This window comes from Flavobacterium sp. W22_SRS_FP1, from assembly GCF_052113685.1.
GTDB lineage: Bacteria > Bacteroidota > Bacteroidia > Flavobacteriales > Flavobacteriaceae > Flavobacterium.
Genome location: NZ_JBGQOE010000005.1, coordinates 57672 through 173014 on the forward strand (window position 1 = coordinate 57672; position 115343 = coordinate 173014).

109 protein-coding genes and 1 other RNA gene (1 of these 110 only partly in view) are annotated in these 115343 nt (G+C 34.5%); 65 read left to right on the forward strand and 45 right to left on the reverse strand.

Going from position 1 to position 115343, the window contains the following annotated elements; genetic code table 11:
* Together ACEN2H_RS04560 and ACEN2H_RS04565 are read left to right on the forward strand one after the other, a co-directional pair.
* A protein-coding gene (locus ACEN2H_RS04560) for a helix-turn-helix domain-containing protein (protein ID WP_441730838.1) crosses the window boundary here: on the forward strand, positions 1-565 show its 3' portion. Its footprint begins 236 nt before the window's first position; only the last 565 of its 801 coding nucleotides appear in the window; its start codon lies off the left edge, out of view; its stop codon occupies positions 563-565.
* A gap of 69 nt (positions 566-634) precedes the next feature.
* Positions 635-2296 carry a serine hydrolase domain-containing protein gene (locus ACEN2H_RS04565; RefSeq protein WP_441730840.1) on the forward strand — a complete coding sequence of 554 codons (1662 nt, stop codon included), beginning with the start codon at positions 635-637 and terminating at the stop codon, positions 2294-2296.
* A 164-nt stretch (positions 2297-2460) separates the two neighbouring features.
* On the opposite strand, the gene msrB is transcribed toward ACEN2H_RS04565, so the two are convergent.
* The 6 genes from msrB to ACEN2H_RS04595 all read right to left on the reverse strand — a co-directional run bounded on the left by msrB (position 2461) and on the right by ACEN2H_RS04595 (position 9641).
* Positions 2461-3003 (reverse strand): peptide-methionine (R)-S-oxide reductase MsrB, encoded by a 543-nt coding sequence (gene msrB, locus ACEN2H_RS04570; RefSeq protein WP_441730842.1) that lies wholly within the window; start codon positions 3001-3003, stop codon positions 2461-2463.
* Positions 3004-3007: 4 nt separating this feature from the next.
* On the reverse strand, positions 3008-3640 hold the full coding sequence (gene msrA / locus ACEN2H_RS04575) for a peptide-methionine (S)-S-oxide reductase MsrA (RefSeq protein WP_441730844.1): 633 nt from the start codon (positions 3638-3640) through the stop codon (positions 3008-3010).
* 148 nt (positions 3641-3788) lie between these two features.
* Entirely contained in the window at positions 3789-4751 is a 963-nt protein-coding gene (locus ACEN2H_RS04580) for a nucleoside hydrolase (protein ID WP_441730846.1), read from the reverse strand.
* Positions 4752-4762: 11 nt separating this feature from the next.
* Positions 4763-5752 (reverse strand): phosphotransferase, encoded by a 990-nt coding sequence (locus tag ACEN2H_RS04585; protein WP_441730848.1) that lies wholly within the window; start codon positions 5750-5752, stop codon positions 4763-4765.
* 170 nt (positions 5753-5922) lie between these two features.
* Complete coding sequence (locus tag ACEN2H_RS04590) at positions 5923-8898, reverse strand: TonB-dependent receptor domain-containing protein (protein WP_441730850.1); 2976 nt, start codon at positions 8896-8898, stop codon at positions 5923-5925.
* 47 nt (positions 8899-8945) lie between these two features.
* On the reverse strand, positions 8946-9641 hold the full coding sequence (locus ACEN2H_RS04595) for a TIGR04282 family arsenosugar biosynthesis glycosyltransferase (protein ID WP_441730852.1): 696 nt from the start codon (positions 9639-9641) through the stop codon (positions 8946-8948).
* Between the two features lie 726 nt (positions 9642-10367).
* On the opposite strand from ACEN2H_RS04595, the gene ACEN2H_RS04600 reads away from it, so the two are divergent.
* The 3 genes from ACEN2H_RS04600 to ACEN2H_RS04610 all read left to right on the forward strand — a co-directional run bounded on the left by ACEN2H_RS04600 (position 10368) and on the right by ACEN2H_RS04610 (position 13131).
* Positions 10368-11381: an outer membrane beta-barrel protein gene (locus tag ACEN2H_RS04600; RefSeq protein WP_441730854.1), complete on the forward strand. Its 1014-nt coding sequence runs from the start codon at positions 10368-10370 to the stop codon at positions 11379-11381.
* A 175-nt stretch (positions 11382-11556) separates the two neighbouring features.
* Positions 11557-11895, forward strand: coding sequence for a P-II family nitrogen regulator (locus ACEN2H_RS04605; protein WP_007138429.1), 339 nt, complete (start codon positions 11557-11559; stop codon positions 11893-11895).
* 36 nt (positions 11896-11931) lie between these two features.
* Positions 11932-13131 (forward strand): ammonium transporter, encoded by a 1200-nt coding sequence (locus ACEN2H_RS04610; RefSeq protein WP_441730856.1) that lies wholly within the window; start codon positions 11932-11934, stop codon positions 13129-13131.
* 106 nt (positions 13132-13237) lie between these two features.
* On the opposite strand, the gene ACEN2H_RS04615 is transcribed toward ACEN2H_RS04610, so the two are convergent.
* Together ACEN2H_RS04615 and ACEN2H_RS04620 are read right to left on the reverse strand one after the other, a co-directional pair.
* On the reverse strand, positions 13238-13804 hold the full coding sequence (locus ACEN2H_RS04615; protein WP_441730858.1) for a DNA polymerase ligase N-terminal domain-containing protein: 567 nt from the start codon (positions 13802-13804) through the stop codon (positions 13238-13240).
* A gap of 114 nt (positions 13805-13918) precedes the next feature.
* A complete protein-coding gene (locus ACEN2H_RS04620; RefSeq protein WP_441730860.1) occupies positions 13919-14275 on the reverse strand; it encodes a hypothetical protein in 357 nt (118 codons plus the stop codon).
* 405 nt (positions 14276-14680) lie between these two features.
* Between ACEN2H_RS04620 and ACEN2H_RS04625 the strand changes: the two genes are divergently transcribed.
* The 7 genes from ACEN2H_RS04625 (at position 14681) to ACEN2H_RS04655 (ending at position 19558) form a co-directional block, all read left to right on the forward strand.
* Entirely contained in the window at positions 14681-15013 is a 333-nt protein-coding gene (locus ACEN2H_RS04625) for an ArsR/SmtB family transcription factor (RefSeq protein WP_441730862.1), read from the forward strand.
* Positions 15014-15031: 18 nt separating this feature from the next.
* Complete coding sequence (locus ACEN2H_RS04630; protein ID WP_441730864.1) at positions 15032-15502, forward strand: DUF6428 family protein; 471 nt, start codon at positions 15032-15034, stop codon at positions 15500-15502.
* An 18-nt stretch (positions 15503-15520) separates the two neighbouring features.
* Entirely contained in the window at positions 15521-16153 is a 633-nt protein-coding gene (locus tag ACEN2H_RS04635) for an arsenate-mycothiol transferase ArsC (RefSeq protein WP_441730866.1), read from the forward strand.
* A gap of 2 nt (positions 16154-16155) precedes the next feature.
* The gene (gene arsB, locus ACEN2H_RS04640) at positions 16156-17226 is read left to right on the forward strand and encodes an ACR3 family arsenite efflux transporter (protein WP_441730868.1); all 1071 of its coding nucleotides are present in this window, start codon (positions 16156-16158) and stop codon (positions 17224-17226) included.
* A 191-nt stretch (positions 17227-17417) separates the two neighbouring features.
* Positions 17418-18005, forward strand: coding sequence for a DUF4202 domain-containing protein (locus ACEN2H_RS04645; RefSeq protein WP_441730870.1), 588 nt, complete (start codon positions 17418-17420; stop codon positions 18003-18005).
* A gap of 190 nt (positions 18006-18195) precedes the next feature.
* Positions 18196-18843: an HAD family hydrolase gene (locus ACEN2H_RS04650; RefSeq protein WP_441730871.1), complete on the forward strand. Its 648-nt coding sequence runs from the start codon at positions 18196-18198 to the stop codon at positions 18841-18843.
* Between the two features lie 79 nt (positions 18844-18922).
* The gene (locus ACEN2H_RS04655) at positions 18923-19558 is read left to right on the forward strand and encodes an HAD family hydrolase (RefSeq protein WP_441730873.1); all 636 of its coding nucleotides are present in this window, start codon (positions 18923-18925) and stop codon (positions 19556-19558) included.
* 620 nt (positions 19559-20178) lie between these two features.
* Here ACEN2H_RS04655 and ACEN2H_RS04660 read toward each other — a convergent pair.
* The 3 genes from ACEN2H_RS04660 to rocD form a co-directional block, all read right to left on the reverse strand.
* Positions 20179-21483 (reverse strand): M28 family metallopeptidase, encoded by a 1305-nt coding sequence (locus ACEN2H_RS04660; RefSeq protein WP_441730875.1) that lies wholly within the window; start codon positions 21481-21483, stop codon positions 20179-20181.
* 222 nt (positions 21484-21705) lie between these two features.
* On the reverse strand, positions 21706-22668 hold the full coding sequence (locus tag ACEN2H_RS04665; protein WP_441730877.1) for an arginase: 963 nt from the start codon (positions 22666-22668) through the stop codon (positions 21706-21708).
* 11 nt (positions 22669-22679) lie between these two features.
* Entirely contained in the window at positions 22680-23963 is a 1284-nt protein-coding gene (gene rocD / locus ACEN2H_RS04670; protein ID WP_441730879.1) for an ornithine--oxo-acid transaminase, read from the reverse strand.
* Between the two features lie 223 nt (positions 23964-24186).
* On the opposite strand from rocD, the gene ACEN2H_RS04675 reads away from it, so the two are divergent.
* The 5 genes from ACEN2H_RS04675 (at position 24187) to ACEN2H_RS04695 (ending at position 27635) form a co-directional block, all read left to right on the forward strand.
* A complete protein-coding gene (locus ACEN2H_RS04675; RefSeq protein WP_441730881.1) occupies positions 24187-24639 on the forward strand; it encodes an Lrp/AsnC family transcriptional regulator in 453 nt (150 codons plus the stop codon).
* Positions 24640-24749: 110 nt separating this feature from the next.
* On the forward strand, positions 24750-25523 hold the full coding sequence (locus tag ACEN2H_RS04680; RefSeq protein WP_441730883.1) for a dienelactone hydrolase family protein: 774 nt from the start codon (positions 24750-24752) through the stop codon (positions 25521-25523).
* A 31-nt stretch (positions 25524-25554) separates the two neighbouring features.
* A complete protein-coding gene (locus tag ACEN2H_RS04685) occupies positions 25555-25851 on the forward strand; it encodes a DUF3667 domain-containing protein (RefSeq protein ID WP_441730885.1) in 297 nt (98 codons plus the stop codon).
* 32 nt (positions 25852-25883) lie between these two features.
* A complete protein-coding gene (locus ACEN2H_RS04690; RefSeq protein ID WP_441730887.1) occupies positions 25884-26078 on the forward strand; it encodes a hypothetical protein in 195 nt (64 codons plus the stop codon).
* 537 nt (positions 26079-26615) lie between these two features.
* Positions 26616-27635: a M28 family peptidase gene (locus ACEN2H_RS04695; RefSeq protein WP_441730888.1), complete on the forward strand. Its 1020-nt coding sequence runs from the start codon at positions 26616-26618 to the stop codon at positions 27633-27635.
* 146 nt (positions 27636-27781) lie between these two features.
* On the opposite strand, the gene ACEN2H_RS04700 is transcribed toward ACEN2H_RS04695, so the two are convergent.
* Positions 27782-28987, reverse strand: coding sequence for an NAD(P)-dependent oxidoreductase (locus ACEN2H_RS04700; RefSeq protein WP_441730890.1), 1206 nt, complete (start codon positions 28985-28987; stop codon positions 27782-27784).
* 241 nt (positions 28988-29228) lie between these two features.
* Between ACEN2H_RS04700 and ACEN2H_RS04705 the strand changes: the two genes are divergently transcribed.
* The gene (locus ACEN2H_RS04705; RefSeq protein WP_441730892.1) at positions 29229-30425 is read left to right on the forward strand and encodes a serine hydrolase domain-containing protein; all 1197 of its coding nucleotides are present in this window, start codon (positions 29229-29231) and stop codon (positions 30423-30425) included.
* Between the two features lie 95 nt (positions 30426-30520).
* Positions 30521-30917: a transfer-messenger RNA gene (ssrA, locus tag ACEN2H_RS04710) on the forward strand.
* Between the two features lie 46 nt (positions 30918-30963).
* Here the strand turns inward: ssrA and ACEN2H_RS04715 are convergent.
* Positions 30964-31434 carry an OsmC family protein gene (locus tag ACEN2H_RS04715; RefSeq protein WP_441730894.1) on the reverse strand — a complete coding sequence of 157 codons (471 nt, stop codon included), beginning with the start codon at positions 31432-31434 and terminating at the stop codon, positions 30964-30966.
* Between the two features lie 216 nt (positions 31435-31650).
* Here ACEN2H_RS04715 and ACEN2H_RS04720 point away from each other — a divergent pair, with 216 nt between their 5' ends.
* Positions 31651-32496 (forward strand): EamA family transporter, encoded by an 846-nt coding sequence (locus tag ACEN2H_RS04720; RefSeq protein ID WP_441730895.1) that lies wholly within the window; start codon positions 31651-31653, stop codon positions 32494-32496.
* A 904-nt stretch (positions 32497-33400) separates the two neighbouring features.
* Positions 33401-34312 carry a DUF6268 family outer membrane beta-barrel protein gene (locus ACEN2H_RS04725; RefSeq protein ID WP_441730897.1) on the forward strand — a complete coding sequence of 304 codons (912 nt, stop codon included), beginning with the start codon at positions 33401-33403 and terminating at the stop codon, positions 34310-34312.
* A 135-nt stretch (positions 34313-34447) separates the two neighbouring features.
* Here the strand turns inward: ACEN2H_RS04725 and ACEN2H_RS04730 are convergent, their stop codons facing one another.
* Together ACEN2H_RS04730 and ACEN2H_RS04735 are read right to left on the reverse strand one after the other, a co-directional pair.
* Positions 34448-36028, reverse strand: a complete 1581-nt coding sequence (locus ACEN2H_RS04730) for an NADP-dependent glyceraldehyde-3-phosphate dehydrogenase (protein ID WP_441730899.1) — start codon at positions 36026-36028, stop codon at positions 34448-34450.
* A gap of 60 nt (positions 36029-36088) precedes the next feature.
* On the reverse strand, positions 36089-36400 hold the full coding sequence (locus tag ACEN2H_RS04735) for a rhodanese-like domain-containing protein (RefSeq protein WP_441730901.1): 312 nt from the start codon (positions 36398-36400) through the stop codon (positions 36089-36091).
* A gap of 329 nt (positions 36401-36729) precedes the next feature.
* Between ACEN2H_RS04735 and ACEN2H_RS04740 the strand changes: the two genes are divergently transcribed.
* Positions 36730-37362 (forward strand): Crp/Fnr family transcriptional regulator, encoded by a 633-nt coding sequence (locus ACEN2H_RS04740; RefSeq protein ID WP_441730902.1) that lies wholly within the window; start codon positions 36730-36732, stop codon positions 37360-37362.
* A 198-nt stretch (positions 37363-37560) separates the two neighbouring features.
* Here the strand turns inward: ACEN2H_RS04740 and ACEN2H_RS04745 are convergent, their stop codons facing one another.
* Positions 37561-37752: a hypothetical protein gene (locus ACEN2H_RS04745; protein WP_441730903.1), complete on the reverse strand. Its 192-nt coding sequence runs from the start codon at positions 37750-37752 to the stop codon at positions 37561-37563.
* A 515-nt stretch (positions 37753-38267) separates the two neighbouring features.
* Between ACEN2H_RS04745 and ACEN2H_RS04750 the strand changes: the two genes are divergently transcribed.
* The 5 genes from ACEN2H_RS04750 (at position 38268) to trxA (ending at position 41369) form a co-directional block, all read left to right on the forward strand.
* On the forward strand, positions 38268-39680 hold the full coding sequence (locus tag ACEN2H_RS04750) for an MBL fold metallo-hydrolase (RefSeq protein WP_441730904.1): 1413 nt from the start codon (positions 38268-38270) through the stop codon (positions 39678-39680).
* 89 nt (positions 39681-39769) lie between these two features.
* A complete protein-coding gene (locus tag ACEN2H_RS04755; protein WP_441730906.1) occupies positions 39770-39976 on the forward strand; it encodes a YgaP family membrane protein in 207 nt (68 codons plus the stop codon).
* A 53-nt stretch (positions 39977-40029) separates the two neighbouring features.
* A complete protein-coding gene (locus ACEN2H_RS04760; protein ID WP_441730908.1) occupies positions 40030-40863 on the forward strand; it encodes a methyltransferase domain-containing protein in 834 nt (277 codons plus the stop codon).
* A gap of 1 nt (position 40864) precedes the next feature.
* Positions 40865-41074 carry a hypothetical protein gene (locus ACEN2H_RS04765; RefSeq protein ID WP_441730910.1) on the forward strand — a complete coding sequence of 70 codons (210 nt, stop codon included), beginning with the start codon at positions 40865-40867 and terminating at the stop codon, positions 41072-41074.
* Positions 41064-41369 (forward strand): thioredoxin, encoded by a 306-nt coding sequence (trxA, locus tag ACEN2H_RS04770; protein WP_441730912.1) that lies wholly within the window; start codon positions 41064-41066, stop codon positions 41367-41369. The genes ACEN2H_RS04765 and trxA overlap by 11 nt, the downstream gene beginning before the upstream one ends.
* Positions 41370-42171: 802 nt before the next feature.
* On the opposite strand, the gene ACEN2H_RS04775 is transcribed toward trxA, so the two are convergent.
* The 3 genes from ACEN2H_RS04775 to ACEN2H_RS04785 form a co-directional block, all read right to left on the reverse strand.
* Positions 42172-43923: a response regulator gene (locus ACEN2H_RS04775; RefSeq protein ID WP_441730914.1), complete on the reverse strand. Its 1752-nt coding sequence runs from the start codon at positions 43921-43923 to the stop codon at positions 42172-42174.
* Between the two features lie 55 nt (positions 43924-43978).
* A complete protein-coding gene (locus tag ACEN2H_RS04780) occupies positions 43979-47341 on the reverse strand; it encodes a chemotaxis protein CheB (RefSeq protein ID WP_441730916.1) in 3363 nt (1120 codons plus the stop codon).
* 305 nt (positions 47342-47646) lie between these two features.
* Complete coding sequence (locus tag ACEN2H_RS04785; protein ID WP_441730918.1) at positions 47647-51219, reverse strand: PAS domain S-box protein; 3573 nt, start codon at positions 51217-51219, stop codon at positions 47647-47649.
* Positions 51220-52331: 1112 nt separating this feature from the next.
* Between ACEN2H_RS04785 and ACEN2H_RS04790 the strand changes: the two genes are divergently transcribed.
* From ACEN2H_RS04790 to ACEN2H_RS04880, 19 genes are all read left to right on the forward strand, one after another.
* The gene (locus ACEN2H_RS04790) at positions 52332-53306 is read left to right on the forward strand and encodes a T9SS type A sorting domain-containing protein (protein WP_441730919.1); all 975 of its coding nucleotides are present in this window, start codon (positions 52332-52334) and stop codon (positions 53304-53306) included.
* A gap of 33 nt (positions 53307-53339) precedes the next feature.
* The gene (locus tag ACEN2H_RS04795) at positions 53340-54134 is read left to right on the forward strand and encodes a hypothetical protein (protein ID WP_441730920.1); all 795 of its coding nucleotides are present in this window, start codon (positions 53340-53342) and stop codon (positions 54132-54134) included.
* Positions 54135-54152: 18 nt separating this feature from the next.
* Positions 54153-55445 (forward strand): hypothetical protein, encoded by a 1293-nt coding sequence (locus ACEN2H_RS04800; protein WP_441730922.1) that lies wholly within the window; start codon positions 54153-54155, stop codon positions 55443-55445.
* A gap of 27 nt (positions 55446-55472) precedes the next feature.
* Positions 55473-57176, forward strand: coding sequence for an ice-binding family protein (locus ACEN2H_RS04805; protein ID WP_441730924.1), 1704 nt, complete (start codon positions 55473-55475; stop codon positions 57174-57176).
* A gap of 350 nt (positions 57177-57526) precedes the next feature.
* Positions 57527-57991: a MarR family winged helix-turn-helix transcriptional regulator gene (locus ACEN2H_RS04810; RefSeq protein ID WP_441730926.1), complete on the forward strand. Its 465-nt coding sequence runs from the start codon at positions 57527-57529 to the stop codon at positions 57989-57991.
* A gap of 4 nt (positions 57992-57995) precedes the next feature.
* Positions 57996-58628 carry an NAD(P)H-dependent oxidoreductase gene (locus tag ACEN2H_RS04815; protein ID WP_441730928.1) on the forward strand — a complete coding sequence of 211 codons (633 nt, stop codon included), beginning with the start codon at positions 57996-57998 and terminating at the stop codon, positions 58626-58628.
* A gap of 26 nt (positions 58629-58654) precedes the next feature.
* On the forward strand, positions 58655-59221 hold the full coding sequence (locus tag ACEN2H_RS04820; protein WP_441730929.1) for a YceI family protein: 567 nt from the start codon (positions 58655-58657) through the stop codon (positions 59219-59221).
* Positions 59222-59556: 335 nt separating this feature from the next.
* On the forward strand, positions 59557-60957 hold the full coding sequence (locus ACEN2H_RS04825; protein ID WP_441730931.1) for an anthranilate synthase component I family protein: 1401 nt from the start codon (positions 59557-59559) through the stop codon (positions 60955-60957).
* Between the two features lie 94 nt (positions 60958-61051).
* Positions 61052-61618: an anthranilate synthase component II gene (locus ACEN2H_RS04830; protein WP_441730933.1), complete on the forward strand. Its 567-nt coding sequence runs from the start codon at positions 61052-61054 to the stop codon at positions 61616-61618.
* A gap of 56 nt (positions 61619-61674) precedes the next feature.
* Positions 61675-62667 carry an anthranilate phosphoribosyltransferase gene (trpD, locus tag ACEN2H_RS04835; protein ID WP_441730935.1) on the forward strand — a complete coding sequence of 331 codons (993 nt, stop codon included), beginning with the start codon at positions 61675-61677 and terminating at the stop codon, positions 62665-62667.
* Between the two features lie 86 nt (positions 62668-62753).
* Entirely contained in the window at positions 62754-63542 is a 789-nt protein-coding gene (gene trpC, locus ACEN2H_RS04840) for an indole-3-glycerol phosphate synthase TrpC (RefSeq protein ID WP_441730937.1), read from the forward strand.
* 64 nt (positions 63543-63606) lie between these two features.
* On the forward strand, positions 63607-64236 hold the full coding sequence (locus ACEN2H_RS04845; RefSeq protein ID WP_441730939.1) for a phosphoribosylanthranilate isomerase: 630 nt from the start codon (positions 63607-63609) through the stop codon (positions 64234-64236).
* Between the two features lie 15 nt (positions 64237-64251).
* The gene (gene trpB, locus ACEN2H_RS04850; protein WP_441730941.1) at positions 64252-65433 is read left to right on the forward strand and encodes a tryptophan synthase subunit beta; all 1182 of its coding nucleotides are present in this window, start codon (positions 64252-64254) and stop codon (positions 65431-65433) included.
* A 147-nt stretch (positions 65434-65580) separates the two neighbouring features.
* On the forward strand, positions 65581-65901 hold the full coding sequence (locus tag ACEN2H_RS04855; RefSeq protein WP_441730943.1) for a gamma-glutamylcyclotransferase family protein: 321 nt from the start codon (positions 65581-65583) through the stop codon (positions 65899-65901).
* A 56-nt stretch (positions 65902-65957) separates the two neighbouring features.
* On the forward strand, positions 65958-66719 hold the full coding sequence (trpA, locus tag ACEN2H_RS04860; protein WP_441730945.1) for a tryptophan synthase subunit alpha: 762 nt from the start codon (positions 65958-65960) through the stop codon (positions 66717-66719).
* Positions 66720-66955: 236 nt separating this feature from the next.
* The gene (locus ACEN2H_RS04865) at positions 66956-67183 is read left to right on the forward strand and encodes a hypothetical protein (protein WP_441730946.1); all 228 of its coding nucleotides are present in this window, start codon (positions 66956-66958) and stop codon (positions 67181-67183) included.
* Between the two features lie 127 nt (positions 67184-67310).
* Entirely contained in the window at positions 67311-68234 is a 924-nt protein-coding gene (locus ACEN2H_RS04870) for a hypothetical protein (RefSeq protein ID WP_441730948.1), read from the forward strand.
* A gap of 120 nt (positions 68235-68354) precedes the next feature.
* The gene (locus ACEN2H_RS04875; RefSeq protein WP_441731062.1) at positions 68355-68867 is read left to right on the forward strand and encodes a GNAT family N-acetyltransferase; all 513 of its coding nucleotides are present in this window, start codon (positions 68355-68357) and stop codon (positions 68865-68867) included.
* Between the two features lie 135 nt (positions 68868-69002).
* Complete coding sequence (locus ACEN2H_RS04880; RefSeq protein ID WP_441730949.1) at positions 69003-69449, forward strand: endo-arabinase; 447 nt, start codon at positions 69003-69005, stop codon at positions 69447-69449.
* 116 nt (positions 69450-69565) lie between these two features.
* Here ACEN2H_RS04880 and ACEN2H_RS04885 read toward each other — a convergent pair whose 3' ends face one another.
* Positions 69566-70111, reverse strand: a complete 546-nt coding sequence (locus tag ACEN2H_RS04885) for a DUF4494 domain-containing protein (protein WP_441730951.1) — start codon at positions 70109-70111, stop codon at positions 69566-69568.
* A gap of 380 nt (positions 70112-70491) precedes the next feature.
* Here ACEN2H_RS04885 and ACEN2H_RS04890 point away from each other — a divergent pair, with 380 nt between their 5' ends.
* Complete coding sequence (locus tag ACEN2H_RS04890; protein WP_441730953.1) at positions 70492-71379, forward strand: carbon-nitrogen hydrolase; 888 nt, start codon at positions 70492-70494, stop codon at positions 71377-71379.
* Positions 71380-71381: 2 nt separating this feature from the next.
* A complete protein-coding gene (locus tag ACEN2H_RS04895) occupies positions 71382-72425 on the forward strand; it encodes an agmatine deiminase family protein (protein ID WP_441730955.1) in 1044 nt (347 codons plus the stop codon).
* A gap of 72 nt (positions 72426-72497) precedes the next feature.
* Here ACEN2H_RS04895 and ACEN2H_RS04900 read toward each other — a convergent pair whose 3' ends face one another.
* Positions 72498-74765, reverse strand: coding sequence for a M1 family metallopeptidase (locus ACEN2H_RS04900; RefSeq protein WP_441730957.1), 2268 nt, complete (start codon positions 74763-74765; stop codon positions 72498-72500).
* A 180-nt stretch (positions 74766-74945) separates the two neighbouring features.
* Between ACEN2H_RS04900 and ACEN2H_RS04905 the strand changes: the two genes are divergently transcribed.
* The 3 genes from ACEN2H_RS04905 (at position 74946) to ACEN2H_RS04915 (ending at position 77026) form a co-directional block, all read left to right on the forward strand.
* Positions 74946-75800, forward strand: a complete 855-nt coding sequence (locus ACEN2H_RS04905; RefSeq protein WP_441730959.1) for an aldose 1-epimerase family protein — start codon at positions 74946-74948, stop codon at positions 75798-75800.
* A gap of 20 nt (positions 75801-75820) precedes the next feature.
* Positions 75821-76369 (forward strand): GNAT family N-acetyltransferase, encoded by a 549-nt coding sequence (locus ACEN2H_RS04910; RefSeq protein ID WP_441730961.1) that lies wholly within the window; start codon positions 75821-75823, stop codon positions 76367-76369.
* Positions 76370-76474: 105 nt separating this feature from the next.
* Positions 76475-77026 (forward strand): DUF3575 domain-containing protein, encoded by a 552-nt coding sequence (locus ACEN2H_RS04915; protein WP_441730963.1) that lies wholly within the window; start codon positions 76475-76477, stop codon positions 77024-77026.
* Between the two features lie 2 nt (positions 77027-77028).
* On the opposite strand, the gene ACEN2H_RS04920 is transcribed toward ACEN2H_RS04915, so the two are convergent.
* Complete coding sequence (locus tag ACEN2H_RS04920; RefSeq protein WP_441730965.1) at positions 77029-77259, reverse strand: VF530 family DNA-binding protein; 231 nt, start codon at positions 77257-77259, stop codon at positions 77029-77031.
* A 70-nt stretch (positions 77260-77329) separates the two neighbouring features.
* Here ACEN2H_RS04920 and smpB point away from each other — a divergent pair, with 70 nt between their 5' ends.
* Both smpB and ACEN2H_RS04930 read left to right on the forward strand, forming a co-directional pair.
* A complete protein-coding gene (smpB, locus tag ACEN2H_RS04925; RefSeq protein WP_441730966.1) occupies positions 77330-77782 on the forward strand; it encodes an SsrA-binding protein SmpB in 453 nt (150 codons plus the stop codon).
* Positions 77783-77871: 89 nt separating this feature from the next.
* The gene (locus ACEN2H_RS04930; protein ID WP_441730968.1) at positions 77872-78921 is read left to right on the forward strand and encodes a Fic family protein; all 1050 of its coding nucleotides are present in this window, start codon (positions 77872-77874) and stop codon (positions 78919-78921) included.
* Between the two features lie 32 nt (positions 78922-78953).
* On the opposite strand, the gene ACEN2H_RS04935 is transcribed toward ACEN2H_RS04930, so the two are convergent.
* Positions 78954-79595, reverse strand: coding sequence for a protein-L-isoaspartate(D-aspartate) O-methyltransferase (locus tag ACEN2H_RS04935; protein ID WP_441730970.1), 642 nt, complete (start codon positions 79593-79595; stop codon positions 78954-78956).
* A 142-nt stretch (positions 79596-79737) separates the two neighbouring features.
* On the opposite strand from ACEN2H_RS04935, the gene ACEN2H_RS04940 reads away from it, so the two are divergent.
* From ACEN2H_RS04940 to ACEN2H_RS04975, 8 genes are all read left to right on the forward strand, one after another.
* Positions 79738-80703 (forward strand): Gfo/Idh/MocA family protein, encoded by a 966-nt coding sequence (locus ACEN2H_RS04940; RefSeq protein WP_441730972.1) that lies wholly within the window; start codon positions 79738-79740, stop codon positions 80701-80703.
* 58 nt (positions 80704-80761) lie between these two features.
* Complete coding sequence (locus ACEN2H_RS04945) at positions 80762-81649, forward strand: 3-hydroxyacyl-CoA dehydrogenase family protein (RefSeq protein WP_441730974.1); 888 nt, start codon at positions 80762-80764, stop codon at positions 81647-81649.
* A 67-nt stretch (positions 81650-81716) separates the two neighbouring features.
* Entirely contained in the window at positions 81717-82937 is a 1221-nt protein-coding gene (locus ACEN2H_RS04950) for a DUF1015 domain-containing protein (protein WP_441730976.1), read from the forward strand.
* The gene (locus ACEN2H_RS04955) at positions 82858-83631 is read left to right on the forward strand and encodes a YggS family pyridoxal phosphate-dependent enzyme (RefSeq protein WP_441730978.1); all 774 of its coding nucleotides are present in this window, start codon (positions 82858-82860) and stop codon (positions 83629-83631) included. Before ACEN2H_RS04950 ends, ACEN2H_RS04955 begins: the two co-directional genes overlap by 80 nt.
* A gap of 77 nt (positions 83632-83708) precedes the next feature.
* Entirely contained in the window at positions 83709-85070 is a 1362-nt protein-coding gene (locus ACEN2H_RS04960; RefSeq protein ID WP_441730980.1) for an exonuclease domain-containing protein, read from the forward strand.
* 28 nt (positions 85071-85098) lie between these two features.
* Positions 85099-85926 carry an ion transporter gene (locus ACEN2H_RS04965; protein WP_441730982.1) on the forward strand — a complete coding sequence of 276 codons (828 nt, stop codon included), beginning with the start codon at positions 85099-85101 and terminating at the stop codon, positions 85924-85926.
* A gap of 161 nt (positions 85927-86087) precedes the next feature.
* Positions 86088-87014: a tRNA (adenosine(37)-N6)-dimethylallyltransferase MiaA gene (miaA, locus tag ACEN2H_RS04970; RefSeq protein ID WP_441730984.1), complete on the forward strand. Its 927-nt coding sequence runs from the start codon at positions 86088-86090 to the stop codon at positions 87012-87014.
* Between the two features lie 8 nt (positions 87015-87022).
* Entirely contained in the window at positions 87023-87763 is a 741-nt protein-coding gene (locus tag ACEN2H_RS04975; protein ID WP_441730986.1) for an acyl-[acyl-carrier-protein] thioesterase, read from the forward strand.
* A 116-nt stretch (positions 87764-87879) separates the two neighbouring features.
* On the opposite strand, the gene ACEN2H_RS04980 is transcribed toward ACEN2H_RS04975, so the two are convergent.
* From ACEN2H_RS04980 to ACEN2H_RS05040, 13 genes are all read right to left on the reverse strand, one after another.
* Positions 87880-88596 carry a response regulator transcription factor gene (locus ACEN2H_RS04980; RefSeq protein WP_441730987.1) on the reverse strand — a complete coding sequence of 239 codons (717 nt, stop codon included), beginning with the start codon at positions 88594-88596 and terminating at the stop codon, positions 87880-87882.
* A 2-nt stretch (positions 88597-88598) separates the two neighbouring features.
* Positions 88599-90182, reverse strand: coding sequence for a sensor histidine kinase (locus tag ACEN2H_RS04985; RefSeq protein ID WP_441730989.1), 1584 nt, complete (start codon positions 90180-90182; stop codon positions 88599-88601).
* A 59-nt stretch (positions 90183-90241) separates the two neighbouring features.
* Positions 90242-90838 (reverse strand): dephospho-CoA kinase, encoded by a 597-nt coding sequence (gene coaE / locus ACEN2H_RS04990; RefSeq protein ID WP_441730991.1) that lies wholly within the window; start codon positions 90836-90838, stop codon positions 90242-90244.
* Between the two features lies 1 nt (position 90839).
* On the reverse strand, positions 90840-91838 hold the full coding sequence (locus ACEN2H_RS04995; RefSeq protein ID WP_441730993.1) for a glycosyltransferase: 999 nt from the start codon (positions 91836-91838) through the stop codon (positions 90840-90842).
* 124 nt (positions 91839-91962) lie between these two features.
* The gene (locus ACEN2H_RS05000) at positions 91963-92769 is read right to left on the reverse strand and encodes an enoyl-ACP reductase FabI (RefSeq protein WP_441730995.1); all 807 of its coding nucleotides are present in this window, start codon (positions 92767-92769) and stop codon (positions 91963-91965) included.
* A gap of 110 nt (positions 92770-92879) precedes the next feature.
* Complete coding sequence (gene fabV, locus ACEN2H_RS05005; protein WP_441730997.1) at positions 92880-94070, reverse strand: enoyl-ACP reductase FabV; 1191 nt, start codon at positions 94068-94070, stop codon at positions 92880-92882.
* A 107-nt stretch (positions 94071-94177) separates the two neighbouring features.
* Positions 94178-95830 carry a DNA repair protein RecN gene (gene recN / locus ACEN2H_RS05010; RefSeq protein WP_441730999.1) on the reverse strand — a complete coding sequence of 551 codons (1653 nt, stop codon included), beginning with the start codon at positions 95828-95830 and terminating at the stop codon, positions 94178-94180.
* Between the two features lie 53 nt (positions 95831-95883).
* The gene (locus tag ACEN2H_RS05015) at positions 95884-96768 is read right to left on the reverse strand and encodes a DUF4835 family protein (RefSeq protein WP_441731001.1); all 885 of its coding nucleotides are present in this window, start codon (positions 96766-96768) and stop codon (positions 95884-95886) included.
* Positions 96761-97972, reverse strand: a complete 1212-nt coding sequence (gene coaBC / locus ACEN2H_RS05020) for a bifunctional phosphopantothenoylcysteine decarboxylase/phosphopantothenate--cysteine ligase CoaBC (RefSeq protein ID WP_441731003.1) — start codon at positions 97970-97972, stop codon at positions 96761-96763. Before coaBC ends, ACEN2H_RS05015 begins: the two co-directional genes overlap by 8 nt.
* A gap of 7 nt (positions 97973-97979) precedes the next feature.
* Positions 97980-98297, reverse strand: coding sequence for a DNA-directed RNA polymerase subunit omega (locus tag ACEN2H_RS05025; protein ID WP_441731005.1), 318 nt, complete (start codon positions 98295-98297; stop codon positions 97980-97982).
* Positions 98298-98305: 8 nt separating this feature from the next.
* Complete coding sequence (locus ACEN2H_RS05030) at positions 98306-99100, reverse strand: outer membrane protein assembly factor BamD (RefSeq protein WP_441731007.1); 795 nt, start codon at positions 99098-99100, stop codon at positions 98306-98308.
* A 135-nt stretch (positions 99101-99235) separates the two neighbouring features.
* Complete coding sequence (gene dapA / locus ACEN2H_RS05035; RefSeq protein ID WP_441731008.1) at positions 99236-100117, reverse strand: 4-hydroxy-tetrahydrodipicolinate synthase; 882 nt, start codon at positions 100115-100117, stop codon at positions 99236-99238.
* Between the two features lie 6 nt (positions 100118-100123).
* Positions 100124-100642 (reverse strand): DUF6913 domain-containing protein, encoded by a 519-nt coding sequence (locus tag ACEN2H_RS05040; protein ID WP_441731010.1) that lies wholly within the window; start codon positions 100640-100642, stop codon positions 100124-100126.
* Between the two features lie 47 nt (positions 100643-100689).
* On the opposite strand from ACEN2H_RS05040, the gene ACEN2H_RS05045 reads away from it, so the two are divergent.
* Both ACEN2H_RS05045 and ACEN2H_RS05050 read left to right on the forward strand, forming a co-directional pair.
* Positions 100690-101469, forward strand: coding sequence for a 5'-nucleotidase C-terminal domain-containing protein (locus tag ACEN2H_RS05045; RefSeq protein WP_441731012.1), 780 nt, complete (start codon positions 100690-100692; stop codon positions 101467-101469).
* 124 nt (positions 101470-101593) lie between these two features.
* Positions 101594-102505: a bifunctional metallophosphatase/5'-nucleotidase gene (locus ACEN2H_RS05050; RefSeq protein WP_441731014.1), complete on the forward strand. Its 912-nt coding sequence runs from the start codon at positions 101594-101596 to the stop codon at positions 102503-102505.
* Positions 102506-102545: 40 nt separating this feature from the next.
* Here ACEN2H_RS05050 and ligA read toward each other — a convergent pair whose 3' ends face one another.
* The 5 genes from ligA to rpsF form a co-directional block, all read right to left on the reverse strand.
* Positions 102546-104549, reverse strand: coding sequence for an NAD-dependent DNA ligase LigA (gene ligA, locus ACEN2H_RS05055; RefSeq protein WP_441731016.1), 2004 nt, complete (start codon positions 104547-104549; stop codon positions 102546-102548).
* 77 nt (positions 104550-104626) lie between these two features.
* Positions 104627-105100 carry a DUF6495 family protein gene (locus tag ACEN2H_RS05060; RefSeq protein WP_441731018.1) on the reverse strand — a complete coding sequence of 158 codons (474 nt, stop codon included), beginning with the start codon at positions 105098-105100 and terminating at the stop codon, positions 104627-104629.
* Positions 105101-105846: 746 nt separating this feature from the next.
* Positions 105847-106284: a 50S ribosomal protein L9 gene (gene rplI, locus ACEN2H_RS05065; protein WP_441731020.1), complete on the reverse strand. Its 438-nt coding sequence runs from the start codon at positions 106282-106284 to the stop codon at positions 105847-105849.
* Positions 106285-106349: 65 nt separating this feature from the next.
* Positions 106350-106646: a 30S ribosomal protein S18 gene (gene rpsR, locus ACEN2H_RS05070; protein WP_274781569.1), complete on the reverse strand. Its 297-nt coding sequence runs from the start codon at positions 106644-106646 to the stop codon at positions 106350-106352.
* 4 nt (positions 106647-106650) lie between these two features.
* Positions 106651-106992: a 30S ribosomal protein S6 gene (gene rpsF / locus ACEN2H_RS05075; protein WP_441731022.1), complete on the reverse strand. Its 342-nt coding sequence runs from the start codon at positions 106990-106992 to the stop codon at positions 106651-106653.
* A gap of 166 nt (positions 106993-107158) precedes the next feature.
* Between rpsF and ACEN2H_RS05080 the strand changes: the two genes are divergently transcribed.
* The gene (locus tag ACEN2H_RS05080; RefSeq protein ID WP_441731024.1) at positions 107159-107854 is read left to right on the forward strand and encodes a LytR/AlgR family response regulator transcription factor; all 696 of its coding nucleotides are present in this window, start codon (positions 107159-107161) and stop codon (positions 107852-107854) included.
* 9 nt (positions 107855-107863) lie between these two features.
* Here ACEN2H_RS05080 and priA read toward each other — a convergent pair whose 3' ends face one another.
* From priA to nadC, 4 genes are all read right to left on the reverse strand, one after another.
* Positions 107864-110317 (reverse strand): replication restart helicase PriA, encoded by a 2454-nt coding sequence (gene priA / locus ACEN2H_RS05085; RefSeq protein ID WP_441731026.1) that lies wholly within the window; start codon positions 110315-110317, stop codon positions 107864-107866.
* 49 nt (positions 110318-110366) lie between these two features.
* Complete coding sequence (locus tag ACEN2H_RS05090; protein WP_441731028.1) at positions 110367-110795, reverse strand: DUF2147 domain-containing protein; 429 nt, start codon at positions 110793-110795, stop codon at positions 110367-110369.
* Between the two features lie 119 nt (positions 110796-110914).
* Positions 110915-111847 carry a YihY/virulence factor BrkB family protein gene (locus ACEN2H_RS05095; RefSeq protein WP_441731030.1) on the reverse strand — a complete coding sequence of 311 codons (933 nt, stop codon included), beginning with the start codon at positions 111845-111847 and terminating at the stop codon, positions 110915-110917.
* A gap of 89 nt (positions 111848-111936) precedes the next feature.
* Positions 111937-112794, reverse strand: a complete 858-nt coding sequence (gene nadC / locus ACEN2H_RS05100; RefSeq protein WP_441731032.1) for a carboxylating nicotinate-nucleotide diphosphorylase — start codon at positions 112792-112794, stop codon at positions 111937-111939.
* A 529-nt stretch (positions 112795-113323) separates the two neighbouring features.
* On the opposite strand from nadC, the gene ACEN2H_RS05105 reads away from it, so the two are divergent.
* Positions 113324-115282: a mechanosensitive ion channel domain-containing protein gene (locus tag ACEN2H_RS05105; protein WP_441731034.1), complete on the forward strand. Its 1959-nt coding sequence runs from the start codon at positions 113324-113326 to the stop codon at positions 115280-115282.
* Positions 115283-115343 lie beyond the last annotated feature (61 nt).

Genomic DNA, 115343 nt, shown 5'->3' on the forward strand with positions numbered 1-115343 from the left:
TATAAAATCTCCTGGATATACAAGGGGTTTTCATGTAGAACTCAACGAAGGCTGGTTTGCAAATTTTGATATTAAGGCAATAGCTTTTGAAGGCAGTGTTAATTTGAGAAGTCCACTAGTTAAGAACTTAATGAATAAAATATTTGTTGAAAGTAAAATAAATGATCAATATTCAAATTTAAGTATAGAAGCATCATTGATTGAAGTATTCAGTACCATAGTTCAACCCGTGGAAGAAAAAACAAAAAAACCATCATGGGTAAACAAACTGCAAGAGCTAATTTTAGAAGAAGAAATAGATTACTCTTTGAATAATTTAAGTTCAACTTTAGGAATACACCCAATTCACTTATCTAGAGAATTTAGTCGATATTTTGGAACAAGTTTAGGAAATTACATTAGATTACTTAAACTGAACAAAGCGTTTCACCTAATTACTTCAAACAAATTATCAATGACAGAAATTTGTTATCAATGCGGTTTTTACGACCAAAGTCATTTTATTACAAATTTTAAAAAAATCTATAATACCACCCCAAAAAAATTATTGGGAAAAATGTACTGATGTTAATTTTATACAATTTTTCCTTTTGTGAAGATTCTATTTTTACGACTGATTCAAAAATAATTAAAAATGAAATTTCAAAACAGCTTATTATTTTTTTTAATCCTTTTTTCGCTTGCTGTTTATACGCAGAATATGAAAGAATACACAGATGGCTGGGAGGGGGAAATAGAAAATTCTAAAACATTCAATTTAAAAGTAGAAATAGAAAATTTAGGATTTGAAGATGCACTATTCAAAATTTCAAACGATCATGCCATTATTAATTATCCATTTAAAACAAAAAATATTGAACGGATAAACATTCCATTTGCAGAAAATTTATTTTTTGAAGGCACAATTGCCAATAATGGCAAAGAAATAAATGGATTTATCAAATCTGGATTGCTTCTATATCACCTTAAGTTAATTAAATCAAAAAACAATTCCTTTGTAGGTGCATGGGATTTACTAATGGTGGACAAACTCAAGTCTCAAAAGTTTTATTTAAGTATTGAAAATGGTTCTGATAATGATTACCAAGCCTATCCTGTTTTTGGTGATAATCGCTTCACAGGTACTTGGTGCAATAATTTTCAAAAAAGCAAGAATCAAATATTATTTAGTGATGTTAAAACTGGATTGCAGTTTAAAGCAGAACTATTAGTTAATAATATTCAGTTAGAAATATTTTTGGGAAGCCATTTAATTACCCAAATAGATTTGATAAAATCCAAAACTGATTGGGTAATTGGCGGGTTCAGCACAGAAAATAAAAAATCAATTTTGCAACTTATTGAGATGGAAAGCCTTATTTCAAATGATTCATTGCCCAATACACATTCCGTCTTAATTTCTAGAAGTGGTAAACTTGTTTATGAAAAATATTTTGATGGTTACAATGCAAGTATTCCACACGACATGCGTTCGGCATCAAAAAGTATTTCTTCTGCGATAGTCGGTATTGTAAAAGACAAATCATTATTCAAAAATGTTGAGCAATCTATTTTTGATTTTTTGCCCGAAAAATATCAAACTCAAAAGGACAGTTTAAAAGAAAAAATAGATATTCAAAGCCTTTTAACAATGAGCTCAGGCTTAGATGCAATTGACTATGGAATTAATGCCAATCCAAAATCTCCTGCAGTTGAAGACAACTATCAAATGTCAAAGGATTGGATAGCAGCAGTTCTAAGTGCTCCAATGATAAATAGTCCTAATACAAAAGCAAATTATGGCTCTGCAAACCCATATTTACTTGGAATCGCAATGGATTCTTTAGTTTCAGAACCTTTAGAGATATTTATGGATAAAAATTTATTTCAAAAACTGGAGATTTCAAACTACATTATACAAACTGATTTAAATGGAAATGCATATTTTGGGGGAGGAATGTATCTTACTTCTAAAGATATGTTGAAGTTTGGAGAACTCTATCTTAATAAAGGAAAATGGGACTCAAAAAGAATAATCTCTGAAAAATGGACTAAAAGTTCTTTTGAAAATTATCGCGTTTTAGAAAACACGACGGATAAAAATGGGTACGGATATTTATGGTGGCATAATACATACCTAGCTCACGGTAAAGTTATTGAAGCAATTGAAGCTAGAGGAGCCGGAGGGCAATATCTTTTTGTTATTCCTTACTTAAAAACAGTTGTGGTTATCACATCTGGAAATTATAGAAATGGAAAAACGCAACAACCCGAAGCCATTTTTGAGAAGTATATACTACCTTATCTTGAAAACTAAAGCTAATTGGCAGCCGCGCTTATAAATAAATGTCGAGGTAAGGTTTTATTTATTCGGCTTAACCTGTAGTGGCAAACCAATTTGTGTGATAAATAAACCCAAAAAGAGCATTTGTTTAAAATAAAACAAACGCTCTTTTTTTGAACAAAATAATTAACCAATATTTATTCTGATTTTTGAAATAACATTGCTCCCGAGTTCATGCAATAACGCAAACCTGTAGGTTGGGGACCATCATCAAAAAGGTGTCCCAAATGTCCATCACAGCGGGCGCATACGATTTCACCGCGGACCATTCCTAAGCTTTTGTCAACCACTTCTTTTACTCTATCTTTATTTATTGGAGCGTAAAAACTAGGCCAACCCGTACCAGACTCAAACTTCGTCTCAGAGGAATACAAAGGCAATTTACAGGCGGCACAAAAATAGTCGCCTTTTTCGTGATTGCTATTAAATTCATTTTGAAAAGGACGCTCCGTTCCTTTTTCGCGCAAAATATAATACTGATTATCAGTCAATACCTTTTTCCATTCCGCATCTGTTTTTACGACTTTCTTAAACGTAGTATCGTTCAATGACAATACCGGTTGTTGCTTCGTAGATACTTGTGCTTCTGTGATTGCTTTTTCACTTTTATTTCCTTGCATACAAGCGATAAAGCTAAACGCTATTGCAGGCAGTATTAATAGTTGTTTATATAATTTCATGTCTTTACGATTTAGGTTTTAATTTTCCTTTATATGTTTTTATAAATTTATTGTATCGCGGTACTGAAACCCCTTTCACATATGGCTGGTTTGGGTTCTTTTTCACATAATCTTGGTGATAGGCTTCGGCTTCATAAAAATCAGAAACGGGTTTAACCTCTGTAACGATAGGATTAGAGAAAACTTTATTGGCGGTAAGCTCCTTAATTTTATCTTCAATAATTTTCTTCTCTTCTGCATTTTTATAAAAAGCAATAGAACGATAAGAAGACCCTCGATCAGGACCTTGCTGATTAGGAGTTGTAGGGTCTTGCGATGCAAAAAATACGTTAACTAATTCTTTAAAAGAAACGACTTTAGGATCATAGAAAACAGCAACGGACTCTGCATGACCAGTTGTATTTGAACCTACCAACTCATAGGAAGGGTTTTTAACGTTCCCGCCAGAGTATCCAGAAACGGCCTCCTTTACTCCTACAACAGCTTCAAATACATGCTCAGTGCACCAGAAGCAACCCGATGCGAAAACAGCAATTGCTTTGCCTTTTTCAGGTGCTAAAGACATTTTTTTTGTCTGTGCGTTACAACTTAAAATTGTAAATAACACGACTACATAACTTACTAATTTAATTTTCATTTGTTGTTGTTTTTATAAATGTTCCTTCACTCATTATATCCAAACAGTATTACAACCGTTTTTTAGACTTATTTGTTTCATTATTAATCTCTTTTGTAATATACGATTGATTTCTAGATCCGGTTTTGAAACAAGTCCTAAAATTTTGTTAGTTTTTAACGCTTAAGGTCTCCAGTATCTTTTCTTCAAAACCTTGTAGCGCTCTTATGGCATAATCCACTTTCTTTTTGGATTTAAATTTATACGATACTTCCAAAAAGTTTTTAAATGGTTTGTTGGGTTGTACAATAAGCGCATCGTTCTTTTTATAATTTACTTGAATAGGAATATCCTTGTAATACGTAAAATAGTCTGGATGCGTAATAACCCCTAGCGTTGAACAGTCAAAAGGAATAAATCCTCTAACACCAAAAAACATTTCGTTTTTCTCCATCCAAGGTTGCACGATATCAAACAACCACTTATCTGCCTCTTCATTCAAATCTAAACTAGCCAAATCAATATTCCCAATATGAGTATAGGAACTGGGTTCATAGCCAGCAAATACGAGCGGTATAGGAGAATTAAGAACCACATCCATTGACTTATTATCTAATTCATAATTATAATCAAACACATTCAGTTTTCCGTTTCCTGGATTAAATAGCAGACCAGGAGTTCTTGCTGCACAGATTGAAATTTTCTCAATTTGCGGAATAATATCAGGATGATTTTGGATCAAAGTAGCAATATTAGTCATAGGTCCTAGTGCTAAAATAGTCAACTCCTCTTTCTTTAAAGCATTATATAACGCTCTTGTTCCATCATTTTCAACGCCTAAATCATCCGCTTTTGGTGATCCTTTGTACACTGGAATTGCAGCCCCTTTGTTGTGCCATTTTAGTATCTTATTGATAACATCATAGCTATAATCAACATAAGTAATCGAGCTGATTCCTACAATTTCAATCTGAGCTTGTTTTAAAGCCATAATTAAGGTAACTCCATCATCTACTTCTCGTGGCGTCTTATCAGGCATCCCAATCATGATATCAGTGTCAAACCATACTTTAGTTTGCGCTTGCAATGATGCCGAGAACAATAAGGCGAAGGCGATTATTTTAATATTCATAGTATTTTTTTTTATTTTAAAATTAAATTTTGAGCAAACTCTAATAATGTAGCCTTTCTTTTTAAATCCATTTTTAAAGGCAATTGTGCAAGACCTATTAACCTGCGCATGATTTCAGCACCAATAAAACCGTTTAAAATTACGGCGTTTAAATCAACAAAAAAATGGTACTTTTCTTTTACAAAAGCAATTGCAGCATCCTCTTGTTGCGTTAAATACATGTGCGCTAATAGTACGCCTAAATCAAATTCGCGTAAGCCATAAAAACAAAACTCGGGATCTATAATCTTAATCCCATCAGCTGTTTTTAACCAGCTCCCGGGATAATAATCCCCGTGCAATAAATATTTTCCTTTTGACAAGTACAAGGAACCTAAATACTCCATTTTTTGTATTAATTCCGAGTCCTTTTTGTAAGGTAGAGCTAATGCTTGCAAACCCTCTTGAACGGTATCTAAATTAAAGCCGTTTTCTTCCCGAAAAGGATAGTCAAAAATATGTTCATAGTTCAATGTTCTCAGTTCTGTGTTAGTCAATTCGTCATCGACAACCGTTTTCTGAAAATTTTTATGCAAGCCATTCAAATAATGAACTAATTGAAGCAACTCTTCTTGCTTTATTTTTTGCTCTAAATCATACAAAACAGTATAATCGTTTGTTTTACCTAAATCTTCTAAAGCAATCAAATTATTAACCGCATCAATACCTAAAAGTTTTGGCATTAAATCTTGTACTTCCTGCGAGCTCGTGATCTTTTTATAAAAAGCGCCTTCATTAAGAACGCGTGTTGCAGGCGCTGGTATCTGCGGATATTTCTCCACGTAACCCCTGGATTGTTTAATAATAAATGACCGCGTTTCCGTTTCTATTCGCAAGACACAATTCATATTTCCCTCTCCAGGTTTAGACACTGAAATGATGGTTTCTTCCTCTTGCAACCATTTTTGTTGCTTTAAATAAGTGACCAATTCTTCTGGCTCATTTTCATTTAGTATAAACATATTTTACTTTTATTTTATATGGGCGTTCCCTCCAAAAAAAGGCGGGCGGGCTATCCGTTATATTCCTGATTAATAAAAACTACGGCTAAAAAAAAGCCTTGTTTTTCTAAATCGGGAGATGTCACTCCTATCCCTAACGCAAATTAAAAACCTCGAGACACAAATTCTATTTAGAATAAGTATCGTACTCCAAATTGAAACTGTCTCGGCGGAGATGCGTTTCTTTGTGTAAACAATCCACTAGCGCTCGAGCCTCCTTGTATTTGGTTACTTTGAGTAGCATTATTACTGTATCCGCTTAAGTTTTCGGCATTAAAAATATTAAAAATATCAGCACGTAATTCAAATTTATTATTTCCTGCAATCGTTATTTGGTGCTGCAAACCTAAATCAAAGGTTGTACTCCAAGGCAAGCGATCGTTGTTTCTGCTTTCGCCCGGAAAACGGTCACTGTTCCCTTGATAAGCATCCGAAAAGCTAGCGCCATCCCCATTTAAATCTGTTGTTCCAAAACCCAGAGGAATGCGATTTATGGGTTGGCCACTTTGCAATAAACCAGCCAAGGTAACCGTTGTTCCCTTGAACGGATAATAACTATAAATTCCATTAATATTATGCGTTCTGTCATTCACTGATGGTCCCCATTCATTAGCATAATTATTCCCATCCGAAGGCCTAAAGTTAATTCCGTCCGTATCATTTTTACTCGAAGACAACGTATAATTCAATCGATAGGTATAGTTATCGGTTCCTTTTGTTTTTTGGTAATTGAAACTCATGGCATAATACCTTGATTTCCCTTCATTCTCACTAACGATAACGTTTCTGGCGATGCCAGTGACTCTTTGCCCGTTGATTGTAGCACCTCCGTTAATGATTGGAATAGGCCTTGTTGCATCGGCTTCTGCCAGTGTTCTAATTACAACATTATTAGGATCAATTGGATATTCGGCCGCCGCATTAAGATTCCTCAATCGTGTTAGATTCTCCCCTCTGTTATGCACCAGATCTACAAAAAACAATCTTTCATCAGTTAACTGCAATTGGTAGCCTAAAGCAAATTCATGAGAGTACGCATTTTTATAGCCATTAGGGTTTAAAATTCTGCGTTCATTAGAAAATATATTTTCTCTTTGCCCTTGTAAATCACTCGCTGAAGGTCCTTGCAAATAATTCACTCCTGAGACAGAAGCAGCTAAGTTTCCGTTATAAGTAATTCGATCAATATTGCTATCCGCTGGCAAAAGACCCAATCTTTTCAATTCTTCTAGTTGTAATTTATAACTTTGAGACGTGGTGTTTTGTTGCAAAGCATCACTATAAACAGCATAATTCACCTTGTCGTAGGAGATTCCATAGCCACCACGCAAGCTACTAGAATTATCAAGTTTATAATTGAAATTAAATCGAGGCGCTAAGTTATTATAATCGCCTTTATCGCTTCCTCCTTTTGACAAATTATCATAATCATAACGCAAACCTAAAACAAGATTCAATCTATTAGTAACCGACCATAAGTCTTCGACATAAGCCGAGTAGATATCTTGATTAGTTCCAAAAGAGGCAGGACGCAATTCTACATTATAGTTTGAAACGCTTGCATCAAGCGGAATATCATTTACATTTAATGCTCCTCCTACTCCACGATTTTTAATAACATCGATCTGGTTTTGATTCAGCTTTACACGGTAATTACCTACTGGATTTCCTCCTCCAAATAATTGATGATCTCCCCTGATAAAATTCACACCGGCCTTAAAAGTATGATTCTCTGTATAATACTTAATTTTTTGCTGCAATTGTATGGTATTCTCAATCGCGTCAAAAACATAACCTGGATTCCCAATTACTCCTAAAGTTTCGTCATTCGTGCCTAAAACAGTTACTTGTGAGCTATTAGGGTTAAATGGGTTTGCATAATTCCATCTAAAACGGCTGTACTGCATATTCGTTTCTCCTGAAAAATCTCCAAATTTATAACTATTCTTCAAGGCTATTAAAATGCTATTTCGTTGCTGACTATTTCCTGCAGATTTAAAAGTAGAACCACCGTCGAGTCCACCGCCTTGACGTTCTACATTTATTACACCAACATTCGCTCGTAATGAAGAGTTAAAATTGGAATTCCAAATTTGGTCAATTTTTGACGAAAAATAATCAAATGTATTTGTTCCTCGCACTGTCTCTCTTACGCCCAGTTGCGGTACATTTAACAAATTGTCTTTTATGTCTGTAGTGTGTTCAAAATTGAAATAATAGAATGTCTTATCCTTCACTAACGCCCCACCTATACCCACACCTGCTTGATAACGGGCAAAACCATTTTTTACTTGGTTTCCTGATAAGTCTCTTTGGGCAAAACTGGATTTTCCGTCAATAGATGGACCTGGCCTATTAATAACGAAAACTTCTCCTGTAGTTTCATTTGAACCAGAACGCGGAGTAATATTTATGATTCCGCTTCCTGTTAAACCGTATTCAGCCGAAAAATTATTAGTAAGTACCGTAATATCTTTTACAAATCCGGATGGAATAGCAAATTTTTGTCCTCCAAGAAAACGCTCGTTGTTATCTAATCCATCAATTAGATAAGAAGTATACAAAGAGCTCGCACCATTGATACTCACATTAGGTGATTCCGGAAAGAAACCAGTGGCTTGCGATACATTGGGCAATCGAAAAAGAACCCTCGTTATATCACGTCCTTCTACTGGGATTTCTTGAATCTCTGCTGCTTTCATTTCAAAAGACACCTCAGCATCCCGACGATTAATTCTTGCACTAGCGCCTTTGGTAATCACGACTTGATTTAGCTCATTTGAATCTTTTGCTACTAAAACCAAAGTAATACTTGCTGCTTGATTCGAACGCACACTAATTAATTCTGATTTTTGCGCAACGTAAATTGCCGTTCCTTCAAAAATAACTTGGTATCCATCTAAGGCTGGAATTCCTCTAAAAGTAACTTTCCCCTGACTATTAGAAATTTGTTGGATACTATTATTACGAGAACTATTAACTAATAAGACTTCTAAATTGGCAATAGGTTTTTGCGTATTAAAATCTATGATGGAGACCGATAAGTCTTCTTGAGCGACAGCAAATGTGGTGGCACTCAGTAATAAAAACAAGAAAAATTGTTTCATTAAAGTATGATTTTGGATAAATAATTTTAAAATAAAGTGCTAAAAAACTACTCCAAAACAGGAGGTCCTTTATTAAAATTTAATCCAACAAACTTATAAGAATAGAATTTCTTTAAAAATCGGTTTAAAAAACGTTGACAAAATAATAACGAAACTAAACTGTTTTTAAAAACACTACAGAACGAAAAATCTTTGAGTACATTTTTGAAATCAGGTTTAGCATTTAGATCTCTTAAAGGAGAAAGTAGAATTGCTTGTCCTAAAGATAGATCTTTTAATTGCCTTAAAACTTGGGAAGTACGCCAATTTATTTTTGCAAATAATGCTGCATTAAAAACAGATTTTGAAACCCCAATTAAATAGGTGCCACCTTTACAATCTGGTCCAAAAACCCATTTGTTATTTTTTAGACCCAAAAATGCATTTTGCAAATGCGTTGCAGTAAGTCCGGGGCTGTCGTTTCCTATGACTATAACTTTTTCAAAACCCTTATCAAAAACAGACTGTATGGCATGACTTAACTTTTCTCCAAAAGACAATCCTTCCTGTGTCTTTTCATCCGAAATAAAATAAGGAAGGGCTGTTTTACTAATTGTTTGTAGAACTTTATTGTTCAGTTTTTGCCACAGCAAATCATTTTGCTTCTTTTGATAAGCTATAGGTTTCAAAGCGCTTTCTACCTTATTGCTTTGTGCAAAAAGTAGTATCGCTGTCGAAGAAGAATGTTTACAGTCCAAATTCATAAATAATACGACGTATAGAGAAGCTAATCCTGACGATAGCTTTCTGTTTTTTTTCTATTTATTGTTAACTATCATAGATACTATAGCGTATAAAAGTACACATTATAGAATAGAAAAAAACAGTTAAATGTTGTATTAATAAGTTTCCAAAAAAACAAAATATAATTTCATCTTAATGAAAACTACCCTAGCTCTTGATAGTTTTTTTTATAGTTCTTCCAAACAGAAATAAATTTTCAGAAATAAAAATAAATTCGATTTTTAAAATAATAGTAAAATATTAAAAATAACAACATACCCCCTATTTTTTTGGGGTATACTACTTATAAATAGGTTTATTTTAGATTAAAGCTATTTATTTAGCATCTAAATTTTATTAAAACCTAGATAAATTCATATTTTGTTTAAAAATCGATTATTAATACCGTGCTTTTTTTTGATTGAAATTATAGATTCCATATTATTTTTAATTGATTTTTATAAATTAATAATTCTTCATCATTTTAGTCAAAAAGTCAAATTATATTTATTTTTCTTAAATAAAAGTTGATAAGTTTGCCATTATAAACAACAAAAAGCAAATTAAATTCAAAAACAGTAATAATGTGTTTTTTTTTCTAGCACCAAATATTTTTTCAAAAAAAAATCAATAAACCAAAAAAGATGAAAGATTACACCAACAAATTAACAAGCAAAAACAATCAATTAACCAAAACTAAATTAAGCATGAAAAAAGTACTATTAAGTTTAGCATTAATGCTAACGGCAAGCGCAACATTCGCACAAGATACACCATTAGAAATTTCAGGTTCTGGTGACCTGTACTATAAGTATGATTTTTCTAAAACTGGAAACATACCGACGAGTTTTGCTTCGGACCAAAATTCACTTTCATTGGGTATGATCGATATTGCATTAAAAAAAACTACGGGTAAAACCTCTTTCGTCGGTGAAATTTCTTTTGGACCTAGAGGTCAATTCCAATCCATTTTAAACTCAGACGGAACTTATGATGAATTAGGTGCTAACTCATTCCACATCCAAAACTTATATGCTACTTACGCAGCAACTGATAAGTTAAGCTTTACAGGGGGTTTTATGGGAACATTTATAGGATATGAAGTAATTTCTCCATTATCTAACTTTCACTATTCAACTTCATATTTGTTTACCAATGGACCATTCCAAAATGCAGGGGTAAAAGCTACTTATGCAGTATCTGACAAAGTAGGTTTAATGGTTGGTGCATTTAATGATGCATGGAATTCGTACACTGCAGACGCATTTAAAGGTTTAAACGCTGTTGGAGCTCAGTTATCTTTAACTCCTACTGAAAACATCAGTGCTTACATCAACTTTATGGATGGCTCAGTAAGTGGTACCATTGTCGACTTAACCGCAACTTTCCAACTTTCTGATAAATTTTTATTGGGTCTGAATGCTGCTGATTATTCAAACGACGGTGATACGGGCTATTCAGGTCTTGCATTCTATCCATCATATGCAGTATCTGACAACTTTGGTTTAGGTTTACGTGGAGAGTATTTTGATTACAAAAAAGGTTCTGGAGACACATCAGTCACAGCACTAACACTTTCTGCAAATTTAAAATCCGGAGGATTAACCTTTATTCCTGAGTTTAGATTGGATAACAATTCAGACGAAGTATTTGTTGACTCCAAAATGGCCGCGACAAAATCTGCTTCTCAATTTTCTTTAGCAATGGTTTACGGTTTCTAATACCAACACAAAATATAGGGCTGATTCCAAATCAGTCCTTATATATCATTTATTTTTAAATAGGGTACTGTCACTTTCGGTTTCTCTTTATGAACCCAATCTTATTTAACTATTAAAAATTAGGAGGGAGTGAGTTTTACTCTTCAGAAATCAAGTTTAAAAAAACAATTTTATTATGAAAAAAATCGAAGCTGTTATTCGTAAATCAAAATTTGATGATGTTAAAAAAGCATTACATCAAATAGAAGTCAATTTCTTTAGCTATTGGGATGTTACTGGTGTAGGAAATGAAAAGGAAGGCCATGTCTATAGAGGAATAACCTATAGTACGACAGACATCCAAAGAAGATATATATCTGTAGTAGTTTCAGATCCGTTTTTAGAAAAAACCATTGATGCAATCTTAGAATCCGCTTATACCGGAATGGTAGGCGACGGTAAAATATTTGTTTCTGACATACAAGAAACGTATAGAATCAGGACTAAAGAAAAGGGAACAGATGCTGTAAGCTAATTCACTTTATAAACTAATAAATAAAAAAAATATATTATGGATACGAATGCTGTATTAGACTTAATGTGGGTAGTAATCTGCGGAATTTTAGTGTTTTTTATGCAAGCTGGGTTCACACTTGTGGAAACTGGTTTTGCAAGATCAAAAAACGCTGGAAATATAATAATGAAAAACTTGATGGACTTTTGCATCGGTACGGTCGGATTTTGGGCTATCGGATACACTATTATGTACGGAGATTCTATTGGATCTTTTATAGGAAATCCAAGCCTGTTTTTTGATAGCGTCGCAGACATGCACAGTTTATTTTTCCAAACTGTATTTGCAGCAACAGCAGCGACAATTGTATCAGGTGCAATCGCAGAAAGAACAAAATTCTCAACATACCTTATCTTCTCTTTAATGATGACGGTTTTTATATACCCTATTTCTGGGCATTGGGTTTGGCAAGGCGAAGGTTGGTTAACTAATTTAGGATTTATCGACTTTGCTGGATCAACAGTTGTACACTCTGTAGGGGGATGGGCTGCATTGGTAGCGGCTACTATGGTAGGACCTAGAATCGGTAAATACACTGATGGAAAGTCAAATGCGATTCCTGGCCACAACTTAGTTTTAGGATCACTAGGTGTTTTCATCCTGTGGCTAGGTTGGTTCGGATTTAATGCCGGTTCTCAACTAGCAATCTCAGGGGATAACGCCACTGCTGTTGCAGGTATCATTATAACAACAAATATCGCAGCAGCAACTGGGGCTTTGGCCGCCATGTTCGTTACTTGGTCTATATATGGCAAACCAGACATTTCAATGACTTTAAATGGAGTGTTAGCAGGATTAGTTGGCGTAACGGCTGGTTGTGCTGCAGTTAGCCCAGTTGGAGCAGCTTTCATTGGACTTATTTGTGGTGCTGTAGTGGTTTTCGCTATTGAGTTTATTGATAAAAAATTAAGAGTCGATGATCCAGTTGGAGCAGTTTCTGTACATGGAGTATGTGGCGCTTTAGGAACTTTATTAGTTGGTGTTTTCGCAACTGATGGCGGTTTACTTTACGGAGGTGGTTTCGAACAACTGGGTGTTCAAGCAATTGGTGTTATTGCTATTGGAGCTTGGGCAATGGCAACTTCTTTTATCGTTTTGTTTATCTTAAAGAAAACAATGGGATTGAGAGTCACCAAAGAAGAAGAGATAGACGGTTTAGATATTCATGAGCACGGTACAAATGTGTACAACGCCTAATTATATCCAAGTTTAAAACTTAAGTAATTTTTAAAAAACTAAAACCTGTAACATCGTATTTGTTGCAGGTTTTAGTTTTTATGGGCAGCACTAATTTTACTAATTTTTAGCCAAAAAGATCTTCTAGTTTTTGATTTGAAATCACAGATTTATCTTGCCGCAGAATATCATTTTTTTCTGCAAATTCGTCATTTTTTTTAATCAACAGCCATGCATTTTCCTGTTTTCCTTTCAATTTAACTAAGCTGAATTCACCTTTCAACTTATTACCTTTTAGAACAAAATTAAGATGTCCCTTGATTAAACCTTCATTGAATCTGTTCTCTACCTTTTCAGGGTTCTCTGCTAGAGTATAGGCTCCGTAATCCCAAACAATCACTTTTCCTGCACCATAATTCCCCTCAGGAATAATGCCTTCAAAGTCTTTGTAAGAATAGGGATGATCTTCCACCATAATGGCTAGTCTCTTGTCAGCTGGATTCATTGACGGCCCTTTGGGAATAGCCCAGCTTTTTAGAACTCCTTCCATTTCCAGACGAAAATCGTAATGTAAATGAGATGCCGCATGTTTTTGAACAACAAAAATTAATTCATTTTTGAGACTCCCAATTTCAGCTTTTGGCTCATTGGTGGAACTAAAATTACGCTTCTCTGAATATTTATTCAATGACATAACAATTAAGATTATCGTAACTGATTTAAGTAAGAGCTACTACTATTACTTATAATTGTATTTGCACTGTAGAATTTTAATAAGATTATCGAAAACTTAAAACGATTTTTAATTTTAACCGTTATCCTCCTCTAAATTATTGTGGTTATCACCTCCTATGCTGTAATGGTTATTTTCCTCGTCTTCACTACCTAGACCTTCCATCGCATCATCTAACTCAGAACCTGGAATGTCCAAATCCCCACCAGCCATATCCTCTTCAAAGTCTTTTTCATTCAATTTACTAAGGTTGTTGACTTCAAGGGGAATCTTTTTTTTGCTAATATCAGCTGGATTGATTTCTCCCTCCTTGTGCAACTTGCTGTAAATGTCTTCACTTGGTGGATACGATAAAGAATCCGGTACTACATTTTTATCTTTTAAAACTTTATTGTCAGCTACGCTATCTTCTTTAACATCTTTCTTTTTCATTTTTTTAGGTTTTAAATTATTAATAGGTAAAACACTAAGTTAATGATTTCGATGCAAAAACGAAAAATAATAGATAGTAAAAAGCTCTATAATTCTTCTCTTTAGCGAGTTCGTTTATGATTTATACCTTTTTAAGACATGCAATAATACCTTAGCCCTTCTTCCTGTCTTAAAATACCCCAGCATTAAAAAAAAATAGCGCCTTCTAATAATCCAAACTGATAAATGATTAACTTTAAGGTAATTGAGTAGTGATAACTTAAATACGGAAAATCATGAGCGCATTAGAAAAAAAGACGATTCTAATAGACCATAGGCTAATAAGCGCAAGTCTTCCAAAAAAAAGTACTCGATAGTTTCTTTGCAAATATTTTTATCGTAATATTGCAATATAAATATATACCGATGGGAATTACTAAGACAGAATATTTTACGGAAGAACAAAACGAATTAACCGTCTTGATAAAAGCCATAGGACATCCAGCAAGAATTGCCATAATACAGCACCTCATTAAGGTGAACAGTTGTGTATGTGGTGATATTGTTCACGTTCTTCCTCTTGCTCAGGCTACTGTTTCCCAACATTTGAAAGAATTAAAAAATGCAGGAATCATAAAAGGGAACTTGGAAGGAAATGCTATTTGTTATTGCTTGAATGAAGAAGGCTTCAAGAAACTTAAAGGCTTTTTCGAAAATATCGATTCTTATTTAGAAAACAAAAATAATCAATGTTGCTAATTGTTAAAACTACCAATCATGAAACTATCAGAAATTAAAAAACAGCTGAGCACATTAGAGAATGTTGCTTTTATATTACCAAATGGCACGTATGTACCAGAACACTTTCATGTTACCGAAGTGGGCTTGATCACTAAAAACTTTATCGACTGCGGTGGTAAACAAAGAAAAGAAACGGTAGTAAATTTCCAGTTATGGGATGCCAATGATTTTGAGCACCGTTTGAAACCAAAAAAACTCTTGGATATTATTGAATTGTCTGAAAAAATATTAGGTATAGAAGATTTTGAAATAGAAGTAGAGTACCAAGCAGAAACCATCGGTAAATACGATTTAGGTTTTAATGGAAAAGATTTTACTTTGCTAAACAAACTTACAGCTTGTCTAGCAGAGGATCAATGCGGTATTCCGCAAGAAAAACAAAAAGTAAAATTAACCGAAATATCAAGTCAAAACAACAGCTGCACCCCAGGCGGAGGTTGTTGTTAATATAAATTTACTATTATAATGATGCCATCAAAAACACAAATTTTCCCGACAATCGAAAGGGAAGTACTATCCTTTCATCCAGAAAATATTGCGCAAGAACGTAAGGCTGTTTTACAGCCGCTTATCGATTATATCCAAATTAAAGCAAGTAACCAAGAAGAAATAAGACTCAACTTCATCTGCACACACAACTCAAGAAGAAGCCATTTGTCTCAGGTCTGGGCACAAACTGCCGCATCCTATTTTAATATCAGCAATGTGTTTTGCTACTCAGGCGGTACCGAAGCCACTGCTTTGTTCCCCATGGCTGCTCAAACATTGGCCAAATCTGGATTTAAAGTAAAAACTCTTTCTGAAGGAAATAATCCTGTTTACAGTATAAAATATACGGATAACGAACATCCAGTTATTGGCTTTTCTAAAACCTATGATGACGACTTTAATCCCCAAGCTGAATTTGCAGCAATTTTGACTTGCTCCCAAGCGGATGGCGGTTGTCCATTTATCGCTGGTGCCGAAAAAAGGATTGCCATCACCTTTGAAGATCCTAAGGCTTTTGACAATACTCCCCAACAGGCAGAAAAATATCATGAGCGCAGCATGCAAATTGCAACTGAACTCTTTTACGTATTCTCACAAATTAAAAAATAAATATGTCGGCAAATAATTGTGCTCCAGCAGCAGAAAGAAAAAAATTAGGTTTTTTAGATAGTTATTTAACGCTTTGGATTTTTCTTGCCATGGGATTGGGGATTGCAATTGGAAACTTTATCCCGTCCAGTGGAAATTTCATCAACTCCTTTTCAAGCGGAACTACAAATATTCCGCTAGCTATCGGATTAATATTAATGATGTATCCCCCACTTGCCAAAGTAAAATATGAGCAAATGGGAAAAGTATTTAAGAACACAAAAGTACTTGGAGCATCACTTTTTCTGAATTGGGTTATAGGACCTATACTTATGTTCTTCCTGGCTTTATTTTTCTTAAACGGTTATCCTGAATACATGGTAGGAGTCATTCTTATCGGGCTTGCCCGTTGTATAGCCATGGTGGTCGTTTGGAACGATCTTGCCGATGGAGATAGAGAATATGCGGCAGGACTGATCGCCTTAAATAGTGTTTTTCAAGTATTGCTTTATAGTGTTTATGCTTACATTTTCATCACCGTACTTCCACCCTACTTTGGCTATACAGGTTTTGAAGTAAACATTAGTATAGGTCAAATTGCGGAAAGTGTTGGTATCTATTTAGGTCTTCCTTTTGCATTAGGAATCATCAGCCGATACGCTCTTATTAGTTTAAAGGGAGAAGATTGGTTCCAAAATAAGTACGTACCGTTTATTTCTCCAATTACCCTGATCGCTTTGTTATTTACCATTGTGCTAATGTTTAGTCTAAAAGGCGAACTAATAGTACAAATCCCGATGGATGTCGTTCGTATTGCAATTCCTCTCGTAATTTACTTTACAATCATGTTTGTCATTAGCTTTTTTACAGGGAAATATTTTGGAGCCGATTATTCCAAGAGTACCGCCATTGCCTTTACGGCCACGGGAAACAATTTTGAATTAGCGATCGCAGTTGCTATTGGTGTTTTCGGGATAAATAGCGGACAAGCGTTCGCCGGAGTTATCGGGCCACTAGTTGAAGTCCCCGCCTTAATAGCCTTGGTGAATGTCGCCTTTTGGTTCAGAAAAAAATACTATCCCTCTACAACCTAGTTTTAATAAGGTACGTAAAGTAGCTTAAAAAGCTAAGACCGTAAATTCGCAAATTAAGTAGTATCAACTACATATTTAACTTGCAAATTTACGGTCTGTTTTTTTCTTTTTGAATCAGACTCAGCGGCTCTAGCCCTTAAAACAATATCCTTTTTAGAATAAACATGTATCTTTGAAGATATACTTCACCCATGACAAACAAAACTTTTTATAACGCTAGCGAATTAATCGATGCCGAAAACGCACAAGATCCAAACAGCGAAATATACCAAACTAAAAGCTATCCTAAAGAATTATTATATTCAAATAGAATGTATGAGAAACTAATGGAATTTCATCCAGATGCTTCCGAAGCTGTTCAAATTGCCTCCAAAGCCCAACACATCTGCCGATGGAAAATAGCTCGAGAAAGCTATCCGATGAACCGTTTGGGATATTTAAAATGGCGTGAATATTTGAAAAAATTTCACTCTAAAACTACGGCTGAAATTTTAGAAAAAGTAGGCTATACTGCTGATTTCATTGCCAGAGTAACTTTTTTAATAGAAAAAAAACTACTTAAAAAAGACGGAGAAACACAGCTACTAGAAGACGTCATTTGTTTGGTATTTATGGAATTTTATTTGGATCCTTTCGTTCAGAAATACGACCGAGAAAAAATGAAAAATATCATACATCAAACTTGGACTAAAATGTCTAAAAAAGGACATCAAGAAGCTTTAAAAATAAAATACTCTGACACAAATCTTGAATTGATTAAAGAAGCTATTGGATTGTAATAAGATTTCAATATGAAAACAAACTCTCTTCCGAAAACATTAATTTTAAAAGATTAAAGCAAATGCATCTTTTGGCTGAAGTAACTATTGCTAAAGTTTCACTGAATCCAAATTAAGTATCTTTACGACCCCAACTTTTTTAACTAGAAACTAAAAGCCACCCTTTTTAGAATACTATAAAAATCCTATAATGAAATTTAAAGCTGTTATTTTCGACTTAGATGGAACCTTAGTCAACTCCCTTGAAGACATTGCTGACTCTATGAATAGTGTCCTTCAAGCTAATAATTACGCAACTCATAATTATGAAACCTATAATAATTTTATAGGAAGTGGCCTAAGAAATTTAGTTGCTAAAGCACTGCCAAAAGAACGCAATGAAGAACGTGAAATTGCGCGTTGTTTTGATGCTATGATGGTAGTCTATCGCAATAATTGTATACTAAAAACAAAACCTTATGATGGTATTGTAACACTGCTTGACACCTTAGTTTCTCGCAAACTTAAATTAAGTATCTTGTCTAACAAATCAGACGAATTGACTAAAATAATGGTACAAGCAATTTTTCCTGATTATTTTGCCCCGATAATAGGCTTAACTACAGAAGAGCACAAAAAACCAAATCCGTTCACAGTATTACAAATAAGCAAAGACTTAGGAGTATCTCCTCAAGAGATTATTTTTGTAGGCGATAGCGATATTGATATGCAAACCGCAACTAATGCGGCCATGTATCCAGTAGGCGTTTCATGGGGATATAGACCCAAAGAAACATTGATAGCTGAAGGAGCAAAATACATTCTGAACAATCCGCTAGATCTGATTACCCTTTTATAATAAAAACGAATCAAAAAATGGAAAGCATTTTAAAATCTTTTTTTTACAATTCTAGAAAATTACTCTAAATCCCCCCAAAATGAAATACAAATGCATTATTTTTGACTGTGATGGCGTACTAGTAGATAGTGAAAAAATCTCTATTAAAACACTTGTTTTAATGGCAGCTTCTTTTGGAGTTGTACTTGAAAAAGAAAATACTTACCGATTGTTTTTAGGAAAATCTTTAGAATTTTGTTTCAATCATATCGAAAGTCAAAGCGATAAAAAACTACCCGGAAATTTTGAACAAGAATTCAGAATACGATCTTTTGAAGCATTTAAATCCGATTTAAAACCAATTGAAGGAATCCATGATTTATTAAATCAACTTAAAATCCCTTTCTGTGTCGCCTCTAATGGTCCCGCTGATAAAATACGACTTAACCTAACCACCACGAAATTAATTAATCATTTTGAAGGAGCTATTTTTAGCGCTTACGATATCAAAAGCTGGAAACCAGATCCTGATCTTTATCTACATGCGGCGAAAACGATGGGTTTTGAGGTGCAAGACTGTGTTGTTATTGAAGACAGTGCCGTGGGAGTTCAAGCCGCATTATCTGGAGGTTTTGCCGTTTTTGGTTTTGCTAATAAAGGAAATCAAACGCATTTAGAACAACTCGATATCCCTATCTTCGATACTATGACAAAATTAGCAAAACTGTTAGAATAAAATTTATTTTACTAGTTTTTTATAATTAAACTATTTGTGTCCCATTACAATAAAATTCATTGGATACGGTGAATTTCTTACTATCGCTTGAAGTGAGCAAATTAGTCAACATGGAAGCCAGCATTAATTATAGGAGGAAGCAGCTCAATGATTGTTGGTATTCAGTTAGAGTCAGAAAAGATTCACGCAGGAAACGTCAATAATTGTAATTCCTCTTATTTCACAACGCTTCCTCAAAATGGAAATGGTAAAATACAGTCGTATAAAGACTAATTATTTATAACCTAATACAAGCCCGTTGTTTTTAAAATACTTTGAAGTAAATATCTTTATAAAAAAAAGAGAAAAACACTGAAGCATCGCTTCTTTTGGATCTTTAGAGTCTATCGTGAGTTCCAAAAAACACAACGTAAAAGTCGAACTGCTTTAGTTAACGACCATTTAAACCAATAAAAAAGGGTACTACTTTTACATAATAGTAAAAACAGTACCCTTTCTATTTCTTTTTAAACCACCAAGCAAGATGATTTTCCATCTATCTTGAAACGAGCTATTTCACTTAATTAAGACAAAACAGAGTGAGGTGGACTAGTAATTGGTCTCTCTATTCCCGTTTTTTCCTATTTCAGTTTACTAGTATCCACTCTAGTTGGCGTATCTTTTCCGCTAACGATTGTAGACGAACTAATTGCGATCGCTTTAATGATTTCGGCCATGTTATTCATGTCCAATGTCCCTATTTCATCACTTGCCTTGTGGTAATTGGGTTCATTATCCATTTTAGATGTAGATATCGTATGTGCAGGCACGCCCAATCTTGCCAAAGTAGCATTATCAGAACGATAGAACAATTGTTGTTCTGGATACGGATCTGGATAGAATTTAAATACAGACCCTTCTAAGTTTTTCTGCAGAATCTCTCCCATATCTGATTTCTCAAATCCGGTAATATAAGCCGAGTTTTTACCCCATTTCGATTCGGTTCCTATCATTTCCAGGTTAAACATCGCCACAACTAGCTCAGGATCGACTTGTTTCGAAAAATATTTAGAACCGTAACCACCTAATTCCTCTGCAACAAAAGCAGCAAAAATGATGGAACGCTCATTGTTATTCATCTTTTTGAAATACTCCGCAAGCATTATTACAGCAGTTGTCCCAGCAGCATCATCATTAGCGCCATTATAAATAGAATCAGTCGCGTCATGCTGCTCCCCTTCTGCTGGAGAACCTACCCCTAAATGATCGTAATGCCCTGAAAACACAACATATTCATTGGGTTTACTTTTCCCTTTCAAAACCCCAACTACATTATTTAGTTTTTTTACAGCGATAGTATTTGTAGCCTCAATAGAGAAGTGAGTCGCTTCGGCTGGTCCAAAAACAAACACCACGGTATTTTTCCCCGGGTTAGCTGACATTTGAGTCATGTGTTTAATATTTGGAATCACTTTCCTGAACGAATCATCCACAAGAACCAGAAGGTTTTTATCGCTTTGGTAATATTCATAAAACTTTGGACCAAAAGAATCGCCAGCACTGATATTAACCACCGCCATAGGACTGTTCTCGGTAAAAGACAGTTGTGGTTGGTATGAAAACAAAATCATCGAAGCTTCATCAATTGTTTTCCCGTCAATTTGTACTTCAAGACCTGTTCTTTTGGACTCCGTCATAGCAAATTCCTGCTTGTAATCCTTAGCCCCAGTAAAGTTTTGCAGACCTATTTTCTTGAATTGCGACTCAATATATTCTGATGCTTTATCAATTCCCGGAGTAAAGGCTCTACGTCCTTGCATGTCATCGGCTGAAAGTACTGTTTCAATCTCGGTTACTTTATTGATGCTGATGATTTTATCGATGGACTGCGCCTGCGCCATAAAACCGGAACAAAGGACAAGACCGCTTAATACAATTCTTTTCATATCCATAATTTTAATAAAAACTCACTAATTTATTTTCTTACTTTTAATCACTTACAAACATAGCTATTATTAAAAAGCATTTCACTAAAAAAAACATAGTTTCTATAGTAAGAGTGTAGTCTTCAAGATCTGTTACGGTAAATGTATGTTTTTTTTAAACTATAAAAAAAAGGCCCAAAATCTATTGCTAGACTTTAGGCTCTTATATTTCAATAGAAAAGATTATTCTATAGGTAAAATAATAGTAGATGTAATTTGTTCCAAAACCTGAAAAGCGGTTTCGGCCATCTTGTTTCCTTTGGTATCTAACAGCGGATTCACTTCCACCACTTCAAAACAAACCACCTTTCTAGACTTGATGGTTTGGTTGATGATTTCGATCACCTCGTACTGGTCAAATCCTTTAGGTACTGGTGTTCCCGTTCCGTAAGAAATCATATCACAGTCCATGGAATCTACATCGAAAGAGATATAAATCATATCGCAATTAGATAGTTTAGCTAGAGCTTCAGAAACACAAGTTTGAAGTCCTCGATAACGAACCTCGTCAACCTTGTAATTGCGGATACCTAATTTTTTCATTTGGTCTAATTCAGGTTCTTCGGCATCACGAACCCCAAAGTAAATTAGATTTTCTGGCTGTATTTTAGCACCGGGACAACCAATGTTTTTCATATCCTCCCAATGCTGCACCGTTTCAGGAGTAATATCATTGATTTTGCAATCTAAATTATCCTCTGCAAGCGCTGCCGCCAATGGCATACCGTGAATATTTCCAGAAGGTGAGGTATAAGGCGAATGCAAATCAGCATGCGCATCAATCCAGATTACTCCCAATGTCTTTGTAGGGTATACCGATTTGATTCCGCTAATCGTTCCTAAGGCTGAAGAGTGATCCCCTGACAAAACTATAGGAAAATAATCTCCTTCTAAATTGCGCTTTACCGCATAGGAGACCCGAGTGCATTGCTCTAATACGTTCTCGACTCTTTTTGCAAAAGTGTTTCTGTTTTTATTGTAGACCGATTCGTTATGTGTCTTTACATCTTCATATTGAAATTGATTAAAATAATCACTGTTTTGATTGATGGCCGCAATTTCGATCGCGTCAACTCCCATATCAGAACCTCTGGTTCCTGCTCCGATATCGGATCGATTTTTAATTAATTTTATAAGTCGTTCCATAACAATTGGTCTTATTTGAAATCATTTAATGCTTTTTCAATAATCGCAAGACAGTCTTGGATTTGAGCTTCGGTAATAACTAATGGTGGAGCAAAACGTATTTTATTTCCATGTGTTGGTTTTGCTAACAAGCCGTAGTCTCTAAATTTTAAACATATTTCCCACGCTAAATCAGATTCCTCATCACAATCGATTACGATTGCGTTCAATAAGCCTTTCCCTCTTACTAAACTGATTAGTGGATTTCTTGAAGCGATATCATTCAGTCCTTTTCTTAGAACAATTCCTAAACGTTCTGCATTTACTGATAAATTTTCATCGCGAACTACTTCAAGTGCAGCAACAGCAACTGCAGCGGCAACGGGATTCCCTCCAAAAGTAGAACCGTGTTGACCTGGTTTGATGACGTTCATGATTTCATTGTTAGCCAATACAGCTGAAACTGGATAAACACCTCCAGAAATTGCTTTCCCTAAAATAAGAATATCAGGTTTCACTTCTGGTTTATTTTCACATCCATTTTGACAAGAACAGTTTCCACAAGTAGCTAATAGCCTACCTGTACGTGCAATCCCTGTTTGAACTTCATCTGCAATAAACAATACGTTGTGCGCTGCACAAAGTGCTTTGGCTTTCGCCAAATATCCCTCGGTAGGAACATAAACTCCGGCTTCTCCTTGAATAGGCTCTACTAAGAAACCTGCAATATTAGGAGTTGATTTTAAAACTTTTTCTAATGCTTCAGTATCGTCATAAGGAATTTTGATAAATCCAGCGGTGAAAGGACCAAAGTTCTTGCGAGCTCCTTCGTCGTTTGAAAACGAAATTATAGTTGTCGTTCTACCATGGAAATTATTCTCACAAACGATAATTTGCGCTTGGTTTTCAGGAATCCCCTTTACTTCGTACGCCCATTTTCTACATAGCTTCAAAGCTGTTTCAACTGCTTCGGCTCCCGTATTCATTGGCAATACTTTATCAAAACTAAAATATTTAGTTACATACTCTTCAAAAACACCCAACTGGTCGTTGTGAAAAGCACGAGAAGTTAATGTCAAAGTCTGCGCTTGTTTTACCATTGCCCCTACAATACGTGGGTGACAATGCCCTTGATTAACGGCTGAATAAGCTGATAGGAAATCATAATATTTTTTACCATCTACATCCCAAACAAAAACGCCTTCTCCTTTTTCAAGAACAACCGGTAATGGATGATAATTATGGGCCCCATATTTATTTTCTTTTTCGATTAACGATTCTGCTTTTGACCAGAGAATTTGCTGTTTTTGTTCCATGATATTTTTATGTTTTTAAAATGCTAGAATACAAAAATACACATATTTTTTAATTTAACAATTAATATGGTGATTTTTGACTTTAAATATTACTAAAAAGTAAAAATAAACGTATTTTAGGTATTAAAAAAGTCATTTTTAAACAATAAAGGCTGATTAAATGAGATATTATAATTACTTTTATAATCTTAAAAATAGGCATTTTAAATTTAAAAGAAACTTCATGGAGACACTAGATGAGTTCGACATCAACATAATCAAAGAATTGGAAAAGGATGGACGTATGGCTTATTCAGCGATTGCCACAACTTTAAAAATATCAAACACTATGGTTCATCAGCGAATTAATAGGCTGATGGAGCAAGGAGTCATAACTGGAATAAAACCTATTATCAACGAAAAGAAAATTGGTTATGACTGGGGAGCATTTACAGGAATTACATTAAATAAAGACGAGGATTCTAGCAGGGTAATAGAAGAATTAAAAAAAATTCCTGAAGTAACTGAATGCTATTTTATAACAGGTTCTTTTACATTGTACATAAAAATGATCGCCAAAGACCATGAGCACATGCGAAAACTCCTTTATGAAAAAATTGATGTCATTCAAGGAATTGCAAAAACAGATTCCATGATTGAATTGGGTTGCGCCTTCAAAAGAAACATAAGTCTTTAATTAATACTATGTTTTGATGCTAAACAGTTCCTAAAAAAAACGTAAATTAGTACTACTACTAATGATTTTATATTTAATTTCGGATATTTGACAGCAAAAAACATAACATTATGAAAAGTATAAAATACTTTGTTTTGGGCCTATTAGTCTATTCAAGCGGGGCTTTTGCACAGTTGAAAGCAGTGGTTTACAAAGACGGAAGTCAGGTTTTAAATGGTTTTGAAATTACGCCAAAAAAGAAAAGCGCACAAAAACCGGGGATTTTGATTCTTCCTGCATGGCATGGAATTGACAAAGCATCCAAAGATATTGCAGGAGATTTGGCTAATTTGGGGTATTACTCCTTCATAGCAGATATTTATGGAGAGGGGAATTACCCGAAAGATAATGCGGAAGCAGGACAAAAATCCAGTTATTATAAAACCAACTACAAGGAATATCAAACAAGAATTTCATTAGCCTTGGAACAATTGATTAAGGCTGGTGCTAATCCAGATAATATTGTAGTTATTGGGTATTGCTTTGGTGGTACGGGTGCGCTTGAAGCCGCACGTGGACATCTAAACCTACAAGGAGTAGTTTCGTTTCATGGTGGTTTAGCCAGAGACGCAGCCAGAGCCATTGAGCCTATTACAGTTCCTGTTTTAGTATGTCATGGTGCTGACGACCCTTACGAGTCAAAAGAAGAAATTACCGCTTTTCAACAAGAAATGCGCGACACAAAAGCCGATTGGCAAATGATTTACTATTCTAATGCTGTACACGGATTTACCAATCCTGAATATGGAAATGATAACTCTAAAGGGGCAGCTTACAACGAAAAAGCAGCAAAACGCTCATTTGATCATCTAAAACTTTTCCTGAATGAAGTTCTAAAGAATTAGTTAGGTTCCATCGATACCAAATTTCTTTATTATGAGTAAAAATCCTCTAAGAAAAGATAAGACTTGTTTAAATTGCAGATATGTTGTAGAAAACAGATTTTGCTCAAACTGCGGACAGGAGAACATAGACACCAGAAAGTCTTTCCATCAGCTTTTTATCCATTTCTTTGAGGATCTAACCCATTACGAGAATGCTTTTTGGAAGACCATTAAGAACCTGCTTCTCAAACCGGCTAGCCTTACAAAAGCATATCTTTCCGGTAAAAGGCTATCCTATTTAGCCCCCATACGCCTTTATGTCTTCATCAGTTTCATTACTTTTTTTTGATTGGTCTCTTTCCAGATCAAAAACTAGAGTTCTTGGATTTCAAACCAAAACAAACAAGCGAAACGGAAAGTAGTGTAAAACAAATAAAGATAAATGAACTTATCCTTTCGCAGTCTCTAGCAAAAGATAATCTAGACTCCATACAGTCAACGATGAATAAATCTATTGAACTGAACAAACAGTCAGAACACAAGGATAAATCTGGAATTTTAACGGCGCGCGAATAAGACTCTATTCAAGAATTTGGTAAAGCAGAAGACAAGTACAGCAGTTTTCAATATTTGATTACTAAAAAGGCACTGACAGTTATTGAGAATAATACGATAGAGGAAATCATAGCAAAATTTAGAGTCTCTTTTCTTCATGATTTTCCAAAAATGTTATTTATTTATCTTCCCCTTTTTGCTTTATTTCTATGGGTTTTTCATAACAAAAAAAAATGGTACTATTTTGATCATGGTATATTTACACTTCATTATTTTTCGTTCCTCCTACTTCTTATTCTAATCCTATTTCTTACCGATAAAATCTTTTTGTTTTTTGAAAAGTCTAATAGTTTAAGTTTCGTAAAAGGATTAATTTATTTTGGAGGCTTTGGCTGGATGCTTTATTATTTTTTTCCAGCTCATCATCGTTTTTATGGCGAATCGAGACTGGTTTCTTTCGTAAAAACTCTCATTCTTTTTTTTATAAATTTCATTGTTATAATTTTATTACTTTTACTTTTTGCTTTTTACACTTTTATAAATATTCACTAAATAATAATGAAAAAAATAATTTCGTTAAGCCTGCTGCTGACAATTTGCATCAGTTGCGCTTCTACAAAAGAAGCCGTTTCCCAAGACAATTCTGATGCCACAAAATACATGGAGACCATAACCGCCGATGAATTAAAAACGCATCTCTATATTGTCGCTTCAGATGACATGGAAGGACGCGAAACAGGTTCTGCCGGCCAAAAAAGAGCAGGAGTTTACTTGATCGACCAATATGTGAAAAATGGCATCCCTTTTCCAAAAGACGCCACTAGCTTTTACCAACCCATTCCTGCATCCTATTTAAACGCAAAACGTGATGACGGCTTATCCGATTCTGAAAACATCTGGGCGTTTATTGAAGGCTCTGAAAAACCGAAAGAAGTGCTGGTAGTTTCCGCACATTATGACCACGTAGGTGTAAAAAATGGAGATGTATATAATGGTGCCGATGATGATGGATCAGGAACAGTTGCATTACTGGAAATTGCCGAAGCGTTTGAAATAGCTAGAAAAGAAGGCCATGGGCCTAAACGGTCCATCCTTTTCCTACACGTTACTGGAGAAGAGCACGGTTTACACGGCTCCCGTTATTACTCAGAAAACCCAATATTCCCGTTAGCAAATACCATCACAGATATTAATATTGATATGATAGGACGTCGTGATACATTCCATCCGGACTCCAACAACTATGTTTATTTAATTGGTGCTGATCGTTTATCGACTGATTTAAATAACATCTGTTTGGCTGCAAATGATAAATACATGCAGATGAATCTAGACTTCAAATACAACGACCCTATAGATCCTAATCATTTTTATGAGCGCTCCGATCATTATAATTTCGCAAAGAATGGAGTTCCCTCCGTCTTCCTTTTTAATGGGGTCCATGCAGATTACCATCAAAAAAGTGATACTCCTGACAAAATAGAATTCGATGCTTTGGCAAAAAGGGCACAACTGGCCTTCACTATCGCTTGGGAATTAGCCAATAGAGAAAATAGACCAGTAGTAGATAAAGAATAGCAGCTTTATTAAGTGCAGATACAGCATCAAAACAATAAAAAAAAAAGCTTTGAATTGGGATTCAAAGCTTTTTTTTTATTTTGTGAAACCAAAGTACAGGGCGGTTTTATGTATCGTTTTTGGTTTGAGAATTCTTTTTATAAACACTATTCTTTTCCGTCCACGTAGTCTTGTAAATAACTAAATTTTTCAGTCAATCTACCGTCTCTAGTCATTTGGGCTCTTTCCAGTAGGCCTTCTTTATCGCCATTAAAAAATGCAGGAATAACGTGCTGGATAAACATCGTTCCAAAACCTTCACTGGCATCTTTAGGCAATTCACAAGGCAAATTATCAACTGCCATAACCACAACTGCGGCAGGATGAAACACATCGACCTCTTTATCTTCTTGGGGAGAATAACCGTAAAAAGGATTCGCAATCGTAGACGCTCTTAGCGTACAGCCGATAGGACCTTCAATATCACACGATATATCACCAACGACTTTAATTTTGCAGTCTTTAGACTTAAGCATCTCTTTACTTAGTATTATTGGCGCCTCATTCGCATGATAATGACCTGTAATAACAATATCAGACACTTTTGTAAAGCGTTCAAAGTCAGAAACGTATTCACTGGGGTTTAGATAAAAATCGTTGCAATCTAATACTCTCCCATCTATCCTTTTATTATATTCCAATACGCCAATCTGGGTGTAAACAGCTTGAGCATATTTTTTGCTAAGGAAATTATCAACGGTCACTTCAGTAATTTTAATGGCATCTAAAATCTCCTTTATTCCATGTCCCACTTTACCGGTTCCTGTAACTACAATTTTAATTGGAGGAAAAACAACACGTTTCAAGTGCTTTATCAATTCTTCTCTTCCCGAAAGCGTTTCTGCTTTTGGCAATCTAAATAGTTCAAATTTAGTTCCGAATGCGCGAATGGTATTATATGCACCAACAATACCTGCGTACCTTCCAAAACCGATTAATCGTCTACCTTCCGCGTTGACTATTGTTTCGTGATCATACAAATTGATTTTTTTACCAAGAATAGCTTGCAATAAAATTCTGTTATATGGCTGTTTTTTTATCGTATGCGAAAAAAAGAAATAGGATTTATTGGGTATTAAGTTTTCCACAGGAACTTCTTTCACACCAAATAAAACATCGCAATCGCTCAGATCCTCAGCAACTTCAATCCCTAAATTACGATATTGATCGTCTGTAAAAATTCGGATATCAGAACTTTCAACTATTACATCAGCATCAGGATAAAGCTCCTGCAACTGAACTACCGCATTGGGCGAAAAAACTACTCTTCTGTCCGGTGGACTCTTTCTTTCTTTTAAAACTCCGAATTTCATATCTCTACTACTACTTTTGTATTTATTATAACTATAATTGTTTGTATTGTTACAAATATAACAATACAAACTGAATTAAATTTCGTTTCATGAAAAAATTAAAGTCCTGCACCTTAAAAGCTGATGCCCAAAATGATAGAAAAATCTAAATTTACCTCTTTACTAAAATACTGTTAAGGTTAAAAAAAAAGCTTTACTAAACAGATTGATTCTATATATTTGTCAATCTAGCACAACAAAAATGATTTTCATAAAAAAAGCAAATATACTACAAATACTCCTGCTGTTACTGGTTTTGGGTTCTTGTAAACAAAAGAATAATAAGGAAACCGTTACCCCCGAAAAGAAAACCAGTGATCAAGCACTTTTAATAAAATCCGGGCCAAAACTGACCGAAAAATACATACAAGATAATAAAAAGTCAATAGACTATTTTTACAATCACAACTGGTCCGGAAAAGGTCCCAACGGCGGATTTCTGGTGGCACAAAACGGACAAGTTATTTTCGAAAAATATGAAGGCTATGCCAACTATAAATCGAAATCACTAATAACAAGTACTACGGCACTTCACATTGCGTCAGTGAGTAAAGTAATGACGGCCACCGCAATACTAAAATTAGTAAGCGCCAAAAAATTGAATTTGGAGCAAAAAGTAAATACCATTTTAAAAGAGTTTCCATACCCCGATATAACTATCAAAACATTATTAAGCCATAGAACAGGGATGCGTAATTATGCCTATTTTACAGAAAACAAAGGTATTTGGGACAGACATAAAATTTTAACGAATCAGGATGTACTGACGATTTTGGCCACTAAGGATATTTCGCTAGAATTCAAAACTGATACGCGATTTGGTTATTGCAATACCAATTATGCCATGTTGGCACTAGTTATAGAAAAAATAAGTGGCATGACTTACAAGGACGCTATGGAAAAAATAATTTTCAAACCATTGGGAATGAAAAACACCTATGTCTTTGATTATGAGAAAGACAAGAAAACCGCAACAGCTTCGTACAGAGGAAATTTTTCGCTAATCAATATGGATTATTTGGATGCTATATATGGAGACAAAAACATCTATTCGACACCTAGGGATTTATTGAAGTTTGACGATGGCCGTAACTCACCCAATTTCCTTGACCCTAAGCTACTAAAGCTAGCCTACATCGGCTATAGCAATGAACGCAGGGGCATAAAAAATTATGGTCTTGGAATCCGAATGATAAACTGGTCTTCGGGAAAGAACTTTTATTTCCATAATGGTTGGTGGCATGGAAACACTGCAGCTTATATTACTTTGCCAGAAGAGAAAGTAACCATAATTGCTTTGTCTAATAGGTTTGACCGTAGAACCTATAGAGTGAAAAATTTGGCAGCTTTATTTGGTGATTATCCGTTCCATTTGGATGATGAAGAAAATGAGGAATGATTTTTGCTACTAATATTAACAATACAAATAAGGCTACTTCTGCTAAAAAAGAATACCTTTGCAAACTCAAATTAATAACTTGAGTAATAATAAAAGGGGTCGACTGGTTTTGACAGCAAGTCGAATTGAAAAGTAAGCACGTGGAGAACTGGTACAATTCTCGTTAATAAAAGGTTCCAAAACACATACACGGCGAAGGAAACTACGCTCTTGCTGCATAATCTGAATCATAGTAAGATTAGCCTCGTTCCTATCAGATAGGAAAGCAGGATTTACCTCGAAAGCTTTGGTTTATAGCGGTCGATAAAGGTGAATCGTAAATTTAAACCTAGATTTCCATAAGCTTCGGGTGGACTTCGAAATAAAGAAGATAAGTATTGAGTGGCTGTTTCTGGCCTGGCTCATTATCGAAAATTCAATCAGGAAATAAACGTGTAGAAAGCCTTTTAGTTGCTTGTTTGGACCCGAGTTCGATTCTCGGCGACTCCACAAAAAGCCTTGTAAACAAAACGTTTACAAGGCTTTTTTTTTTAGAAATTTATCTGATTTCGCATCTTGGATCATGTACAATTGGGAAATTACAAGAATTCGCAATAAAACAAAGTTCATTTGCTTTCTTATGTAAGCTTAAGGCCTCAGGCATTTTTTCAGCTTGCTTGATAGTTACTTTTGGATAAAGGCGCACTTCAGTAAAACGCCCGCTACCGTCTTCAGAAACTTCAAGCGTTGCCTCAGCTTTGTCAGTATAGGAAACGACCTCGATTCCATTTTGTGCACAAACATATAAATAAGACATCATGTGGCAGGAAACTACACTGCTCAGTAATAAATCTTCTGGATTATATAATTCTGGATCCCCTTTGAAAGCTTTAGCTGCAGAAACACTTAAAATCGCTTTGCTTTCAATAGCTATCGTGTGACTTTTGCTATAAACAGCAGAATTTGAAGTGGTTTCTTTTTGCTTTACAAACCAATTTAATTGTGCTTTAAATAAATGTTTGATCCCCATTGTAGTTTTTTATTTCAAAAGTAATTAAAAATAGCAACAAGGATTAATTTCATTTTAGAGATTCAGCTGCAACTTCAAAGTAGTTAAGTATGGTATTCTCATAAAGTAATAATTAAGCCTTAGAACCGTCTTACTTATTGTTTTTAAATATTGAAGTTATTATTTACTGTCAATGCTAATTTTTGTAGTTTTACAGATCAATATCTAACTAATTGAATGCAAAAGAAACTATTTAATATTCCGCCAGTACCTGCCGTAATATTAGCGATAATAAGCGTACAATCGGGAGCTGCTATAGCAAAAGGCCTATTCCCAGCTATCGGCGCAGCTGGAACCGCCTCCTTGCGAATTGGTATATCGGCTATTATTCTTTTAGCTATTTACAGACCCAACTTATTTAAAATTACTGCTAATCAATGGAAGTTTGTCATTCCATATGGCTTATCATTGGGTGCAATGAATTTGATTTTTTATCTTGCAATAGAGAGAATTCCAATTGGATTAGCCGTTACCCTCGAATTTGTAGGCCCTTTATTAGTAGCTGTTTGGGGCTCAAAACGCCTTATAGATTTTTTATGGATTCTTCTTGCAGCGGCAGGTATTGTCTTGATTGCTCCTTGGACAAATAACGGAATAGATATTTTAGGAATGCTCTTTGCCCTTTTGGCCGGTGGCTTTTGGGCTGCCTACATTGTATTGGGAGGAAAAACATCAAAAATAATGAAAGGTGGAGATGCTGTGGCGACAGGAATGCTCTTTGCTTCTATATTAATTATTCCTTTCGGTATTCTCGGAAAAGGACTCAATGATCTCACTCCAACATTTTTTTATCTAGGCACTTCTCTTGCTCTGTTATCAAGCGCGATTCCTTTTACATTGGAAATGAAAGCTCTTGGACAACTTCCAGCAAAGACTTTCAGCATTCTAATGAGTTTAGAACCGGCAGCAACTTCTATTTGCGCACTTATATTTCTACATGAGCTGCTTTCTATTAATGAAGTTTTAGCCGTTATCTGCGTAGTAATTGCTTCGGCTGGATCAACAATGACATCTAAAGCATAAGCACCTCAATTTCAGTAAAATCACGGTTAAAACAAAACAGTTTTATCTTAAATGGTAAAATTTATTTATCAAATAACGCAGTACTAGAAATAACAAACCGGCTACCACTGTAAAAGAAATGGCAAAACTAATTAGGTTGACAATAATATTGGGAATGAACTTCAATTTTGGATGGCTATAGTATGGTTCCCGATGAAGTCTTTCGTAAATGGTTTGCTTAGTTATTTTGAGTTTGTCTTTGATAATTTAGTAATTTTAAGATGATCAAAAATTATTATACTTTGACTGTCTTACTGTCTCGTGTTTTGCATGTCCAAATTAAGCAATTTATTTAATATAAGGAAGTTATGTAAATAAAAAAATAACTAATATAACTACGTCCCTATTATTACTCGTAGTTTATATTAATTAAAAGGTATTTATGCCACAGCTCTCCAAAAACTAAAATGACTTATGCCTTAAGTCCGGGTTAACTCATCGTCTGTAACATATTCGCTTTTCTATTTATTGTAATCAGCCTCTTTATATTAAATATCTATTAGTCTTAAATTTCATTAGCAGGAACAAAGATATCCCTGTCCAAGTACATTTCTTATTCACACTTAATGTTATCCAGTTATATTACTTCTACAAAATAAAAATATGGCGACAAAACTAGTTTCAAAAATGACTTCAATTTTTTTAACATTGTGGATATGCCATCATTTTTTTTTATTAATTTCACAGGTATAACATATTGATAATTAGATTTTTAATATTTATTTAGATTGTGAAATAAATATAATTCTCTCACGGTCTTCTTCAATTTTATCCTTTCCAATTTTATAAACAACAATATGCCTATATTCGCTGATTAACATGGCGATTGCCATTAGCTTTTAGTGGGAATTAAATAATATCTAGAATGAAAAAAAAGATAGTACAATTGTTGTTTTTATTAATGCCTTTTTTCTGTAATGCTCAAGAATATATAGATCTGTTTTCTGTAAATTATAGCAAATCTCAAAAAACCACTTTTGAAAATTCATTGGTAAACACTTCAATATCTACTTTTCAAACGAACCTTATTCTGCCGGTTGTTTTAAATGAAAAGTACATCGCTATAACTGGTGTTAATTTTAGCAGTTACAGTTTACAATTATTTCCTGATTCCAATAATAATCATTTATATTCAACAACGTTTAGAGCTGGTCTTAGTATAAAGCATTCTGAACATTGGAGCAGTGTATATCTTTTGCTTCCTAAAGTGGCTTCAGATTATAGAAACCTTAGCAGTGAAGATATTTATTTAGGTGGAATAGCTTTATTAAAGTACAAAAGAAATAAAAATTTCAGCTATAGTTTTGGTCTTTATAGTAGCCCTGAAGCTTTCGGTACAGCTATGACACCAATTTTTGGTCTCTATTACAACAGCCCCGATTCACGTTTTGAAACAACTTTGTTTTTACCTGATAATGGTGATTTAAATTATAGTTTAACTGCAAAGACAAAAATAGGTTTTGATTTTCAAGGCCATGGGAATAGTTATAAGCTCACAACTGATGGCACTCGTTCCACCTACGCCGAAAACAGGTCAATAGACTTGTCTTCTTATGTACAACGAAGTATACTAAGTAACAAAATACTTTTACGTCTAAAAATGGGGTACTATCTAAATCAGTTTAATGTATTTCCAATAGATCAGAAACTTGATCTACAAATTGTAGCGTTAAAGTTTGGAGATAACCGCACAAAATTATTCGAAGAGACTTCAAACAGTCTTTTTTTTAAGATGGAAGCCATCTATCGCTTTGATCTGAGTACGGCCAAAAACTAACTTTCGAACCTATATTTTCATTTATCTAAAATAGCTTGGTTTTTTAATATTTGTAAAATTGCTTTGTAGCCAATATGATCCCATAAAAAAGCCGTCTCGAAATACGAGACGGCTTTGATTATGATTACTTACTACCTACAAAATATAATCTGTATTAATAAAATTTGATTCTTTGCTATTTAATAGAGCTTGTAAAATTTCGTTATTATATTCATTGTCCTTAGAAGCTACAAATGTTCTGATTGAGAACGAGCGCAAGGCGTCGTGAATACTTAAGGTTCCCACTGCCGAATCTTTTCTTCCAGTGAAAGGAAAAACATCAGGTCCTCTCTGGCAAGAACTATTCAAGTTTACTCTGCAAACAAGATTTACTAAGGTATCAATAAGCGGAGCAATCGTTTTAATGTCTTTTCCAAATAAACTTACCTGTTGACCGTAATTTGAATCGGCCATATCATTCAGTGGTTCTTGAATATCTTTAAAAGAAAGAATAGGCACCACTGGACCAAATTGCTCTTCATGATACAAACGCATTTCTTTGTTTATTGGAAACAAAACAGCTGGAAAAATATAATTATCAGTCTGTTCACCACCTTTTGCATTAATCACTTTAGCTCCCTTACTTACAGCATCATCAATCAATTCTTGAACATAGGCTGGTTTTTCTTTTTCGGGCAATGGAGTCAGAAATACTGATTTATCCCATGGGTTCCCAAAAATTAATGCATCCACTTTGGCAGCAAAACGCTTGTTGAATTCTTCAGAGATTGATTCATGCACATACAGAACTTTCAGAGCGGTACAACGCTGTCCATTAAAGGATAAGGATCCAGCTATACATTCTTGGATAGCCAAATCTAAATCGGCATCAGCAAGTATAATCGCAGGGTTTTTTGCTTCTAAACCTAATACCAAACGCAATCTGTTCTTGTTCGGATGCTGATCTTGTAAAGCAATCGCCGATGTACTATTTCCAATCAAAGCTAAAATATCAACTTTTCCAGATTTCATAATAGGCGACGCTACTTCGCGCCCTCTACCATATACAATATTAATAGCTCCTGCAGGAAAACTACTTCTAAACGCCTCTAACAAAGGTGAAATTAGCAGAACTCCGTGTTTAGCAGGTTTAAAAATTACTGGATTCCCCATTATAAGCGCCGGAATCAACAATGAAAAAGTTTCATTTAATGGATAATTGTAAGGTCCCAGACACAATACAACGCCTAGTGGACCTCGACGAATCATGGCATGGACACCTTGCACTTTTGAAAAATGAGCACTGCGAGCATTCAATTCTTTATAACTTTCAATTGTATCGTATATATAATCTACAGTTCTATCAAATTCTTTTTCAGAATCTCCAAGCGACTTGCCAATTTCCCACATCAAAAGTTTAACAACCTCTTGACGAGTCGCTTTCATTTGATTTACGAAATTTTCCATGCATTTGATGCGATCCACCACTTTCATAGTTGGCCATAATCCTTGTCCTTTGTTGTATGCCGCCGATGCAGCTTCAACGGCCTCCATAGCTTCTGTTTCTCCCATAAAAGGAATAGAACCCAATATGGTAGGTGCATATTTTTCTGTTGATGAAATAGTGGAGAAAACTGGGGAAGTTTGCCCTTCCCACTTTTTTAACTCACCATTTACTAAATAAGTGTCTTGATTTAATAGCTCTTTGATCTGAAATTCTTCTGGTATTGAATTCATCTTTTGGGGTTGTTTTATTTTTTGGTGTTAAAATATATATCGAGATTATACCTTGTTCTATTATGGCGAAACGACCTCTCCATCCCATCCCATGATTCCTCCTGTCAGATTAAAGACATTTTCTATGCCCAACTTATTCATAATCTCACATGCTTTTTCACTTCTGGCTCCAGAACGACAATAGACATAATAGTTTTTATCTTTGTCTAATGCTTCAATAGCTTCGACAAAATCTTGCGCCTTATGGATGTCAATATTTATCGCACTGTCTATAATTCCTTCATTGTACTCGTCTTCTGTTCTTACGTCTAATATCACAGCGTCTTGATCTTCTTCAAGCTGAGTAGCCCAATCCTCTTGTATTAAATTCATATTATTATTTTTTTATAAAAATACGATTTTTCCCAAAGCAATAAACCGATTTTTAATGAATTATGGAATATTTAAAAGAAAACGATTTCGTGACCTTTTAAAAATCAACAAACTACATAAGTAGCTATTAAATCCCTAAAGCATACCCTATTAAAACTATAGGAATAAAGTGAAACATCTTTTATCTGGTTCTGTGACGATTTTATTTTTTATCTATTATCCATTCAAAATTTTTCCTATTTTAGCTTACTCTTACCATAACTAAATTAGCATACTAAAAAAAAAGCCTAACTAATTGGCATAAAAAGCACTTTTTAAAACACACTATAATGCAGGATTCTGACGATTTAAAAAAAATATTCCCTTCGTTTTCTGATGCACTTCTAATTGAACTTGAAAGCAACGGCACTAGAAAATCATTTAAAGCTGGTGACATCATTATGCGTAGCGGTCAATATATTAATAACACACTTTTGATCTTGCAGGGCCAAATAAAGATTTACCGTGAGGGAGATAATGGCGGTGAATTTTTAATGTATTATTTGAAACCTGGTCAGGCCTGCGCTGTATCTATGATCTGTGCAACAAAGAGCCAAACTAGCATGATTACAGCGAAAGTAGTGGAAGATGTGGATTTAATAATGATTCCGCTTACTCTAATGGAAAAATGGATGATGGAACACCGCAGCTGGTATGAGTTTGTCATTTTTACCTACCGTACTAGATTTGAAGAGGTTTTAGAAGTTATTGACAATATTGCCTTCAGGGCAATGGACGAGCGGCTGGAGTTTTACCTAAAACGTCACGCTAAGGCTTGCGGCTGTGAAGATTTAAAATTGTCGCATCAGGAAATTGCAACGGAGTTGAATACTTCTAGAGAAGTGATTTCTCGTTTACTAAAAAAGATGGAACAACGTGGAATGGTAAAATTACATAGGAATCACATTGAAATTTTGATTTGACAATACTCTAATGTAATAAATTTTACTGTTCGTAAACGAAACATATACAAGCTTTGGACGAAATTTTATCGATAGCGTTTTTTGGTTATTTTTCGTAAGTTAGTATGAGTATTTCTTTAGGTTCAATAGGTTTTAAAAACTCTGTTATTACGGTTCCTATTAGATAGTGCCTTTTTAAAGTATTTGCAGAACGAGCAACTACTTATTCCCTTTTATAGTTGGAATTACTGCTATGATAGGTTCTATTAGCCAATACTGATTGGGAAATCTAAAAATCAAAGGTGCTTTAGTTTTTGCCTTCCCTTCAGTTGTATCTCCACTTTTAGTATGGAAAATTATCCTTCCGATAGTTCCCGAAACATTATTTTCAATAGATGGTTTTGCTATCACTAAGAATTTTTTGATGATCGTAGTGTTTGTTTTTTTTTTATAATTGTGGCTTCCGGATACTTGATAAAAAAATCAAACCAAATCCATGAGGAAAACATATTAACTATCCAATACTTCCTGTAATAGGTTTTTTGAACGCCGGCGGAGGATTTTTAATCATTCCAACCGTACCTTTTTTGCCAACTTATCAATGAAACAACCAGCTGCTGCCTTATTGTTTATTCTCTTTACTAACTCAATTATAGGATTTAGTGGCAATTCACCTGCTGCTGTCAAATTAGATCTTACATTTCTACTAACTATTACAGCAATGCTAGGACTAATTATAGGAATAAAGTTTTCAAAAAGAATAGATGAAGCGAAGCTAAAACCCACTTTTGTTAGGTTTGCATAGATAATAGGAATCTATATTATTACCAAAGACATTCTCTTTAAATAAACTATGTAGTGTAACATTAGTCACCGTTAAATTAAAATACAAGAAGTATCTTTGTATAAGAACTAAAAAAAATATCATGAAAATAGAACAAATATATACCGGATGTTTAGCACAAGGTGCTTACTATATAACTTCTAATGGAGAAGCTGCCATAATTGATCCACTACGCGAAACGCAGCCATACCTAGAACGCTTAGAACGTGATAATGTAAAGTTAAAATATATTTTTGAAACCCATTTTCATGCTGACTTTGTTTCAGGCCACGTTGATTTGAGTAAAGAAACTGGAGCACCGATTATTTATGGACCAAATGCAAACCCCGAGTTTGAAGCAATTATTGCAACTAACGGTCAGGACTTTACTATTGGTAATGTTACTATCAGAGCCTTGCATACGCCAGGACATACGATGGAAAGTACCACTTACCTAATGATAGATGAAAATGGACAAGAGCACGCTATTTTCTCTGGAGATACTTTGTTCATAGGTGATGTAGGTCGACCTGATCTAGCTCAAAAAGCAGCTCACATGACGCAAGAACAATTAGCAGGGATATTATACCACTCATTACGAGATAAAATAATGACTTTGCCAGATGACGTAATCGTCTATCCAGCTCATGGTGCTGGTAGTGCATGTGGCAAAAACATGAGTAAAGAAACCGTTTCAACCATCGGAAACCAAAAAGCCACGAACTATGCTTTGAGAGCTAATATGACGGAAGCGGAATTTATCAAAGAAGTGACTGAAGGCCTGTTACCTCCACCCGCTTATTTTGGAATGAATGTAGCAATGAATAAACAGGGATATGAAAGTTTCGAAACCGTTTTAAACAATGGAATGAGAGCCATAAATGCAAAAGATTTTGAAACTGTTGCAGAGGATACAGGAGCTTTAATCTTAGATACCAGAAACAATGGGGACTTTGCTAAAGGATTTATTCCTCAATCTATAAACATTGGTATTAACGGTGATTTTGCCCCATGGGTAGGTGCGCTGATTGCCGATGTAAAGCAACCCATAATTCTTGTTACCGAAGCAGGTCAGGAAGAAGAATCTGTTACGCGATTAAGTCGTGTAGGATTTGATAATCTAATTGGTCATTTAGAAGGTGGTTTTGAAGCTTGGGAAAAAGCAGGAAAAGAAACTGATGCTATAAATAGAATAACTTCAGAGGAATTTGCCAAAAAAGTACAGATCGGCGAAAGCAAAGTAATCGATATTCGTAAAGAAAGCGAATATGCTGCGGAACATGTGGACGAAGCCTATAGCAAGCCTTTAGCCAACATAAATGAATGGATAAAAGATATTGACCCTAAGGAGCCTTTTTTTATTCATTGTGCAGGCGGATACCGCAGTATGATTGCAGCTTCTATATTACAGGCACGTGGTTTTAGAAATTTTTCAGAAATTGAAGGCGGTTATAATGCAATCGCGAAAACTTCAGTACCAACTACCGATTTTGTCTGCCAAAGCAAAACACTTTAATTAGCTTTTATCATGTTGAAAAAAAGATATTTATATCGTACATTTAATATTGAAGTGTAAAACATATTATTCAATTAAATTTTTATGTTATGAAAAAAAATATGGGTTTAATCGACAAAATAATCAGAAGTCTAATAGCGGCTTTTATAGCCATTTTGTATTTTACCAATTTAATTAGTGGCACAGTAGCATTAGTTTTGGGGGCATTTGCAATAATATTTATAATTACAAGTTTTGTTAGTTTTTGTCCTTTATATACCCCTTTTGGCATTAACACAAGGAAATCAAAACAATAGCAAACTAAAAAGCAAAGAGTACTATAATTTTGAATATTCAAAAAAAATCAAGTATGAATAACGATCAATGTTGCGTGGTATCTTGTAACAAACCTTTAGACCAAAACTACTGGGACGGACAATACAAAGCCAAATCTACAGGATGGGATTTAGGCCAGGTATCACCAGCAATTAAAGAATATATCGACACATTACAAAATAAGAATTGCAGCATATTGATTCCCGGTTGCGGGAATACTTACGAAGCAGAGTATTTATTACAGCAAGGTTTTACTAATATTACCGTAATAGACATAGCACCTACCTTGGTTGAGAACATCAAACAAAAGTTTGTAGGAAATTCAAATATTAAAATTATTCATGGTGACTTTTTTGAACATCAAGCTCAGTATGATTTGATTATTGAACAAACTTTTTTCTGCGCCTTGCCTCCAACTATGCGCCAAAAATATGTTTGGAAAATGCACCAGCTTTTAGTCAAAGATGGAATACTAGGGGGACTATTATTCAATAGATCTTTTGAACTAGGCCCTCCTTTTGGCGGACGCCAAGAAGAATACGAAAAGCTTTTTAACAGTGCCTTTGACTTCCTGAAAATTGACGTGGCGCAAAATTCGATAGCTCCAAGAGCTAATTCTGAATTGTTTTTTGAATTCAAAAAAAATAGTAGCGTAAAAGTCAATCTCTATCAATTTGAAGGGATGGCATGCGAGTCCTCTTTGACAACAGCTACGACTAATTTTGAAGGATTAAACGATGTATTAAACACAAGTATGAGCACTAATTTTACCGAAGTATTAATTGTAAGCAAAAAAGAAATTCTGATAGAAGAACTACAAAAAGCTATCTCATATGATGAAAAATATAGCATCACTAAATCATATTAAAATGAAAAAAATGCTTTTTACAAATTGGCATGCCATGCGCTGGATTCGTCTAATAATAGGTCTGTTTTTTATACAACAAGCCATACAATTTCATGAATTCCTACTGGGTTTCGTGGCTGCATTTTTCTTATTTCAATCCGTTTTCAACACGGGTTGTGGCCTAAATGGATGTCAAGTACCAACCTTTAAAAAAAGTAAAAATGAACAGTAGCTTTGATAAAATCATAAATTCAGAAAAACCAGTATTGGTTGATTTTTTCGCGACTTGGTGCGGACCCTGCAAAACGCTAGGCCCTATTTTGAAAGAAGTAAAAGATAATTTAGAAGATCGCATTTCGATCATAAAAATTGATGTAGACAAAAACCAGCAAGTCGCCTCCCAGTATCAAGTTCGCGGTGTACCCACTATGATATTATTCCAAAAAGGAAAACAATTGTGGAGACAATCGGGAGTAGTACAAAAAGCCGACATCATAAAAGTAGTTTTAGAAAAGAGTAATCAATAACAAAAACGACTTAATCATCTTTGTGATTGGTATTAGAGTTATTGCAGACTAATTCTATTATCATATTATAGGGTTGTGATTCTAGAATTTTAAAGCACTAAATTTCACTTTCTAGGGTAATCTAATGACCGTTAGTTTGTTGTTAGTTTCGGCCATAATGACCTCAATATTTGTCACCCGTGAAAAAGAAATTGGTACAAAGCAAAGTTACTCCAATAAAACATCCCGACTCATTAAAACATACCAACTCATAATTGGGAAACTATTACCGTTTTGGGTTTTGGACTTGCTTATTTTGACAGTTGGCTTAATTATTTCCAGATTAATATTTCAAGTTCCTATTCTAGGCAATATTAGATTAATAAATTTGTTTATATAGCTGCTATTCATGGGATTGATTTGTTTATTTCTAACTACACAGAAACCCAACAACAGGCAATGCTTATAGCTTGACTTTTCAACGTTAGCCTCATTTTAGTGAGCGTATTATTCACCACAAAAGGAAGCACGCCTTAGTGGACGCAGGCACTTACACTATTCAATCCGATACGTAATTTTGTAAAAGTTATTAGAATGCTAAACTTAAAGAATCAAAATTTTCAGATATTTTGACTCCCTTTTTTATTATTCTATTCTATGCCTTTTTTCTGAATGTATTAGCCGTTTGGTGCTAGACAAAAACGAGCTAGAAAAGTTTAAAGACAGCTTGACCGATATGGCATTTTTATATTGATTAGAAAACCAAAGTCAAAATTTAGGATGAATCACCAGGGATAAAGACTAGAAATTTTAGATTATAAATTTATCTCTTAATCCACTTATTTAGTGTATTATCCAACTCTGAAAATACAATTGGCTTAGGAATATAATCATCCATTCCAGCTTCAAAGCATTTTTTCTTTTCCCCCATTAATATCCCTGCAGTCATAGCAATTATAGGAACTTTTTCAGATCCTTCAATTTTTCTGATTTCTCGTGTCGTATCGTAGCCATTTTTATGTGGCATTTGAATATCCATTAATATCATATCTGGCTTCTCTAAAACGTATTTCTCAATCGCCTCATTACCGTCTGTAGCTTCAATAATCGTGTAGTTAGGCATAATTTTTTTAACTAATGTTTTTGCCAAAAGCATATTTATTTTATTATCCTCTACTAATAATATTTTATTAAACCGTGAATCTTCCAAAGACAAGTGTTCTTTCAAGTGCTCATTATCGTTGGCCAGATTTGGACTCAAATCTACTTCCTTTTCTTTTTTAAGTTTTACAGTAAAGAAAAAGTTACTTCCTTCTCCAAATTTACTTTCGAGATTCAATTTACTCCCCATTAAACCTAGGAGTTGATTAGAAATGGTTAACCCCAGACCGGTACCGCCATACTCCCTACTCACTGAATTATCAGCTTGTATGAATGATTTAAATATTTTTTTATTATTAATATCTACAATTCCTACACCTGTATCTTTAACCGAAAAATTAATTATTGAATAATATTTATTTGAAGAATGAGTTTCATGTACATCTAAAGTAATTGTACCTGTATGCGTAAATTTGACTGCATTACTTAACAAATTAACTAATACTTTTTTTAGTTTGAGAGCATCCGCTCGGAAAAATTGGGTTATACCTTTATCCAAGTTTAATAACAATTCTATCTTTTTGTCCAGTGCCTGATGTTGGAATAAAGCAATAACCTGATTCAATAATTCATACAGATCGGTTTTACCCATTTCCAATTCAAATTTACCAGCTTCAATTTTAGAAAAGTCTAATACTTCATTTACAATATGAATTAAGGAATTACCTGACTCATTAACTATCGACATATATTTCATTTGATTTTCGTCGAGATCGCTTTCCATCAATAAATTTGTAAACCCAATTATTCCATTTAATGGTGTTCTAATTTCATGACTCATATTAGCCAAAAATTCAGTTTTGGCTTTATTAGCGGCCATTGCTTCCTCTTTAGCATTTATTAATTCAATTTCACGCGCTTTCCTTTCCGTAATATCGACCATTATTATATTGCATTTCTTGTCTTTTTCAGCAATGATACCAGTTAGTATTACATAGCGAGGCCCAGCATCATCAGACTCCAGGACAACTTCACATTTTTGCTTAACATTATCTTTAAATATGTTCTCTAAAAAACGATTGAAAACCGGTTTTGTCTCATCCGAAATAAAAAACCCTAGCCTACTATTAATTAGCTTGGAGCGTTCTTTCGCCAACAAATTTGCACCAGATAAGTTTACTGCATTCACATTTCCTTCTTTAGATAGATTAAAATAGCCGGAAGGCAAAAAATCATACAAATCATATAAATCATCGTACTTTTTAGTAGCTGTTTTTGCTTGTTCAATGGCTGACAAAAGCTCCTCGTTTTGCATTTCTAGTTCAATCTGATATACTTCGAGCTCATGAATAAGCTTGATTGCTTCAGCTCCACTTATGTCTGGTTTTCTCTCTGAAGCTTTCGCTTTAAGTTTGCTTTCTGCCCTCGCACGAAGAGAATTATCTCCTTCTGAATTGTCAATTGAATTTTGCATAATTTCTGAATATTAAAAAATACAAACTAATCATTTTAAAGTCTAAAAAAACTAACTATCGTTTGATTATTTGATTGCTTGATTGCACAAGACCTTCCTTAACCGTTTTAGGTTTTACCGTCTCATGAATAAAACATTGTATGATCATATTATAATCTCTAAAATAAATGTTGCTGGTGAATTCAATAAAAATTTTCTTACCATTAGCTGTTTTGATGGGAACATCGTCATAGTGAATGAACTCTCTTTGTTGTAATGCTAAAAATTTCTTTTTATTGGGCACAATGTCTTTAAAAAATTCCATGTCCCAAATTCGTTTATCAAAAAAATACTCCTTTGAATAGCCAAGGAGATCAATCAAATACTGGTTAATTTCTATTATTTTACCCGCATCAGCATCAATGAACAATACACCTTCTTCTTTTGACTCAAAAAGCTGACGGTAATGGGCATCAGGAGCTGCCATTAATGTATTTCTCTTATCAACTACCTCTCTTATTATGCACTGAATTCTCTTATTGTTGTTTACGGTAAATACATTACTTACGAACTCAACATTTAGTATTTCCCCGATTGCGGTTTCAAGCGGCAAATTTTCATAACGGATAAAATTTTTCTTTTGCAATTCTAGAAACATGTCTTTACTAGCCTCTATATCTTTAAACATTCCGATTTCCCAAATTGTTTTTTCCTTCAATTCCTCCTCTGAGTAACCTAACTTTTTAATCAAAAATGGATTTACGTCAATAATTTTACCTGTTTCAGCATTAAGAATAAGAATTCCATCCTTCGCTGATTCAAACAGTCGTAAGTACCGATTTTCATAATTAAGCGCCTCTTCCGCTTTTCTCGCCAGAGTAATGTCAATAAACGTAATTACTAATCCATCTATTTTGTCATCTAAAGTACGATATGGCAATATTTTAACATAAAACCACTTACCATCCTTAGTAGTAACCTTGGTTTCTAACGGGGTTAGATTCTTAATCACTTCTCTCGCATGAATCTCCATTTCTGGATATTCTAATTCAGTTACTAAGTCAGTAAAAGGTCTTCCAGTATCTGATGCTCTTACCTTAAATATTTTGGAAACAGGCTCCGTAAACCTTCGGATGCTTAAGTTCATATCCAGAAAAAGAGTAGCTATATCGGTACTGTTAAGTAGATTTTTCATGTCATTGTTTGCCGTTTCAAAATCAATTAACTTGCTTTGCAGTTCTGCATTTATCGTTTGTAGTTCTTCGTTTAGGCTCTGCATCTCTTCTTTAGACGTAGTGAGCTCTTCGTTTGTAGATTGTAATTCTTCGTTGGTAGATTGCAATTCTTCGTTAGAGGACTTGAGTTCTTCCTGAGAAGTTTGCATTTCTTCTCGAGTAATTTGCAGGTCAACATTACTTTGCTTCAGTTCTGCTTCCAATGCCTTAAAATCATCGTTTCCAATTTGGACATTTGATGTTAAACTTGTAGTATGCTGCTCTTTTGCACTTGGCAATTCCTTAAAAACGATCATAATCATGCCTTTTATCTCAGCAGGACTATCAATACATTGAAGCGTAAGATCAACAATAACAAAACTACTATCGTTAAGTATCTTTATCCTTGGTAGGACAATGGGTTCAAAGGTCTTTTTAGCTTTTCTGAAAGCAGCAGGAAGTACATTACGGAGGCCTTCTCTAGCCATAGCATGTATATTCCAATTTGCCTTTCCGGCAACGGGTTCTAAATATTTTCCTGTTCTTCCTGTAATATATAAAATATCCCCCTTTTCGTTAACCATAACACTTGCAGGCGCGTATCGTTGAAGCAAAACTTGGTCTGCTAATGTTTGTATATTTTCCGTCATATTATATGTAGGCTTAGTCAAAACAGGCTTTTTTTCCCCTCTAGTAAAGGAGCTCGGAAAATCTATAAAACCATTCACTTTGGTGCTTTTCGTTTTTTTGAAAATTTTCAATCTGGAATCTATTACTTCAAAATCAGTATTATTTTGCCCAAGTGATTCTGCAGTACCAAGTATCATAATACCCCCAGGGTTCAGACTGTAATTAAATAAAGTCATCAGTTTTTTTTGTAACGGCGGTTCCATATAGATAAGCATATTACGACAAGTGAGTATATCGATTTTAGTAAAAGGAGGGTCCTTGATTAAATCATGAGGAGCAAATACTAACATTTCTCGAATGTTAGTGTTTACACGAAAACCTTCGGCTTCGTCCCTAAAATTCTTATCGATTCGCTCTGGCGATACATCTGCTACTATATTACTTGGGAATAGGCCCTTACGTGCTTTCTCGATAGCCATGACATCAATGTCAGATGCGAATATCTTCAATGAAAGTCCTCTCGTATTATTCATCTCGTTTATAACCTCATTAAAAAGAATCGCTAATGAGTATGCTTCTTCACCTGTTGAGCAAGCGGTAACCCAAGCTCTTATAACATAATTATCAGGTAGCGTTTTAATATACTGGGGCAAGATTTCTTCTTTAAGCTTATTCCACACTTCTAAATCACGAAAAAAGCTCGTAACACCAATCAACAATTCATTAAAAAGAAGCTCCACTTCTCTGGGGTTTTTCTGCAAAAACAGAACGTATCCATCTAAATTTTGAATTTCATGAATCGCGATACGCCTTTCTATTCTCCTTCTTAAAGTACTTTTCTTGTACATCGAAAAATCATGTCCTGACTGATCTAACAACAAGCTTATTATTTTATCTATGCTGCTTTTGCTTTTTACTTCGGTTTCGTCTTTCCTCAGTGAAAAATATTTTAAAAAATGAATAAGTTTAGCAGGTAACTCCTCAACTGGAGCGACGATATCTGCATTAACTGAGCGGATCGCGTTAGAAGGCATACTAGGAAACTTAGCCGTGGAGGGATCTTGGACCATCACTAGCCCGTTTTGTTGTTTAATGGCCTTTACACCAAGGCAGCCATCAGATCCCATGCCTGATAGGATTACCCCTATGCTGCTATCTTTTCTATCCTCTGCCAGAGCTCTGAAAAAGATATCTATTGGCAATCGTAAACCTCTTTTCTCTTCTGGTTCAAATATATGGAACCTGCCATGTAATATTGACAGACTCTTATTTGGAGGTATAATGTATACGTGATTGGGTTTCACTTCTAATCGATCCTCGACCTGTAAAACTGTCATGCCTGTCTTTCGTTGAATCAACTCTGGCAATCTACCCTCATGGGTAGGATCGAGATGCTGGACTAATACAAAAGCCATTCCAGTGTCTACGGGCGTGTTTTCAAAAAATAACTCAAATGATTCTAGGCCACCTGCAGAAGCTCCTATACCTACAATAGGGAATTTTTCATCTTCATTATAAGGAATATCACTTTTTGAATACTTTTCAGAAAGCTTATCCTCATTATTGCTTACACTATCTTTTGCAATTAATTTCATACCGCTATTTTGCTTCATAAGTCGACTTTCGCTTAAACAGAACTGATTACTAAACACTTAAATTTTGTGTTTTTATTTTGCAAGATATAAATATAAGCTTTATTTAAATTATCATCGCAAATCAACTACAATATTAGCCATTTTTTTCCTAAAAATACTTTCTGCTTTTATTTTAAAATCAAATAAATAATCACAGATCTTAGCTGAATAAGGGACTCTAGCTAAAGTACCTGTAAATTACAATAAAAGAAATTATAGGAATAACCGTGCTATTTAAAACTAAGAGATGAGGCGGCAAAAAACTACTACTTAACCAGCCATTTAACTAGCACTCTTTTTAACTCGGATTCAATAATAGGTTTAGATAAATAGTCATTCAAACCCGCTTCTAAACATTTCTGCTTATCATCTGCCATAATACCCGCTGTAATTGCTATTATGGGAACTTCAGCCGAATCTTTTAATTTCCTGATTTCTCTGGTCGCTTCATATCCGTTTTTATTAGGCATCTGGATGTCCATTAAAATAACATCTGGCATCTCTCTTTTATATACGTCAACCGCATCGTTACCGTCCTTAGCTTCATAAATAACACAATCAGAAATAAGTGTTTGAACCAATGTTTTGGCTAGAAGCATATTTATTCTATTGTCCTCAACTATCAACACTTTTTTATGACCCTTAATTGGTAAAAAGTTACTGGAGCCATTGGTATTTAGGCTGTCTGTCTTGATGTTTAAAATTTCACTATCGTTTGACCTTTTAAAATCAATTTCGAAGAAAAAATCACTTCCTTCTCCATATTTGCTTCTCAAGTTTAATCTACTGTTCATTAATGCCAACAGTTGATTTGAAATGGATAGTCCTAATCCTGTTCCTCCAAATTTTCGGCTGATTGAATTGTCTTCTTGCACAAAAGATTGAAATATTTTGAGGTTGTTGCTTCCTTTTATTCCAATTCCAGTATCCTTTACAGAGAATTTTATTCTTGAAAAGTCTATACTATTGTTTGGCATTACATCAATGTCCAATCTTATCACACCTGTATTTGTAAACTTAAAAGCATTGCTTAGCAGGTTTACCAAGATTTGTTTTAATCTGACTGAATCTGCAAGGATAAATTGAGGAACTTTGGGATCCATGTGCAGCACTAAAGCTATGTCTTTTTTCATGGCTTGATATTTAAACAAATCAATTACCTGATCCGACAGTTTAAACAAATCTAAGTTTTCGTTACTTAACTCCATTTTGCCTGATTCAACCTTTGAAAAATCCAAAACATCATTTACTATATCTAATAATGAAGTGGCTGATTCATTAATGGTAGACATATATTCCGATTGGGTTGGTTCTAACTGCGATTTCATCAACAGGTGGGTATACCCTATAATTGCATTTAATGGCGTTCTAATTTCATGACTCATATTAGCCAGAAAATCAGTTTTAGCTTTGTTAGCGTTTTCGGCCAGTTCTTTAGATTTCAAAACCTCAATTTCTAACAATTTTCGGTCTGTAATATCAATGAAACTAATCACAATTTCCGCTAAATCTCCCTTATTATCAAAAAATGGATAACCACTTACCAGAATCCAAGCCACATCAGAACTTAGTGGGCGATTTACTCCAACTAAAACGTTTTTAATTGATTGTTTTGTTCTAGCGATTTGGTTTACTGGAAAAAGCTCAGCATCCATTATGGAGCCATCCTTATTTAGAAATCCCCATTCAGAATCAAGTGCCTGCATACCGATTACATGATCTGGGTTTAAACCTAATAATTCATAAGCTTTCTGATTACTCATTATTATTGCGGTATTTGGGTCGTGTACTATTACGCCTGCATCCAAGTTATCTAGTAAACCACGATATCTTCCTTCACTTTGTAGTAAAGCTTCATCTCCTTTTTTAGCAGCGGTGATTTCCCTTGACAGGCAGATAAAATGTACGTCTTGATTTTTGCCTCCTTGCATTGGTGCTATGGAGAGTTCAAACCAAGACTTACCTGTTGGCGATTCTATACTATATTGTCTTCCGTTTGAAAATCCTTGTTCATATGATTCGCGTATCGCCGCTATCGCAATATCTGCTGCCTCAGAAGGTAGGATATCAAAAAAAGTTTTCCCTATAATGCGGTTCGAATACATTTCAGGTAAGTCTTTAAGATGGGAATGAAAATTATAGATATAACCATCAATTCCAACTTCAAATAATAAATCCGGAATTGCATCAAAGACAGCTTCCATTTTTTCGTAAATGACCTTAAGCTCCTCTTCCGCTTTCTTCTTCTCAGTAAGATCGAGCCCTATCCCGAACACACATTTTTCCCCTTGATACTCTATGGCGAGTGATTCAATAAAATAGGGGACTTTATTTTTGTTTTTTGTATAAAACTCAACCTCAATACCTGGAAGTTTATATTCAATATTAGTTGAATTGCGCTCTAATATAGTTTTTACCCTTTTTTCAATTCTTTCTTTTTCTGTTACTTCAAAGAAATCAAAAGGTTTCATTGTTTCAATTTCGTGGCTTCCATAACCTGTGACCAGCTCGCAATTCCTATTCCATTTTACAAATTTTCCAGATTCATTATAGAGATAAAATATCCCTGGAAGATTATTTATTATCTTTTCAGAAAGCAGTTTTTCTTTAATGATTAATTCTTCTGTAATTTTACGCTCAGTTATATCGGTTACTGTACCATGACAAATTACCGTGCCCTCTGGCTCAACTACCGGTAGCGAATTAACATCATGCCAAACAAGCCCTTTTGTAGGGTGCAAATAACGATATTCTCCTTTGAGGGGAACCAATTTCGTTTTTGTATTTATAATATTTGCTGTTACTCCAGCAATATCATCTGGATGGATTAAATCGAAAATAATATTTGCATTACTCGCGACCTCATCAAAACTAAATCCGTAGATCTCTTTTATAGCATCGCTCGCGTAGGGATAGCATAGCGAACCGTCAAAATTTTGACGCATCGAATAAATTAAACCTGGAGATGTAGCGGCAATTTTCGCAAAAACGTCTCGCTCTTTTTTTAGAATAGAAATGGATTCCATTCTATCAGTGACATCTCTAAAGTTTGAAATAATTCCATTTACACTACTGTCATAAAATCTATTATTGATTATTCCTTCTAACCATATATAATGCCCGTTCTTATGCTTTACGCGAAACAAGGCTGGAAATAATTTTCCGGGGTTACTTATAGAATTCTGTATAATATTATAAATATATTCTAAATAATCTGGATGAAAATATTCCTTGTCAGGAATATCGTCAAACTCCTTATCAGTATATCCAGTTACTCTAGCAGATGAAGGACTTCGAAATAAAACTTTTAAATTCTCATCAATAACTGTTATTATTCCGTCATTATTTTCTACTAATGCTCTAAAATTCTTTTCGCTTTCTTTCGTTCTATTATTTTCAATTTTCTCTTTAGTAATGTCTCTCCCTATTGAGTAAGTAGTTTCTTCTGTATTATCAATACTTGTTGCCCACTGGATAAAAACAATTTCTCCATTTTTTTTTATAAGTCTGTTTTCATAAATAAAGGATATAGTTTCAGGTGATAATCTTTCCATCTCTTTTATGGATGACTCCACATCATCAGGATGTACAAAACACATTGAGGATTTACTAAGTAACTCCTCTTTTGTATAGCCTAGAATTTTTATAAAAGCAGGATTTACTTCTTTATAGCAACCATCGGCACCGAGTATGCATACAAAATCTAAAGATTCTTTAAAGTAGAAATTTAAATTAGTTCGGGATGATTCGCTTTTAAGTAAACGATCAATTTGCAGCTCTTGGTATTTCAAGGACTCAAGAAGCTCTTCGTAGGTTAATTTGGAAAAATTCTTACTCATAAAAATTAACAATAAACATTTTATGCAATTTCAAACAGTAATACACAAATTTTTTAAGAAACAACATACGTGTAAGAAATGTCAATTAAAAAAAATGATCTCAGAAACTTGGCATTAATCAATAAAAAAGCACTACAAAAATCCTTTGCGCAAATTACAATTTAATTCTCTCTAAATCGACTGATAAACATTTAATTAAAGAAGTTTATTACAAAAAAAGTTCAATACTACCGTTGTACAAATTCTTTTTATTAAAAAATGATCTTTAAGTTAAAAGTCCTATTTCCTGGTTTGTTAGAGACTAGTTATTTTGTAGGCATTTTCACAATTTTAATTCACAATAAATAATTAACTAACAATCATATTGTTCTAGAAACATTTTTTCCAAAAATTAAATTAAGAAATTAAATATTTAAGTACAAAAACTGAAAGTCTAACTTAAAAAATGCGATGTGTTGATTAAGTATCCTCTCTAACTCTACTCTGTTAGCATTTATTAAAAAAAAATAAATGAAAAAGACATTTCTAGTAGCAACAATAATCATTTTGGCGGCTTTTAAGATAGCTTTTCGACCCAAAAGTTAGCCTCGATATGGAGCACGGATTTTACATTTGGAAGCTGATGATTTACAACTTAAAAAATCGAGATCGAACACAATTAGAGAGCCAATTGCCACTCAGCGATGGTCAACAATAAATTCAGCATTTTAGAAATATTTAATTCCTTCTTACGTGAAATTTTGAGACTAAAAAACGGCTTTTACTGTAATTAAAAACAATAATTATTTCTGTGTTCTTGTCAAAATTAAAGCAATGTCGTATTTGTTTTTTTTAGACCACTAAAATTAGAGCTAGTAAAAGTCAGCTCAAATATACTTTTGCATGGCGAAAAAATATTTTTTTTTTAACAAGTGTTTACATCAATACACACCAAACTGTCGTCCTAAAAATAGCCACATCCTTTATTTTAGTGATAAAACCATTCACCTACACTTATATGACATCCACCGAAGGTTAAACAGGACTTATCGTAAATATAATTTTATTAAACAGTATGTGTATAATTTTACTAAGTCAAAACCGGTACCAAACTTAAAAACCAAAAAATTTATATGACAATAAGTCAAAAAATAAAATCATCTCTTCCTTACTTTTTATTTTTAAGTTCCATATTCACAGGAAATATGGTGCATTCGCAGATAAAAAATAATGGTGATTTACATATTGGCGACAATAGTGCCCTCCATATTAACGGAGAAACTTTTGATTTTGGTTCAGGAACAATAACAACTAGCAGAACTAATTTCCATTATGGCGTGTTATCCATGTCTGATGGTTCCTATTGGGCTGGAGCTAGTGAAACATATTTTGTAGATGGATATGTTCAAACCCACAGTACCGCAGCTTTCGTATTGCCCGTGGGTCAATCCGGTGTTTATGCCCCAATTCAAGTGACTTCGTCAAATTCTGTAGGTGTAGACGCAGCCTATTTTAGATCGCCAGCAAACACTTTGGGAACTGTTTTTGACGAATCTATCTCTGCAATATCCACTGTTGAGTATTGGGATATTAAGAGCGAAGGAGCAAAAGTAGACATTTCGCTTAGCTGGAGTTCTTCAAGCGATATTTCAGATTTAACATCTTCTTCACTAATTAATTTAACTATTGTAGGTTATAATGGGTCTGCCTGGGTTATAATACCTTCAATGGTGGATGAGTATTCGATACTAGGGGAAATAAGTAATTTAGGTTACGGCTCTATCAGTTCGAATAAAGAAATAGACATATCTGCTTACTCGGCTTTTTCATTAGGAACAACAACTACAAAGCAACTCTCAGTTGCTCAATTTGAAAAAGTAGAACTGATGGCATATCTCAACAATAACAGATTATCTATTAAAGCTTCTCTACCAATAACGGCTTTGATTGTCTACGATATGACAGGAAAAAAAATAGTATCACAACGACTAAATGCAGATCTAAAATACGATATCCCTTTCAGTCACGCAGATGGTATGTATATCGCAAGGATTGAATTGGACAATGGTGCTTCACTCATAACAAGAAAAATAATAAATAAAAATTAATTTTTGGTAGATACCGGATAAATTAAAACTCATTTGAAAATATATTATTTCATATTATTAATAATACTGCAATCTAGTTTTGTCTTTGCCCAAACGGGTATTGGGACAAAAACACCGGATGCTTCTTCAATTTTAGATATTACATCTACCACTAAAGGATTTCTAATACCTAGAATGAATACGGTACAACGTGATTTAATACAAAATCCTGCAAACGGACTAATTATTTATAATACCTCACTAAATGCTATCGAAAATAATATTGGAACAAAATCGAATCCTAATTGGGTTACACTAGGAAACAATGAAACATCTGAAAGCACATTAAGCAACTTGGCTACTGGAAATTTTTTAATTGGTAATAGTGATGGTTTGGCTCATGAAATAAAATTAACTGGTGAAGCTACTATTACTGACTTAGGAATTCTTACGATAAATAATGATGCCGTTATTTCAAAAAAACTAACGGGCTATATAAAAGGAGTGGGAGAAATATCTGCTGATGATAGCATTTTGTCAGCCATTCAAAAATTAGAAGGCAAGCAACTCACAAATGCAATTATATCAACATCTAAAAATTATAATGTTCTTCGGACTGATTATACTATTCTATGTGATGCCGAAGCCGCGTCCTTTAGCATAAATCTACCAGAAGTTAGCAGCTGTGCAGGTAAAATATATGTTATCGCTAAAATAGATGAAACCTCAAATGAATTAAAAATAAATCCAGAGATACAGTTGACCAAGAAAAGCACTGTTTCAACTCTTAATTACGCTAAAACTTTTAAGATACAGTCCGACGGAAAAGTCTGGAATGTTATCAATTAATCTTAATAACACAACGAAATGAATTACAAAACTACTTCAAGAATGATAGTAACAGGCTTACTATTTGGATTCGCAATTACAGACGCTTCCGCCCAAGTTGTACAAAAAATTGGGCAAAATTCATTTACAATAAACCCAAATGCGGTTTTAGAACTAGAAAGTACGAGTAAAGGATTTTTACCTCCTCGAATGGATACTCCGCCTGCAGGGCTATCCACAGTAGATAAAGGTTTGATTGTTTACGTAACAGGAAGTACGACCCCAGGTTTGCAAATTTGGACTGGTACTAAATGGATTGCCTTTGCAGATACTGAAGCGTTGAATTTAAAAGCCGATGCAGCAGATTTAACTGCTGAAACTGCAAGAGCGCAAGGTGCAGAAAGTACAAATGCAGATGCGATTGCTTTAAATACTGCTAAAACTGGAATTACTACTGAGCAAGCCGGCGCAATAGCAACAAATACATTAAAAGTAGGATATACAGACAATTTAGTAGCTGCGAACGCTGCAGTTGCTGCCAATACTGCTAAAACTGGAATCTCTGATAGTCAGGCTAGTGAAATTGCAGCAAATACCTTAAAAATAGGATATACAGATGACTTGGTAGCTGCGAACTCTGCAGTTGTTGCTAATACTGCTAAAACTGGAATCTCTGACGGTCAGGCTAGTGAAATTGCAACTAATACATTAAAGGTAGGATACACAGACAATTTAGTAGCTGCGAACTCTGCAGTTGCTGCCAATACTGCTAAAACTGGAATCTCTGATGGTCAGGCTAGTGAAATTGCAGCAAATACATTAAAAATAGGATACACGGACAATTTAGTAGCTGCGAACTCTGCAGTTGCCGCCAACACTGGTAAAACTGGAATAACTACTGAGCAAACACAAGCAATTGTCGACAACACGTCTAACATTCTATCAAAAGAAGATAAATCCAATAAGTCGACAGATGTTTATACAGACAAAGATTCAGACCTTAAATACCCTTCTGTAAAAGCGGTAAAGACCTATGTAGACGTATACTCTACCTTTAATGCAATCAGTACGATAACGGATAACTATACCGCCAAACGTTCTGATTATACTATTCTATGCAACAACAATTCTAAGACTTTTCAATTAACATTACCTGCAGCTTCAGATACCAGTGGGAAAGTTTATGTTATTCGTAAAACGGATGAATCAGTTAATCCATTAACCATAAGCCCTGCATTAAAACTTACGGAAACTACTTCGATTTCTTCTTTGGACTACCCAAAAACAATGCGAGTACAATCTAACGGCAGTGCTTGGTATATTATTGACTAATTTTCCGGAATTCTAAAATATACAATTATGCGTACTTTTTCATTTTATAAGACATTGCTCTCTCTCTCTTTACTTTGGTTTTGCACCAGCGGCGCTTCGGCGCAAATCATGCAGAAATTCGGGGATAATTCAAATTCTATAAATGATAAGGCTGTTTTAGAAATGGAAAGTACAACCAAAGGACTTTTACTTCCCCGTATGACTAAAGCGCAAAGAGATGTTATTAGTAATCCACCCGAAGGCTTAATGCTGTGGTGTCTAGATTGCTCCACCGCATCTACCTCAGCAATACAGATTTACACTTCAAATGCCTGGAGAGGTCTTTTGACTACTGATCTCGATTTACAACTGGCACCAAGTCATGTATTACTTGGAAATGCTGAAGGAAAGGCAACTTCCGTATCTTTTAGTGGCGATATAACACTAGATAACAATGGGTTAAGCACCATCGTTAATAATACCGTAACGACAGATAAAATCTTAGATTCAAATGTAACTTATTCCAAAATTCAGAATGTTAATCCTAACACTATCTTAGGTAGAACTGGCCCAGGAACAGGATCCATAGAGGAAATTGCAACTACTGGAACTCTAAATGTTGTTTTATCAGAATCTCCCAGTTTATCAGGAGTTCCAACGGCACCAACGGCAGCGCTAGCAACAAATACTGATCAAATTGCTACTACTGCTTTTGTTTTAGCTAATCAATCTCATGCGAACACCTATGGATCAATTGATGCAGGAGCAACTATTTCGACTTCTTCAAGTTCTGACGTAATAATATCAGGAATGAGCAAATCACCAGAAGCTGGGACTTATTTGGTCTTTTTTAATGGTCAATACAGTATATCTCCTGCTAATTCGTCAAATGTTGTAAATACAGGCCAAGCAATTGAAGATTTGAATACGATCTATAATGAAATCAATAATCTACCTGTAAAGACTCATGTGGTAGCTGCCGGCGATATTGGTGGCTCGACCTATACTCCAGGGGTATATTCTTGGGGAGGAGCGATAAGCATTACTACAGATCTTACTTTAGACGCAGAAAATAATCCAGATGCCTATTTTGTCTTTAAAGCAGGAGGTGCATTTAATACCACTGCAGGGATTAAAGTTCATTTAGTGAACGGAGCCTCAGCAAGTAATATCTATTGGTTGGCGAATGGAGCTATTGGAATAGGAGCAGGCTGCAAAGTTGACGGGACTCTACTTTCTCATGATTTTGCTGTAGCTGTAGGGGCTGATTGCATCTTAGAAGGAAGAATGTTAACAACCGCAGGAGCAATTGCTTTTGGGCCAGGAACGATTACGGTTCCGTCAGGCCCCTCTTTTATTAATTTCAGAACGGTGCGTTCTTTTGTTGCGCTTACCGCTGCAGGAGGAATAGGGAATACCGGTATTTCAACTTATAATGGAGATATTGCAACCGGTTTAGGAAATATAACTGCATTAGAGACTTCTACGGTAAATGGAACGATCTACCCCGAACAAGGCGATACTATTGTAATCAAGGAGATTGATGGTAATGCTAGTTTTAGCCTCTACCAAAATGGAGTGCTAATTCCTAATTCTAGCAGGGTAAGAACAACGCATGTGAATACGGCAGATATAACCTTACAAGCCATCGCTACAGTTGCTCAAGGAGAAAACATTGATGTAAGATGGAATATTGATGCTGGAACTTTATCCACAACTAATAGAATTTTAACTGTAATTAAGATTCAATAAACTAACATGCTACCTAAATTAAATATCGAATCCAACTAAATAAAAATACACTCACTAATTTTAAAAATAACAGAGCTGTACTTTGTGTATAATGATTTGTCGATTGCAGTATGCTATTTCCATTTTTGGAACTTTCTAGCCTAAAAGAGTTCCTTATCTTTTATTTTTTTCGTAAAGTAAGACTTTAATTAGATCCCAGAAAAATTGCTTTTTAAGCTGGATCTATTTAACTTTTCTAAACACTAACCTAAATCTTGAAATAAATAAATTTTAACAAAATAATAACTATTATTTGTATATACAAATAAAAAAAATGTTACATTTGTACCAACAAATAATAGAAGACTATTATGAAAATTGAAGATGAAATAAGAAGTAGTGTATCATTAAAGCTGGCAACAAAAGTCGTTTTGAATGTTTTGCATACGCAAAATATAATCAATGAGAAATTTAATATAGTTTTAAAACCGTATGATTTATCAGGAGAACAATATAATGTGTTACGAATATTAAGAGGGCAAAAAGGCAATCCTGCTAACATGAATATGATACAAGAACGTATGGTTGCAAAAACCAGTAATACTACTCGTTTAGTTGACAAACTATTATTAAAGGAATTAGTCACAAGGAATGTCTGTACAGAAAATAGAAGAAAAATTGAAGTGACAATAACTCACAAAGGATTACAAGCTTTAACTGAATTAGACCCTAAAGTTATCGAACATGAGAATTATTTCTGCAGCAATTTAAATGCCGAAGAATTAGAACAATTAAACACATTATTAGAAAAATACAGAAACCAACAAATCCAATAAAAACATGAATACCTTTTTAGATAAACAAAATTGGCGTTACGCTACTAAAAAATTTGATGCAACAAAAAAAATATCAGCATCAGATTTAGACTTTCTTAAAGAAGCCGTTCGTTTAAGCACGTCGTCTTATGGATTACAACTTTATAAAGTAATAATCGTTGAAAGCGCAGAACTTAGGGCACAATTGTTACCTGCAGCTTATGGGCAAACGCAAGTTACAGATGCTTCCCATTTATTTGTTTTCGCTAGTCAAACGAATGTTGGAAACACAGAAATCGATGCTTACTTGAAAAATACTAGTGAGATCAGAAACCTTCCCATTGAAGCTTTATCTGGCTATGGAGATTACATGAAAGGAGCAATTAACCCAATGTCAGAAGACATTAAAAGTACTTGGACCGCAAAACAGACCTATTTGGCTTTGGGAAATTTATTAAACGCAGCAGCTGAGTTAAATATTGATTCCACACCGATGGAGGGTTTTATTCCAGCAAAATTCAATGAAATTTTAGGTTTGGATAAATTAAACCTTAATTCGGTCCTAGTTGCACCGGTAGGATACCGTCATGAAGAGGATGCTACACAGCACCTCAAAAAAGTTAGAAAATCAAACGAGGATTTATTTATCACACTATAATTATTAACACAAATAAAATTAAACAAATGAGAAATTTCAAAGCAATTGCATTAGCATTAGTAGTAGTTATATCTACTGTATCGGTAACAGCACAAACTAAGAAAATAGATGCTTCAGCAAGTACTCTTAACTGGGTTGGTAAAAAAGTGACTGGACAACACGAAGGAACTGTCAACATCAAAGATGGTGCACTAGTATTTGCAGGAAAAAAATTAACAGGAGGAACTTTCACCGTTGATATGACATCATTGACTTCTACTGATTTATCAGGAGAATACCAAGGAAAATTAAACGGACACTTGAATTCAGCAGATTTCTTTGGAACTGAAAAATTTCCAACATCTACATTAGTATTCAAAACTATTGCAGCCAAAACAACAAACATGTATGCTGTAACTGCTGATTTAACAATCAAAGGACAAACACATCCTGTTACATTTGATATGGCCGTAAACGGTAACACCGCATCTACAAAATTCAAAGTAGACAGAACTAAATATGACATCAAATACGGTTCAGGAAGCTTCTTTGACAACTTGGGAGACAAAGCAATCTCTGATGACTTCGATTTAGCAGTAGCTTTAAAATTCTAATACTTTTATAGTATTATGTTTATTTATTCATCTAACAGTTGTTTGTGAGATGAGTAAATAAACACAATTAAATAATGTAACAAAAAAGACCAAAAAACAGCTGTTTTTTTTTTGTTTAATGTGTTTGAATAATCAAATAACATTTATATATTTGTCGCATGAAAATGATAAAAAAAAATACTTGGTGGTGGAATAATTTACGTCAGTTGTCGTGAACTAAGCTCCTATGGTATAATAAACTATAAATATAAAAGGCTTGTCATCACGACGAGCCTTTTTTTTATGTTAACAATTTTTGTTTTTCATACTATCAAAAACCCTAAAATTTATTCAAGTTGAAACTATTTACACTAAATACGAAATACAAACAAATACTCGCCGACACTATGACACCTGTCAGTGTCTATTTCAAAATACGCGATAAATTCCCGAACAGTTTACTTTTGGAGAGTAGTGATTACCATGGAAGTGACAATAGTTTTTCATATATCTGTTGCAATCCCATTGCATCTATAAAAATAGAAAACGAAACTATCTTTAAATCCTATCCTGACGGTACTTCAGAGAAAATTACAATCGACGCAGACACTAATGTTCCTGAAGTGATTCAAGACTTTTCACATCAATTCAAATCAGAAAAAAACGATTTCAAATTTATAAATAACGGTTTATTTGGTTACATTTCTTACGACGCCGTTCGTTATTTTGAAAAAGTGACCGTTGCCAAAAAAGACAATAGTATTTCAATACCTGATGTTTATTATGCCGTTTACCAAAATATTATTGCGATAAACCATTTTAAAAATGAAGCATACATTTTCTGTCACAGTCTAGAAGGAAAAAACAATATCTCAGAGATTGAGCAACTGTTGCAATCCAGAAATATAGCTTCTTATAAATTCTCGAAAGAAGGAGAAGGATTCTCTAATCTCACCGATGCCGAATTCAAGCACAACGTAGCTTTGGCTAAAAAACACTGCTTCCGTGGCGATGTTTTCCAATTGGTATTATCCAGACGTTTTACACAAGGTTTCAAAGGCGATGAGTTTAATGTTTATAGAGCCCTACGTAGCATAAACCCTTCACCATATTTATTCTTTTTTGATTATGGTGATTTCAAAATATTTGGTTCTTCACCTGAAGCTCAAATTATCGTAAAAGATCGAAAAGCAGAAATTCATCCCATAGCAGGTACTTTCAAACGAACCGGTGATGATGAAAAAGATGCTGTACTTGCAAAACAACTATCCGAAGACAAAAAGGAAAATAGTGAACATGTTATGTTAGTAGATTTAGCTCGAAATGACTTGAGTCGCAACGGGCATGACGTAAAAGTCGATAAATACAGGGAAGTTCAATTTTTCTCACATGTAATTCACTTAGTTTCAAAGGTGTCAGCATATTTACATGAAAAGGCAACAACCATGCAAGTGGTTGCAGATACGTTTCCTGCTGGAACCCTAAGTGGCGCTCCTAAACATAGAGCGATGCAACTCATTGAAGAGTACGAAAAAACAAACCGTAATTTTTATGGTGGCGCTATTGGTTTCATGGATTTTGAAGGGAACTTTAACCATGCTATTATGATCCGAACTTTCTTGAGCAAAAATCACCAATTACATTCACAAGCGGGTGCCGGAATAGTAGCTAGTTCAGATGAAGAAAATGAAATGCAGGAGGTATATAACAAATTGAGAGCATTAAATACGGCTTTAGATTTGGCGGAAACGATATAAAAATAATTAAAATATTTAATAAATTAAGTATTTAAAGATTACTAAAAATCTACAATTTTTCAATCTTTAAATCTTTCAATTTTTCAATAAAATAATGAAAAAAATACTAGTCATAGACAATTACGATAGTTTTACTTACAATCTGGTACACTATCTAGAAGATTTAAATTGCGAAGTAACCGTATATAGAAATGATGAATTTGATATTGAAGAAATAGCAATTTTCGATAAAATAGTACTTTCTCCAGGGCCAGGAATACCTGAAGAAGCTGGTTTATTGAAAGAGGTAATTCGAAAATATGCACCTACCAAAAGTATTCTTGGTGTGTGCCTAGGACAACAGGCTATAGGTGAGGTTTTTGGAGGAACTCTTTCTAACTTAGATAAAGTATATCATGGTGTAGCTACAATAATAAAAACAGCTGTTGATGATGAATTACTTTTTGAAGGATTAGGACATGAATTCGAAGTAGGCCGTTATCATTCATGGATAGTAGACGCCCCTTTACCAGATGTTCTGGAAGCCACCTCTTTTGACGAAAACGGTCAAGTAATGTCCTTAAGACACAAAACATTTGATGTTCGTGGAGTACAGTTTCATCCTGAAAGTGTGTTAACGCCAAACGGAAAGAGAATATTAGAGAATTGGGTAAATAGTTAGGTTTCAGTTTGCAGAAATTGAAACTTTAACCTGAAACTTTAAACAAAAAAAGATAAATGAAAAACATATTAAATAGACTGATCAATCATGAAATGCTTTCGAAAGAGGAGGCGAAAAATGTGTTGGTTAATATTTCAAACGGTAGCTATAACACAAGCCAGATTTCAGCATTTCTGACCGTATACATGATGCGAAGCATTAGTATCGAAGAACTTTCCGGTTTTAGAGAAGCGCTATTGGAATTGTGCATTCGTGTCGACCTATCCGCATACAACACAATCGATTTATGTGGAACTGGTGGCGACGGAAAAGATACTTTCAACATATCAACCCTTGCTTCTTTTGTAGCGGCTGGAGCAGGAATAAAAGTAGCGAAACACGGAAATTATGGCGTTTCTTCTATTTCTGGTTCAAGCAATGTGATGGAAAAACTAGGAATCAAATTCAGCAATGACAATGATTTCTTAGAAAGAAGTATCGACAAGGCTGGGATTTGTGTTTTACATGCACCTTTGTTTCATCCAGCCATGAAAAACGTTGGACCTATCCGAAAAGATTTAGCTGTAAAAACCTTCTTCAATATGTTGGGTCCTATGGTAAACCCATCGTTCCCTAAAAATCAATTGGTGGGTGTTTTTAATTTAGAACTCGCTAGAATGTATGCTTATTTGTACCAAAATACTGATGTGAATTTTACAATTTTACATTCCCTAGATGGTTACGATGAAGTGTCGTTGACCAGTCCCACCAAGATCATCACGAGTACTATGGAGGGAATGTTGTCTAATGAAAGTTTTAGTGTTCGTCTATTGTCACAAAGAGAAATCGAAGGTGGAAAAACCATCGATGAGTCTGCACAAATGTTTACCGATATCATTTCTGGAAAAGGAACCGAAGCCCAAAACAACGTGGTTTGTGCCAATGCAGGAATGGCTATCGCAACCGTTACCAAATGTTCCCCTCTGGAAGGATTTGAAATAGCCAAAGAAAGTCTTTTTTCCGGAAAAGGACACAGTGCATTGAAAACGTTGCAAGAATTGAGCAAATAAATATCGTTTCATGTTTTCTTTGTTTTATGTTTCAAGTTTTTGGAACGTTTTAAAACTGAAAACTTGAAACCTGAAACAATAACATTATGAATATTTTAGATAAAATAATAGTTGACAAGAAACGAGAAGTCATTCTCAAGAAATCCATCATTCCTGTATCCCAATTGGAAGCTTCTATTTTTTTCGGAAAAGAAAGCATTTCATTAAGCCAAAATTTAAAGAATAGCACTTCTGGAATTATTGCTGAACACAAACGCCGATCTCCTTCAAAATCTGTAATCAACCACAGTTTTACCGTTGAAGAAGTAGTGCAAGGATACGAAAGTGCCGGAGCTTGTGGCATCTCGGTTTTGACAGATGGGAAATATTTTGGTGGTTCTCTTGACGATTTACTATTGGCTAGAGCCTCAGTAAACATTCCGCTATTGAGAAAAGAGTTTATTGTTGATGAATACCAAATCCTAGAAGCCAAAGCATACGGTGCTGACTTGATTTTACTTATTGCGTCGGTTTTAACCCGTGCAGAAATTAAATTACTTTCTGAATTTGCTAAAAATTTAGGACTAGAAGTTTTATTAGAAGTACATAGTGCAGAGGAGTTGGAAAAATCAATTATGCCCACATTAGATATGATTGGTGTCAACAACAGAAACCTAAAAACATTCGAAGTTAGTTTAGATTTTAGCAAGCAACTAGCGAGTCAAATACCAGACGACTTTGTGAAAATTTCCGAGAGTGGCATTAGTTCAATAGAAGCGATAACCCAATTAAAACCATACGGATACCAAGGTTTCCTTATAGGAGAAAACTTTATGAAAACTGATAATGCCGGCAAAGCGGCAACGGAATTTATTGAGCAGTTAACACATAATTAATTATAAAAAAAGTATTGCAAGCTTGGTGCTTCCGTTGGGTAGCGCAAGATAAAACCTTAAAAACATGAAATTAAAAATCTGCGGCATGAAATATCCCGATAATATAATCGAAGTAGCGGCCCTCCTACCAGATTATTTGGGCTTCATATTTTGGGAAAAATCAGCTCGATATTTTAATGGTGTTATTCCTAAATTGCCTAAATCGATTCGTAAAGTTGGTGTCTTTGTAAACGAAAGCATCGAGATTGTTGCCGATAAAGTGCAGCTACACGATTTGCAAGCAGTACAATTACACGGAAAAGAATCAGTTGTGTTTTGTGAAGAATTAAAAAAGAGATTGCCAAAAGAGATCGAAATTGTTAAAGTCTTTTCAGTAATTGACAGTTTTGATTTTGAACTTTTAAAAGATTTCGAACCCCTTTGCGATTATTTTCTTTTTGACACCAAAGGAAAATTACCTGGAGGAAACGGAAGCACGTTCGATTGGACCGTTTTAGAAAAGTACCCCTCTACTAAACCCTTTTTCCTAAGTGGCGGAATAGGACTAGAGGAAATGCCAGCAGTAAATGAAATTCTAAAAACTAATTTACCCATTTATGCCATTGATGTAAACAGTAAATTTGAAATAGAACCAGGATTAAAAAGCATACAATTATGTGGAGGTATACGGCAATATATCTCAAAATCTAATTAAGTAAAAAAAAAAATCATGTCATACAACGTAAATGAAAAAGGCTATTATGGCGAATTTGGAGGCGCTTACATCCCCGAAATGTTATACCCTAACGTAGAGGAATTACGCCAAAATTATCTCAAAATAACAGCTGAACCAGAGTTTCAAGCAGAATTTGATGCTCTTTTAAAGGATTATGTAGGACGTCCTACCCCACTCTATTTTGCGACACGCTTATCTGAAAAGTACAACACTAAAGTCTATCTGAAAAGAGAAGATTTGTGTCATACAGGAGCGCACAAAGTAAACAACACCATTGGACAAATCCTACTGGCAAAACGATTAGGTAAAACCCGTATTATTGCCGAAACGGGTGCCGGACAGCATGGTGTAGCAACAGCGACCGTTTGTGCCTTGATGGGATTAGAATGTATTGTTTATATGGGCGAAGTCGACATCAAGCGCCAAGCGCCAAACGTGGCCCGTATGAAAATGTTAGGAGCGGAAATTCGTCCTGCCCTTTCAGGTTCTAAAACCTTAAAAGACGCTACAAACGAAGCTATTCGTGACTGGATCAACAATCCCGTGGACACTTACTATATAATTGGGTCTGTCGTAGGGCCTCATCCTTATCCTGATATGGTTGCTCGCTTTCAATCTGTTATTTCTAAAGAAATCAAAGAACAATTATTAGAAAAGGAAGGGCGTGAAAATCCAGATTATGTAATTGCTTGCGTAGGTGGCGGAAGTAATGCTGCAGGAACTTATTATCATTTTCTTGACAATGAAGATGTAAAAATTATAGCAGTCGAAGCGGCAGGTTTAGGAGTTGATTCTGGCGAAAGTGCAGCAACTTCAGCCTTGGGAAAAGTAGGGGTAATTCATGGAAGTAAAACCCTATTGATGCAAACTACAGATGGTCAAATAACCGAACCATATTCTATTTCAGCAGGCTTAGATTATCCAGGTGTTGGCCCTATGCATGCTAATCTTTTCAAGACTGGAAGAGCGCAATTCATCTCCATCACTGATGAGCAAGCAATGGACTGGGGATTAAAACTTTCGCAAATGGAAGGCCTAATTCCCGCTATAGAAACAGCTCATGCTTTCGCCGTTCTGGACGAAATGAAATTCAAACCAGAAGACATTGTAGTGATCAATCTTTCCGGACGTGGAGACAAAGATTTAAATACCTATATTGACTACTTCAAATTGTAAAAGGGCGTTCCCGCTGAAAAGCGGGCGGGCTGTACGCTATATCTTTTTTGTGGCTGAAAAAACCACAAAAAAAGGATACCGCTTCCATCCCTAACGCATACAATAACAAGATAATCGGATTTTAAAATAACTTTCAAAATACAAAATATGGAAAAATTATTTGCTTACGGTAACTTAAAAGAAGACGATATTCAAGAAACAGTTTTTGGAAGACTACTGCAAGGAGTTCCAGAAACTTTGGTAGGGTATGTGGTAAAACAAATCAAAATTGAAGAAGAATACGGAATAGAGACCTATCCAATTATTACTGCTACCCAAAATCAAGAGGACACAATTAGCGGTATGGTCTACGAAACAAGCTTTCGAGAATTACAGCTAGCAGACCAGTACGAGGGAATGCATTATAAGCGGATTGAAGTCCAATTGCAATCAAAAGAAACTGTCTGGGCTTTTACAGCCATAACATAAGTCCGCAAAAATATAAATGTCAAAATCAGATTAAACATCTGACAAAAAACACCCTAATGAACAGAATAAATCAAAAACTACAAGAAGGCAAGAAGATACTTTCTATCTATTTTTCTGCTGGTTATCCCAATTTAAATGACACGGTACAAATCATCGAGGATTTAGAGAAAAATGGAGTCGACATGATCGAAATAGGATTGCCTTTCAGCGATCCATTGGCAGATGGTCCAACTATTCAAGCTAGTTCGACACAAGCTTTGCATAATGGCATGACGACACAAGTTTTGTTTGACCAACTAAAAGACATTCGGAACACAGTATCCATTCCCTTGATTGTAATGGGCTATTTCAACCCGATGTTGCAATACGGAATAGAGAACTTCTGCAAGAAATGTGCAGAGATTGGTATTGACGGATTAATTATTCCAGACCTTCCCGTTGATGTTTATGCTGAGGAATACAAAGAAACCTTCGAAAAGTACGGTCTGATAAATGTATTACTTATTACACCACAAACAGCTGACGAGCGTATCCGCTTTATAGACAGTGTTTCTAACGGCTTTATCTATATGGTGAGCTCGGCTAGTGTTACTGGTTCACAATCTGGATTTGGCAGCGACCAAGAAGCGTATTTCAAGCGTATTTCCGATATGAATCTCAATAACCCCCAAGTGATCGGTTTTGGAATCAACAACAAGGAAACGTTTAACCAAGCGACACAGTTTGCAAAAGGAGCCATAATAGGAAGTGCTTTTATCCAGTATTTGACAGAGAGTGGTACCGGAAAAATTGCCGAATTCGTGAAAGCAATTCGATAATAAATACAATTTCTCTATAAAAAGCAAACGGCGTTTAAATTATTTAGACGCCGTTTTTTGTGTCAGTTTTTTAAAAAAATTTAAATTATTTGTAAGGTTTTATTTTATAAATTAGCATCAATAAAAAAAGATCTTAAGTGCGCAATTTCAAACACATACGGGTCCGTAGACTTAATAAAATCAAGTTCCTTTTACAGTAATAAAAAACTAGAACCATAAAAGTAAAAAACTTAAAAATGAAATTTATTAAGCCATTGTCACTAGGAAAGTTAACTTTTTCTAAAAAAGGAATTGAAACAGTTTGTTTTGGCGCTTTCTGCTTTGGAATTCTTTTCGGCGCATTTATAGCCCATAGTATTACAACTGAGTCAAAATTTAATATTTTACTATTTGGATTATTTACCGTCCCTATTTGGATTTTCCTGAAACCTATTTTAAAGAAGGAAATAACCACTGTAGAGTGAGTAAATATTAACATTAAAAAAGATTAGTTTAAATGAATTATTTGGGAGACCTAGTCACGGTTAGCAAAAAAGTCAATTTGTCGACTCAGCTGTATATTATTTGATAAAAAACGAAAAGCAAATAAAAATGAAAATACTAACAATTATCTTTGAGACTCTTCTTTCGGAGAGAACACGTGTTAAGGTCGAAAAAACAATTCTCAATATCGCATTGTTGAGTTTTTTAATTCACCTAGTCCTTATTTATCTACAGAAATTCGATGTTATATATATTGGGGGAAACCCAGAATTACTAAAAAATCCTATATCGGCAATTTACACGCCATTTTCCTTTATTCTTATTTATGAGGTTTATCTATTAATTTACTACTTGCCAAAGTCGTTTACAACCTACATAACGAAGCAATATGAAATAATCACCCTTATCATTATTCGAAAATTATTTAAAGATTTATCTTCTTTACAACTCACTTCAGAATGGTTCGAAATTAAGGGTGATCTCAAATTTACCTATGATATAGTAGCATCTATATTACTTTTCTATCTAATATTTCAGTTTCAAAAGCATGGAAAGCAAAAGTTTGAAGAGAACGCAGAGGCAACTGATTTTATTCAACGTTTTGTCAAAAAGAAAAAAATAATAGCGGTTCTTTTATTGCCATTATTTTTCATCATGGCTTCCTACACACTCATAAATTGGTTAATGGGCACTCCTGTCTCAACCTCCCAGTTACCTATATTAGAAAGTATTAACAATCTCTTTTTTGATCAATTTTTCACGGTATTAATTTTAGTAGATGTAGTTCTGCTTTTAATTTCTTTCTTTTACACAGACGAATTTCATAAAATCATGAGGAACTCTGGGTTTATAATTTCGACAATTTTAATCCGAATGTCTTTTGGGGTCAGTGGCTTAGTCAATATTGTTTTAATTGTTGCAGCAGTTCTTTTTGGACTAATGATGATTATAATTCATAATAAATATGAAAAAAATATTTTGTCTACAAGTGAAAAATCGAAAGGTTTAAGGAACTACCAAAACGAAACTTAGTCTATAAAACGAATACCGCTTCCTACTTAATCTTTACCAAGAACTATAAAGTATTTTTTTTATAAAAATCTTATTCTAGAAGATCTGTTTTCTATTATAATGAACGAATAAATTACAATGATGGATTATCACTTTAGAAAAGCAAAAATATCTGAAGCCGCTAAAATATGGAAGATTCTGCAACATGCCATACTCCGCAGAAAAGAAGACGGCAGCACGCAATGGCAAGACGGCTATCCCAATCTGCAAGTTGTACACAATGACATTGAGAAAGGGCAGGGTTTTGTTTTAATTGAAGAAGACACTATAGTCGGTTATTGTGCAGTAATAATCGATGACGAGCCCGCCTATGATAAAATTGAAGGCAAATGGTTAACGACTGGTGATTTTGTTGTGATTCACCGAGTGGCAATTTCCGAAAAACACTTGGGTAAAGGCTTGGCTCAAATGATTATCCGATATGTAGAAGATTTTGCCCTAAAAAATGATATATACAGTATAAAAGCAGACACCAACTTTGACAATATTGCTATGATTAAAATTTTTGAAAAGATGGGCTATACTTTATGTGGTCTGGTGTATTTAAGAGCAAGCCCAAGAAAAGCATACGAAAAAATATTAGCTACGACTTAATAAATAATAGCAGTTACAACTATAAATAAACTGCCAGATAGACTAGCTTTTGTATTGCCAAGTAACTACAGCTCAATAACTATTTGGCCAACTTTAGAAAAAACACTACTTTTAATTTCAGAAAAACATACAACTATGAAATGGAAATTAAGCTCTTACTTCCTTATTGCGATTAGTCTAATAGGTTACGGACAAAAGAAAGACGAATCAGAATTGATTAAAAATCTGTTAGAAAAAGAATCGGCTACATGGAGGGCACAAGACAGTAAAGGGCACAGTGATTGCTGGCATATCCAACCGTATAGCCGAATATTAATCTCTACATCCAAAGGTGAAACTTTTGACGTTCCCCCAGCCGCAATGATTAACACCAAACCGGAAGCAATGGGAAATGGTGGTTTTGCGGTAAACACCAATTACAAAATAAGCATCAATGGCGAAAGCGCTTGGGTCAGTCATGATGAAGAATCAACGGCAAAAGATGGCAAGAAAACGCTCTCCTATGAAATACGACTTTTAGAGAAGATAAAAAACAAATGGAAATTAGTGGGTCAATCGATTCACATTTATAAATCGGAATAAACCACAATTTTATATCATCAAATAACAAAAGAAACACTCGTTAACTCTACTATTGTAGCATTAACAAGTGTTTCTTTTTATTACTCAGCGATAAGAACGTTATATCTTGTGTATCGTTAAACAGTTGCCTCTTCAGTAGCTGGTTCAAACTCCATATCATCTTCTATTTCTGCTGCCAGTTCTGGTTTAGAAGCTTTTAAGGCATTGAACTTTTCTATTTGCTCTAATTCGCCTTCCTCACCACTGAAATAAGGAAAGACATCTAGAATAGGAGATTCTGTTATAGCAGGAATACTATAATCACCCATTGTTCCTTTCATCACAGTAGTAGTGTTATCAAAGGCTTCTTTAACATCATTAGCCTGTAATAAAATATACATATTCGTCTTTCGTTCTTTACCACTTTCTTCATCATAAGCCAACAAAGATACTTTTGATTTAAACCAACGGTCACAGTTTTCAAAGGGATGTATCTCGGCAAAATTGGCTACTTTAATGTTCGTGATTTTGAATTCTTCACTTATGTAGGCCGACATCTCTTCATTGATTCTGCTTTCGGCTTCCGTGTAGGATAAAGCATCTACTAGATAAGGTTCTGTTGCCATCTTTTGTAAACCAGTCTCATCTGTTTTTCTATATTTTATTTTGCATTCGTACCACATTGTGCTCTATTGTTTTTAATTAAGGATGTCAAAGATAGATTTTAAAGGAAAAAAAATGCACAATAAATAAAATAGATATCCACAATTTCAGCTAGATGTCAGGATAAATTTTCAACAAACTTTTTGACTAATTATTAAACCAAAAACCAATAGACGCATCAATCAGTTGCTAAGCTTGTTACGGGAATTACGACTCTTTTTAGATTACGAAAATTAAAAAATAAATTAAAAAAATAACCAAATTACTGCTAGCTCCTCTACTCTATCACAACAAAAAACAAAACGATAAAAGCGTAACTTTAATGGAACACCATTTTTCCATAAGCTCAATTATCTACTCCTTATAAAATTGCCTATTTTTGCAGTCTAAAATTTATCTAATGCCAAACAAGAAATACAAAATAGCAGTCATTCAACTGAACCTTAACGACGTTGCCGAAAACAACCTTAAAAAATGTTTGAGCTGGGTGCGAGATGCTGCCAGTCAAGGTGCTGAAGTTATCTCGTTACCAGAATTATACAGCAGTCATTATTTCTGTCAAAGTGAAGATGTTGACAATTTTGCCATTGCAGAACCATTATATAGCACTTCCTTTATCGCTTTTGGCGCGTTGGCAAAAGAACTTGGGGTGGTTATTATTGTTCCTTTCTTCGAAAAAAGAATGGCTGGCATTTATCACAATAGTGCTTATATCATAGACACAGACGGTTCAGAAGCGGGATTATACCGTAAAATGCATATTCCGGATGACCCTCATTTTTACGAAAAATTCTATTTCACACCTGGAGATTTAGGTTTCAAAACAATTCCAACAAAGAAAGGAAAAATAGGAACTTTAATCTGTTGGGATCAGTGGTATCCAGAAGCGGCACGCTTGACGGCACTTCAAGGGGCTGAAGTTTTATTTTATCCAACAGCAATCGGATGGCATCCTGCAGAAAAAGACGAATATGGTGAAAACCAACATGGCGCTTGGATGAGCGTGATGAAAGGGCACGCAGTTGCTAACGGAGTGTACGTTGCTGCCGCTAATAGAATTGGTCTGGAACAATACTTGCCTGATACGGCCGGAATTCAGTTCTGGGGATCTTCGTTTATTGCGGGACCGCAGGGAGAAATTTTAGCGCAAGCCTCGCACGACAAAGAAGAAATCCTTATTGCCGAAGTTGACTTAGATTTACAAGAAAACGTACGTCAGAACTGGCCGTTCTTCAGGGACAGACGAATTGACGCTTTTGGTGACATTACGAAAAGAGCAATCGACTAATTATGAATACTACAACTAACAGAAGATTTCCTGCGGAATGGGAAGACCAACAAGGAATATTACTTTGTTTTCCACATAACGGGAACGATTGGCCTGGAAAGTATGAAGCTATTCAGTGGGCGTTTATCGAATTTATCAAAAAAGTAGCCATTTATGAAACAGTTTTTTTGGTCGTTGCAGATGAAAAATTAAAAGAAAAAGTTACTGGAATGCTCGAAAGAGCTTTCGTAAACGTTGACAACATTTCGTTTATCATCCAAAAAACTAATAGAAGCTGGATGCGTGATAGCGGTCCTATTGTGATTAAAAACGGAGAAGAAAGAGAAGCCCTAAATTTCAACTTTAACGGCTGGGCCAAATATAAAAATTACATGTTGGACAAACATGTTCCCGCTAAAGTTGCCCAGTTTCTGGATATCCCTTTGACGCAAGTCAGGTACAAAGGAAAGCCTGTAATTGTTGAAGGTGGTGCAATAGATTCAAATGGAAAAGGAACTTTACTTACCTCAGAAGAATGTTTGATGCATCCCGATATTCAGGTTCGAAATCCAAATTTCACTAAAGCAGATTACGAAGCCGTATTCAAAGAATACTTGGGAATAACGAATGTCATTTGGCTAGGAAATGGTATTGAAGGCGATGACACACATGGACACATCGACGATTTATGCCGCTTCATCAATGAAGACACTATCGTGACCATTATCGAGACAAATACGGAAGACAACAACTATCTTCCATTACAAGACAACCTAAAGCGTTTACAAAATGCGAAGTTAGAAAACGGAAAGTCTCCAATCATCGTCGCTTTGCCAATGCCAAAACGCCTCGAATTTGAAAATTTAAGATTGCCCGCGAGTTATGCCAATTTCCTTATTTTGAATAAATGCGTTTTAGTTCCCACTTTTAACGACCCTAATGATCGTAAAGCACTAAACATTCTAGCGGAATGTTTTCCCGATAGAGAAATCATAGGAATTAGCGCTATTGATTTGATATGGGGTTTTGGGACTTTACATTGCTTAAGCCAACAAATTCCATCTTAAAAAAAACTCAAATATTTTATATAAAAAAACACCAGTATTACGCTGGTGTTTTCGTTTAGGGTACTGAGCAAACTATTTGTCTCGCATAAAAGGAATCTTTTGACTATCATTTACAATCATATCAAATCCGGTTTTGCTTTCGTTAAATTGAAATTTAAGTCCTGCTCTTTTAGATTCGAAAAAATCCTTAGCTATCAGTTCTACGGTAAAGTCAGGATAATCTGTTATTCCTACATTAAGAAGCCCATTTTTATCACTAAAAACAATTTTTATCGGAGCTTTATCATTAGAATAAGTTCCCAGATAACCATCTAAAATAAGATCTTTTTCAATGGTTCCGTTAGCTGCTGTCCATATATTATTTCCTTCATTATTATCCGGAAAACTATGGTCTGGGTCTAAAGTAATGCTCTCAATTTCTTCAGTAGAGTCATGCTTAAAGGACCATAGCTTGTTTTTTTGCCATATTTCAACAGGTAGTTTTACACGGCTCACTTTTCCGCTTTTAGTTTTTATGTCTAAAACTAATGGCATAGCCATTTTGTCGAAATTCTCTACAGTAATAACAACTCCTAGATTAGGATCATTTTTCACATATTTGATTGAATTTATCCCTTGATCTAATCGCCAATTATTCACAAACCAACTTCTCCAGAACCAACTTAAATCCTCACCAGCAACATTTTCCATTGTTCTAAAAAAGTCATCCGGAGTAGGATGTTTAAAAGCCCACCGCTCGACATAGGTGCGGAAAGCCAAATCAAAACGTTTTTCGCCTAACACCTGTTCGCGTAAAACAATCAACGCGGAGCTCGGCTTAAAATAACACAAAACACCAATATTAGCCTCTTTCATATTATCGGGCGAATTCATCATGGTTTCTAATTCAGGTCTGGTAAACGTTTCTGCCATTTTATGAAAATCAACTGGCTCTGACTTGTACTCTCCATTGTTGAAGTCAGCTGAACTTAATGAATTGATAAAACTGTTGAACCCTTCATCCATCCAAGCAAATAAACGTTCGTTTGAGCCCACAATCATAGGGAACCAGTTATGACCAAATTCGTGATCAGTCACTCCCCATAAATCCTCGCCTTTAGCTTCCCATCCGCAAAAAACAATTCCTGGATATTCCATACCACCTTCATTCCCTGCTACATTTGTAGCAACTGGATAAGAATACTCAAACCATCTTTTAGAATAATTCTCAATAGAAGCCTTAGTAAACTCCGTAGAACGGCCCCAAGCTTCATCACCGGAGCTCTCCACAGGATACGCTGATAATGCCAATGATTTTTTACCGCTCGGTAAATTAATTTCGGCTCCGTCTAAAATAAAAGCTGCTGATGATGCCCAAGACATATCTCTCGCATTTTTTAGTTTATAATGCCATGTTTTAGTAGTTGACACGCTAGCATTTGCACCAGCCGATACTTCGTCAGCCGTACGTATAAAAACCGTTTTGTCACTTTTTTTTGCTTGTGCTAATCGGTTTTGTTCCACTGTACTATAAACAGCGGTTGGATTCACTAATTCTCCAGAACAAACGACGATATGATTTGATGGTGCCGTAATATTTACGTCAAAATCTCCGTATTCCAAGTAAAACTCAGAGGCTCCCAAATATGGGTTTACGTTCCATCCTTGTATATCATCATACACACACATACGTGGGTACCATTGTGCGATAGTAAAAATTTTCCCGTTCTTAGTGTCTAGAACTCCAGTACGGTCCGAGCCTTCCAAAGGAGAAATATAGGAGAAATCAATTTTAATTTTCACCGAACCTCCTTTAGCATTTAATACTTGAGGTAGCATAATCTGCATTCTAGTATCTGTAACGATGTATTTAGCATCAATCTCAGTAACTTTTCCTTTAGTTGTGCTAATAACTTTAACAGACTTAATTTTATGACCTCCGTCAAAAATTTGTCCTCGAGCTCCATTACGACTCCCTGTCAAAGGAATAACTGCATTACCACGCGAATCTGCCTTAAATAAGTTTTGGTCCACATTCATCCAAACAAAAGACATCTTATCTGGACTATTATTAGTGTAGGTAATTATGTCTGTACCTACAATTTCATTTTTTTGCTCATTTAATACAGCGGTCAACTGATAATCAGCTCTATTTTGCCAATATTCCGGACCGGGCTGGCCACTAGCAGAACGCGTACTAGTTCCATTTTTCGAATAAAAAAACGGTGCAAAAGCATCCTGATAACTATAATTTGAAGTTACTGCTACTTTTTCACTAGTAGGAACTTGCTGCGCCCATAGGCAAGATGCTCCTAACAATAAGGCCATCTGGAGCAGGGCTTTGAACCGAATATTTTTCATATTTTTCATTATTTACATAGCAAATTAATGAAAAAGAAGCATACCAATAAAATAAATCCTTGGCTTTAATCAAAAATTGGGAAAATTTTATCAAAAACAGAATAACTAACTATTCTCTGTCTAAAATAAAAATTAAGAAATATATTTACAGCTTCATTATATATTAAAAATTCTCTCATTTTGACCGCAACGATAACCAGCTCAACTTTAACTGCAGAAATTAATCATTCTGGCGCAGAACTATTTTCACTTAAAAGCAGGAGTAACAATAAAGAACACATTTGGGAGGGAAATCCTGAATTTTGGGGGAAACACTCCCCTGTTCTTTTTCCAATTGTAGGCACTCTAAAAGACAATAGCTATACTTATAATTCCGATCACTACCACTTATCTAGACATGGTTTCGCAAGAGATGGAGTATTTGAATTAATTGAAAAAAATGAAAGTAGCGCCACTTTTTCGCTGCAATCATCTGAAGATACTTTAAAGATATATCCCTTTGATTTTGAACTCCAAATTAGCTATGTACTTGATAGCAACAGTTTGCATATTCATTATCAAGTAATCAATAAAGGAAACAGAAAGATGCCGTTTTCAATTGGAGCGCATCCCGCCTTTTCTTTACCTGGGAATTTTGAAAACTACAGTATCCAATTTGAAAAAGAAGAGCCTTTGGAATACAATCTACTCGAAAATGATTTAATTTCAAATCAAACGCAAACCCTTGCGAAGGTAGGTCCTGTTGTTCCACTAAACTATCAGCTGTTCCAAAACGACGCCTTGATATTTAAATCATTAAAATCTAATTATTTGACCGTACTAGATACTGGGATACCAATTCTACGAGTGCATTATGACAGCTTTCCTAACCTTGGCATCTGGACAAAAAAAGACGCGCCTTTTCTTTGTATTGAACCTTGGTTTGGCTATTCGGATTCTGTTGAAAGTTCCGGCAACCTAATGGAAAAAGAAGGCATTCAAATTTTGGAGTCAAATGAGACTTTCAAATCAAAATTTAGCATCGAAATCCTTTAATTTATCTAATAGTCAAAAATATGCTACAGCTTAATTTTGAACCATTTCCAAATCTTGAAACGGAACGTTTATTTCTACGACGCGTAAATAACTCTGACGTAAAAGAGATTTTTCAACTGCGGTCCGATCCGGAAACCATGAAATATATTCCGAGGCCATTACTGAAAAATACGGAAGACGCTTTAGAACATATTGCAAATATTGATGCCAAAATTACAACTCAAGAAGGAATAAATTGGGCTATTACATTAAAAGGCAGTCAAAAACTGATTGGAATAATAGGTCATTATAGGATACGTCTAGAAAATTATAGGGCCGAAATTGGCTATATGTTACTACCACAATTTCGCGGCAAGCAGATCATTCCGGAAGCCATAAAACAAGTAGTAAAATATGGTTTTGAGGAAATGAAGCTACATTCTATTGAAGCAATTATAGATCCGGCTAATTTAGCATCAGAGAAAGTGTTGCAAAAGAATGGTTTCAAAAAAGAAGCTCATTTAAAAGAAAATGAATTTTATGAAGGGCGCTTTTTGGACACCGTCATTTATTCATTATTAAATAAATAATCGCGTAAAATTATAGCAAATGTATTACAATTACTATAGCTGATGTCATATATTTGCAACCAAACAGAACCAAAAGGCAACTTTTAAATCGACCCCAACTTTATAATGAAAAAAATTTTCTTCTTACTTACCGTTTTACTTTCAATTCAATTACAAAGCCAAACCTACATAAAAGTAAATGCTTTAACAACTTTACTAGCCATTCCAAATATCGGAATTGAAACCAGTATTGGTAAAAAATCAACCTTTCAATTTGATGTTTTAGCATCGCCTTGGAGATCTATTAATGGAAAGCCTAGACAATTTTATACGTTTATACCAGAATACCGCTACCATTTCCATGAAAAGAATAATGGATTTTATATTGGGGCACATATTGGCGCAACTCTATTTAATTTTCAGAAATGGAACTATTTGAATACTGACAAATATGAGAAAGGTTTTGGCTATATAATGGGTGCAACAATAGGATACCAAACTAAAATAAACGACAAGTTTATGCTAGATGTTTTTATAGGGGGAGGAAATCAACAGGGGTTTTACAAAGGCTACTTATTGACTACTGGCGAGCGTTACGAAACAGCCGAAAATTATAACAAAAGCGGTGAATGGTTGCCTTATAGGGGAGGTGTTATGGTTTCTTATAAACTAAACTAATTCTAATTTTCAAACTTAGGTTCCGCCTTTAAATATAATTCTTCCACTTTTTTCCTGGCCCATTCCGTCTTACGCAAAAAAGTTAGACTCGATTTAATACTCGGGTTTTCATTAAAACATTTAATATTCACCAATTCGCCCATCGTATCGAATCCATAATAGTCGACTAATTTTTCCAAAATTGTTTTTAGAGTAATTCCGTGAAGAGGGTCTTTTGATCGCTGCTTTTCCATATTGCAAATTTATATCAATTTTCTAAAAAATAGTGGGGATTCATTGATTTGTTCCTACATTTGTACTCCTATGCTAAAGAAAATCAACATACTTAATAAAAGAGCACGTTACGATTATGAAATAATCGAAAAACTCACCGCAGGAATCGTTTTGGCCGGAACTGAAATTAAATCAATTCGTTTAGGTAAAGCAAACATTACCGAAAGTTTTTGCGAGTTTAGCGGGACGGAACTTTTTGCAATTAACACCTATATTGAGGAATATACTTTTGGAAATCAATTCAATCATAAAGCGCGAAGCGAACGAAAACTCCTGCTAAACAAGAAAGAATTAAAGAGCTTGGCAAAAAGTGTTCAAGCCAAAGGATTAACTATTATCCCTTTAAAATTGTTCACTAACGAAAAAGGAATGGCTAAACTCGAAATAGGACTTTGCAGAGGAAAAAAAACCTACGATAAAAGAGAGTCACTTAAAGAACAAGACACCAAGCGTGATCTAGCAAGAATCAAAAAAGAGTTTTAAATCAATATTAAGGTCAGAACATTTGACCTTTTTTTACATGTGATTTAATGACTTAATTTGTCAAGACAATATAAACATGTTTTTTTTTAATGAAAAGTTTACTTAAAAACGCTCGAGAACTAAAGGGATTAAAAACAAGAGAAGTAGCCCAATTATTAAGCATTGACCAAGCTTTAGTGAGTAAATTTGAGAGCGGAACGAGAAGACCAACCAAGGAGCAAATCACAAAATTGGCAGCACTGCTTGATGTTAATTTTGAAATATTGATGACCGCTTGGTTGAAAGAAAGAATCATTCATGAAATTGGCCAAGAAGAATTCGCTTTACAAGCGCTCAAAGACGCCGAAGTCGAGATTAAATCCCTAAGAAAATCTGCTGCCAGTAAAATTTCGCCTCAGCTTCAAAAACTGTTGAATGAAATCGATAGATTAAAACTAAAACTAGAAACTACTGAGCCAATAAATAATTCTCAAATTACCAAAGACTCAGACCTAGAATATACCTTTGAAAGTAATCGCATTGAAGGAAATACTTTGACGCTGTTGGAAACTAATTTGGTTATCAATGAAGGTCAAACGATTTCAGGAAAAAATATGCGAGAACATATGGAAGCGCTAAATCATATTGAAGCGATAGCTTTTATCAAAAATATGGTTGACAAGAACCTTTCTCTTAATGAAAGAGAGCTGACTTCTATACATAGTCTTATTTTGAGAGGGATACTTCCGAAAGATGCTGGACAATACCGTAAAATCTCATTCGCTTTAAAGGAAAACGGTTTTACTCCATCAGATCCTTTAAAAATTGAAAAAGAAATAGAAGCACTATTTAAATGGTATGAAAAGAACAGAAGCACCTTGCACCCCATTATTTTAGCAACGGAAATGCATCAACGAATACTGGCTATCTACCCTTTCACGCATGCAAATGGAAAGGTCTCGAGATTGATTATGAATTTTGTTTTGTTGCAAAATGGCTATATCATCGTCAACATTAAAGGTGATTCCGAAACCAGAATGAAATATTATAAAAAATTGGAAAATGCTTTGACAGGAATTAATGAGGACTCCTTCATACTATTTATTGCCCAAATCGAGATAGAGACCTTAGAGCGTCACGCCGCTATGCTATCAAAATAAAACAAAAATCAGAAGCACGAATGTATTTTTATTTAATTTTTATGTTCTAACAAAGGAACAAATCGACATTCACCCAATTCATGCTTCTCAAATTGAGTTTCGTTTATCCGGATCAATAAGGTCATTATTTGCACACCTTCTCCCAATGGAATAACGAGCCTACCCCCTATTTTTAATTGTGCCATCAAAGGTTGTGGTATGAAAGGTGCTCCGGCGGTAACAATGATACTGTCAAAGGGAGCATAACTTGGCAAACCTTTATACCCGTCACCAAAAGAAAGATGTTTAGGACGAATTCCTAACTTGGGTAATAATACTGAAGTTTGTTTAAATAATTCATTTTGGCGCTCTACACTAAAAACTGTGGCTCCCATCAAACACAATACAGCAGTCTGATAACCTGAACCTGTGCCTATTTCTAAAACTTTATTTCCTTTTTTTATGTTCAATAATTGTGACTGGAAAGCGACAGTATAAGGTTGCGAAATGGTTTGACCAGCAGCGATAGGAAATGCTTTGTCTTGATAAGCATAGTCTTCAAAACTAGAGTTCAAAAACAAGTGTCTCGGAATCTTTTTTATAGCTCCCAAAACATTTTCATCGGTAATTCCTTTTTCCTCTAAAACGCTTACTAATTGATTGCGAAGCCCTTGATGCTTACCTGTATCTTTCAAAGTTTATTATTTAATTTTGGTAAAAATAGAAAACAAATTCTAATTCCAATTGTCAAATATTAATTTTAAATCATCAAATAATTGTTGCTTATCCTTAACGGTTTAATCATTAAATTGTTATTTTTGTGGAAACAACATCATTATGCTGAAAATTGGAGTACTAGGTGCTGGTCATCTTGGAAAAATACATTTACGTTTATTACAACAATCTGAAAAATATGAATTAGTTGGCTTTTACGATCCCAATCAAGAGAACGCCGATAAAATATCAAAGGAATTTGGCTATAAACATTTTAGTACAATAGCAACACTTATCCATGCGGTTGACGTTATTGACATTGTTACCCCTACACTTTCCCACTACAAATGCGCTAAAGTTGCAATCAAGTCAGGTAAGCATGTTTTCATAGAAAAACCCATCTCAAATACATTGGCGGAAGCCGAAGAAATTATTGCATTAGCTAAAGAATATAATGTCAAAGGGCAAGTGGGGCACGTGGAGCGATTCAATCCCGCATTTATTGCCACCAAAAACATGATTGAAAACCCCATGTTTATTGAAACGCATCGTTTGGCAGAATTCAATCCTAGAGGTACAGACGTTCCCGTAGTCTTGGATTTAATGATACATGATATTGACGTCATTTTAAGTGTAGTAAAATCTAAAGTGAAAAATATTAGCGCCAGCGGCGTTTCCGTTATAAGTGATACTCCAGACATTGCAAATGCTCGGATTGAATTCGAAAACGGTTGTGTAGCCAATTTGACGGCTAGCCGAATTTCGATGAAAAATATGCGTAAAACGCGTTTCTTCCAGAAGGATGCCTATATTTCTGTGGATTTCCTAGAGAAAAAATGTGAAGTTGTTAAAATGAAAGATGCCCCAGAAGTGCCGGGAGATTTTGACATGATTTTACAAAATGCAGAAGGCGTAAAAAAGCAAATTTATTTTTCTAACCCTGAAGTGGAACAAAACAATGCGATTCTCGAGGAACTGGAAACTTTTGCCGACGCGATAAATAACAATTCCACTCCTATTGTAACATTGGAACAAGCAACAGAAGCCTTAAGAGTGGCCTACCAAATTATTGACTGTTTTAAAAAATAGATTAACGATTCGGATTTAAAAGTTTAACGAGAAAACTTTAAAATTAAATACAAATTAAATGAAAATTATAGCAGTAATCGGAGCAGGAACGATGGGTAATGGAATTGCCCACACTTTTGCCCAAAGTGGTTTTACCGTAAAATTAATTGATTTATCTGAAAAATCCTTGGACAAAGGAATGGCGACAATTGCCGCCAACTTAGATAGAATGATCTCAAAAGGAGTCATTACACAAGAAGACAAAGCCAAAACAATCACAAACATAATTACCTATACCGACATCAAAGATGGTGTTGTTGGTGCTGATTTAGTAGTTGAAGCCGCTACGGAAAATATTGAGTTGAAACTGAACATTTTCAAGCAATTGAATGATGCCTGTTCTCACAACACTATTCTAGCAACGAACACTTCTTCTATTTCTATTACTCAAATTGGAGCAGTGGTTACACACCCGGAACGCGTTATCGGGATGCACTTTATGAATCCTGTGCCCATTATGAAATTGGTCGAAATAATCCGCGGTTATAATACGAGTGATGAAGTAACACAGGTCATTATGAAATTGTCCGAAAAGTTAGGAAAAACACCCGTAGAAGTTAATGATTACCCTGGCTTTGTGGCCAATAGAATTTTAATGCCAATGATCAATGAAGCTATCGAAACTTTATACAACAAAGTGGCCGGTGTCTATGAAATCGATACTGTCATGAAACTGGGAATGGGACACCCTATGGGCCCACTGCAATTAGCTGATTTTATTGGACTTGACGTATGCTTAGCAATTTTAAACGTTATGTACGATGGGTTTAAGAATCCAAAATACGCCCCTTGTCCTTTATTGATAAATATGGTTCGTGCCGGCAAGCTAGGAGTAAAATCTGGTGAAGGTTTCTATGATTATTCTGAAAGCAAAAAAGCAGAAAAAATCTCTAAACAATTTATATAAAAGTAACAGTATTCGACTGTAGTTTGCAGCCTTGGCGATGAATACTGAATACTGAATACAATAAATAATGGCAAAAATAATCCCTTTCATAGCAGTTCGCCCCACACGAGATAAAGTTTGCCTTGTAACTTGCCGCTCTTATGAAGAATACGGCACAGCTGAATTAGCGGCACAGTTAGATTTCAATCCGCTCTCTTTTTTACATGTCTTAAAACCGGCTTATACCAATCAAGAAACGGTTTCTTTTGAAAAAAGATACCGCCAAGTAAATCAAAGATACCAAGATTTCAAAATCGAAAACATATTAATTAAAGACAAAAAACCGGCGATTTATATTCATAAAATTGTAACTAAAAACCAAGTATTTACAGGAATTATTGTCGGAACCAGCATCGAAGATTATCGCAATAACATCATCAAGAAACACGAGGAAACGATCGCATTTAGAGTGCGATTATTAAAAGAATATATGAAACATTCCGAGTTCAACACGGAACCCGTTTTAATAACCTATCCAGATGATAAGACAATCGAAAACTGGATATTCAGTTGTACCCAAAAATTAGCTGACTTTGAGTTTTCAACAACTAAGAAAGAAATTAATTATTTATGGAAAATTGATGATGCTTCAGAAGTCAATTGGATTCAGAACATATTCGAAAAAATAAATACGCTCTATGTTGCTGATGGTCACCATCGCTCAGAAGCGGCAAAATTATTGTCGGAAGAAAATGAAAATAAGGAGAATACCGCAAAAAATTATTTGCTGAGTTATTTAATATCTGAAAATAATGTCAAAATATATGAATTCAATCGGTTAATAAAGGATTTAAACGGCCTGCAAAAAGAGGAATTTATCAATAAATTAGATGAAAATTTCATTGTCGAAAATAAAAACCAACAACCATTCCATCCAGCCGGAAAACATCAATTCGGAATGTATCTCGACAGTGAATTTTATAGTCTAATTTTAAGAAAAGAAAAGCAGCTTTTTGAAACTCCTTTGGAAAGTCTGGATAGCCAGATTTTATATGAAACGGTTCTATTACCTCTTTTGGCCATTAAAGATTTACGTAATGATGAACGCATCGAATATCTTTCTGGAAAACAATCCATTTTGGAACTGAAAAAGATCATCGATGAAGGTGAATTCGAACTGGGCTTTATTCTCTTTCCTTCTAACATAAATGTAATAAAGGCTTTGGCTGATGGCGACTTCATTATGCCACCAAAAAGCACCTACATCGAACCAAAGTTCAGAAGTGGCATTGTCATTTACGAGATTTAAATTCGATAAAACAATTCTAAAAAATAAAATAATGTCAATAGCTAAAAATTTACATTCGATAAAAAATAATTTGCCTGAACAAGTTACACTAGTTGCAGTTTCAAAAACGAAACCAGTCCCTGATTTGATGGAAGCTTACAAAGCCGGTCAACGAGTTTTTGGGGAAAACAAAATCCAAGAAATGGCGGATAAATGGGAGAAAATGCCAAAAGATATACAATGGCATATGATTGGGCACGTTCAGACAAATAAAGTGAAATTTATGGCGCCATTTGTGAGCTTAGTCCATGGAGTCGATAGTTTCAAATTATTAAAGGAGATTAACAAACAGGCGGCTAAGAACGATCGAGTTATCGATTGTCTGCTACAGATGCATATTGCGGAAGAGGAAACTAAATTTGGTCTAGATCATAAGGAATTGAGAGACATATTGGATTCCGATGAATTTAACGAAATGAAAAATATTTGCATTACAGGATTGATGGGGATGGCTACTTTTACAGAAGATCAAAACCAAATCAAAAAAGAATTTAGCCATTTAAAATCCATTTTCGATTATTTAACCACAAATTCAAAAACCAAGAACCTAAAACCTAAAGTCCTTTCTATGGGTATGTCTGGTGATTATCAGATCGCCATTGAATGTGGCAGTACTATGATTCGTATTGGAAGTAGTATCTTTGGCAAACGATAATGGTTTTTAAATAGTGATCAACTCTTAGTGGTCCTAATTTGAAATTGATTTCTAAAAACTATAAACTTAATACAAAATTGTACGCAATACTCGACATAGAAACCACAGGAGGACAATTCAACGAAGAAGGGATCACCGAAATCGCCATATATAAATTTGACGGTCATGAAATCGTAGATCAATTCAGCAGTTTAGTCAACCCTGAAATCCCAATTCAACCTTTTGTAGTTAAACTAACAGGGATAAATAATGCCATGTTAACTTCAGCACCTAAGTTTTTTGAAGTGGCAAAACGCATTATTGAAATGACTAATGATTGTGTTCTAGTGGCGCATAATGCCGATTTTGATTATCGCATATTACGCACTGAATTTCGACGTTTAGGATATGATTTTAACCAAAGAACGCTTTGCACAGTTGAACTATCCAAAAAACTATTACCTGACCAGCCCTCGCACAGTTTAGGAAAATTGGTTCGTGCCTTAGGAATTCCAATGGCCGACAGACACCGAGCAAGCGGGGACGCTATGGCAACGGTGAAGTTATTCAAAATGCTTTTGGATAAAGATTTAGAAAAAGAGATAATTAAAGACTTCATAAAATTTAAAATCGAAAAAGGTTTAGCTCCAAAATTAATTGATATTTTAAATGTTTTGCCTGCAGTAACTGGTGTTTACTATATTTACAATGAAAGTGGTACTCTCATTTATATTGGGAAAAGTATAAACATCAGGAAAAGAGTAAACCAGCATTTTACAGGCATAACCAATAGTGCTAAAAAAATTCAAGTTGAAGTATTTGCCGTAACTTATGAAGAAACAGGAAGTGAATTGGTGGCACTTTTAAAAGAAAGTGAAGAAATCAAGAAAAACAAGCCTAAATATAATAGAGCACAGCGAAAAAGTATTTTTCAATGGGCACTATATCAGGAAATGGATGAGCAAGGCTATTTGAACTTAAGATTGTTAAAGGCGGACGGACGTAAAAAAGAAATCACTTCATTCACAAGCTTACAAGAAGGGAAAAACAGTTTGTTCAAAATTACTGATAAGTATAATTTATGTCAAAAATACACCGGCCTATATCAAACAAAAGGGGCTTGTTTTCAATATAAAATAAAAGAGTGTGATGGCGCCTGCATAGGAATAATATCTACAGAAGAATACAATTCAAGAGTTTCAGCTTTCATTACTGCTAATAGTTTTGAAAACCAAAATATGGTTATTGTTGAAAAAGGAAGGACTGTCAATGAACGTAGCGCTGTACTAGTTGAAAACGGTGTCTACAAAGGCTATACTTTCTATGATCTAAACTATCAGATATCAAATATTAAAATTCTGAAAAACATACTCATTCCGATGCAAAACAATCGTGATACCCGCAATATTATTCAAGGACACATAAGAAAAAACAAAGGTTTTAAGATCCTAAAATTGTAATGTAGATTCTAAATTTCATTTCTTACATATGCGTAAAGTCAAACCGAAATACGACATTTTTAAACAAAGAGTACATATAATTATCTATGGCACTGGAACAAAAGCTGGTCGTTATTTTGATTTAATTCTTTTAGCAATCATTTTACTAAGCGTACTTTTAGTAATGATGGAAACCGTCAACGAGTTTGATTTAAAATACCATTCCAAACTCGTTTTTCTTGAATGGATCATCACTGGATTCTTTACAATTGAGTATTTTTTACGTATCATTTCCATCAACAAGCCTTGGAAGTACATATTTAGTTTTTACGGTATTATAGATTTACTTGCTACTTTACCAATGTACTTATCTCATTTCTTCTTAGGCACTAGCATATTAAGCGTAGTTCGCTCATTACGATTATTGCGATTGTTCAAGATTTTAAATCATCCGAAGTTTACGAGCCAGTCTGTTCAACTAAAAAAGGCAATCAATGCTAGTCGTGGTAAAATTATAGTTTTCATCTATTTTGTCCTCATAATAACCATCATAATAGGTTCTATTATGTATGTTGTTGAGGGCAAGCAAAGCGGCTTTACCAGTATACCGACAAGCATTTATTGGACTATCGTAACACTAACGACCGTAGGTTATGGAGATATTTCTCCCGTAACTCCTTTAGGACAGTTTATCGCCTCCTTTGTAATGATTTTGGGATATGGTATTATCGCAGTCCCTACAGGAATTGTAACAGCAGAAATAGCCAAAATCACTCAGCGAACTCCACATAATCTGCAAGCTGCTTGCAAAGGCTGTGGAGCCATCGACTATCCTACTAATGCCAAATTTTGCCATAACTGCGGTAACTCTCTTTAAAATAGTCAGATAGAGAGCTATTTTAAGTTACATACTTCAAGTACTAGTTGTACGAACAGCTTTCTGCAAGCTAAAAGGAGTTCTTAAAAGAAGTTTTTATGTCAGGAAATAGTAACTTGCAGTCGTCCAGATATTCGTTTTTATCTGCGCTAAAATAAATTATGAAATACCTAATTACCATTATCGGCCCTACGGCCATCGGAAAAACTACATTAAGCATTATTGTAGCGAATCATTTCAAATGCGAAATTGTTTCCTGCGATAGCCGACAGTTTTTTAAAGAAATGACCATTGGGACCGCGGTACCAAATAGAACGGAACTGGAGGCTGCCAAACATCATTTTATTCAAAACAAATCCGTCTTAGAAAGCTATACTGTAGGCGACTTCGAAAAAGAAGCAATCTCAAAAATTGATGAATTATTTTTGAACAACGATTATGTTGTTCTTGTAGGTGGTTCCGGATTATATGTTAATGCAATTTTGAAAGGTTTTGATGAATTTCCAGAAATTGATTCGGCCATTCGTGAAAACGTAAATACGAACTATGAAAAACTGGGAATTATCTATTTACAAGAGCAACTAAGAATACATGACAGTGCATATTTCGAAAAAATCTCATCAGAAAACCCACAAACTTTACTGAACCCACAGCGTATGATGCGTTTTGTAGAAGTGTGTATCGGATCCGGGAAACCATACTCATCTTTTCTAAATCAGAAAAAAAATAGCCGCAGCTTCACGCCTATCCTCATTGCACTAGAAGCTGAAAGAAGTATCATGTACAATCGAATTAATCAACGTGTTGACATCATGATGAAGGAAGGCTTACTGGCGGAAGCAAAAAAACTTTATCCAAATAAACAGCTAAATGCCCTACAAACTGTTGGCTACCGAGAATTATTCAGTTATTTAGATGGTGATTTTAGCTTGGATTTCGCAATCGAAGAAATCAAGAAAAATACAAGACGATTTGCAAAGCGGCAACTAACTTGGTTCAAAAGAGACGAAAACACAAAATGGTTTGACTACGAAACTCCTTACCTAACTATTTTCAATTATTTAAAATCAAAAATTCATAACTCATAATAATTACTATGCCAATAGCTACAAATTTCACTTCCATTTTTAGCAAGGAGTGGGAAATCAATTTTACACAATGCATGCCTAATGGTTATCTAAAATATACTGATTTGTGTAATATTCTGCAACTGACTGCCGCGGCCCATTCGGATAGCGGAGGCATAAGTTTTACTGATATGTACGAATATAATCAAGCCTGGGTTTTGAGTAAAATGCGTGTTGAAATAGCTTCATTGCCAAAATGGAGAGACGTTGTAACGGTAAAAACATGGGTTAACAGTCTCGAGAAATCTCGATCGGTACGAGCCTTTGAAGTATATGTAGATGGTAAGAAAATAGTGGGGTCGGTAAGTTTTTGGGCCGTTTTCAACACTGAGAAAAGACGTCCCGAAGGACTGGCTCTGCCATATGAACATATTGAATTATATCCTGAAATCAAGGCAACTAAGGAAAGTTTTGCAAAAATAGATATTAGTTCCGAAAAAGAAGATGTAATTGAAAAATCCGTCTGCTTATCAGATTTGGACATCGTAGATCATGTGAACAATGTCAAGTACCTTGAATGGTGTTTAGACCACTTAGAAACAGATTTGGTTCTCAATCAAAAAATAAAAAGTTTTGAAATGAATTTTCTAAGAGAACTATCACTAAATGACAAAGTTGTAATTCATGAAAATTACTCTGAAGATTCCATCATTTTTAGCATTACTAAAGAAAACAAAAATTGTTACGCACTTCAACTGAATCTCGAATAAATTACGTTCCAAAATATTGGGTCATGTCAATTTTATATAAAGGATAATTTACTGTGCCTAGCGGAACAAAAAAATCACAAAAAAAGGCCTCGATTTTTCGAAGCCTTTTTCTAATTTTATTTTTCAACCTTGTTTTTCACCACTAACCTAAATCCTTCACCGTGAATATTAAGGATTTCAACATCCTCATCCAACTTAAGGTATTTTCTAAGCTTAGCAATGTATACGTCCATACTTCTAGATGTGAAATAGTTGTCGTCTCTCCATATTTTCGTTAAAGCCAATTCTCGTGGCATCAAATCATTTTCATGGAGAATTAACATTTTCAATAACTCATTCTCTTTTGGAGACAACTTAATAGGCTCTTCACCATTAAAAGTCAAGAATCTCAATTTAGAATTAAGATGAAACTTCCCAATATTAAATTCGTGTTGAATTTGTTCCGTTTTAGTATCGGATGATTTTCTTTGAATAATTGCTTTTATTTTCATCAATAATACTTCCGAATCAAAAGGTTTGTTCAAGTAATCATCAGCACCGGCTTTGTATCCCTTCAAAACATCCTCTTTCATAGATTTTGCGGTAAGAAAGATAATTGGAACTTCGCTGTTTTTTTCTCTTATTTCCTTGGCTAATGTATACCCATCTTTGTAAGGCATCATAACATCAAGAATGCATAGGTCGTATGTGTCTTTTTTGAATTTCTCAAAGCCTTCCATTCCATTCTTAGCTAGAGTAACATCAAAATCATTTAGCATTAAATAATCTTTGAGCACTGCGCCGAAATTAAGGTCATCTTCTACTAAAAGTATTCTTTTATTAATATTTTCCATATCTAATTTATTAGTGGTATTTTTATTATGAAGGTACTCCCTTTTCCCTTTTCACTTTCGACGTAAACTTGACCATTATGGTCTTCAACTATTCTTTTTACATAGGCTAAACCTAAACCATGTCCTTTCACATTATGTATATTCCCAGTATGCTCTCTATAAAATTTTTCAAAAACTCTTTTTTGAGCAATTTTACTCATTCCCAAACCTTTGTCTGTCACTTTAATTAAAATCATATCCTTTACATTTTCAGTAAAAACGTCTATTTCTGGCGAATCTACAGAATATTTTATGGCATTTTCTAACATGTTAACGATTACGTTGGTAAAATGAACTTCATTTATCAAAACTGTCGTCCTTGTTGCATCAAAATGGGTTCTAATCTTTCCTCCTCTATCTTCCAAGATTAAATTAACATGCTCGATTGCATCATTTATCACCTCTATTACGTCGCTCGATTCTTTTTCTATATCAAGTTCCTTTTTTTCTAATTTAGAAATCCGTAAAACATTTTCGACTTGGGCATGCATTCGCTTATTTTCATCGCGAATCATCTGTAGATATTTAAATACTTTTTCCTTGTCGTCAATTATCTTTGGGTTTTTTATAGCATCTAAAGCCAAATTAATTGTGGCAATAGGTGTTTTAAACTCGTGGGTCATATTATTAATAAAATCTGTTTTTATTTCAGAAATTTGACGTTGACGAATTAACTGATTCAGTGCACTGGTATAAGCAAGTAGAATAATTAACGTAAAAACTATCGACAGAACAGTAATACTGACAAGCTCAGATAGTAAAAATTTCTTCTTATGCGGAAAGGTAACTAAAAGCTTATATTTTTCATTTCCCTCATTGTCCGCGAAAATTGGAATAGAATAAGTTGCTTCCTGATCGAATGCGAAATCATTTGACTTAATATTGGTAGCAAGGCCATTACTGTATATTCCAAACTCAAATTTTGTCTTTACGCCGTACTCCAGTAATTCTTTTTTGATTAATTTTTGAAGAATTTCCTTCGAAACTCGCTCTTGAATTGGCATTGCTGCAGCAATATCCTTAAAGAAAATTTCAAATTGAGCATTGTCTAGTACATTTAAATTTCCAGACTTCTCAATTTTCACATCCGGCACTAAACTTTGTTCCAAAGTTGATTTATCGATCCGATTGTCGTTGTAAATTTCCGTTACACGCTTAGAATTAAAATTTTTAAACCTATCAGCACTAAATTTTTTATCAAAGAACGTAGATGATATATTGTAATCTTCTGAAATAATACTGTTTGAATAAACAATAGTTTTATTTGTTCGTGGATTTTTCTGCACATAATAAACCTCTAATAAATCGTCTTTTTGAGGAATTTTCCCTGTGCTGTCTTTGTAACGATTATATTTGTCATAGAAGCTATACGCTTCTTGTTTTTGAAGTTTATCTGCAACTTTACCTATAACCTGTGTAACGTGAAATTTGAATTGCTCGTTGTTATTTTTAAACGAGGCTTTAAACCAATATACTTGGACAAGAATTATACCTACTAGAGACAAGCTCATCAACAAAACCAGTAATCTAAAAAAAAGTTTGTTCATCAGTACAAATTTAGCATTTTAACAGTATGAATGACAATATATTAACCAAACATTAACATTTAAGATTCGTTTTGCTTTATCTTCAAAATTTTAAGAATCTCCTCCGTTTTGCTTTTGACTATTTCAGAATCAATATTTTCAATAATAAAATCACTTTTCGGAAAGCGCTGCTCATCAGACCATTGCGCGTTTATTCTTTTTAAAACTTGCTCTCTTGTAACTCCATCTCTCTCCATTACCCTCTGAATTCTTGATTCTTTAGGTGCAGTTACGGTTATTATCCAGTCGAAATCTTTGTAATTACCACTTTCAAATAAAATTGCCGCTTCATAAACAACTAGAGGGAATCCCGCATGTTCCAAAACCCATTCCTTAAAATGCTTTTTTACAGCTGGATGGACAATTGCATTCAACACTATCAACTTATCAGAGTTGCCGAAAACGACTTCAGCCAACCGTCCTCTATCCAAAGTTTCATTCTCAAAAACTGTATCGCCAAAGGCTTCTTTAATGGAATCTAAAACTTCCGAAGACTGCATTATTTTTCTTGCCTCTTCGTCAGCAATGTAAACGGGGATACCCAAGGACCTAAAATGATTAGCAACTGTGGTTTTACCACTTCCAATTCCACCGGTTAAACCAATAATTTTTGTCATATCAAATTTTGAAAAATAATTCAGGAAAAGCGATTTGAGGTTTTTGCTTCAGTATGATAACTTTAATAAACGACTCTATAAAGCCAATTCCATAACCATAAAACTGCTTCCAAACAGCGATTACAGACAAACCTCCGATTTTAAGACTCTTATTTTGATAGCTGGAAACTAAAAATAAGACTAGAAAATAAATAAAATACAACTGCAACAATAAATCAAAATTAAAAATAAGTAATAATACAGCCACCCCAAATCCGGTGATAAAAACAGAAGGAAAAAAGAACGTAAGCTTATTGTATTTTGGATACCAACTATTAAGTATAGGTCGTGCTTTGCCAAATTTATTTACCTGAACCGAAAATTTATCCCAATCAATCCTTCGCTTATGATATACATACGCATTTGGAAACAGTTTGGTTTCAAAACCAAGATTCCAAAGCCGTATCGATAAATCTGGGTCTTCACCTGGATGAATATTCCCAAAGCCTTTGGATGCTTCAAAAGCTTGTCGAGACAAACCCATATTAAAACTTCTAGGTTGAAATTTATCTATTTTTTCAGATCCCCCTCTAATTCCACCCGTAGTAAGAAAAGAAGTCATTGCAAAATTGATTGCCTTTTGTATATCCGAAAAACTGTCAAGAGCTCTATCAGGTCCGCCATAGCAATCCACGTAATTCTCTTTAAGTGCTTTATCAACTTCGCTTAAATATTCCGTTGGAATAATACAGTCGGAATCAAAAATGATAAAGTATTCCCCTTTGGCCATTTTCATTCCATAGTTTCTAGAGTCTCCAGGACCTGAATTTTCTTTATAATAATAGGAAAGAGATAATTTACCTTCATATTTATGAACTACATCCTCACATTTCAATGACGAGCCATCCTCTACTACCACTATTTCAAAACTTTCTTTATAATTGGAATGTGACAAACTCTCTAAAAGCTCAGCGACTTCATCCGGCCGATTGTACACTGGAATAATTAAGGAAAAAAACATGTTCTTATGGGGGTATTAATTATAAAACACTAGCTAATTTTTAACAAAGATATACTTTATGAATAAAAAAACCATCAATTAATAATTGATGGTTCCTATAAATATTTTCGTGCGAAAGTTATCTTTATTCAAACATTTCCATGACCTCTTGGCTGACCCCCATATTTGAAAACCCACCGTCATGTAGCAAATTTTGAAGCGTGACCATTTTAGTTAAATCCGAGAACATGGATACCGTATAATTAGCGCAATCCAAAGCAGTAGCGTTACCCAGAGGTGACATTTTTTCTGAAAAAGCAACAAACCCCCCAAAACCTTTGACTGCCTGACCTGCTTTTGTTGCCGTTGGTGATTGTGAAATTGTATTTACTCTCACCTTTTTATCTCTTCCAAAGAAATAACCAAAACTACGGGCAATCGATTCCAAATATGCCTTGTTATCAGCCATATCATTATAGTCTGGAAAAACGCGTTGTGCAGCCATATATGATAATGCTACAATACTTCCCCACTCGTTCATGGCATCTTTTTTATACAGTACCTGCATCACTTTATGAAAAGAAACGGCCGAAACATTCCAACCTTTTTCAGTATAATCGTAATTTTGGTTCGTATAATGATTGCCCTTACGGACATTTACTGACATTCCTATAGAGTGTAGCACAAAATCAATCTTACCACCCAAAATCTTAACCGCTTCGTCTACTAAAATTTCTAAATCAGCCACAGAAGTAGCGTCAGCGGGAATAATTTGAGAACCCGTTTTTTGGGCCAATTCATCAATTGTTCCCATTCGTATCGAGGCTGGCGCATTTGAAAGCACAAAAACACCTCCTTCTTCGTGTACCCTTTCGGCAGTCTTCCAGGCAATCGAATTTTCATCCAGTGCTCCAAAAATAATTCCTCTTTTTCCTTTTAATAAATTGTACATAACGAATTAATTTTAAGTCAATATAACAAAATGCATCTCAATTTCTAAATGAATCAATCCATTAGGAAATTAAGATGCATTCTCTAAAGTTTTAAAATAGTAACACCAGATTAAACTATACTTGGAACATTTACCATTTCATTTGTATCTGCTTTGTAGTCCACTCCTTCAACAGCAAAACCAAATAAATTGTAAAAGTCTTTTCTGTAACCTTCTAGATCTGATATTTCAGATAAGTTTTCAGTAATGGCTTCATTCCACAAGCTGGCCACTCTTTCCTGAACATCTGGATGCATCTCTAGATCATCAATCCGAATTCTCCCCTTTTCATCCGTAGCAACAGCCGCACCAGAAAACAATCTATCTTGATACAAACGTTGAATTTGCTCGATACAACCTTCATGAATTCCTTCTTCTTTCATTATTTTATACAATAACGAAATATAAAGGGGAATAACAGGAATCGCAGAACTAGCTTGTGTAACCAATGCTTTATTGACAGAAACATAAGCTTTCCCTTTAATATCAGCCAAACTCTCAGTGATGCTAAAAGCAGTAGACTCCAGATGATCTTTGGCTCTACCAATAGTACCTTTTCTGTACACTGCCTCAGTCAACGATGGTCCAATATAGGAGTAAGCAACTGTTGTTGCACTTGGTGCCAATAAATTCTCTGCTTTTAAAGCGTCTATCCACATTGCCCAATCTTCACCTCCCATTACGGCAACCGTATTTGCAATATCCTCATCGTTGCAAGCTTGAATTGAAATTTCGGAAACTTTTCCAGAATGAAAATCAACCGTTTTATTAGTGAAAGTACTTCCGATAGGTTTCAATACAGAACGATGTAGTACCCCTGTAACAGGATGCATCCTCACAGGCGAAGCCAAGCTATAAATAACTAAATCCACTTGTCCCAAATCGGTTTTTATAAGATCTATTGTTTGTTTTTTGATTTCATTAGAAAAAGCATCTCCATTGATACTCTTTGCATATAAGCCCGCTTTATGAGCTTCGTTTTCAAAAGCAGCAGAATTATACCAGCCAGGAGAGGCTGTTTTTCCTTCGCTAGGTGCTTTTTCAAAAAACACACCAATCGTTGCAGCATCAGATCCAAAAGCACTAGTAATTCTTGAAGCCAAACCAAAACCAGTTGAAGCTCCGATTATTAATACTTTTTTAGCACCTTCGATTTTTCCCTTTGACTTAACGTATTCAATTTGGTTTTTAACATTTTGCTCGCATCCTTTAGGCTGAGATGTTGTGCAAATAAATCCTCTCATTCTAGGTTCTATTATCATAATATCTAAAATATATTTTTATTTTTATTTAATGTGGAAAAGCAAGTAAAACGACTACTATACCTAGTAAAATCTTAAATTTTGCTTGACAAATATAAGGCAATTATTTAGTTCAACAAGGCTTTCGCATGATTTAAGGCCGAATCTGAGACTACTGTCCCCGATAACATTTGAGCAATTTCAACGATGCGTTCTTCAGTCGATAAAAGCTGCAACTCCGATTGTGTATCGTCCCCTACCGTTGATTTAAACACTTTGAAATGCGCATCTCCTTTGGCGGCAATTTGAGGCAAATGGGTAATGGCAAAAATCTGCATTCCCTGACTCATCTCTTTCATAATCTCTCCCATCTTGATAGCAATTTCCCCAGAAACACCTGTGTCAATTTCGTCAAAAATTAAAGTGGGTAATTTTGAATATTGAGCTAGTATAGCCTTTACAGCCAACATAATTCTTGACATTTCACCACCAGAGGCCACTTTTTTTAGTAAACCAAAATCAGTTCCTTTATTCGCTGAGAACAGAAATTGCAATTCATCTTTACCATTGTTAAAATACGTCGTAGCTTCTTTTACTTCAATATTAAAACGCACATTAGGCATCCCTAAAGTTTCTAGAATACTAATCAGTTTTTGAGATAAATCTGGAATAGCTCTAACTCTATTGCTGTGAATAGTAGCTGACAATATATCTAAAGACACCGACTTATGTTCTATCGATTTTGTTAGCTTTAAAATTTCTCCCTCTAAGTTGCCTAATTCTAAAACTGAGTTTTCTAGATTCACTTGGATATCCAGCAATTCATCAACAGAAGAAACCTGGTGTTTTTTTTGTAAATTATAAATTAGCTGCAATTTCTGGTTGATTAACTCCAACTGTATGGGGTCATTGATAAGTTTATCAGAGCAGCTGGCGAGTTCATCAGCAATATCATCAATTTCTATAGCTAAGCTTGCAGTCCTCTCTAACAAAGAGCTATAATCTGTCGAAAAAAGAGCTATTTTTTGCAAGGCCATTTTGATTTCCTTCAAATTATGCAATACTCCAATATTCTCTTCATTGGCAATAGCCAAAGACTTATCGAGAGATTCTTTAATGATTTCAACGTTATTTAGTTTTTCAAAATCGGTTTCGAGAAGTTCCTGTTCACCAGACTTTAATTGCGCCTCGACCAACTCGTTTAACAAAAAAGTATGGTACTCCTGTTCCTTGACAGATTCACTTTGCCGTTTAACAAGAAAATTTAATTTGCTTTTGTCCGACTTATAACTTTTTAAAAGAGATTGATACTCCAATAAAACTTCCTGATTATTAGAAACAGCGTCTATGATCTCAAACTGAACCTTTTCATCGGCGAGTCCTTGTGTTTGATGTTGCGAATGAATATCTATTAGGAACAAACCCAGTTCCTGCAGTTCTTGAAGATTAACAGGACTATCATTAATGAAAGCCCTCGACTTTCCCGAAGGAAGAATTTCGCGTCTAACAATGGTTTCTTCCTCATAATCCAAATCATTAGCTTCAAAAAAAGGAGCCAGATTATATTTCGAAATCGCAAAATGAGCTTCAATTATACACTTTTCCTCTTTGTTTTTTAAAGAAGTTAAATCAGCTCTTTTTCCTAAAACTAATCCTAACGCACCCAATATTATAGATTTACCCGCACCAGTCTCGCCGGTAATAATTGAAAATCCTTGGGAAAAATCAATGGACAATTTTTCTATTAAAGCATAGTTTTTTATCGATAGTGTGGTTATCATCTATATATGTTTATAATAAAAGTTAAAATTGGGTATTGAAATTAATATGAGAACTAGTAATTAATCAGCTGCCATTTACTGGAGTTCAAAGGAGAAGTCTTGTTCAAGCTTTCTACTAAATCAGATATATTTACACTTGGCCCATCAGAAAAAACGGAAAGAATTTCATCAGATTTAGCATCAAAAAACAGTCGTGTCAAAAAAGCATTGGGTTTTGACGCATGCAATTTGCCCAAATTTATCAAGGCTGCTTTTATTTTTTCTTTAGCAGCTTTTAAATCTTTAGACATTAAATCTAAGCCTGCATGATAATCAAAGGCCGTTTTACGAATTTCTGAAAATGATGGAGATATCATATCATTTATGAGAAAATACCTGTTCTGGTTTCCATCAATTTGACTCCAACCTTTATAGCCTCCCTGCTGTGCAACATTTGAAATGTCTTGCGCCAGTTCAAAATTTGGATTCCCTGATTCCAGAACGAAAGTATCATCATCCATTCCCAATATCATATAACTGTAAAACGAAATAATCGATACTAGATTTGATTCAAACGCAGTAGGATTGAAAAGTAAATTTTCAAATTCCGTGTATCTAAAACTAAAATCCTTGTCATTATAGTTTAAAACGGGAGAGGAATAAGAGGAATTATAAATTGGTCTTGAGGATTGCACCTGTATAGTCCCGGAAAACTGATCTGAATTATTTGAGAGTATAGTTATATACATAGAACAATCGACCTTTTCATTCTGCTTGTAATTTTTTCCAGTCCAATCGGTTTGGTTGACAAATTCATTGAGAGAATTTTCCAAAGTTTTAAAAACCTGTAGGTTGGCATTACTCAATGTTTCTGAATTTACCGTAACCTTACAATTTAACTGTTGCGCTTGCGTGAGCCCAAATGTTAACAGTACGAAAAAGCTAAAAATCTTATTCATGAAAATGCGCTATTACTTTATTTAAGATATCATCTGCCACTGCTTCTTTTGATTTCAATTCCATCGGCTCTACATTGAAATTCTTATCGATAAAAGTAACTATATTGGTTGGTTTTCCAAAACCAGCTCCTTCATCTTGCAAGGAATTTAAAACAATCAAATCTAAGTTTTTTTTCTGGATTTTTCCCTTTGCATTTTCGATTTCATTTTCGGTTTCCAAAGCAAAGCCAATTAAAAATTGATTTTTCTTTATACTACCCAAAGAGGCCAAAATATCTTTAGTTTTTTCGAGTTCTATGAAAAAGTTATCCTCCGCTTTTTTAATTTTTTGAGTAGCAACCTGCTTTGGTTTATAATCTGACACAGCTGCTGCCGCTATTACAACATCTACTTCATTGAAAAACTGGTGACAAGCATCATACATTTCCTGTGCAGATACCACATTAATTAATTTAATCAAAGAATGATCTACCTTGAAAACGGTGGGACCTGATACTAATATTACTGAAGCGCCTAGATTAGATGCGCTATTAGCGATATCGAACCCCATTTTTCCAGAGGAATGATTTCCAATAAAGCGCACAGGATCAATTGCTTCATAAGTAGGACCGGCAGTAATTAGAATTTTTTTTCCTTTCAGCGGTAATCTACTTTCCAAATCAGCTTCCAAGAAAGAAACTATATTTTCAGGTTCAGCCATCCTACCCTCACCAGACAAACCACTTGCCAGTTCCCCGCTTTCTGCAGGAATAAGGGTATTTCCAAAATTTTGCAAAGAATTAAAACTTGAGATTGTGGAAGGATGCTTGTACATATCCAAATCCATTGCGGGTGCAAAATAAACTGGACATTTTGCCGATAAATAAACTGCGATAAGAAGATTATCGCAAGTTCCATTTGCCATTTTGGACAACGTATTTGCCGTCGCCGGAGCTATAACCATAAGGTCTGCCCATAGTCCTAATTCCACATGATTATTCCACATCTCATTTTCCTCATCTCGATTAAAAAAACTGGAATGAACGGGATTTTTGGATAAAGTCGATAAGGTGAGCGGGGTTATAAAATCCTTAGAAGCAGGTGTCATTATCACTTGGACATGTGCACCTGCTTTTATGAAAAGTCGTACTAAAGACGCTGTTTTATAGGCGGCAATCCCACCAGAAACTCCTAGTAAAATTTTTTTTCCGCTTAAAACTGACATTGTACTATTATTTATTTGAATCTCTATGGTATATTTTACCTTCTAACCATTCCTGAACTGCTAATGCATGTGGCTTTGGCAATTTTTCATAGAATTTTGAAACCTCAATTTGTTCTTTGTTTTCAAAAACTTCTTCAAGACTGTCATTATAAGTCGCAAATTCCTCTAGCTTTTCAGTCAATTCCTTTTTGATTTCAGCATTAATTTGATTTGCTCTTTTAGCCATAATGGTTATCGCTTCATACACATTACCAGTAGGTTCTTCAATAACAGTTTTATTATATGTTATTGTATTTACCGGAGCATTCGTCTTTTTTAAATCCATGACTTTATTTATTTAGTAAAATTTTGTAAATCTTTTTCAACACGAGCTAACATTGCGCTTGCTTTTTCTTTGTACTTTGTATCCGTTTTAAATTTCATAAGGTTAGAATGAGCAGTCAATGCTACATTTAAACGTTCTTCCATTTTTGCGGGAACACTGTTTATGGCTAATTGATATGCCGAATCAAACTTATAGAACAATGCTTCTTCTTTGAGTGGCGTTCCAGGATAATCAGCAATAAAGTTATCTAAAGCTACTAATGCCGATTTGTAATCTGATATTGTATTATAACCCCTTGCATTTTCATAGACTTTTTTCTCAATTTTTTCGCTCAAAGCTTTAACGGCTTCATTGGCTTCAGACAAATAGTCTGAGTTGGGATAAGTATCGATAAAGGCTTGCAATTTATCAATTGCTTTGAAAGTGTCTGTTTGATCCAGACTATATACCGGTGACAGCATTGAGTAACTTTTAGCCCCTAAATAAGCTGCTTCTTGTACTTTTTCGCTTTTTGGATATCCCGACGCAAAACTTTCAAACTGATAACCCGCCAAATAATATTGTTTCGTTTTGTAGTAGGATTGCGCAAACATGTAAAATAATTTCTCCGCTTGAGGCTTTCCTCTGTATGCCGGTGCTATTTGTTCAAAAAGACGAATGGCCTTCGTATAATCTCCAGCATCATATAATTTAGTTCCCATCTCAAATTTAATGGCAACATCCTCATTTTTTAATGCTTTCTGGTATTCACTACAGGAACTAAAAAGAATCACGAAAAGCAATAGAGATACAATTTTCTTCATTTTATATTTTTTTTTAATCTTTGGATTGTAGAAAATCCACAAAAAATCATACCACAGTTTCGGTGGCAAATTTAGTTATTAATTTAGCTACTACAAAATATTTCTTTCTTTAAAAAAAAGTAAGTACTTACGGTCTTATTTATTGATTTTTTCTACAAAATTGTCTATTCTGTCTCGTAATGATTCATCTACTTTTACTAAAGGCAAACGAACAAAGTTATCTGCTATTCCAAGAGATTGAAACACTTGCTTAATTCCAGCAGGATTTCCTTGCTCAAAAATCATGTCGATACAATCATCAATTATGTATTGAATCTTATAGGCATCATCTACCTTACGGTTTAAACCCAATCGAATCATTTCGGAAAATTCTTTTGGAAAACCTTGTCCAATTACTGAAATAACACCAGAGCCACCCGCTAAAACCATAGGTAAAGCGATCATATCATCACCCGATATTACTAGGAAATTATCAGGTTTATTTTTTATCAATTTCATGGCTTGTACCATATCACCTGCAGCTTCCTTTATGGCTACAATGTTTTTAAAATCATTTGCCAAACGCAAAACAGTTACTGGCAACATATTACTTGCTGTTCTCCCAGGAACGTTATACAAAATCACGGGAACTGGAGACGCTTCAGCTACCATCTTAAAATGTTGATAAATACCTTCTTGAGTGGGCTTATTGTAAAATGGCGAAACAGAGAGTATAGCAACAAAAGGCGAAAAATCTCTCGTCTTGAGTTCTTTAACAATCTTCATGGTATCATTCCCTCCTACTCCAAGGACTAATGGCAACCGTCCCTTATTAGCATCTATGATCGTTTCTATCACCAATTCCTTTTCTTCTTGAGATAGAGTGGCATTTTCTGCTGTTGTTCCCAAGATAACGAGATATTCAATTCCACCGTCTACGGAAAAATTTACGATGCTTCTTAGTGCTTCCGTATCAATTGAAAAATCTTCTTTAAATGGAGTTACTAGGGCAACACCAGTTCCTATTAATGATTGCATATCCGCTTATATTTTTTTTAAAATTTTTAAATATCTAAATAATTCATGAGTAAAAACTTTGTAGTTTTCAGCGTTTGTATTTATCATCAAATCGTTGAATTTTTTGTTTATAGCAGCAAAACCAACTTTAAAATGAGCTTTTGAATTATGAGTTACCACTAATAAAACAGCTTTTTCTACATCGTAATAACTAATTAGTAAATCAAATTGTTTATTGACAAATTCATTTACCGCTCTATTACTGATTGTTCCATTCCAGTTTAAATCATTTGCACTGAAAGTAGCTTGCGACACACTTTTGTTTTTTTTCAACCGATCCCTATATACTAGTACTTCTATATTAGATTCCAAAATACCGCTCAGTATCAATTCATTTCTAAAAAGGTTTATTTCAGAAAAATAACTTTCGTCAATAAGTAACCCAATAGTTTTTATCGAATTAACAGTTAAAACGGTTTTTACATTCTGTAAACTATTTTTTAATCTTTTTTTTACAGAAAAATCCTTTATATAATTTAAAAACATACTATTTTTACCCGATTACAAAATTAATTAATTAAGTCATATTATAAATGGTAAATCTAAAAAAGTATAACGAAGTTTTGAAACTTTTTGTTGTATTCTTAACATTTTTTTTCATTATTTCGTGTAGCAATAAAGTTTTACATCTCACAAAGGTAGAAGCTAAACAAATAGCAATCACCGAAAAAGAAAACCAAGTAACTGAAATAGAAAACTTTATTAAACCTTACCGAGAACATATCAATTCTGATTTAGATAGTGTTTTAGCATATTGTCCAGAAACATTAGATAAGAAAGCTAAAAACTGGCAAAGCACAATAGGCAATATGATGTCGGATGTAATATTGCGTCGCGGAGATCTTGTTTTTAAAGCTCGCGAAAATAAAAACATTGATATTTGTTTGCTCAACCACGGTGGTATTCGTAATATTCTTCCAAAAGGGAATGTAACCGCTAGGAATGCTTTTCAAATCATGCCTTTTGAAAACACTATGGTTGTTATTGCACTAAAAGGACAACAGATTTTGGAAATAGTCAACTACCTTATTACTGAGAAGAAACCACACCCGCTTTCAGGACTCACATTTACCATTGATCGAGATAATAAACCTCAAAACATTTTTGTACAAGCTAAACCATTAGATATTGATAAAATTTATTATGTAGGTACCAATGATTATCTATCTAATGGTGGTGACAATATGAATTTCTTCAAAAAAGGAATTGCCACGTACGATCTAGATTATAAATTGAGAAACATATTGATTGATTATTTTAAAGAAACTGATACCATTAAATCTTTTCAAGACAACAGGATTATTGTTGAGTAACCACAAAATATTTTAATACCAATCAGATTTTAGCCCCGATTGCAATGAAAATCCTTTTTATCAGCCTTTTTGGCGGATAAAAAGATTGTAATTGAAAGCGGGAAACAGCTCCAAAAACAAACAAATGAAAAGAAGAGATTTTATAGAGAAAACGGCAGCCAGTACTGCAATATTGAGTTTAGGATTGTCAATGAGTAGCTTCAATGCCGCTGGAGTAAAAAAAATTACCATTTTACACACGAACGATGTGCACAGTCATATTGATCCTTTTCCCGCTGATGATCCTCGAAATCCAAATATGGGCGGTGTAGCGAGAAGAGCTTCCTTAATTGAAAATATAAGGAAGGAAAACCCAAATGTATTACTGCTTGATGCAGGCGATATTTTTCAAGGGACTCCTTATTTTAACTATTATGGAGGAGAGCTTGAGTTTAAATTAATGAGTATGATGCAATATGATGCCACTACGATAGGTAATCATGACTTTGATAATGGTGTTGAGGGACTATATGCGCAAATGCCACATGCGAAATTTGAATTCTTGTCAGCCAATTATGACTTTAAAAATACTGTGATGGACGGCCTCGTAAAACCCTATAAAATTTTCAACAAGAATGGTGTAAAAATAGGAGTTTTTGGAATTGGGATCGAGCTTGACGGTTTAGTAGATAAAAAAATGTACAAAGAAACGGTATATAATGATCCTATCGAAACAGCTGTAGAAATGGTTCGTATATTAAAAAAGGAACAAATATGTGACTTGATTATCTGCCTTTCTCATTTAGGTTATCAGTATAAAAACGACCCAAACAAAATTTGTGATTTACAGTTAGCGGCCCTTACAGAAGATATTGATTTAATAATTGGCGGGCATACACATACTTTTCTTGACAAACCTACTGTAACTAAAAATCGGATCGGTGAAGAAGTCTTAGTAAATCAAGTAGGTTGTTACGGAATAAATTTAGGACGAATTGATTTTTATTTTGATTCCAATAAAAGAAAATCCACAGCGGGAAAATCGATTGTCGTTTAATTATTCTAAGACCCTAGTGTAAAAAACATAATTATAGTTGTTACATTTCATTGAGCATATTAATGAAATCGTCTTCTGATAATATGGGAATATTGAGCTTATTAGCTTTGTCTAATTTAGCGGGACCCATATTATCTCCAGCCACGACATAATCAGTTTTAGAAGAAATGGAGCTTCCTACTTTTCCACCGTTGTCTTCAATGGCTTTTTTCAAATCATCTCTTGAAAATTTTTCAAAAACACCCGAAACAACAAGCGTTTTGCCTGATAATTTAATTGTTGCATTAGGATTTATTTTTTCAACAACTTCAAATTGTACCCCGTAGGCTTTTAATCTTTCGATGATCTTTGTATTTTCCTCGTTTTCGAAAAAATCTTTCACACTTTGCGCAATTCGCTCCCCAATTTCATCAACTAAAACTAAATCCATCAAAGTTGCCTGAGCTAATGCGTCAATATTTTTGTAATGCTTAGCTAATTTTTTGGCAACAGTTTCTCCGACGAATCGGATTCCCAAAGCATACAAAACACGTTCAAAAGGAATCTCTTTAGAATTTGCTACACCTTTCACCAAATTCTCTGCTGATTTTTGCGCCATTCTCTCTAAAGGAAGAATTTGCTCGACAGTCAACTGATATAAATCGGCATAATTGTGAACCAATCCGTTATTGAAAAGCAAGGCGACGGTTTCTCCGCCAAGACCTTCGATATCCATCGCTTTCCTTGAAATGAAATGTTGCATTCTTCCAATAATCTGAGGAGGACAACCATAAAAGTTAGGACAATAGTGATTTGCTTCTCCCTCACCACGTACTAATTCGGTATGGCACTCAGGGCAATCAGTGATATATTTCGTTGGTTCCACATTCTCTAAACGTTTACTGAGATCTACAGCTATAATTTTGGGAATAATTTCACCTCCTTTTTCAACAAAAACGGTATCTCCAACACGAACATCCAATTTTTCAATTTGATCTGCATTGTGCAAAGAAGCCCTTTTTACTATAGTTCCGGCCAATTTTACCGGTTCTAGATTAGCAACTGGCGTAATCGCTCCAGTTCTCCCAACTTGATATGATATCGAATTTAATTTAGTCGACACCTGTTCTGATTTGAATTTATACGCCATGGCCCAGCGAGGTGACTTGGCTGTAAATCCTAATTCATCCTGATAATAGAAGCTGTTAACTTTAACAACTACTCCATCAGTTTCATAAGGCAAATCGTGTCGATGAACATCCCAGTAATCTATAAATTCAAAAACTTGATCAAGATCTTGAGCTAACTTAGCTTCTTTAGGTACTTTGAATCCCCAATCTCTAGCTGTTTCCAAGCCTTCATACTGAGAAGTAAATGGCAATTGATTTCCAATTAAAAAATAAAGTAAGCAATCTAATGGTCGTTTTGCTACTTCAGCACTTTCCTTTAATTTTAAACTACCAGACGCCGTGTTTCTTGGATTAGAATAAGGAGCCTCGCCAATCTCTACGAGATCTTGATTCATTTTTTCGAAACCAGCAAATGGCAAAATGATCTCTCCTCTAACATCAAATTTATCTGGATAATTCCCTTTTAGTTGTAAAGGAATAGAACGTATAGTTTTAATATTATTCGTAACATCATCACCTTGAAATCCATCCCCTCTTGTAACGGCACGTTTAAGTTTACCATTTTCATAAGTAATACTTATTGAAGCTCCATCATATTTTAATTCGCAGGTGTATTCTAATTTAACCTCTCCCAATACTTTTTGAATGCGCTTTTCCCATTCCACAAGATCCTCTTTTGAGTAGGAGTTGTCCAGAGAATACATTCGATATTCATGGGGAACCGTTTTAAAACTCTTAGTAATCGTTCCACCTACGCGCTGAGTAGGAGAATTATCGTCATAATATTCTGGATATTGATTTTCTAAATCCTGAAGTTGCTTTAATTTCAAATCAAAATCATAGTCGGATATTATTGGATTATCCAAAACATAATAATTATAATTGTGAAGATTAAGCTCTTCCCTTAATTTTTGAATCGTATTTTGAATGTCCATAGAAAATAATAATTGGCTACTTTAGTACTTGAAAATAATGTACTAAAATAGCCAATTTAAAATAAATAACAACCGAATTACGATTCAATAATCGTATTTATTTGCTTGTATAACTGACCGTCAGTCAAAAAAGCCCCCTGCTGTATTAATGCAAATATAGAACTATTGCGTTCTTCAGAAAACTCTTTTTTACCTACTTTCATTTCGATAGTTTCAGTAAACATATTATCACTAAGCCATTGCAATCCTTCTTTAGTTAAAAAATCTACTTCAGGAACTAATGATTTAAGAATTATGGATTGAACATGAGTATCGAAACTTTGGAAAAGAAAAACATGATTTTTTGAAAAATGTTCTAAATACTCCGCTCTTGTAAGTACTCCCTCCCAAACTAAATCAGAAAAAACGTCCAATTCTTGTTCTGCAACTTCTGGATTTTCGGATTTAATGGTATCCCATTCCGCTTTATCAATAGTTTGAGTTGCCAAAAAAGTGCTAAACTCTTGCGTCAACTCTTCAAACTGTTCCTTTGTTAATCTTGTATATTTCATGTTTAGTTTACTTTTTAGAATTCCCATTTAGAATGGATACCAATTCTATATTTCTGTGAATTGACCTTTTGATCATTAGGTTCTCAACATCTAAATGACCTTGAAAATTTGAATGCAAAAATAAAATTTTTAAATAGAAAAAGCCTTCTTTCAAATTTATTAATTTTGACCTTCCTGAAGCAACGACACCTAAAACACATCACTATCGAAACGAAGAATACCTACAATATTCAAAGTCAGCTAGATTAAGCGATGTGCTCAAATCTTTAAATCACTGGAGAAATCTAAAGAGGCAGTTTGTTTAACGCGCAAGCCTCGATAGAATATGGTATACCATCAGATCTTTAATAAACAAATAGATTTACAACTTTGAATTTAAAACGACAACCCTTTTAGTATTCGAAAATAAAACAACTAGTAAGGCACAAGTTTTCACTAAACAACAAGCTTTTTTTTTGCAGATAAAGAAGTGTATGCTGAAATTCGACTTCGTTATTCAAATTATAGACTAACTTAAAATAGGACTGAAAAACAAAAGTACCTGCAACTAACAACCCATAATACAACAGTAGTGAACTTTTGTTTACTACTCATAATTAAATTTTTTATTAATTCTGTATCATTTCTTCATAGCTAGACAGACATCAGTTTATGTCACTAAAAATTAGCCAAAAAAAATCACCCATGAGGGTGATTTTAAATTTTTAATAAGAAAATATTAACAATTTGTTAATAAATAAAGTAAGTTATTCAGCAACGATTTCATAAGGTAATTCTACGATTACATCTCTATGTAAACGCACACTTGCAGCGTATTTACCAATACGTTTCACAATACCACTAGTGATGAATTTTCTATCAATTACTTGACCTCCTCTAGCTAATGCAGCAGCGATGTCGATATTTGTGATTGAACCAAATAATTTCTCTCCACCCGCTTTTGCAGTAATTTTGATTTCGATAGCTTTTAAAACTTCAGCCAATGCTTGCGCATCGTTTACTACTTTAGCTTCTTTATGCGCTCTTTGTTTTAGGTTTTCAGCTAATACCTTCTTTGCAGAAGATGTTGCTAAATGTGCATGACCTTGTGGTATTAAAAAATTACGACCGTAACCATTCTTTACCGTTACTACATCATCTTTAAATCCTAAATTTTGAACGTCTTGTTTTAATATAAGTTCCATGTTGTTGTCCTTTATTATAGAAGTTAGGTTTCATGTTTCAGAAAACCAACAACTGAGTTAAAATATTATTTTAGTAAATCAGCCACATATGGCATTAAAGCTAAGTGACGTGCTCTTTTTACAGCAACAGACACTTTTCTTTGAAATTTCAATGAAGTCCCTGTTAAACGACGAGGAAGAATTTTCCCTTGTTCGTTTACAAATTTCAATAAGAAATCACCATCCTTATAATCGATGTACTTGATACCTGATTTTTTGAAACGACAATACTTTTTAGTTTTGTTAGTTTCTATGTTTAAAGGCGTAAGATATCTGATATCCCCGTCTTTTTTTCCTGAAGCAGATTGTTGTAATGTAGCCATGATATTACGCTTTTTGAGATTTTAATTTTGTTCTTCTTCTTTCAGCCCAAGAAATGGCATGCTTGTCTAAACTTACAGTTAAGAAACGCATAACTCTTTCGTCACGTCTAAATTCAGTTTCAAAAGCGATAAGAACTTCTCCTGGCACGTTAAACTCAAACAAGTGGTAGAAACCACTTTTTTTATTTTGGATTTCGTAAGCCATTTTTTTAAGGCCCCAATCCTCTTTCGATACCATTTTGGCTCCTCTAGTAGTAAGAAAATCTTCAAATTTGCTTACTGTTTCCTTTACCTGAACATCAGATAAAACGGGATTTAAAATGAAAACAGTTTCATAATGATTCATAAATATTTATTTATTTGTTAATTTGGGTGCAAAAATAGCCAATAAGTTTCAATAATCAATGTTTTTTTTGAATTAATCGTTTAACTACAAAGAAAAACAATATTAGTTTTTGTAAAACTGAAAATTAACAATATATTTACTATTCCAAAACCTTAAATGAAAATTCATGAAACTAAACTGTGTTGTAGTGGACGATAGTTCGATTCAACGAATGATCATCGCAAAGTTAGTTAATAACCATCCAAACTTACATTTAATAGGGGATTTCTCGAATGCAATTGAAGCCAGGAGCTGCATGTCTATACATAATGTAGACCTAATATTTCTTGACATTGAAATGCCTGTAATTAGTGGTTTTGATTTTTTAGATGGATTAAAAACAAAACCTCAAATAGTTTTCATAACCTCGAAAGCAGAGTATGCACTCAAAGCCTTTGATTATGATGCAACCGACTATCTTCAAAAACCAATCGCAATTGATCGATTTAATGCATCCGTCAAAAGGGCAATTGATTTATATCAATTAAAGCAAGACACCAGAGATGAAGAAGGAGATCATGTTTTTATTAAAAGTAATTTGAAAAAATTAAAAATCTTTACTTCCAAAATCAAATGGATTGAAGCTTTTGGTGATTATGTTAGAGTCGTTACTGATGAGGATAGCCACCTCGTACTTTCCACTATGAAATCTTTTGAAAACGAGCTATCGAAAACAAAGTTTGTAAGAGTGCACAAATCGTACATCATAAATATTGACAAAGTGGAACGCTTCAATAGTAAATTTGCAGAAATTGGCCCTATGAAAATACCCTTGAGCCGAAACAAAAAAGAAGATCTAATAAAAGCCCTATCAGTTGCATAAAAAATTACTTTAGTAAAAATCGACATTTACAGAAACTTTAATCGCCCTATATTGGGCCACTGAATCAAAACTATTCAACATTTTTTGAATAGTTTTTTTTGTTCCTGCCACTGAAGTGTTTTGAGGAATCTTAATTATGATGACCCTTATATATTCGTTTCTAATTCTGCTTATAGCGGGTTCTTCTGGACCTAGAACGGGCATATTCAAATTCAAGCTCATTACCTCATACAACCACATTGCACCTTCCTTTAATTTGCTAAAATCTCGCTGTTTTAATGTGAGCTTTATTATTCTAAAGTACGGCGGATATTTATAAATCTGTCTGTCATACAATTGTTCATTATACATACCCCAGTAATCATTATTTGTCACTTGCTGTATCGTATTGTGATTGGGGTTGTACGATTGAATAATTACTTTTCCTTGCTTCTCAGAACGCCCTGCGCGCCCCGACACCTGAACCATCATTTGGAAACTTCTTTCAAAGGCTCTAAAATCAGGGTGATACAACATATTATCAGCGTTCATAATCCCCACTAAACTCACATTATCAAAATCTAATCCTTTGGCCAGCATTTGAGTTCCCACTAAAATATCGACTTCTTTATTTTTAAAACTATCAATGATTTTTTCGAACCCAAATTTACCTCGAGTGGTATCCTGATCCATTCTCCCGATTTTATTATCAGGAAAAAGAGCAATTAACTCCTGTTGAATTTGCTCTGTACCAAACCCTTTGGTTGTCAATTCGACACTAGAACAACTGTGGCAATGTGTAGGTTTAGCAATCGAGTATCCGCAGTAATGGCAACGCAATTGATTTTTATGCTTATGATAAGTTAAACTTACATCGCATTGTTGGCACTGCGGAACATGCCCGCAGGTCATACATTCCAATAACGGGGAATATCCTCTCCTGTTTTGAAACAAAATTACTTGCTCTCCTAATGACAGTGCAATGGTAATTCCCTCAATCAAAGAATCACTAAAGTGACCTTTCATTCTTTTGCGAAAGTATTTGTCTTTTAAATCTACCAATTCTATTTCAGGCATCATCACTTTGCCATAACGTTCGGTAATTTCTACGAGACCGTATTTATCAGATTTGGCGTTAAAATAAGTTTCAATACTAGGCGTTGCCGAGCCTAGCAAAACTTTCGCCTTATAGTAACTAGCTAAAACAATTGAAGCATCGCGCGCATGGTAACGTGGTGCCGGATCAACCTGCTTAAACGTTTGTTCGTGTTCTTCATCTACTATTATAAACCCGAGGTCGTGGAAAGGCAAAAACAAAGCCGACCTCGCTCCTATTATAATTTGTGCTTTCTCAGAGTTTTTTAATACTTGATTCCAAACTTCTACCCGCTCATTATTATTGTATTTAGAATGGAAAACAGCCACTTTATTTCCAAAATAAGCACTTAATCTTGTCACTAGTTGAGTTGTGAGTGCAATTTCTGGCAATAAATACAGTACTTGTTTGCCAGTAACTAGATATTCTTCAATCAACTTGATATATACCTCTGTCTTTCCGCTTGATGTTACCCCATGCAAAAGACAAACTTCTTTCTTGACGAAACTGGCCTTGATAGACTCAAAAGCATTTTGTTGCGCATTGCTTAGTTGTAATTCCTCTTCCTTTGTTTTTGCGGAGAAACTGACTCTGTCTTCCTGTATAAAATAATCCTCAAATATTTCTTTATCGATTAATGCTTTTACGGTCGCCGAAGTAGAATCCGTTAACTCAATCAACTTTTTCACAGTGACGGGCTTCTTTTCGGATGCCCTTAATTGAAAAAATCGCAAGACAATTTCTTTTTGCTTGCTGGCATTTTTTAATTTATCTAGTAATTCACTTAACCCCAGATTCGACTCATATATAGAATGTAATCGAATGTATCTAACTAACTTGGGTTTATAGCTTTCCAGCATTTCTTCTTGAAGAACCAATATTTTCTTATCTATCAGTTTTTGAATGACTGGAAAAATGTTCTTTTTATTCAAAATACTAACTATATCTTGTATTTTTAATGAAGATTGCTGCTGTAATGCTTGATATATCAAATACTCATCGTCAGAAAGTTCACTTTCATCCACGAAAACATCTGTTTTTTGAGAAATTATTGTTTCGCTTTCGAGTAATAGCGCGCTTGGCATAGCCCCGCGATATACATCTCCAATTGCACACATGTAATAGGATGCAATCCATTGCCAATGAGCAATCTGAACTTCGGTTACAATTGGCTTTTCATCAAGAATTTGATGAATTTCCTTTGCATCATATAATAATGGTTGATTTTCATGCGTGTCAATAACTAATGCCGTATAGATTTTGCTTTTACCAAAAGGCACTGCAAGACGCATTCCTTTTTTGATATAATTATATTCTGTTTCAGAAACGCTGTAAGTAAACGTTTTAGCAAGGGAAAGCGGTAAAATTACTTCTGCGAAAAAAGACATTATTTGAATATTGTGTGAATAGAATTAGTTTTTTTTGGGCATAGAAAAATTACTTAACTCTATACCAATATTGTGTCCTACCTAATAATGCAATTCCAATATATCCGCGAACTTTAAGCTTGTTCTTCGATTTTAAAACGATACTACATCTGTAATGTCGACCATTTTTAGGATCCATAATTTCTCCAGAATTGTATTCATCGCCGTCTTTAGATAGCCCCTTTATAATTGTCAATCCCAAGATTGGTTTATTAGCATCCAGTCCCGAGCAATTTTTGCATATATCTTTTTTATGTTCAGGAGCAAAAATCTCCATCACTCTTCCATAAATTTTTCCGGATTTTTCGTAGATTTCAACGATTGCTCTAGCCTCACCAGTCTCATCGTCTATGGTTCTCCACATTCCTGTAACTCCATTGCTTTGTGCAAAGAACAGTGGAGATATAAGTAATATTAAAACAGTGAAGATTTTTTTCATTATTTATTTTTTTAACCCAAATAGTACAGCGTCTAATAATTTTTTTTGCGCTCATTTAGTAAACAGCTACAAAAAGCCATTTGTTTTCACCAAAGCTAGCATAAAATCAGTAAAAGCTTTTACATTAAGCTAATTTTCTTTTTCTTTTTCAAGTTGTTAACCGCTAAATTTAATTCAAAACCGAGGAGTAAAATCATACAGTTGATCCAAATGTAAAACATAACGATCAACAAGGTTCCTATAGAACCGTATAGCTGATTGTACTGAGAAAATCGCAGCACCCAAATCCCAAAGAAATAAGAAATTATAATTGTGAAAATTGTAGTAAAGACAGAACCAATAGATATAAAGGATCTGCTTTTGTCATGTTTAGTTCCAAACTTGAAGAGTATCGATGTTGTAACTAGAATCATTAGCAACAAGAATACATATCGGCCTAAAACTATTAAAGGAATCTGCTCACTTAAGACATTGTGAACAGTGATTTTTTGAATAAAAACTTCAAATACTACAATTATAGCAACAGTAAGAATAAGCAAAAAACTTAATATAATAGACATTCCTATAGCCACAAAATACTGATGAAAAAAACCTCTTTTTACTAAAACATGCCGTGAGTTTTCAAATCCTCCCAAAATAGCATTTAATCCATTTGCCATCAACAATATAGACAAAAGAAACCCAGAAGACAACAAACCCGAATGACTATTATGAAGAATATCATCAACAATATTCTCGATCGCATAATAAGTATTTGGAGGAACCCCCTCAGACACGAATTTTAAAAAATCCTGCTGAAAACCTTCGATTGGGATATACGGAATAAGGTTAAAAATAAATAGCGCAAAAGGAAATAACGCCATAAAAAAACTGAACGCAATCGAACCAGCCCTATTAGACAGCGCTCCTTCGGCAATCCCAATAATATATAATTCCAATAAATCGTAAAGAGACAGGCCTTCTAACCAATGTAATTCTACCCCTTTTAAAAAGCGGGCCAAATCTCTCAATACTGGAATTTTTTCAATTCTTTCTTCTATTTCTGCTGACATTAATTACACATTTTCATTAAATCATCCATTTTTTATCGCAAAGTGTACAGCATTGCTCCTAAATCAAAACAAAGATAATGTAAGTTAAATCAAATTGCTTTCAGGCTTAAGTCCATATTATAAATAGAATGAGTCAAGGCTCCCGAAGAAATATAATTGACACCGCATTCGGCATAATTTCGTACTGTCTCTTCATTTATATTTCCCGAAGACTCGGTCAAGCATTTGTCACCAATTAAAGCAACTGCTTCTCTCGTCATCTCATAATCAAAGTTATCCAAAAGGATTCTATAAACCCCTTCACAGACTATGATTTCTTTGACTTCATCAATGTCTCGCGCTTCAACAATGATTTTCAGTTTTAGATTCTGTTCAGTAAGGTACTTTTTTGTTTTTGATATGGCCAAGGTAATTCCTCCTGCAAAGTCAATGTGGTTGTCTTTGAGCATAATCATATCATAAAGTGCAAAACGGTGGTTTTCGCCCCCGCCTAGTTTTACTGCCCATTTTTCAGCAACACGAAAACCGGGAGTTGTTTTGCGAGTATCCAAAATCATTGTGTTAGTTCCTTCAAGTAACTTGACGTAGCTGTTAGTCTTTGTAGCAATAGCTGACATGCGCTGCATGGAATTTAGCACTAACCTTTCTGCTTTTAAAATGGATTGCGAGCTTCCTGACACATTAAAAACAATATCACCAGACTTTACTTCTGTTCCATCCTCAATAAAGGTTTCCACTTGAAGTTTGGGATCCACAAAGTTAAAAATCATTTTAGCAAATTCTACTCCGGCAATAATCCCTTCGTCTTTGACCAAAAGTTTTGCTCGCCCTTGCGCCGAAACAGGAATACAAGCTAAGGAGCTGTGATCTCCATCACCGACATCTTCGCGGATAGCATTAGAAATTAGAATTTGTAACTCGTTTTGAAACTGGGCTTCGCTAATCATTATCGTTGGACTTTGTGTACCGCTAAAGTAGCGTATATTTTGTGGATTTGAAAATTTGTTTCCCAAAGTATTCCTAACTTTATCTTACTCTTCTGAGTAAAACTCCCTAATTACACTATGACTAAAAAGATTACTTTGTAGATTTATAGAAATAAACATTAATTTAGGCCCGCACCTCAGACCTATAAGATAAATTTGCCTTTTTGTTTTAAATCGCTTATTGGAAAAGGCTTGAGTAGAAAGCTAATGCTTTGTTTGTATGTATGCATGTTTTGTGAAAAAATACTGCATACAAGTTCTAGAGATAACTATAAATAACTCGTTTTTAAAAAGTACTAAATACAGTTACAAATATTGACGCCTTTAATTTAAAAAAGTCTATTTAAAACATTATTAATAATCTCTGCTGAGAGTGGGCCTAGCGATGAAAAATGAAACGAACCTCGCAGTATCAAAAAAAAGAATGTTTATTTGCATAAAACTTATAAAATCAAAGTACCAGGTTTAATCACTCTAACTGAATATATCGATGCAAGAAAATCACCATAATCACCAAAAGAAAAAAAGCAGTATTACGATGAATTATGAAAAAAAATTACCACTAACAATTGGGATAAAAAGAGTGGTTATCTGTTTGTGTTTATTGCTTTTTGCAACTGTATCATTTTCACAGCAAGCCATCCTCAACAAAAAAAATGATTCGCTAAATACTTCCCTCATTCAGTCATTTAATAAAAAACTGACTCTTGTAGAAGGACAACGAATTACCGATTCTATAAAGAGGGCGGAACTTGAATTGCAAATTTTGTCATTAAAAACATCCGACAACCTTAAAAAAGAAGAATTGCAAAAACAACTGCAAGCTTTAAATGACAAGGAATCCAAACGTTTGGCTGAAAAAAAAGCACAAATTGATTCTATGAGGCTTACAGCTAAAGGATATCCCGTCATAGGTTTTTTTAATGACACATTGTTTAAAGTATATAGTAAATTAGGTAGTTTTTCAGCAAAAGACAGAGCCGATGCTATTAGTATTAGAGTAGAAAATCTCTCAGATAACTACAGTTTTAAAGCTGATTCCTTAAAAGTTGCTGAGTCTGAAACGACAGTCGATTTAGTTTATGGGGAAAGTATTATTATGAGTATATCAGAAAATGATGCACTCTGGAATAACTCTACTAAGGAAGAGCTAGCCAAAAAATACCAAATACTGATTGGTGAGGCGGTAAACAACTATCTACAAGAAACTAGTTTAACGACATTAGCAAAAGAGATTGGATTGGCACTGCTCGTTTTAATTATAATGGGTGCATTAATTTCATATGTAATGAAGTTTTTCCTTTGGACAGCGATTAAAATTAAAAAGCAGGAAGGCAAACGCATCCATGGAATAAAAATCAGGAACTTCACTTTGTTCGATGCCCATCAGCAAGTGAATGCGCTACTTAATGTCAATACGATTTTGAAATGGCTGATTATACTGCTTTTAGTTTATGTAGCTCTACCTATTCTGTTTGGTATCTTTCCCTGGACAAAGGATTTCGCCGGAACTCTTTTTGGGTATATCTTAAACCCACTTAAAAACATCATTATTGGATTTTGGAATTACTTACCTAACCTAATTACAATACTTGTTATCGTTTTCGTTTTTCGTTATGTCTTAAAAGGAATCCATTTCTTAAAAAATGAAATTGAAAAAGGAAATTTGGAACTGTCCGGTTTTTATCCGGATTGGGCTAACCCAACATACCAAATCATTCGCGTTATTGTTTTTGCATTTATGGTAGTGGTAATTTTTCCCTACCTTCCGGGAAGCGACTCTGCAGTATTTCAAGGAGTATCTGTTTTTCTCGGTTTCCTATTCACCTTTGGCTCATCCGGTTCACTTTCTAATATCATTGCCGGTTTAATTCTCACTTATATGCGATTATTTAAAATTGGTGATCGTGTTAAAATTGGTGACGTAGTAGGTGATGTGATTGAAAAATCGTTGCTAGTAACCCGAATTAGAACCGTAAAAAACGAAATCATTTCAATCCCAAACTCGACAGTAATGAGCAGTCATACCATAAATTACAGCAGCGATGCTCCAGAAAAAGGTTTGATTATCCATTCCACAATAACCATTGGTTATGATGTGCCTTGGAAAGATATGCATCAGGCGCTAATTGACGCGGCTTCTAAAACAGATTTAGTTTTGCAGGAACCGAAACCTTTTGTGTTGCAAACCAGTTTGGATGATTTCTATGTCTCCTACGAAATTAATGCATATATTAATGAACCAAATAAACAAGCGGTTATTTACTCTATGCTACACCAAAACATTCAGGATATTTGCAATGAACGAGGAATTGAAATAATGTCGCCACATTACCGCGCTGCTAGAGATGGGAATACTTCAACGATTCCAACAAGTTATTTGGGTAAGGACTATAAAGCTCCTTTCTTTAATGTAAACTTCAAAAGTACAGTACAGGATAAGCAATAAAAAAACAGAAAGAATGAACTTAATAACAGTTAAAGTGCCTAAAGTTAGGAAAGCTTTTTCG

Coding starts and splice junctions, on each gene's coding strand:
- ACEN2H_RS05060 (WP_441731018.1), bottom strand. CDS start 105,100: ATGAAATATACAAGATTAACAAAGGAACAGTTTGAAGAGTTGACGCAA.
- ACEN2H_RS04610 (WP_441730856.1), top strand. CDS start 11,932: ATGGATACGAATGCTGTATTAGACTTAATGTGGGTAGTAATCTGCGGA.
- ACEN2H_RS05045 (WP_441731012.1), top strand. CDS start 100,690: ATGGTAAATCTAAAAAAGTATAACGAAGTTTTGAAACTTTTTGTTGTA.
- ACEN2H_RS04680 (WP_441730883.1), top strand. CDS start 24,750: ATGAAAAGTATAAAATACTTTGTTTTGGGCCTATTAGTCTATTCAAGC.
- ACEN2H_RS04565 (WP_441730840.1), top strand. CDS start 635: ATGAAATTTCAAAACAGCTTATTATTTTTTTTAATCCTTTTTTCGCTT.
- ACEN2H_RS04875 (WP_441731062.1), top strand. CDS start 68,355: ATGGATTATCACTTTAGAAAAGCAAAAATATCTGAAGCCGCTAAAATA.
- ACEN2H_RS04995 (WP_441730993.1), bottom strand. CDS start 91,838: ATGTTTTTTTCCTTAATTATTCCAGTGTACAATCGGCCGGATGAAGTC.
- coaBC (WP_441731003.1), bottom strand. CDS start 97,972: ATGTCAGTTTTAAGCGGAAAAAAAATTTTACTAGGAGTTTCTGGTGGG.
- smpB (WP_441730966.1), top strand. CDS start 77,330: ATGCTAAAGAAAATCAACATACTTAATAAAAGAGCACGTTACGATTAT.
- ACEN2H_RS05030 (WP_441731007.1), bottom strand. CDS start 99,100: ATGAAGAAAATTGTATCTCTATTGCTTTTCGTGATTCTTTTTAGTTCC.
- ACEN2H_RS04815 (WP_441730928.1), top strand. CDS start 57,996: ATGAATACCTTTTTAGATAAACAAAATTGGCGTTACGCTACTAAAAAA.
- ACEN2H_RS04775 (WP_441730914.1), bottom strand. CDS start 43,923: ATGCAAAATTCAATTGACAATTCAGAAGGAGATAATTCTCTTCGTGCG.
- ACEN2H_RS04620 (WP_441730860.1), bottom strand. CDS start 14,275: ATGAAAAAGAAAGATGTTAAAGAAGATAGCGTAGCTGACAATAAAGTT.
- ACEN2H_RS05040 (WP_441731010.1), bottom strand. CDS start 100,642: ATGTTTTTAAATTATATAAAGGATTTTTCTGTAAAAAAAAGATTAAAA.
- coaE (WP_441730991.1), bottom strand. CDS start 90,838: ATGACAAAAATTATTGGTTTAACCGGTGGAATTGGAAGTGGTAAAACC.
- ACEN2H_RS04965 (WP_441730982.1), top strand. CDS start 85,099: ATGCGTAAAGTCAAACCGAAATACGACATTTTTAAACAAAGAGTACAT.
- ACEN2H_RS04755 (WP_441730906.1), top strand. CDS start 39,770: ATGAAAAAAAATATGGGTTTAATCGACAAAATAATCAGAAGTCTAATA.
- ACEN2H_RS04810 (WP_441730926.1), top strand. CDS start 57,527: ATGAAAATTGAAGATGAAATAAGAAGTAGTGTATCATTAAAGCTGGCA.
- ACEN2H_RS04880 (WP_441730949.1), top strand. CDS start 69,003: ATGAAATGGAAATTAAGCTCTTACTTCCTTATTGCGATTAGTCTAATA.
- rpsF (WP_441731022.1), bottom strand. CDS start 106,992: ATGAATCATTATGAAACTGTTTTCATTTTAAATCCCGTTTTATCTGAT.
- trxA (WP_441730912.1), top strand. CDS start 41,064: ATGAACAGTAGCTTTGATAAAATCATAAATTCAGAAAAACCAGTATTG.
- ACEN2H_RS04975 (WP_441730986.1), top strand. CDS start 87,023: ATGCCAATAGCTACAAATTTCACTTCCATTTTTAGCAAGGAGTGGGAA.
- ACEN2H_RS04605 (WP_007138429.1), top strand. CDS start 11,557: ATGAAAAAAATCGAAGCTGTTATTCGTAAATCAAAATTTGATGATGTT.
- ACEN2H_RS04930 (WP_441730968.1), top strand. CDS start 77,872: ATGAAAAGTTTACTTAAAAACGCTCGAGAACTAAAGGGATTAAAAACA.
- ACEN2H_RS04985 (WP_441730989.1), bottom strand. CDS start 90,182: ATGAACAAACTTTTTTTTAGATTACTGGTTTTGTTGATGAGCTTGTCT.
- ACEN2H_RS04790 (WP_441730919.1), top strand. CDS start 52,332: ATGACAATAAGTCAAAAAATAAAATCATCTCTTCCTTACTTTTTATTT.
- trpA (WP_441730945.1), top strand. CDS start 65,958: ATGAACAGAATAAATCAAAAACTACAAGAAGGCAAGAAGATACTTTCT.
- arsB (WP_441730868.1), top strand. CDS start 16,156: ATGTCGGCAAATAATTGTGCTCCAGCAGCAGAAAGAAAAAAATTAGGT.
- ACEN2H_RS05025 (WP_441731005.1), bottom strand. CDS start 98,297: ATGGATTTAAAAAAGACGAATGCTCCGGTAAATACAATAACATATAAT.
- ACEN2H_RS04715 (WP_441730894.1), bottom strand. CDS start 31,434: ATGGGGATCAAACATTTATTTAAAGCACAATTAAATTGGTTTGTAAAG.
- ACEN2H_RS04675 (WP_441730881.1), top strand. CDS start 24,187: ATGGAGACACTAGATGAGTTCGACATCAACATAATCAAAGAATTGGAA.
- recN (WP_441730999.1), bottom strand. CDS start 95,830: ATGATAACCACACTATCGATAAAAAACTATGCTTTAATAGAAAAATTG.
- ACEN2H_RS04980 (WP_441730987.1), bottom strand. CDS start 88,596: ATGGAAAATATTAATAAAAGAATACTTTTAGTAGAAGATGACCTTAAT.
- ACEN2H_RS05080 (WP_441731024.1), top strand. CDS start 107,159: ATGAAACTAAACTGTGTTGTAGTGGACGATAGTTCGATTCAACGAATG.
- ACEN2H_RS04890 (WP_441730953.1), top strand. CDS start 70,492: ATGCCAAACAAGAAATACAAAATAGCAGTCATTCAACTGAACCTTAAC.
- dapA (WP_441731008.1), bottom strand. CDS start 100,117: ATGCAATCATTAATAGGAACTGGTGTTGCCCTAGTAACTCCATTTAAA.
- msrB (WP_441730842.1), bottom strand. CDS start 3,003: ATGAAATTATATAAACAACTATTAATACTGCCTGCAATAGCGTTTAGC.
- ACEN2H_RS05050 (WP_441731014.1), top strand. CDS start 101,594: ATGAAAAGAAGAGATTTTATAGAGAAAACGGCAGCCAGTACTGCAATA.
- ACEN2H_RS04820 (WP_441730929.1), top strand. CDS start 58,655: ATGAGAAATTTCAAAGCAATTGCATTAGCATTAGTAGTAGTTATATCT.
- ACEN2H_RS04830 (WP_441730933.1), top strand. CDS start 61,052: ATGAAAAAAATACTAGTCATAGACAATTACGATAGTTTTACTTACAAT.
- ACEN2H_RS04900 (WP_441730957.1), bottom strand. CDS start 74,765: ATGAAAAATATTCGGTTCAAAGCCCTGCTCCAGATGGCCTTATTGTTA.
- ACEN2H_RS04865 (WP_441730946.1), top strand. CDS start 66,956: ATGAAATTTATTAAGCCATTGTCACTAGGAAAGTTAACTTTTTCTAAA.
- ACEN2H_RS05095 (WP_441731030.1), bottom strand. CDS start 111,847: ATGTCAGCAGAAATAGAAGAAAGAATTGAAAAAATTCCAGTATTGAGA.
- ACEN2H_RS04885 (WP_441730951.1), bottom strand. CDS start 70,111: ATGTGGTACGAATGCAAAATAAAATATAGAAAAACAGATGAGACTGGT.
- ACEN2H_RS04625 (WP_441730862.1), top strand. CDS start 14,681: ATGGGAATTACTAAGACAGAATATTTTACGGAAGAACAAAACGAATTA.
- ACEN2H_RS04725 (WP_441730897.1), top strand. CDS start 33,401: ATGAAAAAAAAGATAGTACAATTGTTGTTTTTATTAATGCCTTTTTTC.
- rplI (WP_441731020.1), bottom strand. CDS start 106,284: ATGGAACTTATATTAAAACAAGACGTTCAAAATTTAGGATTTAAAGAT.
- ACEN2H_RS04910 (WP_441730961.1), top strand. CDS start 75,821: ATGCTACAGCTTAATTTTGAACCATTTCCAAATCTTGAAACGGAACGT.
- ACEN2H_RS04940 (WP_441730972.1), top strand. CDS start 79,738: ATGCTGAAAATTGGAGTACTAGGTGCTGGTCATCTTGGAAAAATACAT.
- nadC (WP_441731032.1), bottom strand. CDS start 112,794: ATGATTAGCGAAGCCCAGTTTCAAAACGAGTTACAAATTCTAATTTCT.
- ACEN2H_RS04630 (WP_441730864.1), top strand. CDS start 15,032: ATGAAACTATCAGAAATTAAAAAACAGCTGAGCACATTAGAGAATGTT.
- ACEN2H_RS04720 (WP_441730895.1), top strand. CDS start 31,651: ATGCAAAAGAAACTATTTAATATTCCGCCAGTACCTGCCGTAATATTA.
- ACEN2H_RS04645 (WP_441730870.1), top strand. CDS start 17,418: ATGACAAACAAAACTTTTTATAACGCTAGCGAATTAATCGATGCCGAA.
- msrA (WP_441730844.1), bottom strand. CDS start 3,640: ATGAAAATTAAATTAGTAAGTTATGTAGTCGTGTTATTTACAATTTTA.
- ACEN2H_RS04945 (WP_441730974.1), top strand. CDS start 80,762: ATGAAAATTATAGCAGTAATCGGAGCAGGAACGATGGGTAATGGAATT.
- ACEN2H_RS04585 (WP_441730848.1), bottom strand. CDS start 5,752: ATGTTTATACTAAATGAAAATGAGCCAGAAGAATTGGTCACTTATTTA.
- ACEN2H_RS04695 (WP_441730888.1), top strand. CDS start 26,616: ATGAAAAAAATAATTTCGTTAAGCCTGCTGCTGACAATTTGCATCAGT.
- miaA (WP_441730984.1), top strand. CDS start 86,088: ATGAAATACCTAATTACCATTATCGGCCCTACGGCCATCGGAAAAACT.
- ACEN2H_RS04740 (WP_441730902.1), top strand. CDS start 36,730: ATGCAGGATTCTGACGATTTAAAAAAAATATTCCCTTCGTTTTCTGAT.
- ACEN2H_RS05090 (WP_441731028.1), bottom strand. CDS start 110,795: ATGAAAAAAATCTTCACTGTTTTAATATTACTTATATCTCCACTGTTC.
- ACEN2H_RS04705 (WP_441730892.1), top strand. CDS start 29,229: ATGATTTTCATAAAAAAAGCAAATATACTACAAATACTCCTGCTGTTA.
- ACEN2H_RS04665 (WP_441730877.1), bottom strand. CDS start 22,668: ATGGAACGACTTATAAAATTAATTAAAAATCGATCCGATATCGGAGCA.
- ACEN2H_RS04735 (WP_441730901.1), bottom strand. CDS start 36,400: ATGAATTTAATACAAGAGGATTGGGCTACTCAGCTTGAAGAAGATCAA.
- ACEN2H_RS04700 (WP_441730890.1), bottom strand. CDS start 28,987: ATGAAATTCGGAGTTTTAAAAGAAAGAAAGAGTCCACCGGACAGAAGA.
- ACEN2H_RS04685 (WP_441730885.1), top strand. CDS start 25,555: ATGAGTAAAAATCCTCTAAGAAAAGATAAGACTTGTTTAAATTGCAGA.
- ACEN2H_RS04750 (WP_441730904.1), top strand. CDS start 38,268: ATGAAAATAGAACAAATATATACCGGATGTTTAGCACAAGGTGCTTAC.
- ACEN2H_RS04870 (WP_441730948.1), top strand. CDS start 67,311: ATGAAAATACTAACAATTATCTTTGAGACTCTTCTTTCGGAGAGAACA.
- ACEN2H_RS04595 (WP_441730852.1), bottom strand. CDS start 9,641: ATGAATTTGGACTGTAAACATTCTTCTTCGACAGCGATACTACTTTTT.
- priA (WP_441731026.1), bottom strand. CDS start 110,317: ATGTCTTTTTTCGCAGAAGTAATTTTACCGCTTTCCCTTGCTAAAACG.
- trpB (WP_441730941.1), top strand. CDS start 64,252: ATGTCATACAACGTAAATGAAAAAGGCTATTATGGCGAATTTGGAGGC.
- ACEN2H_RS04655 (WP_441730873.1), top strand. CDS start 18,923: ATGAAATACAAATGCATTATTTTTGACTGTGATGGCGTACTAGTAGAT.
- ACEN2H_RS04580 (WP_441730846.1), bottom strand. CDS start 4,751: ATGAATATTAAAATAATCGCCTTCGCCTTATTGTTCTCGGCATCATTG.
- ACEN2H_RS04895 (WP_441730955.1), top strand. CDS start 71,382: ATGAATACTACAACTAACAGAAGATTTCCTGCGGAATGGGAAGACCAA.
- fabV (WP_441730997.1), bottom strand. CDS start 94,070: ATGATAATAGAACCTAGAATGAGAGGATTTATTTGCACAACATCTCAG.
- ACEN2H_RS04855 (WP_441730943.1), top strand. CDS start 65,581: ATGGAAAAATTATTTGCTTACGGTAACTTAAAAGAAGACGATATTCAA.
- ACEN2H_RS04805 (WP_441730924.1), top strand. CDS start 55,473: ATGCGTACTTTTTCATTTTATAAGACATTGCTCTCTCTCTCTTTACTT.
- ACEN2H_RS04845 (WP_441730939.1), top strand. CDS start 63,607: ATGAAATTAAAAATCTGCGGCATGAAATATCCCGATAATATAATCGAA.
- ACEN2H_RS04600 (WP_441730854.1), top strand. CDS start 10,368: ATGAAAAAAGTACTATTAAGTTTAGCATTAATGCTAACGGCAAGCGCA.
- rpsR (WP_274781569.1), bottom strand. CDS start 106,646: ATGGCTACATTACAACAATCTGCTTCAGGAAAAAAAGACGGGGATATC.
- ACEN2H_RS04785 (WP_441730918.1), bottom strand. CDS start 51,219: ATGAGTAAGAATTTTTCCAAATTAACCTACGAAGAGCTTCTTGAGTCC.
- ACEN2H_RS05015 (WP_441731001.1), bottom strand. CDS start 96,768: ATGAATAAGATTTTTAGCTTTTTCGTACTGTTAACATTTGGGCTCACG.
- ACEN2H_RS04950 (WP_441730976.1), top strand. CDS start 81,717: ATGGCAAAAATAATCCCTTTCATAGCAGTTCGCCCCACACGAGATAAA.
- ACEN2H_RS05000 (WP_441730995.1), bottom strand. CDS start 92,769: ATGTACAATTTATTAAAAGGAAAAAGAGGAATTATTTTTGGAGCACTG.
- ACEN2H_RS04780 (WP_441730916.1), bottom strand. CDS start 47,341: ATGAAATTAATTGCAAAAGATAGTGTAAGCAATAATGAGGATAAGCTT.
- ACEN2H_RS04590 (WP_441730850.1), bottom strand. CDS start 8,898: ATGAAACAATTTTTCTTGTTTTTATTACTGAGTGCCACCACATTTGCT.
- ACEN2H_RS04915 (WP_441730963.1), top strand. CDS start 76,475: ATGAAAAAAATTTTCTTCTTACTTACCGTTTTACTTTCAATTCAATTA.
- trpD (WP_441730935.1), top strand. CDS start 61,675: ATGAAAAACATATTAAATAGACTGATCAATCATGAAATGCTTTCGAAA.
- ACEN2H_RS04800 (WP_441730922.1), top strand. CDS start 54,153: ATGAATTACAAAACTACTTCAAGAATGATAGTAACAGGCTTACTATTT.
- ACEN2H_RS04955 (WP_441730978.1), top strand. CDS start 82,858: ATGGCGACTTCATTATGCCACCAAAAAGCACCTACATCGAACCAAAGT.
- ACEN2H_RS04635 (WP_441730866.1), top strand. CDS start 15,521: ATGATGCCATCAAAAACACAAATTTTCCCGACAATCGAAAGGGAAGTA.
- rocD (WP_441730879.1), bottom strand. CDS start 23,963: ATGGAACAAAAACAGCAAATTCTCTGGTCAAAAGCAGAATCGTTAATC.
- ACEN2H_RS04615 (WP_441730858.1), bottom strand. CDS start 13,804: ATGTCATTGAATAAATATTCAGAGAAGCGTAATTTTAGTTCCACCAAT.
- trpC (WP_441730937.1), top strand. CDS start 62,754: ATGAATATTTTAGATAAAATAATAGTTGACAAGAAACGAGAAGTCATT.
- ACEN2H_RS04650 (WP_441730871.1), top strand. CDS start 18,196: ATGAAATTTAAAGCTGTTATTTTCGACTTAGATGGAACCTTAGTCAAC.
- ACEN2H_RS05105 (WP_441731034.1), top strand. CDS start 113,324: ATGCAAGAAAATCACCATAATCACCAAAAGAAAAAAAGCAGTATTACG.
- ACEN2H_RS04660 (WP_441730875.1), bottom strand. CDS start 21,483: ATGAAAAGAATTGTATTAAGCGGTCTTGTCCTTTGTTCCGGTTTTATG.
- ligA (WP_441731016.1), bottom strand. CDS start 104,549: ATGGACATTCAAAATACGATTCAAAAATTAAGGGAAGAGCTTAATCTT.
- ACEN2H_RS04760 (WP_441730908.1), top strand. CDS start 40,030: ATGAATAACGATCAATGTTGCGTGGTATCTTGTAACAAACCTTTAGAC.
- ACEN2H_RS04765 (WP_441730910.1), top strand. CDS start 40,865: ATGAAAAAAATGCTTTTTACAAATTGGCATGCCATGCGCTGGATTCGT.
- ACEN2H_RS04730 (WP_441730899.1), bottom strand. CDS start 36,028: ATGAATTCAATACCAGAAGAATTTCAGATCAAAGAGCTATTAAATCAA.
- ACEN2H_RS04920 (WP_441730965.1), bottom strand. CDS start 77,259: ATGGAAAAGCAGCGATCAAAAGACCCTCTTCACGGAATTACTCTAAAA.